This is a genomic window from Pseudomonas parasichuanensis (assembly GCF_021601385.1).
Taxonomy (GTDB): Bacteria; Pseudomonadota; Gammaproteobacteria; order Pseudomonadales; family Pseudomonadaceae; genus Aquipseudomonas; species Aquipseudomonas parasichuanensis.
Genome location: NZ_BQHO01000017.1, coordinates 1 through 115,343, shown reverse-complemented (window position 1 = coordinate 115,343; position 115,343 = coordinate 1). Strand labels below are relative to the sequence as shown.

General features: G+C 62.2%; 95 protein-coding genes, 2 tRNA genes and 1 other RNA gene. 61 read left to right on the top strand and 37 right to left on the bottom strand.

The window, feature by feature from the left end:
- Positions 1 to 347 precede the first annotated feature (347 nt).
- Positions 348 to 1,070, bottom strand: a complete 723-nt coding sequence (locus L6D77_RS15285) for a response regulator (RefSeq protein ID WP_232882727.1) — start codon at positions 1,068 to 1,070, stop codon at positions 348 to 350.
- Positions 1,071 to 1,252: 182 nt separating this feature from the next.
- On the opposite strand from L6D77_RS15285, the gene L6D77_RS15280 reads away from it, so the two are divergent.
- Genes L6D77_RS15280 through L6D77_RS15260 form a run of 5 tightly spaced genes read left to right on the top strand, consistent with a single transcriptional unit; the run spans position 1,253 to position 7,205 of the window.
- Positions 1,253 to 3,580, top strand: coding sequence for a TonB-dependent receptor (locus L6D77_RS15280; protein ID WP_232882728.1), 2,328 nt, complete (start codon positions 1,253 to 1,255; stop codon positions 3,578 to 3,580).
- Positions 3,580 to 4,260, top strand: coding sequence for a Fe2+-dependent dioxygenase (locus L6D77_RS15275; protein ID WP_232882729.1), 681 nt, complete (start codon positions 3,580 to 3,582; stop codon positions 4,258 to 4,260). Before L6D77_RS15280 ends, L6D77_RS15275 begins: the two co-directional genes overlap by 1 nt.
- Before the next feature lie 16 nt (positions 4,261 to 4,276).
- A complete protein-coding gene (locus tag L6D77_RS15270; RefSeq protein WP_232882730.1) occupies positions 4,277 to 5,389 on the top strand; it encodes an ABC transporter substrate-binding protein in 1,113 nt (370 codons plus the stop codon).
- The gene (locus L6D77_RS15265) at positions 5,386 to 6,447 is read left to right on the top strand and encodes a FecCD family ABC transporter permease (RefSeq protein ID WP_232882731.1); all 1,062 of its coding nucleotides are present in this window, start codon (positions 5,386 to 5,388) and stop codon (positions 6,445 to 6,447) included. Before L6D77_RS15270 ends, L6D77_RS15265 begins: the two co-directional genes overlap by 4 nt.
- Complete coding sequence (locus tag L6D77_RS15260; RefSeq protein ID WP_232882732.1) at positions 6,444 to 7,205, top strand: ABC transporter ATP-binding protein; 762 nt, start codon at positions 6,444 to 6,446, stop codon at positions 7,203 to 7,205. The genes L6D77_RS15265 and L6D77_RS15260 overlap by 4 nt, the downstream gene beginning before the upstream one ends.
- Positions 7,206 to 7,295: 90 nt before the next feature.
- On the opposite strand, the gene L6D77_RS15255 is transcribed toward L6D77_RS15260, so the two are convergent.
- On the bottom strand, positions 7,296 to 8,000 hold the full coding sequence (locus L6D77_RS15255; RefSeq protein ID WP_125462516.1) for a FadR/GntR family transcriptional regulator: 705 nt from the start codon (positions 7,998 to 8,000) through the stop codon (positions 7,296 to 7,298).
- A gap of 326 nt (positions 8,001 to 8,326) precedes the next feature.
- Here L6D77_RS15255 and L6D77_RS15250 point away from each other — a divergent pair, with 326 nt between their 5' ends.
- The 5 genes from L6D77_RS15250 (at position 8,327) to L6D77_RS15230 (ending at position 14,071) form a co-directional block, all read left to right on the top strand.
- A complete protein-coding gene (locus tag L6D77_RS15250) occupies positions 8,327 to 9,664 on the top strand; it encodes an MFS transporter (protein ID WP_373870589.1) in 1,338 nt (445 codons plus the stop codon).
- 16 nt (positions 9,665 to 9,680) lie between these two features.
- A complete protein-coding gene (gudD, locus tag L6D77_RS15245) occupies positions 9,681 to 11,036 on the top strand; it encodes a glucarate dehydratase (RefSeq protein ID WP_232882733.1) in 1,356 nt (451 codons plus the stop codon).
- Positions 11,037 to 11,299: 263 nt separating this feature from the next.
- Positions 11,300 to 11,536, top strand: a complete 237-nt coding sequence (locus tag L6D77_RS15240) for a hypothetical protein (protein WP_236170087.1) — start codon at positions 11,300 to 11,302, stop codon at positions 11,534 to 11,536.
- Positions 11,517 to 12,908, top strand: coding sequence for a GABA permease (gabP, locus tag L6D77_RS15235; protein WP_125857347.1), 1,392 nt, complete (start codon positions 11,517 to 11,519; stop codon positions 12,906 to 12,908). Before L6D77_RS15240 ends, gabP begins: the two co-directional genes overlap by 20 nt.
- A gap of 131 nt (positions 12,909 to 13,039) precedes the next feature.
- Positions 13,040 to 14,071 (top strand): PDDEXK nuclease domain-containing protein, encoded by a 1,032-nt coding sequence (locus L6D77_RS15230; protein ID WP_236170086.1) that lies wholly within the window; start codon positions 13,040 to 13,042, stop codon positions 14,069 to 14,071.
- Here the strand turns inward: L6D77_RS15230 and L6D77_RS15225 are convergent.
- Positions 14,035 to 14,910, bottom strand: coding sequence for a LysR family transcriptional regulator (locus L6D77_RS15225; protein ID WP_236170085.1), 876 nt, complete (start codon positions 14,908 to 14,910; stop codon positions 14,035 to 14,037). The genes L6D77_RS15230 and L6D77_RS15225 overlap by 37 nt on opposite strands.
- A gap of 263 nt (positions 14,911 to 15,173) precedes the next feature.
- On the opposite strand from L6D77_RS15225, the gene L6D77_RS15220 reads away from it, so the two are divergent.
- The 8 genes from L6D77_RS15220 to L6D77_RS15185 all read left to right on the top strand — a co-directional run bounded on the left by L6D77_RS15220 (position 15,174) and on the right by L6D77_RS15185 (position 28,273).
- On the top strand, positions 15,174 to 16,712 hold the full coding sequence (locus L6D77_RS15220; protein ID WP_236170084.1) for an MFS transporter: 1,539 nt from the start codon (positions 15,174 to 15,176) through the stop codon (positions 16,710 to 16,712).
- A gap of 97 nt (positions 16,713 to 16,809) precedes the next feature.
- Positions 16,810 to 19,215: a TonB-dependent siderophore receptor gene (locus L6D77_RS15215; RefSeq protein ID WP_236170083.1), complete on the top strand. Its 2,406-nt coding sequence runs from the start codon at positions 16,810 to 16,812 to the stop codon at positions 19,213 to 19,215.
- Between the two features lie 215 nt (positions 19,216 to 19,430).
- Positions 19,431 to 20,090: an EcsC family protein gene (locus tag L6D77_RS15210; protein ID WP_236170082.1), complete on the top strand. Its 660-nt coding sequence runs from the start codon at positions 19,431 to 19,433 to the stop codon at positions 20,088 to 20,090.
- Between the two features lie 553 nt (positions 20,091 to 20,643).
- Positions 20,644 to 22,143, top strand: coding sequence for a type I restriction-modification system subunit M (locus L6D77_RS15205; RefSeq protein WP_236170081.1), 1,500 nt, complete (start codon positions 20,644 to 20,646; stop codon positions 22,141 to 22,143).
- Entirely contained in the window at positions 22,140 to 22,475 is a 336-nt protein-coding gene (gene rhuM / locus L6D77_RS15200) for a RhuM family protein (RefSeq protein ID WP_236170080.1), read from the top strand. Before L6D77_RS15205 ends, rhuM begins: the two co-directional genes overlap by 4 nt.
- Before the next feature lie 22 nt (positions 22,476 to 22,497).
- Positions 22,498 to 24,066, top strand: coding sequence for a type I restriction-modification system subunit M (locus L6D77_RS15195; RefSeq protein ID WP_373870588.1), 1,569 nt, complete (start codon positions 22,498 to 22,500; stop codon positions 24,064 to 24,066).
- Positions 24,063 to 25,223 carry a restriction endonuclease subunit S gene (locus tag L6D77_RS15190; protein ID WP_236170079.1) on the top strand — a complete coding sequence of 387 codons (1,161 nt, stop codon included), beginning with the start codon at positions 24,063 to 24,065 and terminating at the stop codon, positions 25,221 to 25,223. Before L6D77_RS15195 ends, L6D77_RS15190 begins: the two co-directional genes overlap by 4 nt.
- The gene (locus L6D77_RS15185) at positions 25,223 to 28,273 is read left to right on the top strand and encodes a type I restriction endonuclease subunit R (RefSeq protein WP_236170078.1); all 3,051 of its coding nucleotides are present in this window, start codon (positions 25,223 to 25,225) and stop codon (positions 28,271 to 28,273) included. Before L6D77_RS15190 ends, L6D77_RS15185 begins: the two co-directional genes overlap by 1 nt.
- 258 nt (positions 28,274 to 28,531) lie before the next feature.
- Here the strand turns inward: L6D77_RS15185 and L6D77_RS15180 are convergent, their stop codons facing one another.
- The 12 genes from L6D77_RS15180 to L6D77_RS15125 form a co-directional block, all read right to left on the bottom strand.
- Complete coding sequence (locus tag L6D77_RS15180; RefSeq protein WP_236170077.1) at positions 28,532 to 30,322, bottom strand: TIGR04141 family sporadically distributed protein; 1,791 nt, start codon at positions 30,320 to 30,322, stop codon at positions 28,532 to 28,534.
- A gap of 126 nt (positions 30,323 to 30,448) precedes the next feature.
- Entirely contained in the window at positions 30,449 to 30,742 is a 294-nt protein-coding gene (locus L6D77_RS15175; protein ID WP_236170076.1) for a hypothetical protein, read from the bottom strand.
- A complete protein-coding gene (locus L6D77_RS15170; RefSeq protein WP_236170075.1) occupies positions 30,739 to 31,719 on the bottom strand; it encodes an integrase domain-containing protein in 981 nt (326 codons plus the stop codon). Before L6D77_RS15170 ends, L6D77_RS15175 begins: the two co-directional genes overlap by 4 nt.
- Positions 31,720 to 32,039: 320 nt before the next feature.
- Positions 32,040 to 33,437: a YfjI family protein gene (locus L6D77_RS15165; protein WP_236170074.1), complete on the bottom strand. Its 1,398-nt coding sequence runs from the start codon at positions 33,435 to 33,437 to the stop codon at positions 32,040 to 32,042.
- A 965-nt stretch (positions 33,438 to 34,402) separates the two neighbouring features.
- Positions 34,403 to 35,659, bottom strand: coding sequence for an integrase domain-containing protein (locus L6D77_RS15160; RefSeq protein WP_236170073.1), 1,257 nt, complete (start codon positions 35,657 to 35,659; stop codon positions 34,403 to 34,405).
- Between the two features lie 188 nt (positions 35,660 to 35,847).
- Positions 35,848 to 36,239: a transfer-messenger RNA gene (ssrA, locus tag L6D77_RS15155) on the bottom strand.
- A 93-nt stretch (positions 36,240 to 36,332) separates the two neighbouring features.
- A complete protein-coding gene (locus tag L6D77_RS15150) occupies positions 36,333 to 36,614 on the bottom strand; it encodes a hypothetical protein (protein WP_232885554.1) in 282 nt (93 codons plus the stop codon).
- Between the two features lie 147 nt (positions 36,615 to 36,761).
- Positions 36,762 to 37,007 carry a DUF3077 domain-containing protein gene (locus tag L6D77_RS15145; RefSeq protein ID WP_232885553.1) on the bottom strand — a complete coding sequence of 82 codons (246 nt, stop codon included), beginning with the start codon at positions 37,005 to 37,007 and terminating at the stop codon, positions 36,762 to 36,764.
- Complete coding sequence (locus L6D77_RS15140) at positions 37,004 to 37,243, bottom strand: hypothetical protein (RefSeq protein ID WP_232885552.1); 240 nt, start codon at positions 37,241 to 37,243, stop codon at positions 37,004 to 37,006. Before L6D77_RS15140 ends, L6D77_RS15145 begins: the two co-directional genes overlap by 4 nt.
- Positions 37,244 to 37,986: 743 nt before the next feature.
- Positions 37,987 to 40,797: an FAD-binding and (Fe-S)-binding domain-containing protein gene (locus L6D77_RS15135; RefSeq protein ID WP_232884848.1), complete on the bottom strand. Its 2,811-nt coding sequence runs from the start codon at positions 40,795 to 40,797 to the stop codon at positions 37,987 to 37,989.
- A 69-nt stretch (positions 40,798 to 40,866) separates the two neighbouring features.
- Positions 40,867 to 42,012, bottom strand: coding sequence for an FMN-dependent L-lactate dehydrogenase LldD (lldD, locus tag L6D77_RS15130; RefSeq protein ID WP_232884849.1), 1,146 nt, complete (start codon positions 42,010 to 42,012; stop codon positions 40,867 to 40,869).
- A gap of 63 nt (positions 42,013 to 42,075) precedes the next feature.
- On the bottom strand, positions 42,076 to 43,746 hold the full coding sequence (locus L6D77_RS15125; protein ID WP_232884850.1) for a lactate permease LctP family transporter: 1,671 nt from the start codon (positions 43,744 to 43,746) through the stop codon (positions 42,076 to 42,078).
- Positions 43,747 to 44,006: 260 nt separating this feature from the next.
- Between L6D77_RS15125 and L6D77_RS15120 the strand changes: the two genes are divergently transcribed.
- On the top strand, positions 44,007 to 44,774 hold the full coding sequence (locus tag L6D77_RS15120) for an FCD domain-containing protein (RefSeq protein WP_194791804.1): 768 nt from the start codon (positions 44,007 to 44,009) through the stop codon (positions 44,772 to 44,774).
- A 119-nt stretch (positions 44,775 to 44,893) separates the two neighbouring features.
- On the opposite strand, the gene smpB is transcribed toward L6D77_RS15120, so the two are convergent.
- Positions 44,894 to 45,376 (bottom strand): SsrA-binding protein SmpB, encoded by a 483-nt coding sequence (smpB, locus tag L6D77_RS15115; RefSeq protein WP_011532120.1) that lies wholly within the window; start codon positions 45,374 to 45,376, stop codon positions 44,894 to 44,896.
- A 161-nt stretch (positions 45,377 to 45,537) separates the two neighbouring features.
- On the opposite strand from smpB, the gene L6D77_RS15110 reads away from it, so the two are divergent.
- Positions 45,538 to 45,972 carry a type II toxin-antitoxin system RatA family toxin gene (locus L6D77_RS15110; protein ID WP_232884851.1) on the top strand — a complete coding sequence of 145 codons (435 nt, stop codon included), beginning with the start codon at positions 45,538 to 45,540 and terminating at the stop codon, positions 45,970 to 45,972.
- Between the two features lie 64 nt (positions 45,973 to 46,036).
- Here the strand turns inward: L6D77_RS15110 and L6D77_RS15105 are convergent, their stop codons facing one another.
- Positions 46,037 to 46,558, bottom strand: coding sequence for an outer membrane protein assembly factor BamE (locus L6D77_RS15105; RefSeq protein WP_232884852.1), 522 nt, complete (start codon positions 46,556 to 46,558; stop codon positions 46,037 to 46,039).
- A 97-nt stretch (positions 46,559 to 46,655) separates the two neighbouring features.
- Between L6D77_RS15105 and fur the strand changes: the two genes are divergently transcribed.
- Entirely contained in the window at positions 46,656 to 47,060 is a 405-nt protein-coding gene (gene fur, locus L6D77_RS15100; protein WP_028691268.1) for a ferric iron uptake transcriptional regulator, read from the top strand.
- Between the two features lie 238 nt (positions 47,061 to 47,298).
- Here fur and recN read toward each other — a convergent pair whose 3' ends face one another.
- The gene (gene recN / locus L6D77_RS15095; protein WP_232884853.1) at positions 47,299 to 48,972 is read right to left on the bottom strand and encodes a DNA repair protein RecN; all 1,674 of its coding nucleotides are present in this window, start codon (positions 48,970 to 48,972) and stop codon (positions 47,299 to 47,301) included.
- A 182-nt stretch (positions 48,973 to 49,154) separates the two neighbouring features.
- Here recN and grpE point away from each other — a divergent pair, with 182 nt between their 5' ends.
- From grpE to L6D77_RS15055, 8 genes are all read left to right on the top strand, one after another.
- Complete coding sequence (gene grpE, locus L6D77_RS15090) at positions 49,155 to 49,709, top strand: nucleotide exchange factor GrpE (protein WP_194791799.1); 555 nt, start codon at positions 49,155 to 49,157, stop codon at positions 49,707 to 49,709.
- A gap of 101 nt (positions 49,710 to 49,810) precedes the next feature.
- Positions 49,811 to 51,736, top strand: coding sequence for a molecular chaperone DnaK (gene dnaK / locus L6D77_RS15085; RefSeq protein WP_232884854.1), 1,926 nt, complete (start codon positions 49,811 to 49,813; stop codon positions 51,734 to 51,736).
- 212 nt (positions 51,737 to 51,948) lie between these two features.
- Positions 51,949 to 53,076, top strand: coding sequence for a molecular chaperone DnaJ (gene dnaJ / locus L6D77_RS15080; RefSeq protein WP_232884855.1), 1,128 nt, complete (start codon positions 51,949 to 51,951; stop codon positions 53,074 to 53,076).
- Positions 53,077 to 53,089: 13 nt separating this feature from the next.
- The gene (dapB, locus tag L6D77_RS15075; RefSeq protein ID WP_232884856.1) at positions 53,090 to 53,896 is read left to right on the top strand and encodes a 4-hydroxy-tetrahydrodipicolinate reductase; all 807 of its coding nucleotides are present in this window, start codon (positions 53,090 to 53,092) and stop codon (positions 53,894 to 53,896) included.
- A gap of 301 nt (positions 53,897 to 54,197) precedes the next feature.
- Entirely contained in the window at positions 54,198 to 55,334 is a 1,137-nt protein-coding gene (carA, locus tag L6D77_RS15070) for a glutamine-hydrolyzing carbamoyl-phosphate synthase small subunit (protein ID WP_232884857.1), read from the top strand.
- 105 nt (positions 55,335 to 55,439) lie between these two features.
- The gene (carB, locus tag L6D77_RS15065) at positions 55,440 to 58,661 is read left to right on the top strand and encodes a carbamoyl-phosphate synthase large subunit (protein ID WP_232884858.1); all 3,222 of its coding nucleotides are present in this window, start codon (positions 55,440 to 55,442) and stop codon (positions 58,659 to 58,661) included.
- Positions 58,658 to 59,140: a transcription elongation factor GreA gene (gene greA, locus L6D77_RS15060; RefSeq protein WP_189654514.1), complete on the top strand. Its 483-nt coding sequence runs from the start codon at positions 58,658 to 58,660 to the stop codon at positions 59,138 to 59,140. The genes carB and greA overlap by 4 nt, the downstream gene beginning before the upstream one ends.
- A complete protein-coding gene (locus tag L6D77_RS15055; protein ID WP_232884859.1) occupies positions 59,118 to 59,567 on the top strand; it encodes a DUF2567 domain-containing protein in 450 nt (149 codons plus the stop codon). The genes greA and L6D77_RS15055 overlap by 23 nt, the downstream gene beginning before the upstream one ends.
- A gap of 123 nt (positions 59,568 to 59,690) precedes the next feature.
- On the opposite strand, the gene L6D77_RS15050 is transcribed toward L6D77_RS15055, so the two are convergent.
- Positions 59,691 to 59,999, bottom strand: a complete 309-nt coding sequence (locus L6D77_RS15050; protein ID WP_102683191.1) for a YhbY family RNA-binding protein — start codon at positions 59,997 to 59,999, stop codon at positions 59,691 to 59,693.
- Between the two features lie 102 nt (positions 60,000 to 60,101).
- On the opposite strand from L6D77_RS15050, the gene rlmE reads away from it, so the two are divergent.
- From rlmE to L6D77_RS14970, 16 genes are all read left to right on the top strand, one after another.
- Positions 60,102 to 60,728 (top strand): 23S rRNA (uridine(2552)-2'-O)-methyltransferase RlmE, encoded by a 627-nt coding sequence (gene rlmE / locus L6D77_RS15045; RefSeq protein ID WP_011532133.1) that lies wholly within the window; start codon positions 60,102 to 60,104, stop codon positions 60,726 to 60,728.
- A gap of 203 nt (positions 60,729 to 60,931) precedes the next feature.
- Positions 60,932 to 62,839: an ATP-dependent zinc metalloprotease FtsH gene (gene ftsH / locus L6D77_RS15040; RefSeq protein ID WP_232884860.1), complete on the top strand. Its 1,908-nt coding sequence runs from the start codon at positions 60,932 to 60,934 to the stop codon at positions 62,837 to 62,839.
- 8 nt (positions 62,840 to 62,847) lie between these two features.
- Positions 62,848 to 63,699, top strand: coding sequence for a dihydropteroate synthase (folP, locus tag L6D77_RS15035; RefSeq protein ID WP_232884861.1), 852 nt, complete (start codon positions 62,848 to 62,850; stop codon positions 63,697 to 63,699).
- Positions 63,700 to 63,715: 16 nt separating this feature from the next.
- Positions 63,716 to 65,056 carry a phosphoglucosamine mutase gene (glmM, locus tag L6D77_RS15030; RefSeq protein ID WP_232884862.1) on the top strand — a complete coding sequence of 447 codons (1,341 nt, stop codon included), beginning with the start codon at positions 63,716 to 63,718 and terminating at the stop codon, positions 65,054 to 65,056.
- Positions 65,057 to 65,121: 65 nt separating this feature from the next.
- Complete coding sequence (tpiA, locus tag L6D77_RS15025) at positions 65,122 to 65,877, top strand: triose-phosphate isomerase (protein WP_232884863.1); 756 nt, start codon at positions 65,122 to 65,124, stop codon at positions 65,875 to 65,877.
- A 3-nt stretch (positions 65,878 to 65,880) separates the two neighbouring features.
- Entirely contained in the window at positions 65,881 to 66,273 is a 393-nt protein-coding gene (gene secG, locus L6D77_RS15020; RefSeq protein ID WP_232884864.1) for a preprotein translocase subunit SecG, read from the top strand.
- Between the two features lie 20 nt (positions 66,274 to 66,293).
- Positions 66,294 to 66,379 (top strand) — tRNA-Leu (locus L6D77_RS15015).
- 98 nt (positions 66,380 to 66,477) lie between these two features.
- Positions 66,478 to 66,554 (top strand) — tRNA-Met (locus tag L6D77_RS15010).
- A 129-nt stretch (positions 66,555 to 66,683) separates the two neighbouring features.
- Positions 66,684 to 67,142, top strand: a complete 459-nt coding sequence (rimP, locus tag L6D77_RS15005; protein ID WP_016391791.1) for a ribosome maturation factor RimP — start codon at positions 66,684 to 66,686, stop codon at positions 67,140 to 67,142.
- Positions 67,143 to 67,201: 59 nt separating this feature from the next.
- The gene (gene nusA, locus L6D77_RS15000; protein ID WP_232884865.1) at positions 67,202 to 68,683 is read left to right on the top strand and encodes a transcription termination factor NusA; all 1,482 of its coding nucleotides are present in this window, start codon (positions 67,202 to 67,204) and stop codon (positions 68,681 to 68,683) included.
- 27 nt (positions 68,684 to 68,710) lie between these two features.
- On the top strand, positions 68,711 to 71,251 hold the full coding sequence (gene infB / locus L6D77_RS14995) for a translation initiation factor IF-2 (protein ID WP_232884866.1): 2,541 nt from the start codon (positions 68,711 to 68,713) through the stop codon (positions 71,249 to 71,251).
- 116 nt (positions 71,252 to 71,367) lie between these two features.
- Positions 71,368 to 71,766: a 30S ribosome-binding factor RbfA gene (gene rbfA / locus L6D77_RS14990; protein WP_232884867.1), complete on the top strand. Its 399-nt coding sequence runs from the start codon at positions 71,368 to 71,370 to the stop codon at positions 71,764 to 71,766.
- A gap of 3 nt (positions 71,767 to 71,769) precedes the next feature.
- The gene (gene truB, locus L6D77_RS14985; protein WP_232884868.1) at positions 71,770 to 72,687 is read left to right on the top strand and encodes a tRNA pseudouridine(55) synthase TruB; all 918 of its coding nucleotides are present in this window, start codon (positions 71,770 to 71,772) and stop codon (positions 72,685 to 72,687) included.
- A gap of 148 nt (positions 72,688 to 72,835) precedes the next feature.
- Complete coding sequence (rpsO, locus tag L6D77_RS14980; RefSeq protein ID WP_009404303.1) at positions 72,836 to 73,105, top strand: 30S ribosomal protein S15; 270 nt, start codon at positions 72,836 to 72,838, stop codon at positions 73,103 to 73,105.
- 244 nt (positions 73,106 to 73,349) lie between these two features.
- The gene (gene pnp, locus L6D77_RS14975; protein ID WP_232884869.1) at positions 73,350 to 75,455 is read left to right on the top strand and encodes a polyribonucleotide nucleotidyltransferase; all 2,106 of its coding nucleotides are present in this window, start codon (positions 73,350 to 73,352) and stop codon (positions 75,453 to 75,455) included.
- Between the two features lie 271 nt (positions 75,456 to 75,726).
- A complete protein-coding gene (locus tag L6D77_RS14970) occupies positions 75,727 to 76,077 on the top strand; it encodes a BON domain-containing protein (RefSeq protein WP_232884870.1) in 351 nt (116 codons plus the stop codon).
- A gap of 79 nt (positions 76,078 to 76,156) precedes the next feature.
- Here the strand turns inward: L6D77_RS14970 and L6D77_RS14965 are convergent, their stop codons facing one another.
- On the bottom strand, positions 76,157 to 76,459 hold the full coding sequence (locus tag L6D77_RS14965; protein WP_232884871.1) for a heme-binding protein: 303 nt from the start codon (positions 76,457 to 76,459) through the stop codon (positions 76,157 to 76,159).
- Between the two features lie 60 nt (positions 76,460 to 76,519).
- Between L6D77_RS14965 and L6D77_RS14960 the strand changes: the two genes are divergently transcribed.
- Positions 76,520 to 76,933, top strand: a complete 414-nt coding sequence (locus L6D77_RS14960; protein WP_125462545.1) for a VOC family protein — start codon at positions 76,520 to 76,522, stop codon at positions 76,931 to 76,933.
- Between the two features lie 253 nt (positions 76,934 to 77,186).
- Here L6D77_RS14960 and L6D77_RS14955 read toward each other — a convergent pair whose 3' ends face one another.
- The 13 genes from L6D77_RS14955 to dksA all read right to left on the bottom strand — a co-directional run bounded on the left by L6D77_RS14955 (position 77,187) and on the right by dksA (position 95,994).
- On the bottom strand, positions 77,187 to 80,123 hold the full coding sequence (locus L6D77_RS14955; RefSeq protein ID WP_232884872.1) for a DUF748 domain-containing protein: 2,937 nt from the start codon (positions 80,121 to 80,123) through the stop codon (positions 77,187 to 77,189).
- Between the two features lie 77 nt (positions 80,124 to 80,200).
- Entirely contained in the window at positions 80,201 to 81,070 is an 870-nt protein-coding gene (locus tag L6D77_RS14950; protein ID WP_232884873.1) for an oxygenase MpaB family protein, read from the bottom strand.
- Positions 81,071 to 81,110: 40 nt separating this feature from the next.
- Positions 81,111 to 83,045 carry an acetate--CoA ligase gene (gene acs / locus L6D77_RS14945; RefSeq protein ID WP_232884874.1) on the bottom strand — a complete coding sequence of 645 codons (1,935 nt, stop codon included), beginning with the start codon at positions 83,043 to 83,045 and terminating at the stop codon, positions 81,111 to 81,113.
- Positions 83,046 to 83,284: 239 nt separating this feature from the next.
- Positions 83,285 to 84,949, bottom strand: a complete 1,665-nt coding sequence (pgi, locus tag L6D77_RS14940) for a glucose-6-phosphate isomerase (protein ID WP_232884875.1) — start codon at positions 84,947 to 84,949, stop codon at positions 83,285 to 83,287.
- A gap of 239 nt (positions 84,950 to 85,188) precedes the next feature.
- Positions 85,189 to 86,052, bottom strand: coding sequence for a pantoate--beta-alanine ligase (gene panC / locus L6D77_RS14935; protein WP_232884876.1), 864 nt, complete (start codon positions 86,050 to 86,052; stop codon positions 85,189 to 85,191).
- A complete protein-coding gene (gene panB, locus L6D77_RS14930; protein ID WP_232884877.1) occupies positions 86,049 to 86,849 on the bottom strand; it encodes a 3-methyl-2-oxobutanoate hydroxymethyltransferase in 801 nt (266 codons plus the stop codon). The genes panC and panB overlap by 4 nt, the downstream gene beginning before the upstream one ends.
- 250 nt (positions 86,850 to 87,099) lie before the next feature.
- Positions 87,100 to 87,579, bottom strand: a complete 480-nt coding sequence (gene folK / locus L6D77_RS14925) for a 2-amino-4-hydroxy-6-hydroxymethyldihydropteridine diphosphokinase (RefSeq protein WP_232884878.1) — start codon at positions 87,577 to 87,579, stop codon at positions 87,100 to 87,102.
- Between the two features lie 2 nt (positions 87,580 to 87,581).
- Positions 87,582 to 88,976 carry a polynucleotide adenylyltransferase PcnB gene (locus tag L6D77_RS14920; protein ID WP_232884879.1) on the bottom strand — a complete coding sequence of 465 codons (1,395 nt, stop codon included), beginning with the start codon at positions 88,974 to 88,976 and terminating at the stop codon, positions 87,582 to 87,584.
- A gap of 774 nt (positions 88,977 to 89,750) precedes the next feature.
- Positions 89,751 to 91,196: a sigma-54-dependent transcriptional regulator gene (locus L6D77_RS14915; RefSeq protein ID WP_232884880.1), complete on the bottom strand. Its 1,446-nt coding sequence runs from the start codon at positions 91,194 to 91,196 to the stop codon at positions 89,751 to 89,753.
- A 4-nt stretch (positions 91,197 to 91,200) separates the two neighbouring features.
- Positions 91,201 to 94,176 (bottom strand): sensor histidine kinase, encoded by a 2,976-nt coding sequence (locus tag L6D77_RS14910; protein ID WP_232884881.1) that lies wholly within the window; start codon positions 94,174 to 94,176, stop codon positions 91,201 to 91,203.
- Complete coding sequence (locus L6D77_RS14905; RefSeq protein ID WP_003250005.1) at positions 94,160 to 94,336, bottom strand: hypothetical protein; 177 nt, start codon at positions 94,334 to 94,336, stop codon at positions 94,160 to 94,162. The genes L6D77_RS14910 and L6D77_RS14905 overlap by 17 nt, the downstream gene beginning before the upstream one ends.
- Positions 94,337 to 94,596: 260 nt before the next feature.
- On the bottom strand, positions 94,597 to 95,484 hold the full coding sequence (gene gluQRS, locus L6D77_RS14900) for a tRNA glutamyl-Q(34) synthetase GluQRS (RefSeq protein WP_232884882.1): 888 nt from the start codon (positions 95,482 to 95,484) through the stop codon (positions 94,597 to 94,599).
- A gap of 63 nt (positions 95,485 to 95,547) precedes the next feature.
- On the bottom strand, positions 95,548 to 95,994 hold the full coding sequence (dksA, locus tag L6D77_RS14895; RefSeq protein WP_153784930.1) for an RNA polymerase-binding protein DksA: 447 nt from the start codon (positions 95,992 to 95,994) through the stop codon (positions 95,548 to 95,550).
- Positions 95,995 to 96,206: 212 nt separating this feature from the next.
- Here dksA and L6D77_RS14890 point away from each other — a divergent pair, with 212 nt between their 5' ends.
- Both L6D77_RS14890 and sfsA read left to right on the top strand, forming a co-directional pair.
- Complete coding sequence (locus L6D77_RS14890; RefSeq protein ID WP_232884883.1) at positions 96,207 to 97,379, top strand: pyridoxal phosphate-dependent aminotransferase; 1,173 nt, start codon at positions 96,207 to 96,209, stop codon at positions 97,377 to 97,379.
- The gene (gene sfsA / locus L6D77_RS14885; RefSeq protein WP_232884884.1) at positions 97,379 to 98,095 is read left to right on the top strand and encodes a DNA/RNA nuclease SfsA; all 717 of its coding nucleotides are present in this window, start codon (positions 97,379 to 97,381) and stop codon (positions 98,093 to 98,095) included. Before L6D77_RS14890 ends, sfsA begins: the two co-directional genes overlap by 1 nt.
- On the opposite strand, the gene L6D77_RS14880 is transcribed toward sfsA, so the two are convergent.
- On the bottom strand, positions 98,085 to 98,402 hold the full coding sequence (locus L6D77_RS14880) for a Rieske (2Fe-2S) protein (protein ID WP_232884885.1): 318 nt from the start codon (positions 98,400 to 98,402) through the stop codon (positions 98,085 to 98,087). The genes sfsA and L6D77_RS14880 overlap by 11 nt on opposite strands.
- 166 nt (positions 98,403 to 98,568) lie before the next feature.
- On the opposite strand from L6D77_RS14880, the gene L6D77_RS14875 reads away from it, so the two are divergent.
- From L6D77_RS14875 to L6D77_RS14860, 4 genes are read left to right on the top strand one after another with little or no spacing between them, the layout of a single operon-like run.
- Positions 98,569 to 99,450, top strand: coding sequence for a heme/hemin ABC transporter substrate-binding protein (locus tag L6D77_RS14875; protein ID WP_232884886.1), 882 nt, complete (start codon positions 98,569 to 98,571; stop codon positions 99,448 to 99,450).
- A gap of 50 nt (positions 99,451 to 99,500) precedes the next feature.
- Positions 99,501 to 100,484, top strand: a complete 984-nt coding sequence (locus L6D77_RS14870; protein WP_232884899.1) for a FecCD family ABC transporter permease — start codon at positions 99,501 to 99,503, stop codon at positions 100,482 to 100,484.
- Positions 100,484 to 101,251 (top strand): heme ABC transporter ATP-binding protein, encoded by a 768-nt coding sequence (locus tag L6D77_RS14865; RefSeq protein ID WP_232884887.1) that lies wholly within the window; start codon positions 100,484 to 100,486, stop codon positions 101,249 to 101,251. The genes L6D77_RS14870 and L6D77_RS14865 overlap by 1 nt, the downstream gene beginning before the upstream one ends.
- An 11-nt stretch (positions 101,252 to 101,262) precedes the next feature.
- Complete coding sequence (locus L6D77_RS14860) at positions 101,263 to 102,150, top strand: ChaN family lipoprotein (protein ID WP_232884888.1); 888 nt, start codon at positions 101,263 to 101,265, stop codon at positions 102,148 to 102,150.
- 170 nt (positions 102,151 to 102,320) lie between these two features.
- Here L6D77_RS14860 and L6D77_RS14855 read toward each other — a convergent pair whose 3' ends face one another.
- From L6D77_RS14855 to L6D77_RS14845, 3 genes are all read right to left on the bottom strand, one after another.
- Positions 102,321 to 102,599, bottom strand: coding sequence for a TfoX/Sxy family protein (locus L6D77_RS14855; protein ID WP_232884889.1), 279 nt, complete (start codon positions 102,597 to 102,599; stop codon positions 102,321 to 102,323).
- 151 nt (positions 102,600 to 102,750) lie between these two features.
- Entirely contained in the window at positions 102,751 to 103,098 is a 348-nt protein-coding gene (locus tag L6D77_RS14850; protein WP_232884890.1) for a pentapeptide repeat-containing protein, read from the bottom strand.
- Positions 103,099 to 103,196: 98 nt separating this feature from the next.
- The gene (locus L6D77_RS14845) at positions 103,197 to 104,759 is read right to left on the bottom strand and encodes a bifunctional aminoglycoside phosphotransferase/ATP-binding protein (RefSeq protein ID WP_232884891.1); all 1,563 of its coding nucleotides are present in this window, start codon (positions 104,757 to 104,759) and stop codon (positions 103,197 to 103,199) included.
- 117 nt (positions 104,760 to 104,876) lie between these two features.
- On the opposite strand from L6D77_RS14845, the gene mrcB reads away from it, so the two are divergent.
- The 9 genes from mrcB to msrQ all read left to right on the top strand — a co-directional run bounded on the left by mrcB (position 104,877) and on the right by msrQ (position 114,720).
- Positions 104,877 to 107,198, top strand: a complete 2,322-nt coding sequence (gene mrcB / locus L6D77_RS14840; protein WP_232884892.1) for a penicillin-binding protein 1B — start codon at positions 104,877 to 104,879, stop codon at positions 107,196 to 107,198.
- A 26-nt stretch (positions 107,199 to 107,224) separates the two neighbouring features.
- The gene (locus tag L6D77_RS14835) at positions 107,225 to 107,992 is read left to right on the top strand and encodes a tetratricopeptide repeat protein (protein WP_232884893.1); all 768 of its coding nucleotides are present in this window, start codon (positions 107,225 to 107,227) and stop codon (positions 107,990 to 107,992) included.
- Positions 107,989 to 108,321 carry a YqcC family protein gene (locus L6D77_RS14830; RefSeq protein ID WP_232884894.1) on the top strand — a complete coding sequence of 111 codons (333 nt, stop codon included), beginning with the start codon at positions 107,989 to 107,991 and terminating at the stop codon, positions 108,319 to 108,321. Before L6D77_RS14835 ends, L6D77_RS14830 begins: the two co-directional genes overlap by 4 nt.
- A 407-nt stretch (positions 108,322 to 108,728) precedes the next feature.
- Positions 108,729 to 110,453: an acetolactate synthase 3 large subunit gene (locus L6D77_RS14825; protein WP_232884895.1), complete on the top strand. Its 1,725-nt coding sequence runs from the start codon at positions 108,729 to 108,731 to the stop codon at positions 110,451 to 110,453.
- Between the two features lies 1 nt (position 110,454).
- Positions 110,455 to 110,946 carry an acetolactate synthase small subunit gene (ilvN, locus tag L6D77_RS14820; protein ID WP_003250040.1) on the top strand — a complete coding sequence of 164 codons (492 nt, stop codon included), beginning with the start codon at positions 110,455 to 110,457 and terminating at the stop codon, positions 110,944 to 110,946.
- A gap of 54 nt (positions 110,947 to 111,000) precedes the next feature.
- Positions 111,001 to 112,017, top strand: a complete 1,017-nt coding sequence (gene ilvC / locus L6D77_RS14815) for a ketol-acid reductoisomerase (RefSeq protein WP_125462571.1) — start codon at positions 111,001 to 111,003, stop codon at positions 112,015 to 112,017.
- Between the two features lie 152 nt (positions 112,018 to 112,169).
- Positions 112,170 to 113,021 carry a CDP-diacylglycerol--serine O-phosphatidyltransferase gene (pssA, locus tag L6D77_RS14810; protein ID WP_232884896.1) on the top strand — a complete coding sequence of 284 codons (852 nt, stop codon included), beginning with the start codon at positions 112,170 to 112,172 and terminating at the stop codon, positions 113,019 to 113,021.
- Between the two features lie 74 nt (positions 113,022 to 113,095).
- Positions 113,096 to 114,109 (top strand): protein-methionine-sulfoxide reductase catalytic subunit MsrP, encoded by a 1,014-nt coding sequence (gene msrP / locus L6D77_RS14805; RefSeq protein ID WP_232884897.1) that lies wholly within the window; start codon positions 113,096 to 113,098, stop codon positions 114,107 to 114,109.
- Complete coding sequence (gene msrQ, locus L6D77_RS14800) at positions 114,109 to 114,720, top strand: protein-methionine-sulfoxide reductase heme-binding subunit MsrQ (protein WP_232884898.1); 612 nt, start codon at positions 114,109 to 114,111, stop codon at positions 114,718 to 114,720. The genes msrP and msrQ overlap by 1 nt, the downstream gene beginning before the upstream one ends.
- The last annotated feature ends 623 nt before the right edge of the window (positions 114,721 to 115,343 follow it).

Sequence of the window (115,343 nt, the reverse complement as noted above, 5' to 3'; positions counted from 1 at the left end):
TTTTGCAGCGCCTATCAGATCGAGCGCCGCCCGCGCGGCGCATCGCTGGCAAGCCAGCTCCCACATCTGTTTCGGGCCAGTCACTTCTGGTCTATCTCCACTGTCCGCCTTGTTGGCATGACGCGAAATCGAGATGGGCGCTGCCCGGACCTCACAAGGCTTGAGGCATGCACCAAGGCGTGCAGCGGTACCTTCACAGGAATAATTGGCCCGAAACAGATGTGGGAGCTGGCTTGCCAGCGATGCGCCGCGCGGGCGGCGCTCGATCTCACAGGCGCTACAAATCTCCCGACGAACACCAGCAAGCCATCACCCCCCGACCCATTCAACCCCCACCCAACCGCACTTCATTCGCTGGCCACCTCATTGACCGTCAACATGTACCCCTCATTACGCACCGTACGAATCAGCGCCGGGTTGCGCGGGTGGTCGCCCAGGTGCTGGCGCAGGCGGCTGACGCACACATCGATGCTGCGGTCGAAGGGTTCGCGCTCACGGTCGAACACATGGTTGAGCAGAAAATCCCGGCTCAGGGCGCGGTTGGGGTGCTGCAGGAACAGCCGCAGCAGGCGGTAGTCGGAGCTGCCCAGGCTGGCCACCAGGCCGTCCGGCGAACGTAGATGGCGGGTGGCAGTGTCCAGGTGCCAGCCGGCGAAACGCAGCTGGCGGGCTTCATCCACACGGGCGCGCTCGGGGAAGCTCTGGGTGCGGCGCAGCACCACCTTGATCCGCGCCAGCAACTCGCGCGGGTCGAACGGCTTGGCCAGGTAGTCGTCTGCGCCCATCTCCAGGCCGACGATACGGTCCACCAGGGTGCCGCGGGCAGTCAGCATGATCACCGGGATATGGCTGTGCACCCGCAGCTCACGGCACAGGGCCAGGCCGTCTTCGCCGGGCAGCATCAGGTCGAGGATCACCAGGTCGATCAGGCGCTCGGCCAGGCAGCGGCGCATGTCGCGGCCATGGGCCGCCACCGAGGTGCGCAGCCCGGCATCTTCCAGGTAGAGCGACAGCAACTCGCGGATCTCGGGGTCGTCATCGACGATCAGGATATGGTCGGGCTTGGACATGGGGTGGGCCTGTAGGGTGGAAGCGCAGGGCACCTTACACCGCGTCCGCCCCAACGAATGTAACGGAATGTGTTGGCTGACCGCCGGCCTGCCGGGCCGTACATTTGCGCACACAAGACGGCGTGGGGCCGTCATTAGAATTGCGCCACACAAATGCGACTGATTTTCTTTAAGGACTTCACATGCCCCACGCATCCTCCCCGCGCCTCCCGGCGACCCTGGCGCCGGCCCTTGGCCTGATGCTGGGCGCCTGCGCCCTGCCGGCCCTGGCCGATACGCTTGCGCTGCCCGCCACCCAGGTGGACGGCAAGCAGGACCGCTACAAGGTCGACACGGTGACCTCGAGCAAGATCACCACGCCCTTGCTGGACGCGCCACAGAGCATCAGCGTGGTGCCGCGCGCGGTGCTGGAGGAGCAGAACGCCCAAAGCCTGCAGGAGGTGTTGCGCAACGTGCCGGGCATCACCTTCATGTCGGGCGAGGGCAACCTGGGCTGGGGAGACCTGTTCTCCATTCGCGGTTTCGCCGCCGAGCAGAGCATGACCGTCGATGGCGTGCGCGACGCCGGCATGGCCAGCCGCAACGACACCTTCAACCTGGAGCAGGCCGAGGTCTACAAGGGCACAGGTTCGGTGGAGTCGGGCGTCTCGGCCGTGGGCGGCAGCGTCAACCTGGTCAGCAAGCGCGCGCACCTGGGCGATGCCGGCAAGCTCTCGGCAGGCATTGGCACCGACAACTACAAGCGCCTGACCGCCGACGTCAACCGCCAGCTCAATGACACCACGGCCGTGCGCGTCAACCTGATGAAGCACTACAACGCGGTGTCCGAGCGCGACGAAGTGGACTACGACCGCTGGGGCCTGGCAACTTCGTTCGGTTTCGGCCTGGGTACCGACACCCGGCTGTGGCTCGACGCCTTTTACCAGAAGGACCGCAACACCCCGGATGGCGGCGTACCGATCCAGCGCGGCAGCGATGGCAAGCGCATGCCGGGCGTCGACCGCGATGCCTGGTACGGCGATTCGAGCCTGTACACCCAGCGCAGCGAAACCCGTTCGCTGACCGGGCTGTTCGAGCACGACTTCAGCGACGACCTGACCCTGCGCAACCAGCTGCGCTGGCAGCAGACCGACAACTGGGCGGTGCTGTCGCCGGCCCGTTTCGTCGCCGCCAATGCCGATGGCAGCCGCACCTGCACCGGCACCCGTTGCGCAAGCCTGGGCTATGTCGGGCTGGGGCCACGCAGCTCGATCAACGGCATCAGCGCCTACACCGACTACGCCAACAGCGCCAGTGGCTACGGCTACCTGCGCGGCAGCGACTTCGGCCTGTCCAAGCGCTACGAGATCGTCGACAACCAGACCGACCTGCGCTTCAACCTCGACACCGGCGGTATTCACCATGAGGCCGTGACCGGTATCGAGCTGTACCGCGAAACCTACGGCGGCCTGCACAAGAGCATGAAGGTGCCGGACGGTTCGATGTTCTTCAACCTGTCCGACCCGGCCCACAGCTTCGCCTCGACCCGTACCGACAAGGGCTACGGCGACCCGCGCAGCGTCGTGAAGGACGCCGCCTTGTACGCCTCCGACACCCTCACCCTGGACCCGCAATGGCAACTGCTGCTGGCCCTGCGCTATGACCACTGGCAGGTCGACAGCGAGCGCGCCACCGGCAGCAGCAGTAGCCGTGACGACGCCTTTGGCGGCCGTGCCGGGGTGGTCTACAAACCGCTGCCCAATGGCAGCATCTACCTGTCCTACAGCCAGGCCGCGCAACCGTCGGCGGTGGGCGCCAGCACCAACAACCAGATCTACGGCGCGGCCAGCACCGAGGCCTACAAGCCGGCGGTCTCGAAAACCTACGAGCTGGGCACCAAGTGGGAGCTGCTCGACGAGCGCCTGAACCTGACCGCCGCGCTGTTCCGCACCGAGCTGGAAGACAGCTGGGAATACAGCGAAGGCGAGACCTCACCGGTGCGTGCACTGCCGGCCAAGCGGGTCGATGGCCTCGAGCTGGGCCTGCAGGGGCAACTCACCCAGCGCTGGTCGGCCTATGCCGGTTTCGCCGCGATGAAGAGCCGCCAGACCAAGGGCGCGAACAAGGGCGAGGAGGCCAAGAACGTCCCCGACCTGACCGCTAACCTGTGGACCACCTACGACCTCACCGACCAGCTCAGTGTCAGCTATGGCGCTGACTACGTGGGCCGACGCCGCTACAGCGACAACAAGTACGTCGGCGGGTTGAACAACAACAGCAGCTACGCCAACGGCCCGAGCGGGGTCTACACGGTCTACACCCGCGACCATGAGAAGGCGCCGTCGTACTGGCTGCACAGCCTGGCGGCGCGCTACAAGGTCGACAGCCAGACCACGGTCAACCTGAACGTGTCGAACCTGTTCAACACCTTCTACTACAGCCGCGTCGGCGCTTCGCTCGACGGCTTCCAGTTGTACGGCGTGCCGGGGGCCGGGCGCACCCTGACCGCCAGCGTGGATTACACCTTCTGATGCTGGTGCAGATCGCCAACCTGTTCAGCGCCGATGAACTGCACGGGCTGCGCCGACAATTGCTGGCGCAGCCCTGGGTCGACGGCAAGGCCACCGCCGGCGTGCAGTCGGCCCAGGCCAAGCACAACCGCCAGCTGGACGAGGACGACCCGGTCGCCCGCCAGCTGGGCGGGTTGATCCTGCAGCGGCTGTCGGACAACCCGTTGTTCATGTCCGCCGCCCTGCCCAAGCGCATCTACCCGCCGTTGTTCAACCGTTACGGCGCCGGCGAAGGCTTCGGCTTTCACATCGACAACGCCATCCGCGGCATCAAGGGCGTGCGCGAGCGGGTGCGCACCGACCTGTCGGCGACCCTGTTCCTGGCCGAGCCGGACAGCTACGACGGCGGTGAACTGGTGATCCACGACACCTTCGGCGAGCGCCAGGTCAAGCTGCCGGCCGGGCACCTGGTGCTGTACCCGGGCAGCAGTGTGCACCGGGTCGAGCCGGTGACCCGGGGCGAGCGCCTGGCGGCGTTTTTCTGGGTCGAAAGCCTGGTGCGCGAGGACAGCCAGCGCAGCCTGTTGCTGGACATGGACGTGGCGATCCAGCGCCTGACTGCGCAACAGGCCGATGCCGGTTCGTTGCTGGAACTGACTGGCGTGTACCACAACCTGCTCCGTCGCTGGGGCGACACCTGACCTTGGGAGGTCACCCATGATTCAACCCACTTCCTGGCGGCGCCTGCTGGTGCTGCCCTTGTTGCTCGGCGCCTGGCTGGGCCTGGCGCAACCGGCCAGCGCGGTGCAGGTCACCGATGTGCTCGGGCGTACGGTCACGGTCGAGCATGCGCCGCAGCGTATCGTGCTCGGCGAAGGCCGGCTGTTTTTCGCCCTGGCCCTGCTCGACCGCGACAACCCGTTCCAGCGGGTGGTCGGCTGGCAGAACGACATGCGCCTGCTCGACCCGCACACCTACGAGGCCTACGCCCAGCGCTACCCGCAGATCGGCACGCTGCCGTTGATCGGCCAGGCTTCGGAGCAGAGCGTCAGCGCCGAGCAGATCCTGGCCTTGAAACCGGACCTGGCGGTGTTCAGCATCGCCGGCGAAGGCCCGACCCAGCACAGCCCGGTGGCCGACCTGCTGGCCAAGGCCGGGGTGCCGGTGCTGTTCATCGACTTTCGCGTGCACCCGCTCGAGAACACCCGGGTCAGCCTGCGGGCGCTCGGTACATTGCTCGAGCGTGAGCAGCAGGCCGAGCAATACCTGAGCCTGTATGACCGCCACCTGAAGCGGGTCACCGATGCGGTGGCCGGATTGCCCAACAGCCAGCGGCCGAAGGTCTTCCTCGAACTGTTGGCCGGGGTATGGCAGGCACCGGGGCACACCACCGGCAAGAGCGGGCTGGGCAGCCTGGTGGCGGCTGCTGGCGGGCACAACATCGGCGCCGACGTGGTGCCCGGTGCGCTGGGCGACGTGAGTGTCGAGTACGTGCTGCAGGCCGACCCCGACGTGTACATCGCCACCGGCAACCGTGCGCCGGGGGTGCTGCTGGGGGCAGGGGTATCGACCGACACCGCGCGCCAGAGCCTGGCGCAAGTCACCGCCCGCCCGGCGTTCGCGCCGCTGCGGCCGATCCAGGCCGGCCAGGCCCATGGCCTGTGGCATGACTTCTACAACTCACCGTTCAACATCCTCGCCCTCGAAGCCATGGCGCGCTGGATTCATCCCGAGCGCTTCAAGGGCCTCGACCCGCAGGCCACCATGGCCGAGATCAATCAGCTGTTGAACATTGGCCTGGACGGCCAGTACTGGGTCGACGCCCAGTGACCGCGCTGGCGCAGGACGGCGCCGCCCTGGCGGCCGGGCGCTACCGGCGCCTGCTGTGGCGGCGCAGCGGGTTGGTGCTGGGCTTGGCGGCGCTGTTGCTGCTGTCGGTGTTGCTGGACCTGGCCAGTGGCGCCTCGGGCATGGGCCTGGGGCAACTGCTGCACGGCCTGTTCGACCCCGCGACCCTGAGCGCCACCGAGCGAGTGATCATCTGGAACGTGCGCTTGCCCTATGCGCTGATGGCGGTTTTGGTGGGGGCCGCGTTGGCCCTGGCCGGGGCCGAGATGCAGGCGATCCTCGACAACCCGCTGGCCAGCCCGTTCACCCTGGGCGTGTCGTCGGCGGCGGCACTGGGCGCGTCGCTGGCCATCGCCTACCCGCTGGGCGTGGCCTGGTTGGCGCCGGGTGTGCAGGTGACGCTGATGGCGTTTGTCTTCGCCTGCCTGTCGGTGGTGCTGCTGCAGGCCATGGCGCGGCTGCGTGGCGCCGGGGTCGAAAGCCTGGTGCTGTTCGGCATTGCCCTGGTGTTCAGCTGCAATGCGCTGGTGTCGCTGCTGCAATTGCTGGCGACCGAGGACGTGCTGCAGCAGCTGGTGTTCTGGACCTTGGGCAGCGTGGCCAGGGCCGACTGGCAGAAGCTCGGCATCCTCGCTTTGGTGCTGGCTGCGCTGTTGCCGTTCTCGCTGCGCGCCGCACCGGCCATGACCCTGCTGCGCATGGGCGAGGAGCGGGCGCGCAGTTTTGGCGTCGATACCCGGCGCCTGCGTTTCGCCTCGCTGGTGCGCATCAGTTTGCTGTCGGCCACGGCCGTGGCCTTCGTCGGCACCATCGGTTTCGTCGGCCTGGTGGGGCCGCATATCGCCCGTTTGCTGGTGGGTGAGGACCAGCGCTTCCTGCTGCCGGCCAGTGCGCTGGTGGGGGCGCTGCTGCTGTCGCTGTCGTCGATTGCCAGCAAGCTGATCCTGCCTGGGGTGATCGTGCCGGTGGGCATCGTCACCGCGTTGGTGGGGGTGCCGGTGTTCGTGGTGCTGGTGTTCCGCCGGGGGAGAAACCTGTGAGCCTGTTGATCGATCAGCTGTCGGTGGCCTATGGCGCGCGGCAGGTACTGCACCAGGTCACCTTGCCTGCGTTGCCGGCCGGCAGCCTGGTGGCGCTGGTGGGGCCGAACGGCGCCGGCAAATCGACCTTGCTGCGCGCATTGGCGGGGCTTGAGCGCATGCAAGGTGCGCTGACGCTGGACGGTGCCGACGTGACCCGCCTGGGCGTTGCCGAGCGTTCGCGGCGGTTGGCCTACATGCCCCAGCAACTGCCGCCGGGGATCGCCCTGGGAGTGCTGGAGAGCATCATTGCCGGCTTGCGCGTGGGCGGGGCCGACAACCCGCTGGGGACGGCGTTCGAGGCGCTGCGCCGGTTGGGTATCGAGCACCTGGCCGAACAGCCGTTGGGCAGCCTGTCCGGGGGCCAGCGGCAACTGGTGGCGCTGGCCCAGCTGCTGGCGCGCAACCCTCGGGTATTGCTGCTGGACGAGCCGACCAGCGCGCTGGATTTGCATTACCAGTTGCGGGTGATGGATGCGGTGCGTGAGCGGGTGGTCGCCCATCGCTTGCTGGCGGTGGCGGTGCTGCACGACATCAACCTGGCGGCCAGCCATGCCGACTGGCTGGTGGTGCTCGACGCGGGGCGGGTGGTGGCCTGTGGAACGCCGGAGCAGGTGCTGGTGCCGGGGTTGCTGGCCGAGGTGTATGGCGTCGAGGCGCGGGTGGAGCGCTGTTCGCGGGGACGCTTGCAGGTATTGGTGGATCGGGCGTTGGGGTGAGGTTCAAGATTGCTGGGGGCGCTGTGCGCCCCTTTCGCGGCGCAAGGCCGCTCCTACAGGGGCGTGTGCCCACCGTGGATGTCGGCTTTGTCAATCCGGCACCAACCGATCCCGGCTGTTGGACAGGTGCAAACACACCGCTGCCCGTGCGGCGTCCGGGTCCTGGCGGCGGATGGCATTGAGGATCGCCTCGTGCTCAAGGTTGGCCAGGTACGCCTGCCTTGCCAGCCTGGCCCCGGCGCGGTCGGCCTGGGCCAGGCGGTTGCGCGGGATCAGCGCGCTGCCCAGGTGCGCCATCATCTCGCCGAAATACAGGTTGCCAGTGGCCTCGGCGATCAGCAGGTGGAAGCGCCGGTCGGCTTCGATGCAGCTGTCGCCGGCGGCGGCCAGGTCCTGGTAGTCGTCCAGTGCCTGGCGCATCTGCGCCAGGTGCCGATCAGTGCGGCGCAACGCCGCCAGCGCGGCAGCCTGGCCTTCCAGGCCGATGCGCAGCTCCAGCAGGTCGCGCACGCTGGCGGCGCTTTCGGCGCCGACCCGCAGGCCGGCCTGGGCCTGGCGTTCGATGACGAAGGTACCGATGCCGTGGCGCGGCTCCACCAGGCCCGAGGCCTGCAGCTTGGACAGCGCTTCACGGACCACGGTGCGGCTGATGCCGTGTTCACGCACCAGGGTGTTTTCCGAAGGCAATCGGTCGCCGGGCCTGAAGGTGCCCAGCAGGATCTGCTGGGTCAGGCTGGAGACCAGGTCGTGGGCGCGGCTGTGGCCGCGTTTACGCGGGGTGTCTTGGGTGTCCATGCGGGGCTCGCTGATGCGGCGGTACAAGTGGCTGGCCGATCAGCCGAGCCTAGCAGGCTTACTTGTACGACAAGTTAAAAAATTGAAAATAATTTACCTCATGCTCCGGCAGCTTTTACTTGCAGCTGGTTTACTTGTTTTTATCTTTTCGCTGCTTTTAGCCGTTTTATCTACTTGTATTTTGCTTTTTGCTGGCTGTTTGCGATCTTGTCGTACAACTTCGCGGCGCCTATGATTCGTTCACCTGGATGTCAGACAACAGGGCGCTTGCCAGATGCCCGGACTTCCATCGACCCGCACAAAAACAATTAGTGGGAGAAGCACCTGTGAACCACACCCTCGATCCGTGCGCCGGGCGCGATGCGGTGCTGACCAGCGCCGTGGCCAAGGTCAAACGGCATGTCCTGCCGCTGTTCGTCATCATGTTCATCGTCAACTACCTGGACCGCGTCAACATCGGTTTCGTCCGCCCGCACCTGGAAAGTGACCTGGGCATCAGCGCGGCGGCCTTTGGCTTCGGCGCCGGGCTGTTCTTCATCGGTTACGCGCTGTTCGAAGTGCCCTCGAACATGCTGTTGCAGAAGGTCGGCGCCCGCCTGTGGCTGACCCGCATCATGTTCACCTGGGGCCTGGTGGCCACGGCCATGGCCTTCGTGCAGAACGAAACCCAGTTCTATGTGCTGCGCTTTTTGCTGGGGGTCGCCGAGGCCGGGTTCTTCCCCGGGGTGATCTACTACTTCACCCGCTGGCTGCCGGCCGCCGAACGCGGCAAGGCCATCGCCATCTTCCTCAGCGGCTCGGCCGTGGCATCGTTGATCTCCGGGCCCTTGGCCGGTGCGCTGATGCAGATCCAGGGCATGGGCCTGCACGGCTGGCAATGGATGCTGTTCATCGAAGGCATGGCGTCGGTGGCGCTGTGCTTCTTCGTGTTCTTCTGGCTCGACTCCAAACCCCATGATGCCAAGTGGCTGAGCCGCGAAGAGCAGGACGCACTGGTGGCGGCCATCGACCAGGAACAGCGTGAGCGCGAGGCGGGCGGGGTGGTCAAGGCGTCGTCCTGGAGCCTGCTCAAGGACCGCCAGATCCTGCTGTTCTGCCTGATCTACTTCTGCATCCAGCTGACCATCTATGCCGCGACCTTCTGGCTGCCGAGCATCATCAAGCGCATGGGCGACCTCAGCGACCTGCAGGTGGGTTTCTTCAACTCCATCCCCTGGCTGATCTCGATCATCGCCATGTACAGCTTCGCCGCCTGCGCCCGCCGCTGGCGCTTCCAGCAGGCCTGGGTGGCGGCGGCGCTGCTGGTGGCGGCTACCGGCATGTTCATGTCCACCACTGGCGGGCCGGTGTTCGCCTTCGTCGCCGTGTGCTTCGCGGCCATCGGTTTCAAGGCGGCTTCGTCGCTGTTCTGGCCTATCCCCCAGGGCTACCTGGATGCCCGCATCGCGGCGGCGGTGATCGCCCTGATCAACTCGGTGGGCAACCTGGGCGGCTTTGTCGCGCCCACCACCTTTGGCCTGCTGGAGCAGCAGACCGGTTCGATCCAGGGCGGCCTGTACGGCCTGGCGGTGACCTCGGTGGTGGCCGCCATTGCGGTGTTCTTCGTTCGTACCCGTGCCAAGGGCGCGCCTGCCCAAGACCTCAAGGCCGCCTCGGCCAACTGATTGCGAGAGAGATTCCATGAACATGCACAGCACCCCACAGGTTCAACACGGTACCCCGGTCGTCACCGAACTGCGTGTGGTCCCGGTGGCCGGCCACGACAGCATGCTGCTCAACCTCAGCGGCGCCCATGGCCCGTACTTCACCCGCAACGTGGTGATCCTGCGCGACAGCGCCGGCAACACCGGCCTGGGCGAAGTGCCCGGCGGCGAGGCCATTCGCCAGACCCTGGAAGACGCCCGCGCGCTGGTGGTCGGCCAGCCCATCGGCCACTACCAGCGCGTGCTCAATGCCATGCGCCAGACCTTCGCCGGGCGTGATGCCGGCGGGCGCGGCCTGCAGACCTTCGACCTGCGCATCACCGTGCATGCGGTGACCGCCATCGAGTCGGCGCTGCTCGACTTGCTCGGCCAGCACCTGGGCGTGCCCATGGCCGCGCTGCTGGGCGAAGGGCAGCAGCGCGAGGCGGTGAAGATGCTCGGTTACCTGTTCTACATCGGTGACCGCAAGCGCACCGACCTGGCCTATTGCAACGAGGCCGACGCCGATGACGATTGGTTCCGCCTGCGCCATGAGCAGGCCATGACCCCGGAGGCGGTGGTGCGCCTGGCCGAAGCGGCCAAGGCCCGCTATGGCTTCAACGATTTCAAATTGAAGGGCGGCGTGCTGCGCGGTGAAGAGGAGATGGAGGCCGTCACTGCACTGGCCGAACGTTTCCCTGAGGCGCGCATCACCCTCGACCCCAACGGTGCCTGGTCGCTCAAAGAAGCCATCGCCCTGTGCCGCGACAAGCACGCGGTGCTGGCCTATGCCGAAGACCCCTGCGGCGCCGAGAACGGCTACTCCGGCCGTGAGGTGATGGCCGAGTTCCGCCGCGCCACCGGCCTGCCCACCGCCACCAACATGATCGCCACCGACTGGCGGCAGATGGGCCATGCGATCCAGTCGCAGGCGGTGGACATCCCGCTGGCCGACCCGCACTTCTGGACCCTGCAGGGCTCGGTGCGGGTGGCGCAGATGTGCCATGACTGGGGCCTGACCTGGGGCTCGCATTCCAACAACCACTTCGATATTTCGCTGGCCATGTTCACCCAGGTGGCCGCCGCCGCGCCGGGCGAGATCACTGCCATCGACACCCACTGGATCTGGCAGGACGGCCAGCGCCTGACCCGCGAGCCGCTGCGTATTGTCGACGGCCATGTGCGGGTGCCCGCGCGGCCGGGGTTGGGGGTGCAGCTGGATGAGGATCAACTGGCCAAGGCCCATGAGTGCTACCGCAACATGGGGCTGGGGGCGCGCGATGACAGCGTGGCGATGCAGTACCTGGTGCCGGGGTGGGCGTTCGACAACAAGCGGCCTTGCCTGGTGCGTTGATTCCTGTGCGGGCCTCATCGCCGGCAAGCCGGCTCCCACAGGCTCAGCGCAAACCCTGTGGGAGCCGGCTTGCCGGCGATGAGGCCAAAATTGACCACACAACAGTTCCCTGCTGCCACCCGCCGCCTCGTGTGACGGTCAAGCGTAGGCAGACGCCTGTGCAGCACAGCCCCGGGAGACCGGGGCTTTTTTGTGGGCGCTTGGCCCGTGTCGTTTCCAGACAAGCCAATCACGACATCCGGCGCGATCGGGCACGGGGTGTCGTGATCGCGAACCTGCGGGACGTTCTCGAACAATTTCCCCATGCCCCGCGCGGCTTAAATAACCCCCGGATCGTCCGGTGCGTGGCGCTGCAAAAGCGTGAAGAGGTTCAACAACAGCGCCTGAGCGACGTGTCATTCTTATTGTTTTTCAAGGAGATGCTTTTTCGCCTGTACCTGCCCGTCCCTTCCTTGTGTCCGCAAAAAGAGAACAATATCAATGAGCACCGTGGGATCTGATGGCAACCTTGCTCAAGGTTTCAAGCCGCGTCATGTAACCATGCTGTCCATCGCCGGCATCATCGGCGCCGGGCTTTTCGTAGGTTCCGGGCACGCCATCGCGGCGGCCGGGCCTGCCACCATTCTTTCTTATTTCGTAGCCGGCACCCTGGTGGTGCTGGTGATGCGCATGCTCGGCGAAATGGCCGTGGCACACCCCGACACCGGGTCGTTCTCCACCTACGCCGACCAGGCCATCGGCCGCTGGGCCGGCTACACCATCGGCTGGTTGTACTGGTGGTTCTGGGTGCTGGTGATCCCCATCGAAGCACTGGCCGCCGGGCATGTGCTCAACGCCTGGTTCCCCCAGGTGGACAGCTGGATCTTCGCCCTGGCCTCGGTATTGCTGCTGGCCTGCACCAACCTGTTCAGCGTGGCCAAGTACGGCGAGTTCGAATTCTGGTTCGCGATCCTCAAGGTCACGGCGATCCTCGGCTTCATCGGCCTGGGCTTCGCCGCGCTGATGGGCTGGCTGCCCAACCGCGAGGTCAGCGGTTTGAGCACGCTGATGGCCGAGCACGGCGGTTTCACGCCCAAGGGCTGGTCGGCGGTGATCGGTGCCTTCATCACCGTGATGTTCAGCTTTATCGGCACCGAGGCGGTGACCATTGCCGCGTCCGAATCCAGCGACCCTGCGCGCAACATCGCCAAGGCCACCCGCTCGGTAATCTGGCGCATCAGTACCTTCTATATCCTGTCGATCTTCGTGATCATTTCGGTGGTGCCGTGGAACGACCCACAGCTGGCGGTGGTGGGTTCTTACCAGCGTGCGCTGGAAATCATGAACATCCCCAATGCCGCGCTGATGGTTGATTTCGTGGTGCTGATCGCGGTGACCAGCTGCATGAACTCGTCGATCTACATCGCCTCGCGGATGATGTACTCGCTGGCCAAGCGCGGTGATGCCCCGGCGTTCCTCAAGGAAACCTCAAAGGTGGGCGTGCCGCGTGCAGCGGTGTTCGGCAGCACCCTGATCGGTGCGGCCATCGCCATCCTCAACTACTTCGCACCCAAGGGCGTGTTCGAGTTTTTGCTGGCAAGCTCTGGCGCCATTGCCCTGCTGGTGTACCTGGTGATCGCCATTTCCCAGCTGCGCATGCGTGGCCGGCTGGAGCGCGAGAACGCCAACCTCAAGTTCAAGATGTGGCTGTTCCCGTGGCTGACCTGGGCAGTGATCATCTTCATCAGCTGCGCGCTGGGGGTGATGATGTTCACCGAGGAACACCGGGCCGAGGTGAGCGCCACGTTGGGGCTGGCGATCGTGATTTCGTTCCTGGGGATCGTCACCACGCGGGGGCATGCGCGGGTGGTTGGGGCGCGGTCGATGGGCTGATGGCCTTACCGTGAACGAGAGGGCGCCACTGGGCGCCCTCTTTGCGTTTTGCAACAGTTTCACCTGTCGGGCCGGGCGAGGGGCGGGGATAGACTCTGGCGGGTTTTCCCTATTTGCCATGGAGTCGTTGCATGAATATTGAAGTCATGGGCGCGCCTGCGCCCGCTGCCAGGGATGAGCGTTTCGATGAGGTACTGACACTGATCAAGTCGGCCCGCCAGCGCGCGGTCCAGGCCGTTAACACTCAACTGATCGAGCTGTATTGGCAGGTGGGGGCTTTTATCAGCCGCAAGCTGGAGCGGGCCGAGTGGGGCGATGGGGTGGTCAACCAGCTGGCGGATCATCTGCTGCTGACCCAGCCCGGGCTGCGCGGATTTACCCGCGCCAACCTGTTCCGCATGCGGCAGTTTTACGAGGTTTACCGGGGTGACGAAATAGTCGCACCACTGGTGCGACTATTGCCGTGGAGCCACAACATGATAGTTATTGGACAGTGCAAGCACCCTGAAGAGCGGCTGTTCTACCTGCGCATGGCCAGCCAGGAAAAGTGGTCCAAGCGTGAACTGGAACGCCAACTCAAGGCTGCGCTGTTCGAGCGCAGCGTGACGCAACCGGCCAAGGCGTCGGCCGCGCTCACCCAGGCCCATCCTGCGGCCCTGGAGGTGTTCCGCGATGCCTACATGATCGAGTTCCTCGGCCTACCGGGCGGGCACGCCGAGGCCGACCTGCACCAAGGGTTGCTTGCCCGCCTCAAGGACTTCCTGGTCGAGCTGGGCCGCGGCTTCTGCTTCGTCGGCTCGCACTACCCGTTGCAGGTGGGCGGCCGTGACTTTGCCCTCGACCTGTTGTTCTTCCACCGCGGCCTCAACTGCCTGGTGGCCATCGAATTGAAAGTCGGGCGATTCGAGCCCGAGTACCTGGGCAAGCTGGACTTCTATCTCGAGGCCCTCGACCGCAACGAGCGCAAGGCCCACGAGAACCCCGCCATCGGCGTGCTGCTGTGCGCCAGCAGGGACGATGAGGTGGTGGAGTACGCGCTCAACCGCAGCCTGTCCCCCGCGCTGATCGCCGAGTACCAGACCCGCCTGCCGGACAAGGCCCTGCTGCAGGCCAAGTTGCAGGAGTTCTACGCGCTGGATGCCGAGCGCACCGCCTCGATATAGCGGGCGACTGCCGGTGACTTCTCGAAGCGCCGATGCAACAGGCTCAACCACGAACTCGCCCGGCAATCCTCGACAGGCCGGTAGTTCACCTGCGGCAAGTTGATCCGCCGCACCACCGATTCCGGCACCACCGCAACGCCCTGGCCCAGGGATACCAAAGTGATCACCGCCACCAGGCTGCCCGGCTGGGGGCCCAGGCGCGGGACGAAACCACCCTGCGCGGCGACCTCCAGCGTGCCGGAGATCTGTTCGGGGAGGATGAAGGTTTCATCGGCCAGGCGCTTGGCCGGGAGCTGCTTGAGCTCGTTCAGGCGGGAACCTGCGGGCAGCGCCAGGACGAAGCCTTCTTCATGCAGGGGAATCGCCTCCAGTCCCTCCGGCAGCTCCATCGGCGAGCGCACATAGGCCAGGTCCAGCTGGCCGTCGAGCACCTGCGTGGGCAGCGCGTCCATGGGCGCCTCGCGGATATTCAGATGCACGCCGGGGTGGGCGTCACTGAAGCGGGTCACTTGCTGTTGCAAGGTGCCGGAGTAGGCCGCCGAAGCCACATAGCCCAGCTCGATGCGCCCACTGTCGCCCCTTGCGGCGCGCTGCGCGCTGAGCTGTGCGGCGTCGAACTGGCGCACCGCCTGCTCGGCCTCCACCCGCAATGCTTCGCCCGCGGCAGTCAGGCGCACTTCGCGCTGGCTGCGCTGGAACAGCAGCACGCCCAGGGTTTTTTCCATGTCCTGGATCTGCCGACTGAGGGTGGGCGGGGCGATGCCCAACTGCTCGGCCGCACGGGTGAAGTGGCCGTGGCGGGCGACGCTGAGGAAGTAGCGGAAGTGGCGGATTTCCATGGGGCCTCGTTAGCCGGTGGCTAATGACGCAGGACGTGGCGGCTAACAAGCCCGGCGCCCGGCGGCGTTATGGTGAGGGCAACACTACAAGGCTGGCGTCGTGGCGGCAAAGCCCGGATCGCCTGGGACCGCTGCGCGGTCCATCGCCGGCAAGCCGGCTCCCACAAGGATCACCGTAGCCCCTGTGGGAGCTGGCTTGCCAGCGATGGGGCGCGCAGCGGCCCTCTGCTCCCCGACGACCAGCCACCGCCCGGAGCCTTGCCATGTCCACCCTCGCATCTGCGCGTTTCACCTTGTTCACCGCCTCGGCCGTGTGCGCCCTGATCATCCTCGACACCAACATCGTCGCCGTCAGCTTGCCCAGCATCGCCCGCGACCTGTCCGGTTCGTTCGCCGACATCGAATGGGTGGTCAGCGCCTACCTGCTGGCCTTCGCCGCCTGCCTGTTGCCCGCCGGCAGCCTGGCCGACCGCTTCGGCCGACGGCGCATGCTGCTGCTCGGGCTGGCACTGTTCGGCCTGGCTTCCCTGGCCTGCGGCGCCGCACCGAACCTGTTGTTCCTGGACCTGGCCCGCGCCGGCAAAGGCGTGGGCGCGGCGCTGCTGCTCACCGCCGCCCTGGCTGCCATCGGCCACCGCTTCCATGAGCCCGAAGCACGCTTGCGCGCCTGGGCCTTCTGGGGTGCCTGCATGGGCGCCACCATCACCTTCGCGCCACTGCTCGGCGGCCTGATCGCCAGCACCCTGGGCTGGCGCTGGATCTTCTACATCAACCTGCCGCTGGTGGCCGTGCTGGCGCTGATGGTGCTGCGCAGCGTCGAAGAGTCCCGCGACAGCGCCGCCGCACGCCTCGACCCACTGGGCAGCCTGACCTTCGCCGGCAGCCTGGGCTACCTGATCTGGGCACTGATCGACGCCAACCGGGTCGGCTGGGACAGTGCGCCCACCCTGGGCCGCCTGGTGATCGCCGCATTCCTGTTCGGCCTGTTCGTGATGGTCGAGCGCAGCCAGGCCCGGCCGATGATCGACTTGCAGCTGATGCGCAGCGGGCGGTTCATCGGCGCGTTGCTGGGCATGTTCGCCTACGCCGCTTGTGCCCAGGTGATGATGACCCTGCTGCCGCTGTACCTGCAGAACGGTTTGCAATTGTCGGCACTCGAAGCGGGGGCGGGGATGTTGCCGTTTGCCGTGGCAATGTTGCTGACGCCGCGGTTGGGGATGCGCCTGGCGGCGAGGTTGAGTGCGGCGCAGGTGTTCGCCCTTGGGCTGCTGCTGGTCGGGGCGGGCAACCTGGCCTGTGCCTGGGCGATCGGGGCAGGTGGCTATGGCGCTTTCGCCCTGGCCAGCCTGGTGTTGGGCGCTGGCGCTGGGCTGCTTAACGGGGACACGCAAAAAAACATCATGGCCTGCGTGCCCCGCGAACGCACCGGCATGGCCTCGGGGCTGAGCACCACCACACGCTTCGGCGCCATTGTGCTGGCCATCGGCATACTCGGCGGCATCCTGGCGGCGCGTAGTGGGCAATTGTTGCGCGAAGCCATGGCCGGCCTGGCGCCTGAGGTGCTGGGGAAGGTTGGGGACATGGCGACGCGGGTGGCGGCGGGGGATTTGCAGGCGGCGCTGGCGATGCTCGAGCCGGGCCTGCGCGAGGCGGCGGCGCCGTTGGCGCGGCAGGCGTTCATGGGCGGTTTTGAGGCGGTTTTGCAGGTTGCCGGAGTGGCGGCGTTGGTGTTTGCGCTGATCGTGGGTGCGTTGCTGAGCAGGCCGCTACCTGCCATGCAAGTGAGCGCAGTTCGCACATGAAGGCAAAAAATAAATGAGGTAATTTCTCATTCTCGTTCGGCATGTAGGAAAGGCCGAAATACAGGCCCATCTGCCTATCCTGCATACGGAGCGAGAAATGAGTTTTCCCCCGGTCCCACAGCGCCATCCCCTGAGCCGTGCCATCCAGGCAGCGGCCCTTGGCTTGATCGTCAGCAGCTGCGCGCTGCCGGCACTGGCGCAAACCTCGCCTGCCGAGCACAGCAACCCGGTGCGGCAGTGGAGCATCCCCGCTGGCCCACTGGCCCCTGCGCTTGATCGGTTTGCCCGTGAGGCCGGCATCAGCCTCTCGTTCGAAGCCGCGAGCGTGGCCAACCGCACCACGCGGGGCGTGAGCGGGGCGTTGGATATCCCGACAGCCCTGGCCACGCTGTTGCAGGGCAGCGACCTGCAGATCGACCAGCAAACCCCGACCGCCTTCCTGCTGGTCGAGCCACCCAAGCCTGCCGGCCCGCTGGAACTGGGCGCCACCGAGGACTATCGCCTGGCACCCGTGATCATCAATGCCAAGGTCAAGGTCGATGCCGGCGACGACACCGACTCGGTGGTGGCCAAGGAGCTGTGGGTGGGCGGCAAGGTGGCGACCAGCATCCTCAACACCCCGGCATCCGTGTCCGTAGTGACCCGCAAGGAACTGGAGCAACGTAGCGTCAGCACCACCGAGGAAGCCCTGCAGTACACCCCGGGCGTGGTCAGCGACTTCTACGGCACCGATGACCGCAACGACTACTTCCAGATCCGCGGCTTCCAGGCCACCACCTACCGCGATGGCCTGACCTTGAGTTCGATGCGCGGCGTGCGCGAAGACCCTTACGCCTATGAGCGCATCGAAATCCTGCGCGGCGCCAACTCCACCCTGTTCGGCCCGGCAGACCCGGGCGGCTCGGTGAACTTCGTCACCAAGCAGCCGCGCTTCGAACGGTCCGGCCAGGGCTACGTCACCTACGGCTCCTACAACCACCGCGAAACCGGCATCGACGTCACCGATGCGCTGAACGAAGACAAGACCGTGGCCGGCCGCTTCACCGCCAAGCTGCAGAACAGCGACCGCGAGTACGAGCATTCGCAGGACGACAACCGCTTCGTGATGGGCGGCCTCACCTGGGCCCCCAGCGACTACACCTCGGCCACGGTGATCCTCGACTACCTCAAGACCAACAGCTCGCCCAACAGCGGCGGCTACCCGCTGGACAAGGAATACGACCGCGACAAGTTCTACGGCGAGCCCAGCTACAACTACCACGACGTCGAGCGCACCAGCCTCAGCGGCAACATCACCCACGACTTCGACAACGGCTTCGTGCTGCGCGGCAACCTGCGCTACAGCGAGCTGACCGACAACTACGGCTACGTGTACCTGAGCGACTCCGCCGCCCGCGTGGGCACCAGCATCCCCCGCTACCTGCTCGGCACCGACAGCGATGCCAACCAGTTCAACGGCAACCTGATGCTGCAATACGACGCCCAGTTCGAGCATGTCGACAGCAGCAGCCTGGTGGGGGTGGAGTACCTGAACTCTTCGACCAAGGAAAGCTCGGTGTACAACCTGGTGTCGTCGATCGACCTGGCCAACCCGGTTTTCACCGGCGTGCCCGCCACGCTCACGCCCTACACCGCGAAAAAGAATGACGTCTCGACCAAGGCCGTGTTCCTGCAGCAGAACCTGTCGTTCTACGATCGCTTCATCGTCACCGGCGGTGTGCGCAACGACTCGATGGACCTGACCAGCAAGGGTTACAACCTCTTCTCCAGCCCGACGACCATCGATGAGCGCGACCACTTCTCGGCCACTTCGTACCGTGGTGCACTGACTTATATCGTCAACGACGAAGTGTCCACCTACGTGAGCATGGTGGAGTCCGTCTCGCCGCCCCAGGTGGGCGTGACCCCGCAGACCGGCAGGCAGTACGAGGTGGGCGTGAAGTATTCGCCTATCGAGATGGACGCGCTGTTCTCGGCGGCGGTGTATGACCTGACCCAGGAGAACGTGAGCATTGCCGTGGTGCTGCCGAGCGGCATCATCGAGCAGCAGACCGTGGGGGAGTCGCGGGCACGCGGGTTGGACCTGGAGGCCAAGGTGCAGGTGACCCAGGACCTGAGCCTGATCGGTGCGTATTCGTACATGAAGTCGGAGGTGATTCGCGGCACCTTGTATGACGGGAGTTCGCTCAAGGGGAATGAGTTCACCACGGCGCCGAACCATACGGCTTCGTTGTGGAGCTACTACAGCGTGCCGGGGACCGACGTGAGCGTGGGGCTGGGGGCGCGGTATGTGGGGGCGTATTTTATGGATGCGGCCAATACCAAGAAGACCGAGGGGACTACGTTGTTTGATGCGGCGTTTAACTACCGGATTGCCAAGGGGATGGATTTGGCCGTGAACGTGAGTAACTTGCTGGATGAGCAGCATGTGGTGGGGTCGGGGACGGCGAACTACTACAACCCGGGGCGGGAGGTTACGGCGAAGGTGAGTTATAGCTGGTAGGTGAGGCACTGCGATTATGTGTGAGGGTGGGCCCGCTTTGAAGCGGGCCCAGTTTATTTTTGAAGTGTCGAAACGCGCAGCCCGCTGATCGCTTTGACCAAGCCTCGTGTGGGCAAAGAGCGGCTCGAAGATCTTCGCAACCCTCCAAATAGCTCATGGATGTGCTAGTGGCATTTTGATATGGTTGCCGGCATTTCACAGGGATGGATAGACGCATGGCAACCGAATTGACAATGTCAACGCTCAACCAGGCACTGGATTGGGCTTTCGAAAAGGCGATGAACGGGATCCCGGGAACGGGCACGGCGCAGGAGTTTGCTGAGGAGTACATCAAGAATAATGATTGCCCTCTAGACGCCATGAACTCGCTGATCCGCTGGCAGAACACGAAGGCTGCTACGTCGGGCTTCCTTACCGGCCTCGGTGGCATCGTCACGCTCCCGGTAGCGATTCCGGCCAACCTGGCCAGTGTCATGTACGTCCAGTTGCGGATGATTACGGCGATTGCCTACATTGGCGGCCATGACCCTCTCGATGACCGCGTCAAGACGTTGGTCTACACCTGCCTGGCTGGTAATGCGGCAAAAGACATTCTCAAGGATGTTGGTATCAACGTGGCTAGCAAATTGGCCGTTACGTCGATCAACAAAATTACTGGCGCCACCTTGACCAAAATCAACCAAGCCGTGGGCTTCCGCTTATTGACCAAGTTCGGTAGCACTGGCGCTATCAACCTAGGGAAAGCTGTGCCTCTTCTGGGAGGAATCGTCGGAGCTGCTTTTGACTCTGTGACTACCAACACTGTAGGCAACGTTGCTCGCGATATTTTTATCGTGCCAGTGAAAGCTACCGAAGACGCTCAGGGGCACGCTTGATTTGATTGAGGCTGCGACGCTTATTGTGTGGGGCTTTTGGCTAAGCCAGTGATGCAGGTGGCAGAATTGCTGTGCGTTGTGCTCGCTCCAAGGTTGGGAGGGATAGCGCACAGTGGTCGTTTTGAGTTTTTCAGAGCGGTTATGCTTTTAAAGTGTTATACGAGCCGGGGGGATTTGAACAAAATTATTAATTTATTGATTAATATGCATAATTTTTAAATTTGCATTTCCTTGGAATACCTTTTGGAATACCAACTCTCGCGTGCCCAAGCCCGCCTCGGCGCAAGGTTGTGGGAAAAGGCGGGGTGCGAAAGGGACTGCCTGCGCCCTTTGGTCACTGGGAGTACGGGTCCTGATTCGGGGACGGGCTGAGCGAAATCGCTGCCAATTGTCTTGCCTAAGCTAAAGCGTTTCCACATTTCCAGCGTTAAGGCTTCCATAGGCATCGAGATGCTGGCCTCCTATCCGATGATATCCAGTACACTTGGCCCATCCCCAGCCAGCCAGCGGGGCAGGCTACCCGAACAGCTGCTCAAGATTTTTTCGAGTAAAAATGACCCTGATTAAATTAAAAGACCTTGAAGCCCACCTATGGCACGCCGCGCACATCATCACTGGCCCCATAGACGCTTCCGACTACAAAACCTACATTTTTCCGATCTTGTTTTTCAAACGGATTTGCGATGTATATGACGAAGAGTTTGAAGAGGTGCTCGCCAAGGTCGGAAGCGCAGAGCTGGCTCGCGAGAAAATCTTCCATCGTATCCAGGTTCCTTTTGGCAGCCACTGGGATGACGTGTTCGACAGGTCCCACGATATCGGCAAGGCACTCAAGGACGCTTTTCTAAGCATAGAGAAAGCTAACACCCAATTGCATGGGATCTTCGGAGATGCCAGCTGGACCAACAAAGACCGCCTACCGGATGAGCTGCTAGCCACTCTGCTCAATCACTTCAACAAAGTCGATCTAGGGGTTGCCAGTGTTCGAAACGACGATATGGGGCGCGCCTACGAATATCTGATCAAGCGCTTTGCCGACAAAGCCAACAAGAAGGCCGGCGAGTTCTACACCCCGCGGACTATTGTGCGGCTTATGGTCAACATTCTTGACCCCAGGGCGGGCGAAAGCGTTTATGACCCGGCTTGCGGCACGGGCGGCATGTTGCTGGAGACCATACACCACGTTCGAGAAAACGCGGGCGATCCTCGGCTGCTTAAGCTCAAAGGTCAGGAAAAAAATCTGACGACTGAAGCCATTGCCCGCATGAACCTGTTTCTCCATGGTCAGGAGGACTTCGAGATTGTTCGCGGCGATACCCTGCGCGAGCCCAAGTTTCTGAACCATGACCAGCTCGAAACCTTTGATTGCGTGATCGCCAATCCACCGTTCAGCCTCAGTGAGTGGGGACATGAACATTGGGCGGCGGACGCCTACAGTCGCAACAGATACGGCCTGGCTCCGAAAACCAACGGTGACTTCGCTTGGGTGCAGCACATGTTCGCCTCGCTCAATGCCGATGGGCGCATGACGGTTGTGCTGCCTCATGGCGTGCTGTTTCGCGGTGCTGCCGAGGGCCGCATCCGCACCAGTCTGCTCAAAGAGAACCGCATTGAAGCCATAATTGGTGTGGCCCCCAACCTATTTTACGGCACCACTATACCGGCTTGCATCTTGCTGCTGCGCAAGCAGCGCCCTGATGAGCATCGTGACCACGTATTGATCATCAATGCTGAGGAGATTTTCACCAAAGGACGTGCCCAGAACACCTTGAGTAATGCCCAGGCGGATCAGATTTACCAGATCTTCCTGGAGCAGTATCAGCAAGGTCCATGTGCCACAGCATTGGAAGGCCTAGCGCGATGGGTGCCACTGAGGGAAATCGTAGAAAACGACTTTAATTTGAACATCGCTAGCTATTTGCAAAAGCCGCTAGAAGAAGAAACCGCCAATGTTGAAGAGGCTCTGAGAGTTTTCCAGCAGAAGCTGGCTGCACTGGAGCAGGCTGAGCAGGAGCTGGAAGAACTTCTGATCAAGGAAGGATTTGAGCTATGAGCACGGATACGGGACTGACCAACTGGCACGGTGAAAAGGTGCGCAAGCAGGATATCGTCAACGCCAAGAACTATCTCACGGCAGGCGAACTCCCCGTTTTGGGCAACATGGTCGAGCAATACCTGGTGTCTTTCGAGGTGCAGGCCATGCGCCGGACTCTCATGTCCATGGCCGACTGGATGAAAAGGCTAAATGGCTTCCCCTTGAACGACCGCGGCATTCTCGAAAATGCTGGGTGGATCGCTCACGACATGGCCAAAGGATACGCCGAGTTCCAATATGAGCAGTTTAACCAGCAGCGCCACCATGAAGACGCCAACGGCGCTGAGTAACGCCTCGCTGACCTGAGGCAACTTGCTCATCAGCTATCAGATAAGACCAGAAAAAATGATTGAGTACCAGAAATACCAGGCCTCAAGCCTCGATAAAAAGAAACTCGAAGACCTCTTATGGGGCGCAGCCGAGTTCCTGCGTGGGCAGATCGATGCCTCCGACTACAAGCAGTACATCTTCCCGCTACTGTTCTATAAACGCCTGTCCGACGTTTACCTGGAAGAGTATGTCGAGGCCATGGAGGTCAGCGAAGGTGATGCCGACTATGCCGTCATGCCTATGTTTCACCGCTTCCATATTCCTCAGGAGGCGCGTTGGGAAAAGGTGCGCCACACTAGAAAGAATATTGGCGAAGCCATCCAAAATGCTTTGCGCCTGATCGAGACCCACAACGAACGCCTGCACGGCGTATTCGGCGACGCTCAGTGGACCAACAAGGAGCGCCTGCCCGATCACCTGCTGGCCGACCTGATTCAACACTTTAACAAGATCCCTCTGGGCATCAAGTCGGTGGCTCAGGACGACTTGGGCGAAGCCTACGAATACCTCATAAAAAAGTTTGCCGACGACTCCGGTCACACCGCTGCCGAGTTCTACACCAACCGTACAGTGGTTCACCTGATGACTCGTATCATGGGCCTCAAACCCGGGGAAACTGCCTATGATCCCACCTGCGGTACTGGCGGCATGTTGCTTAATGCAGTGATGGACCTACGTGCAGCAAGCAAGGGGCCTGCAGCGCAAAACCAAGAGTGGCGCAGCGTCAAACTCTACGGTCAAGAAGTGAACTTGCTCACCTCTGCAATCGCCCGTATGAACATGTTCCTGCACGAGATTGAAGAGTTTGAAGTTTTGCGCGGAGACACCCTGGCAGAGCCAAAGTTTATCGAGGACGATCAACTCAAACTGTTCGATGTGATTTTCGCCAACCCGCCGTACTCCATCAAAAAGTGGAACCGCGACAAGTTCGCTGCTGACCCCTATGGTCGCAACCTCTACGGAGTGCCACCGCAGGGCTGCGCCGACTATGGCTTTTACACCCATATCATCAAAAGTCTGAAGCCCGACACCGGCCGCGCCGCCATGCTATGGCCCCACGGTGTGCTGTTCCGCGACTCGGAGCAAGCCATTCGCAAACAGGTCATTGAGTCAGACATTATCGAAGCAGTGATCGGCCTCGGCCCCAACCTGTTCTACAACTCGCCGATGGAGTCTTGCGTGGTGGTGCTCAACTGCAACAAACCCACTGAGCGCAAAGGCAAAGTCCTGTTTATCAATGGTATCGAACATGTCACCCGCGAGCGCTCTCATAGTCGGCTCTCGGATGACGACCTGGCTGTGCTCACCGAAGCCTACTTTGCCCCGGGCAAGCAGCTAGCCATTACCGAGTTAGTGGATATCGAGACGATTCGCGAGAATCAGCACAATCTGTCGATTCCACTTTATGTGCAGACCCGCAGCGATGAAGAAGTGCACGATATTGAACATGCCATTGAAGCCTGGAAAATCAGCAGGGTTCAGCTAAAGAGGCAGACTATTAAGTTATTTAAAAGCCTCGCAGAAATGGGGTACGAGGTGAGCAATAAATGACAAAGCAGCAGTTGCCTGAGGGCTGGCAAACGGTAAAATTCGGCGATATTGCGAAACATATTTCTAAGCGCGTCGAGCCCAGCGAAACCGAACATGAAGTTTATGTTGGTTTAGAGCATCTGGATCCAGAGAGCTTAAAGATCAAGCGACATGGTGTGCCCAGTGATGTGGCTGGGCAAAAGCTTTTGGTTAAAAAGGGCCAAATTATCTTTGGTAAGCGTCGTGCTTATCAACGCAAGGTTGCCGTAGCGGATTGGGACTGTATTTGCTCAGCTCATGCGATGGTCCTGGAAGCAAAGCCGGAGAAAGTAGTTCCTGAGTTTCTGCCGTTTTTTATGCAGTCTGATGTATTTATGAATCGTGCGGTTTCTATTTCCGAAGGCTCTCTTTCTCCAACAATAAAATGGAAGGCGCTTGAGAGGCAAGAGTTCAAAGTGCCTACGAAGGAAAGGCAGCGGGCTCTTGTGGATGTATTTGCGTCTTTGCAGTTAAATATCTTTCATGTTCAGGATGCGCTAGTTGCTCTTGATGATTTGAGAAGGCGAATAATTAGCTCATTTTTGCAAAGAGGTCGAGAGGCTGGACTTGCAAGTGATATACCGAATGGAAGACTATCTGGTAGTTGGAAAATCGTTTCGCTCGAAGATATTTTTATAAATAAAGACAGTATGCGAGTTCCAATTAAGTCTTCTGACAGGAAGAAGATTTCTGGAGGGATCCCGTACTACGGTGCATCGGGAATCATTGATTATGTTGATAGGCACATATTTGATGAGCCTATATTACTACTTTCTGAAGATGGGGCTAATTTAGTCGAAAGAAAAACGCCTATTGCTTTCAAGGTCGAAGGTAAGTCTTTTGTAAATAATCATGCTCATGTGTACAAGCCTAAAGATGTTATTGATATTGATTATATAGTGGCTTTATTTGAGTGTATGGACATATCCCCGCATCTTACAGGTACAGCTCAGCCAAAATTGAATAAAAACAAGGCGGACAGCATACTTTTCCCTTACCCGCCACGCGACGAGAAGGTAAGCTTCGTCTCACTTATTAACTCGTTGACTCAAGAAAGGTTGATTCTTGAGGGTAAGCTGGCGGAGTTTTTCAGGCTTCGGAGTTTAGTTGGAAACGGTAGCGATATTGGAGATCAATAGTGTTTAGCGAACAAGCCGTCACCGAAAATGGAATTATCGACCGTTTAAAAAATTTAAGCGGGGTAAAGTGGAATTACTGCCACGGCGAGAGCCTGCCTAAAAAGGCGCAGGATATCTTTGTCGATGAGTGGCTCAAAGACGCGTTGTGCGCATTAAACCCAGCTATCGGTCAACAGCCGGATTACGCCGATGAGGTGATTCACAAGCTGCGCGGGGTACTGCTGGAGGCCCCGCATAGTGGCTTAGTCCGGGCCAATGAGAACTTCCAGACGTGGCTGCTGGCGGAGAAGACTTTGCCATTCGGCGAGAATGGTGAACACGTCACTATCAACCTGATCGACTTTGACAATCTCGACAATAACCATTTTGTGGTAGCCCAGCAGGTGCGCTATTTAGCGGCTGGCGAGGTATACTTCGATATTGTGCTGTATGTAAACGGTATCCCGCTGGTCGTCGGCGAAGTGAAAAGCGCCACTCGCCCCAGCGTCAGTTGGCAGGACGGTGCCGCCGATTTCATGGGCGGTAAGAAGCACTATTGGCAGCATGTGCAGGCCTTCTTCGTGCCCAACCTGCTGTGCTTCGCCAGCGAGGGAAGAACCTTTGCATACGGCGCGATCAATGCCGGCGTCAAGGATTGGGGACCCTGGCATCACACCGATCAGCGTGGGGATATTCCCACCACCTTGGCCTCCGTGCTGGCGAGCGCCGAAGGGCTATTGAATCCGCAAACCCTCTTACAGCTACTGGCCTCATTCGCGCTGTTTTCTACCCATAAAACTGGTAAAGACACGCCGCCCAAACGCGTCAAGGTGCTGCCACGCTACCCGCAGTTCGAGACGGCCAAACTGATTGTCGGGCGCGTCAAACAGGGGTACCCGAAAAAGGGGTTGATCTGGCACTTCCAAGGTTCAGGTAAATCTTTGCTAATGCTCTATGCGGCCAAGATGCTGCGTGCCGACAGCGAGCTGAAAAATCCCACCGTGCTGATCGTGGTCGACCGCCGCGACCTGGATAGCCAGATCAGCGAGACCTTCGGCGGCGCTGACGTAAAAAACCTGGTCAAGGTGCAGAGCTGCAAAAAACTCGGTGAATATATCGAGCAGGACAGCCGCGGTATCCTCATCACCACCATTTTCAAATTCAAAGATGTTGAGATTGATGAAAACAACCTGGCTGGCCTAAACAGTCGCAACAACATCATCGTGCTGGTGGATGAAGCCCACCGCACCCAGGAAGGCGGTCTGGGCGAGAAGATGCGCTGGGCGTTGCCCAACGCCCACTTCTACGGCCTCACCGGTACACCGATCTCCGGCATCGAGCGCAACACCTTCAAGCTGTTCGGCGCCGATGAAGACCCTGGCCGCTATATGAACCGCTACAGCTATAAACAATCGATCCGCGACGGTGCCACTAACCCGGTTAAGTTCGAGCCCCGTTTAGCCGAATTACGGGTCGACCGTGAGGCGATCAACGACGAGTTCGAGCAACTGGTCAAAGACAACAATCTGGACGACGACGAAAAGGCCGTCCTGTCCAAACGCGCCGGTAAGCTGGCAGTGATGCTCAAGGCACCGAAACGCATGGAGGCCATCAGCGCCGACATTGCCGAACACCTCACCAGCCATGTGCAGCCGAAAAAGATGAAGGCCATGGTGGTGGTCTATGACCGCGATGCCTGCGTGCAGATGTATTACCTACTTGGTAACAAGCTGGGTTTCGACGCATTGGAGGTGGTCATGAACCTCGACCAGGCTCCGGTGAAGGATGAGAACGGCAAGCTCAACAAGGACTGGAACAAGTGGAAGGAAGAGCTCGATCTACCGATCAAGCAAGCCGACTTTGAGCGCTGGCAGAAATTCGATGGTGAAGAGCAGGCGCAGAAAAGCCTGCTGGAAACCTACAAAGACCCGAAACAGCCTCTGCAACTGCTGATCGTGACTGCCAAGCTGCTGACTGGTTTCGATGCGCCGATCTGCTACTGCATGTACCTGGATAAACCGCTGCGCGACCATACCTTGCTGCAGGCCATGTGCCGCACCAACCGCCTGTATGAGGCGGACGGAGTGGTCAAACGTATGGGTCTGATCATCGATTATCTGGGCGTATTCGAAAACCTGCGAACGGCGCTGGCTTATAACCCGGAAGAGATCGACGGGATTGTCGAAGGCATCGAGAAATTCAAGGAGTTGCTGCCAGAGCAGTTGAAGCTGTGCCTAGCTTTCTTCCCGAACGTGGATCGCACCCTTGCAGGTTTCGACGGAATCCTGGCCGCACAGGAGTGCTTGCCGGACAATAAAAAGCGCGATGACTTTGCCGCAGCCTTTGGCGTGCTGGCCAAACTCTGGTCGGCCATCAACCCCGACCCTTTCCTGACGCCCTATCGCCAGGATTACAAATGGCTGGCGCAAATCTATGAATCAGTACGCCCGGTTGGTCAAACGGGGGCGCTGGTCTGGGCCGCGTTGGGGCCCGAGACCATCAAGATGATTCACGAGCACACCGATATCAGTCGCATACGTGATGACATCGATGAGCTGATCATGGATGAACACGCGATCTTCACCCTGACCGAGAAAGAGCAGGAAAAACGTGCCCGTCGGCTGGAAATAGACCTGATGGGACGTCTGCGCGGCCATCGCGAAGCTGTATTTGTCGAGCTGGGCGAGCGCTTGGAGAAATTGCGCCGAGAATACGAAGCGGGTGTAATCAAAGCCATCGATTGGCTCAAGGGCCTACTGGATGCCGCCAAAGATACGGTGCAGGCCGAGCGTGAAACTGGTGACGCGGTGGTAACGGAAGCAGACAAGAAGCAGGCACTGACCAAACTCTTCTTGGAAACGCGTCCGGAAACCACGCCGAAGCTAATTGGTGATGTGGTTGAGCAGATCGATAAAATTGTGAACGCTACTCGCTTTGAGGGCTGGCAGAACTCCAACAGTGGCCCACGCGAAATCCAGAAAGCACTTATGCTGACTTTGGCGCAGTTTGGCCTAAGCAAGGACAAAGAACTGTTCGAGAAGGCATATTCCTATATTGAGGAACATTACTAAATCGATGATTACGTGCGGCCAAAGGATAAAATTGGCTAAGTGCCATTGGCGTGAAGATGCTTGGGGCCATAAAATTCTCGCATTTTATTTCCGTCGGGCTTGATGTGCGGCTTTTGGTCGTGGCGGGAGGTTACGACCAAAAGCAGTTCCTCGCGAATATAAATGTGTAAATCGCTTGGGGGCTGCGCCTGCTGTATACAAAGAGCTGCGTATACACATTGAAATGTGAAGTCTTTCCTTCACGAGTGGAGCTTCAAGTCATGGTCCGGACTTTGGCTGAGCAGGTTTCTTACGGACTGTTTTCTTCTTTGTACCGGTTGTTTTATTTTTGGCGGCTTTTGCTGCAGTTTTCTGGGCGATACTAGCAAGGTGAGCGGCAGATTCCGGAATATGCATTAGCTTTACCCCGTAGCCATATGAGCTAATGGTCTTTCCGTAGTTCTGTAAGGTTACTTTACTGAAAAAAGGTATATCTAGAGCTGTTGAGGCGGGACCATCAATGATTGCGTAAATTACGTCATTGCCGCGTGCTTCGAAATTAACAGGGATTGCGTCAAATTTATTTTTTTCTAGTTGTAAGTTTACATCTTTTACAAAGCCTGGCTCTCTCACCATGAGGGTCGAGGCCACAAAGCCTTGCGCGAAGAGATGGCTTAGCGTCGATGAACCACGGCCGCGTTTAACATGGATAAACTCCCCTCGCTCAGTTTGAGTTTTCACTCTGTAGATGTCGCAGACCTCAATTTTATCATAGCTACCACCAAATTTTATCATTTGCCTGTCAAGCATTGCGTGGGAACTCTGGGCTTGAGCGCAAACGTACTCATTGTAGGGACCTTCGCCAGCATGCGAATACTCTGCGAAAGGTGGCGCGAACGGCTTTCTCGGTAGTTCCGAGAAGTACTTTTCCACCGCAGTCTGGAAAGATGCTTCTACCTTAAACCAGTTTCCTGTATTTAAAATATATAAGTTCGCATCGTGCTTGACTTCCGCGTAGAGGCATTTAAAAGCAGGGAATGGTCTAGGAGGGCTGCCGTTCGAAAGAATGAGAAAAATTTCGCGTCGCTTAAGGGTGTCTAAATTTGCTCCTTGTCTAAATGTAGACAAAAATCTTTCCAAATCTAGCACTGGGTCGATATCGTCACTGTCAGGTGATCTTTTGTAAGCAAACCCTGTGACGGAGGTCCAGTCTATTATGTCTGGTATGGCGAGCCACATGTTTTTGGTTTGACTAGAGGATAGAGATTGCCAAAGTTTGATGTCGAGTTTTTCGGAAATATCTTTGTCTTTGACCGGGAGTAAGTTTTCAACCCAAGAAAACTCGCTGGCATGTCCATCTGCATCTTTCGCAAGATAGTCTTTAGAGGTGGATCTCTCTAATGCCAGCTGCAGGAAGCTTCCTAGGTCAGAGAGATCTATCGCAACAGATGCCTTGAATGAATCAATCCCGGCTATTATTTTTCCAAAAATATCTGAATAGGCGCTTTTAGTGTGCCCTACTAGTCCGCGAAGCAAGTCCTGCTCAGCATTAATCATGTAATCTGAGACAGATGCTGCTTTGATCGTCTGTGTCCTGCTCAGTCGTGGGGATGCATCAAATGTTTGACGATCAATAGATGCTATCTTGTCTGGTGAGACACTGTTTAGAACGACCTTTATACCAAATCTATCCTCGATTAACCTTGGCTCGATCAGGTAGCGCCCATATCCAAAAGAGATAGCAAACTGACGAGCGCCATTTTTCACAATCAAAATGGCCGAAATGCTCTTATTCGTCCATTTGGATGTTTTGACTCCTTTATCTAAACCCTTCTGAATGAAATTCAACCATTCTGGAGCGGCCTCTATAAAAGGTTTTCGAATGAAAAGAGTGCCATACTCCCCTTCAGGCCCAAGAGGATACTGTTCAGTGCCAATTTTTTTAGGTTTTCCATTGGAACCTATGGGGCTTGCTATGAAATCTTTATCTGTCCACTCAGAGGCCGAGTTCGATGCCTCTTTGAGTAAGTAAATATTCAGCGTAATCCGTTTGGGCTTTCCTGTGCTCATCAACGCTCCTCCTAAGCTTTGCGACCAAGTTTTTAGCTTTCGCCTGATAGGTCCATAGGTTTGGGGTATGGCCCTTGGCCATGCGTCAGCTTACTTCAGAACCGGCGAAACTGTCAGCAGCTGCTTTCATGGATTTACTCGCCCGATTACCGTACGTGCTTGGCCTTTACCCATCCTCATCAAGATCAACACGGCAGTGAGTCGATAGTAGTATCGGCTGGCTACAGAGTGATCTTTCAGGTATTGGTGAAGAAACCAGCGCACATGCTTTAGCTGCCAAGTCCACGGATTGTCTCGATTCCATCGCCATTGGATGGCTGCCTGCATGATTCGCGCTTGCCGTAGATGTCGTTGCTGGGTGCTCTTCGAACCGGCCAGGACTCCGCTGAGGAACAGCGCTATATCAAAGGGTTTGGTCATGATCGGCCACCAATGTAGGCCGACACCACATCAATCCGGTAGTGTCCAAGTTCAAGGCTGATCTGTTGACGCGCCCACCAATCAAGACCGCGGTCGATGTGGCAGCCGTGGCTGTCATTGACTGGTGCAGCACGGCCGGTGAGTTGCGTGTAACGTTCGCAAGCGTAGGCCGCGCGCAGTTCATGAAAGCCCTTTATCCCGTGCTTATGCAGAATTTCGCGAGCTGGGAGCACCGTCCGTTGTAAGAACGCGGCGTAGGTTTCGGCACGGTGCAGTAAGTTGTGGCTGCCGATCGGCGATGCGTTGCGTGCCAATAGGAGTGATGCTTTGACCTCTTCATTGGCGATGATCCAACGCGGCGCTGATACACCGCTTCGCCCGCCTTTGGTGCCGTCCTGGATATTGATGCGACCAAGCGACTCGGCCTCGTGGTGCAAGCGCGGCAGGTTCGCCAGGATCGCTTCGCGCAGGCGCATACCGGTAGTCCTGGCCAACATGATGATAGCGGCCACCCGTTGGTGTTGGTGTTCCACCAGCGACAGCGCCACTCGCTGTACGTCCTGATAATCTTGGCCGTCCGGCACACGGGTGCGTACGTTGGAGCGGTGTTGTCCCAGCGCCTGGCTCGGGCTGATGACTCTCACGTCCTGATCACCGCGCAGCGCGGCGAGGGTTCGGTTAACGCTGCTCAGGCGGTTTTGCGCGGTGGCGATGCACAGTTCGCCTTGCTGGATCTGCTGGCGCAGGTATGCGACGTAGTCCTCCAGCGTCTGTCGATCTATCTGGCGTGCATCGTTGTAACCGGGGCCGTCCTCCGATCGGCACCAGCGCACGAAGGCTTGCCAGCGATCGCTGTGTGCTTTGACGGTGGCGAAGTGGCCGCCGGCAAACAGATCTTCCAGTGCCTGCCGACCGGCGTAGCTCAGTTGGCGACCGTAGCCAAAGTTGCGACCGTCACGCCGACCGACCAGCGCCATTGTCTTCACCTTGATCATTGGTTTGTAGGAGCAGCAGTAGGGCTTTCCAGTGGGGGCCGATGGTGTCCAACTGTCCCCAGTGTGCTGGGCGGATGAGGAGGGTATTTTCGCGGCGTTGCAGCAAAGCCCCTTCTTCTTGCAACTGCTCGATAAGCCGAGCGAGGTCGGTTGACTCAGAGGCTGGAGCGGCGACAGCGGCGACACTGGCGACAACCCCCGCCGTATCTGGATTGGCACGTGGCGACAAAGTGGTGGCAGTGACAGCGACACACCGTAACTCGGTCGGCGAGCGATGTTGCGCTCGATAGCGGCGCACGGCGTCATTGAGTCGGAACATGGCGCACCTCGAATATGTCCCCGTCATTGTCCAGCCAGTTATGGGCAACCAGTTGCAGCAATAACTCGAAGGTGTGCCGAGTGCTTTTACGGGCAAAGCGGGGGCCGTTGCGCGTAAGGTCGCGCAGGCGAAACGGTGGCCAGTTCTTCTTTATCAACCAGCGCAGCAGGCAATCAGCCTCTGCGCGAAGCTTATTCAGTGGTTCCTGTTCAGTCAGGCGTTGGTTCTCGGCCAGGTAGTAGTCCATCAGCGTGGAGGCGCGCTGAATGTGCATGTCTTCCAATACAGTCGATTCCTCAACCACCGCCATCACACCAGCCATGCGTAGTACGTTCGCGGCGGCTTTGCTCGCTGCAGCTTGGACGTTGACCAGCTCGCCGAACTCCCCTGACTCGCATTCGATGGTGTCGTGAATGGCAATCCATGCTTCACGGGCGCTGGAGCTCAACTCTATGACCGCAGGTGTGAGGCCACCATCTGTATGCCGTGACCAAGGCTTCTGCATCAGAGCGGCAATGCGCTGCTGGTACAGGTGCACCTTTGGATCTCGGGTCAGGTCGATGGCTTTGTACAGCCGTTGTCCAACCAGACGCTCCGGCCAACTGATCAGACAGCGTCCCAGGATGCCCTGGTCTTTGATATCAGCGTCCTGCAGCAAGCGGTCAGCCATGCGGGGTTGCAGCATCAAGTGCATGCTGAGGCGGCGATCATAGGCACGCAGACTTTCCCCAGCCATCGCGCGCGACCGATCAATCGGGCTACCGTCCCACAGCGTCGACAAGTGAGTGATGGCCTTGATCATGTTGTCCTTGTTCATAGTGCTGCCGCCCAAAAACTGCCCGCCTTCATCGCTGAACAGCCCCATGCTCGGCAATCCAAGGCAGAGGTTTTTGACCAGGCCCTCAATGGTCGGCTCAGCACTGAGGAGTCTCGGTTGGACGGGTTCAGGTTGGGCGTCCAGCGCTAGCTGTGCTGACTTTTTCGAGGTTGGCGATTTCGCGGTGAGGCTCATCGCAGCTCGGTGCGCCTTGAGTTGTTCGCCGTAGGCGATCCACTGCTGTCTCTCCCAGTCGCGTACGGCCTGCAGCGCAATATGGTCCACCGCGCTTTTGCGATCACCCGAGCAAGCCACCGTCAGCAAGTACAGCGACAACGGATAGATTCGGCCGTCGAGGTGAACATTGGCGTGCGCCTGGCTCGCCAAAGCTGCCGTGGCCAGAACGGATTGCGCGGCCATGGCGCAGGGCACGCCGATCACATCGGCCATGCTCTCCACGGCAGGACCCAATAAATCGCCCAGCGCCTCGACCGGGTAGGGTAGGGGCCTAATCTGCTGTTCCAACAAGGGGCGTGGTGGCCCTTGTACTTCGCGCAGTTGCATAGCCGTCCTCCATAAATTACCGACCTCTCCCTCACTTCATCCCGCCAAGAATGTTGAGTGTTATCAGGGATCAAGGCCCCTGCGACCTGTGAGGGTGTCCACTGACGCGGGACTGGCGGCTCCTTACGACCGGGAGCAAGGGCATCTCATGATCTGGCCTCCTGAGCACCGTTACCGGTGGGCGGGTGGGGGCTGCATTGGCTGACGAGACCAGTGCCGCGAGATCCTGAGCCATGTGCAAGCAGCAATGCGATGACCGAGGCATGCCTGACTGTCAGTCAGGTGCAGTCCATTCCCTGGTCTGCGGCACCATCATCTACAGCGCTGTTGCTGGTGACATCGGCGTTTGTCACGCCGATTGTCACGAGGGGAATAGCCGCAAAGCCATGTGCGATGAGGGCTGCAGCAGTGGTAGGAGCGCCCGTCTCTTTTCTGGAAAAAGAGACGGGCGAACGGTTGGCGCAAAAACGTTGGCCGAGCAGGTTCGTTGCTGCAGGGCTAAAGGGTTAGCGGGCAGCCGCACTGGGCGGATTGTTTAGAGGGCGTCCATCATTCTGGCGAATGACCGTGCGAGCCTCCGGGCGCGAATCGCACTTAGGGATGAACCACCGGGTTACCGGCATGACCTTGAAGGTTCTGGTCATCTGGGGTGCTGCCTAAGGCAGCGCTTTGAACCTTCGTTCTATCGGTCACCGCGGCATGGGTCAATCGGTGGCGAACACATGGAAATGCGCCAGATTCCACCTCTGGCGTGCTTTGGAAGTCGGTGGGTGTCAGTGGCAGAGTGGCCGTTTGTCGCTTTTCTAGTGTTAGCCCGTGAGCATGGGGATGCGAAGCCTCCCCATGCTCACGGGCTTAGCCGGAGAAGCCAAAATCGAGGCGAGTTGGCGACTGTCGCCAGCCGCTCAGACGGCAAGGATGGAGATGGCACGCGGTCTGTCGCCAGTGTCGCCGTTGTCGCCGCCCTATCGGATGGGTACTACGTTCCGATCCCTGGCCACATTCATCGTGCTGGCCGAGAGATTACCCGTCGACGCCTTCAGAATGTACTCGCTCCACCAAGCCATCATCGGCCGCCGTCGCTCGATGTAGTCGGCTCGGTTGTAGGCACTGCGCACCTCGTCCTTGTCGACGTGCGCCAACGCCACTTCGATGAGCTCCGGGTCCCACCCATGTTCATTCAATATGGTGCTGGCCATCGAGCGCATGCCGTGGCTGACCAAACGGTCCTGGAAGCCCATGCGTTTCAACGCCATGTTTGCGGTCTGGCTATTGGCATGAGTACGAGGGTTTCGGTCTGCGGGGAAGACGTATTCCCGGTGACCGCTGTGGGACTTCAGTATCTCCAGCAAAGACATGGCTTGATCGCTCAACGGGATGCTGTGCGGGCGGCGCTTCTTCATCCGCTCCGGCGGGATGGTCCAGACACGCCTCTCAAAATCGATGTCTGCCCAACGAGTAGTCGCCGCCTCGGCTGGGCGAGTCATGGTGTGCAACTGCCATTCGATCAGGCAGCGGGTCGTCCGTTTGATACTGGCGTTCGCTATTTCCAGCATGAGTTCAGGAAGCTCCTCGGGTGGTAGCGCCGCCATGTTTTCTTTCTTCGGTTTCTTGAATACCGCCCGAATCCCGCTTAGCGGGTTCGCGAAAATAATTCCCGAATTGACCCCGTAGGTCATGATCTCGTTGACGCGCTGGCTCAGCCGCTTCACCGTTTCCAAGCTGCCTTTGGCTTCGATAGGGCGAAGGATCTTTATCACCATCGGTGCGCTGACTTCCGAGATCGGAGTCGACTTCATGTTCGGGAAAACGTGCAGCGTGAGTGAGCGCCAGATGTCCTCGGCATAGGCCGGCGTGACCGAGTCCTTTTTCAGCTCGAACCAGGCGGTAGCTACTTTCTCGAACGTATGTTCCGTCTCGGCTAGCTTGGCCTGCGCGAGATCATTGCGCTGAGCTTTTGGATCGATCCCCTGCGCAAGTACTTCCCTAGCCTCAACCGCTTTTCGCCGAGCTTGCGCCAGAGAGACCTCAGGGTAGGAGCCGAGCGCCATGTTGATTCGATTTTTGGTGACCGGATGCCTGTAGTTGAAATTCCACTGCATCGAGCGGTTGACCCGGACTCGGAGCTGGAGGCCGTCGCCATCCGTGAGGACGTAGTCCTTGTCTTTGGGCTTGACCGCCTTGAGCTGGCGGTCGGAGAGACGAGCTGTTTGAGCGCACATGGGACGAGCTCCATGACACCTTTTGGTATTCCCAAGATTAGCCCTGGGTAGCCGGGAATACCACCGGGAATACCGGGGTGGCTGGAACTCAAAAAACCGTTGCGGCCCTCAAAAGAGCAGTAAACCCTTGATTTCACTGACTTCCAGGCACAAAAAAAGACGTCCGTGGACGTCTTTGATTGATCATTTGGTGGAGCCGGGGGGATTTGAACCCCCGTCCGCCAGTACTCCGCTGTCGGTACTACATGCTTAGCCGTGTCTACTGATTTAATCCGCAGCCGCCCGACGGGCAGGGTGCTTTGGATGAGTTGGGTAAGTTTTAGTCGCTTCGCCCCCAACGTGCTGCACGACGATCCTGTTCTGTATGACAATCATTTCGGGTTTACAGGCATCCCCTGATGATTGCTGGAGCCGAAGCTACCAGGAGGACGGGCTCAGCTGCTTACGCAGCGAGAGCGTAGCCCTCGTAGTTTTTGTCATTGGCAACTATAGAAAGTTGCAACAGTGGATTTACGAGTTCTGTTACCAACTCGGCATGCACCTAGAGTTTCGCTACCGGCGTCGAATCCTAATCGGCCCCACACTCAGCTCTAGCTGACCGTACCTTTCGGCACGTTGGCGGAGTATACGCGCTTGAGCGGGCGGCGTCGACTGTCGCCCGCTCGCGCAGGGCTCAGGTACCGCTGCCGCTGCCTTTTTCGGCTTTCTCCAGGCGTTCTAGCACCTTGCTGGTGATGGCGATGCAGCCTTTGGTGTCGCCGGAGGCTTGGGCGGCTTTGGCTTCGTCGACCTGTTCGGTCACGGCTTTGTCCATGCCTTCGGACGTGGCGCCGGCGGTGGCCATGGCGTCGTCGATTTTCTGCAGGTTGAGGGCGCACAGGTCATCGGCGGCGAATACGGGCGAGGCCAGCAGGGTGGCGGCCGCGAACAGGGCGGATAGCGCAGTACCTTTCATGGGTGTCTCCTCGTGAGGCCTCGGGAAGGTGGGCCTGTTGGGTGGACTGCGGGGGGGTGGTGAGGGTTCAAGTGGATTGAAGGCGAGGGCTTTGCCCTCGAATCGCCGGCAAGCCGGCTCCCACAGGGGCCGGCGTTGGGTTTGGGGTCAGTGGCCCATGCCGATTTCCAGGTCGTCGATCAGGGCCTTGGCCATGGCGCTGAGGATGCGGGCGGTGCCGCCGGCGGTCAGGTCGCCTTCCATCTCGGCTTCGCAGGTGAGGTGGCGGATGCAGCCGAGCAGGACCGACAGCTCGCTGAAGGCGTGCTGGAAGGGGATGCCGGGCTGGATGCTGTAGAGCTCCAGGCAGGTGGTGACGCCTGCGGTGCTCCAGTGGGCGGAGGGCTCGGTCATGGCTGCGCTCCTGTTTCGTAGCGGATCAGGGGGTAGAGCAGCTGGTTGAGGTAGATGCAGGTGTCCAGCAGGGTGCGGCGCTGTTCTTCGCTGTTGGTGTCGAAGTAGAGGTCGAGGACTTCGCGTAGGCAGCCCATCAGGGCGGTGGCTTCGGTGCGGGCGGCTTCGGGGGTGAGGTCGGGGGAGATGGACAGGTAAGGGAAGAAGCGGGGTGGGTCGGGGACGATCGTTTTCATGGTCAACACTCCTGCGCAATTCAAGAATGCTGCCATCCAGGCCTTTCTCACGGGACAAAGGGTGGCAGCCGTGCACGGGGTGAGAAACCGAGGCGCAGAAGGAACTCGGCCAGACCGAAGTCTGCCCGGGCACGGCTGCCATAGCTGGAATGCCGTTATCTACGCGACGGGTTCTCACACCCGGTCACCAAATGTGGCGACCGGGTGAAGTTAGCCCTGAGGGATTTCCCCGACAACGCAGCAACTTCCGGCAGGGGCGTAGGATAGTTCCCAAGGTTGTTGGGCTGAAGCATTTGGTTGCAGGTTCGGAAATGTCTTACGGCTGGAGGGCCATTCCTGGATGGGTATTCGGGTGAGGGCCGCCAGGTGCTTGCCGGTGTTTTTGCAGCGCCTATGAGATCGAGCGCCGCCCGCGCGGCGCATCGCTGGCAAGCCAGCTCCCACATCTGTTTCGGGCCAGTTACTCCTGTTCTATCTTCACTGTCCGCCTTGTTGGCATGACGCGGTATCGAGGTGGGCGTTGCCGGCCCCTCACAAGACTTAAGGCATGCACCAAGGCGGGCAGCGGTACCTTCACAGGAATAATTGGCCCGAAACAGATGTGGGAGCTGGCTTGCCAGCGATGCGCCGCGCGGGCGGCGCTCGATCTCAAGAGCGCTGCAAAAGCATCGGCGAACACCTGGTGGCCCTCACCCGATATCCCGGCATGCACCCGGCCGCCCTCACGCGATCTCGTCCAACAATCAGCTCACCCGCGCCCGCGTCACCCGATCCACCAGATACACCAACCCGTGATAGTCGATCCCACTATGGCTCGACAGCCCAATCTCGCAGGTGCGGCTGGTAGAAATCCCTTCACTGCAATACTGCACCGCATCCTTGAGCGTACGCAGCGAGTGGGCATTGAGTTCAGGCGTGGTGAAGCCCTTGTCACCGGCAAACCCGCAGCAGTGAATACCTTCAGGAATCACCACGTTCTTGCTGCAACGCCGCGCCAGGTCGATCAGCGCCTGGCTCTCGCCCAAGTGCTGGGTGCTGCAGGTCACGTGCACGGCCACCGGCTCGTCCTGGGGGGTGAACTCCAGCTTGTTCACCAGGTGGGTGCGGATGAACCGCACCGGGTCGTACAGGTCCAGGCGGGTTTCGCCCAGGTCCTGCACCAGGCGCAGGGTGCAGGGGCTGGTGTCGCAGTAGATCGGATCTAGGCCGCCGCGGCTGGCGTGCAGCAGGGCGTTGATCAACTCCTGGCGCTTGTGCTCGGCCTGCTCGGGGTAGCCCTTGGAGGCGAATGGCTGGCCACAGCACAGGCTGTCGGCGTTGTCGGGGAACACCACCTGGTAACCGGCCTTTTCCAGCAGGGCGCGGGTCTTGTCCAGCAGCGAGCTTTGCTCGCGGTCGGCGTAGGCAGGGCCCATCACGCGGGAGACGCAGGCGGCCAGGTAAACCACCCGGGGGCGGGTGTCGTTGCTCGGTGCGTTAAGGGCGATGGCACGCAGGGGCTGCGGCATGGCCGGGGTCCATTGCGGCAGGCGGCCTTTGCTGGCCTTGCTCAGGCTGGCGCTCAGGCGGGCCATGCGTGGCGCGCCCAGCAATTTGCGGGCGCCGTTGGCGGCGGCCAGGGTCAGGCGGGCGCCGCGCAGGGTGGTGTGGAAGTGCTCGGCCAGCCAGTCGGCGGCCTTGGCGTGCTCGGCGGCCTGGCCACGCAGCTTCTTCACCAGGTCGCCGGTGTTGATGCCCACCGGGCAGCGCTGGGCGCACAGGCCGGTGGCGGCGCAGGTGTCGATGCCCTGGTACTGGTAGGTGTGCAGCAGTTCGCGGGTGTCGAGGCCGGCGCGCTTCTTGGCCTGGATATCGCGCCACATGACGATGCGCTGGCGGGGGCTGAGGGTGAGGCCTTTGGACGGGCAGACCGGTTCGCAGAAGCCGCACTCGATGCACTTGTCGACGATTTCGTCGGCGGCGGGCAGTGGCTTGAGGTTCTTCAGGTGGATGTCCGGGTCCTCGCTCAGCACCACGTCGGGGTTGAGGATGCCGTTGGGGTCGAGCAGGCGCTTGAGCTGCCACATCAGTTGGTAAGCGTCCTTGCCCCATTCCAGCTCGACGAAGGGCGCCATGTTGCGCCCGGTGCCGTGTTCGGCCTTGAGCGAGCCGCCGAACTCCACGGCCACCAGTTGCGCCACGTCATCCATGAAGGCCTGGTAGCGGGCTACTTCCTCGGCGCTGTTGAAGCCTTGGGTGAAGACGAAGTGCAGGTTGCCTTCCAGGGCGTGGCCGAAAATGATCGCTTCGTCGTAGTGGTGCTTGTCGAACAGCTGGATCAGGCGGTTGACGCCCTCGGCCAGTTGCTCGATGGGGAAGGTGACGTCTTCGATGATCACGGTGGTGCCGGTCTGGCGCACGGCGCCGACGGCGGGGAAGGTGTCCTTGCGGATTTTCCACAGCTGGTTGTACACCGCCGGGTTTTCGCTGAACTCGACCTTCTGCTCCAGTGGGTAGTCGGCAATCGACGCCATCACCTGGTCGAGCTGCTCGTGCAGCAGGCTCTGGCTGGCGGCGCGGCACTCGATCAGCAGGGCGCAGGCGTTGGCCGACAGGTCCTTGACCCACGCCGGCATGCCGGGCATTTCCTGCACTGAGCGCAGGCTGCGGCGGTCGAGCAATTCGACGGCGGATACGGGCTGGCGCTTGAGCACGGTCACAGCGCGGCAGCAGCTTTCCACGGTGGGAAACACCAGCAGGGCGCTGGCCTTGTGCGGGTGGTCGGGCACGGTGTCGTAGGTGACCGCGCTGATGAAGCCGAGGGTGCCTTCGGAACCGACCAGCAAGTGCTGGAGGATATCGAGCGGCTGGTCGTAGTCCACCAGCGCATTGAGTGACAGGCCGGTCGTGTTCTTGAGGCGGTATTTGTGCCGGATGCGGTCGGCCAGTTCGGTGTTGGCGCGGGTTTCGCGGCCGAGGCGGGCGAGGGCTTCCAGCAGGTCGGCGTGGCTGTTTTCGAACGCGGCGACGCTGGCCGGGTCTTCGCTGTCCAGGCGGGTGCCGTCGGCCAGCACCAGGCGCAGGCCGGCCAGGGTGTGGTAGGTGTTCTGCGCGGTGCCGCAGCACATGCCGCTGGCGTTGTTGGCGACGATGCCGCCGATCTTGCAGGCGTTGATCGAGGCCGGGTCGGGGCCGATCTTGCGGCCGAAGGGGGCCAGCCAGGCGTTGGCCTGGGCGCCGATCACGCCGGGTTGCAGGCGGATCTGCTCGCCTTGGCGGCGAATCTCGCGGCCATTCCAGTTATCGCCGAGCACGATCAGCACCGAGTCGCTGATGGCCTGGCCAGACAGGCTGGTGCCGGCGGCGCGGAAGGTGACCGGCACGCGCTCGCGCTGGGCCAGCTGCAGCAGGGCGACCACTTCGTCCTCGGACTCCACGCGCACCACCAGCTTGGGGATCAGCCGGTAGAAGCTGGCGTCGGTGCCGAAGGCCAGGGTCGAGGTGGGGTCGTCGAAGCGGCGTTCGGCGGGGATCAGGCGCTCGGCATCACGCAGGAACGCGGCGGGCAGGCTCATGCAGTCTCCTCGCGGGGCCGCGGCGTCTGGCGCGCGGCGTGCCCCGGGTATTCAGGCGGTAGCGGGCGCTCAGGCGCCCAGTTCGCGGACCAGCGAGTCGCGGGTGATCGCGCTGATGGACTTGGCGCCGGTCAGCACCATGGCCACGCGCATTTCCTTCTCGAACAACTCCAGCAGGTTCTTCACCCCGGCCTCGCCGTGGGTGGCCAGGGCATAGAGGAAGGCGCGGCCGATCAGCACGGTGTCGGCGCCCAGGGCGATCATGCGCACCACGTCGAGGCCGCTGCGGATGCCGGAGTCGGCGAGGATCTTGATGTCACCCTTCACCGCGTCGGCGATGGCCGGCAGGGCGCGGGCGCTGGACAGCACGCCGTCGAGCTGGCGGCCGCCGTGGTTGGAGACGACGATGCCGTCGGCGCCGAACTTGACCGCGTCGCGGGCGTCATCGGCGTCGAGGATGCCCTTGATGATCATCGGGCCGTCCCAGAATTCGCGGATCCACTCCAGGTCTTTCCAGGAGATGGACGGGTCGAAGTTGTTGCCCAGCCAGCCGATGTAGTCGGCCAGGCCCGTGGGGTTGCCACGGTATTTGGAGATGTTGCCCAGGTCGTGCGGGCGGCCCATCACGCCGACGTCCCAGGCCCATTGCGGGTGGGTCATGGCTTGCAGCACGCGGCGCAGCGGGCCGTTGGCGCCGCTCATGCCGGAGTGGGCGTCGCGGTAGCGGGCGCCGGGCACGGGCATGTCGACGGTGAACACCAGGGTTTTCACGCCGGCGGCCTTGGCGCGCTCAAGGGCGTTGCGCATGAAGCCGCGGTCCTTGAGTACGTACAGCTGGAACCACATCGGCCGATCGATGGCCGGGGCCACTTCTTCGATCGGGCACACCGACACGGTGGACATGGTGAAGGGGATGCCATGGGCGGCGGCGGCGCGGGCGGCCTGCACTTCGCCGCGGCGGGCGTACATGCCGGTGAGGCCGACCGGGGCCAGGGCCACGGGCATGCTCAGGGTTTCGTTGAACAGTTGGGTCTCGAGGCTGAGCTCGGACATGTTGTTCAGCACGCGCTGGCGCAGGGCGATGCTGGCCAGGTCCGACACGTTGTGGCGCAGGGTGTGCTCGGCGTAGGCGCCGCCGTCGGCGTAGTGGAACAGGAAGGGGGGCAGCTTGCGTTGGGCCGCGGCGCGATAGTCGGTGGAGGCGGAAATGATCATGGATTCTCGCAGCGTTGCTTGTGGGGAGTGCCGGGCGCGTGAGGGCGCCCGGCCCCTGTCACTTTAGTGATGAACCAGCATGCCGGTGAGCCAGTAGGCCTGGATCAGGGTGATCAGGCCGACGATGGTGGCGAAGAACAGGCTGTGCTTGACGGTGAAGCGGAACAGGTCGGATTCCTTGCCCACCAGGCCGGTGGCGGCGCAGGCCACGGCGATCGACTGCGGCGAGATCATCTTGCCGGTCACGCCGCCGCTGGTGTTGGCGGCTACCAGCAGGGTGTCGTTGACGCCGATCTGGTGCGCGGTGGTGGCCTGCAGCGAGCTGAACAGGGCGTTGGACGAGGTGTCGGAGCCGGTCAGGAACACGCCCAGCCAGCCGAGGAACGGCGAGAAGAACGGGAACGCGGCGCCGGTGCCGGCCAGTACCAGGGCCATGGTCGAAGACATGCCCGAGTAGTTGGTGACGAAGGCGAAGGCCAGCACCATGCCGATCGACAGGATCGGCCAGCGCAGTTCCCAGAAGGTCTCTTTAAAAGTGGTCAGACCAGTTTTGAAATTGATCTTCAGCACTGCCATGGAGATCAGCGCGGAGAGGAAGATCGCGGTGCCGGTGGCGGAGATCGGGTCGAGCTTGAACACCGCAGGCATGGCGGTAGGCGCGGCGACGATCGGGGCGGTCTTGATCACCAGCTGGTCGAGGTGCGGGATGGCGAAGTTGAACACGAAGTTGTACATCGCACCGCCCGGGGCGAATGCGGCCTTGAACGGCTTGAGGGTCCAGATGGTCACCAGCACGGTGAGGATCAGGAACGGCGACCAGGCCTTGAAGATCTCGCCGAAGCTGTAGGGGCTTGGCTGGCTGCCGCTCGACTGGACCACGGCGGCGCCGACGCTGCCCTTGGCCTCGCTGAACGAGCGCTTGGGCTGCCAGACTTTGAGGAACAGGGTCAGGGCGATCAGGCTGGCCAGGGCCGAGGTGATGTCGGGCAGCTCTGGGCCGATGAAGTTGGAGGTGAAGTACTGGGTGACGGCGAAGCTCAGGCCGGCGACCAGGGCGGCAGGCCAGGTCTCTTTCACGCCGCGCAGGCCGTCCATCATGAACACCAGCCAGAACGGCACGAACAGCGACAGCAGTGGCAGCTGGCGGCCGGTCATGGCGCCGATGTGGAAGGCGTCGATACCGGTCACTTGGCCGGCGACGATGATCGGGATGCCGAGGGCGCCGAAGGCCACCGGGGCGGTGTTGGCGATCAGGCACAGGCCGGCGGCGTACAGCGGGTTGAAGCCCAGGCCTACCAGCAGCGCGGCGGTGATGGCCACGGGGGCGCCGAAGCCGGCGGCGCCTTCGAGGAAGGCACCGAAGCAGAAGCCAATCAGCAGCACTTGCAGGCGCTGGTCGTCGGTGATCGACAGCACCGAGCTGCGGATCACTTCGAACTGGCCGCTCTTGACCGTGAGTTTGTAGAGGAACACCGCGGCAACGATGATCCAGGCAATCGGCCAGAGGCCGTAGAGGAAGCCATAACCCGCGGCGGCGAAGGCCATGTCGACAGGCATCTGGAAGGCGAAGATCGCCACCAGGATCGACAGCGCGAGGGTGATGCTGCCGGCGACGTGGCCTTTGAGGCGGAACACGGCGAGGGCAAGGAAGAAGAACACGATAGGGATGACCGCCGCCAGTGCGGACAGACCAAGACTACCAAGCGGGCTATAGAGTTGTTGCCAGGTTTGCATATGGGGTGGCCCCTAATTTTTGTTGGTAAGGCACTGGCATTGGATAATTGGTAAGACCAATTTACAATGGCTGGTCGCTAGGTTAAGAGCGCCATTGCGGGTGTGTCAATTTGTCCCGTGCAAAACTTTGGTCGGATGCCGATGAGCGGGCGCCTGATGGGTGGCTAAAATCGCCGACTGATGGGTGTCGGCACAGGCCGGATAGGCGCAGAATAGGCGCCCCCGGGATCCGCACGCCGGGGTTTGTGGAGAGCATGTAGATGGTTTTTGATCAGGTCCGCCAACGGCGCCTGTCCGACGACATCGTCGATCGGTTGGAAGGGATGATTCTGGAAGGCACGCTGACCTCGGGGCAGCGGCTGCCGGCCGAGCGTGCGCTGGCCGAACAGTTCGGGGTGTCCCGCCCGTCGTTGCGCGAGGCGATCCAGAAGCTGGTGGCCAAGGGGTTGCTGGTCAGCCGCCAGGGCGGTGGCAACTACGTGGCCGAGTCGCTGGGCTCGACCTTTAGCGACCCGCTGCTCAAGCTGCTCGAGGGTAGCCCGCAGGCACAGCACGACTTGCTGGAGTTTCGCCACACCCTGGAGGCGTCATGTGCCTATTACGCGGCGCAGCGTGCCACCGGGCCGGACCGCGAGCGGTTGAAGGTGGCCTTCGATGCCTTGCAGGATTGCTACAACCGGGTTGACGAGGTCAGCCGGGCGGAGGAGGGCGCGGCCGATGCAAACTTCCACCTGGCCATCGCCGAGGCCAGCCACAATGCGGTGCTGCTGCACACCATTCGTGGCTTGTTCGACCTGCTCAAGCGCAACGTGGTGACCAATATCGGTGGCATGTACCGGCAGCGCAGCGAAACGCGCGACATGCTGATCGGGCAGCACCGTGAGTTGTACGAAGCGATTGTCGAAGGGCGTGCGGAGGATGCGCGGGAGGTTTCCAGCCGGCACATTCTGTATGTGCAGGAGGTGCTGGAAGAGGCGCAGGAAGAGGCCCAGCGGGTGGCGCGGGCGGAGCGGCGCAGCGGGCGGTGAATCCGCGCGGGCCCCTTCGCGGGTAAACCCGCTCCCACAGGATTTCACTGTCTTGGGTATCAGTGCAATCCTGTGGGAGCGGGTTTACCCGCGAAGGGCCCTTATGGGCTAAAGAAGATTTACTCTTCCTTGCCCTTGTTGCGCATGGTGCGCTGCAGCTCGCGGTTGGAGTCGCGTTCGCGCACGGTGTCGCGCTTGTCGAACTCCTTCTTGCCCTTGCCGAGCGCGATCTCGCACTTGATCAGGTGCTTGCTCCAGTACAGCGACATCGCCACGCAGGTGTAGCCCTTCTGCGCCACGGCCGCTTCGAGGCGCTCAAGCTCGCGCTTGTTCAGCAGCAGCTTGCGGGTGCGGATCGGGTCGGCGATGACGTGGGTGCTGGCGGTGGTCAGCGGGGTGATGTGGCTGCCGAACAGCCAGGCTTCGCCATCCTTGAGCAGCACATAGCTGTCGGTCAGGTGCGCCTTGCCGGCCCGCAGGCTCTTTACTTCCCAACCGGACAGGACCAGCCCGGCCTCGAACTTGTGTTCGATGAAGTAATCGTGTCGCGCCTTTTTGTTCTGCGCGATGGTCCCGGTCGGATGTTTCTTTTGCTTAGCCATAGGGGCGGCATTATAGGGAGTCGCCGCGTCCTCGGCTATGGGGTTTAGGTGCGCTTGAGCCTGTTGTGTGAATCCCGGACAATGCAGCCCTTGTTCTGACTGACAGAATCGTTTTCGAGGCGCTATGAAGCGCTGCCGCCCCGTTTGGAAGTGACGCCTGGATGACTACCCATATTCAACGCTCTGCCCTGCTGCCTTACCCTGCCCAGGCGCTCTACGACCTGGTCAACGATGTGGCCAGTTACCCGGCGTTCTTGCCTTGGTGCTCGGCCTCGACGGTGATCGAAAGCAGCGACACGCACATGCGTGCCAGGCTGGAAGTGGCCAAGGGTGGCATCAGCCAGCATTTCGTCACAAGCAATGTGCTGGTGCCGGGGCAGTCGATCGAGATGAACCTCGAAGAGGGGCCGTTCTCCCAGCTGCACGGGCTTTGGGTGTTCAAGCCGCTGGGGGAGAAGGCCTGCAAGATCAGCCTCGACTTGTCGTTCGACTACGCCGGTGCCTTGGTGAGGGCGACCTTGGGGCCGCTGTTCAACCAGGCTGCCAATACCATGGTCGATGCGTTCTGCGAGCGTGCCAAGCAGCTGTATGCCTGAGGTGTCGGCAGCCGCCCAATAAAAAGCCCGGGCAGTGCCCGGGCTTTTTCGTTGTCGCCTGCGGTTATTGCGGCGAGGTTTCCAGCGGCGCTGGCGTCGGGACCGGGGTGGTCTCGATGGTGTCGATCTCTTTTTGCAGCGTCTCTTCCAGCGAGCCTGGCTTGGCCGGTTTTTCCGGTTGCTGGCTTGGCTGGTGCGCCGGGCTGACCGTGGTATCGCCGCTGCCACCGAGGATTTCCTGGTCGCGGCTGACGCCGGGCATGAAGTCGCCGGCCAGGCTGACCAGTTGGTCGCTGTCGTTGAAGAAAATGCTCATGCGCTCTTGCTGGCGCTGGCCGCCACCCGGCTGCAGGCTGTACAGGTAGTCCCACCGATTGGTGTGGAAGGTGTCCTGGATCAGCGGGTTGCCCATGATAAACCTTACTTGCCGGCGGGTCATTCCCGGGCGTAATTGGTCTATCATGTCTTGCGTGACGACATTGCCCTGCTGGATGTCGATTTTGTAAACCCCGGGAAACGAGCAACCGGCGAGTGCGAGCAGTCCCACAAGGGTGAGGCTGGTTAGCAAGAGCTTGGTGTTTTGCATCGGTGGGCGACTTCCACTATCTTGGCTGGACAACGTAAACCCCGATCATACCCGTATTAAGAGAAGCTGCGAAGCAGCATCGGCGAGAAAGCTGACCATGGTTGAAAATAGCGAATTGCGCAAAGCGGGCCTCAAGGTAACCCTGCCTCGAGTCAAGATTCTTCAGATGCTCGACTCCGCCGAGCAGCGTCACATGAGTGCCGAGGATGTCTACAAGGCGCTGATGGAAGCGGGTGAGGATGTCGGCTTGGCGACCGTGTACCGCGTACTGACCCAGTTCGAAGCGGCGGGCCTGGTGGAGCGCCACAACTTCGATGGCGGCCACGCCGTGTTCGAGTTGGCGGATGGCAAGCACCACGATCACATGGTCAACGTGGACAGCGGTGAAGTCATTGAATTCTTCGATGCCGAAATCGAGAAGCGCCAGAAAGAGATCGTTGCCGAGCACGGCTTCGAGCTGGTGGATCACAATCTGGTCCTCTATGTGCGTAAAAAGAAGTAACGATTTAGCTCGTTATTGACGACAAAGGCGACCTTCGGGTCGCCTTTGTGCTTTTGAGGGAGTTTGAAAACTCTATGGGAGCGGCGGTTCGCCGCTGCGACTTGCCCGCGAAGCAGCCACCGCGCTGACTGGCACCGGCTGCGCCGGTGTTCGCGGGCAAGCCCGCTCCCACAGGGATCGCGTAGGCTTTTTAGAAACTGAGCAAGACAGTTGCTCCTACAGGTGGTCGTGCCAAGCTTCAGGCCTTGCCGCTGACCACCATCTTGCGCGCGTGGGCCAGGGATTCCTTGGTCAGGTCGATACCGCCGAGCATTCGCGCCACTTCCTCGACCCGCTCGCGCTTGGCCAGGCTGGCCACGGCGGTGTGGGTGGTGTCGCTGTTGCGCACCTTGTGCACGAACAGGTGGTGGTGCCCCTGGGCCGCCACCTGGGGCAGATGGGTCACGGTCAGCACCTGGCCGCGTTCGCCCAGGCGGCGCAGCAACTGGCCAACGATCTCGGCGGTGGGGCCGCCGATACCGACGTCCACTTCGTCGAACACCAGCGTGGGGATGCGCGAGGTCTGTGCGGTGATCACCTGGATCGCCAGGCTGATACGCGACAGCTCACCGCCCGAGGCCACTTTGGCCAGGGCCTTGAGAGGCTGCCCCGGGTTCGCGCTGACCAGCAGCTCGACCTGCTCCATTCCGTGGGGTGAGAGGTCGCCATTGTCGAGGGGGGTAAGCGCGATGCAGAAGCGCCCGCCTGGCATGCCCAAGCGCTGGATTTCCTGCTCCACGGCTTCGGCCAGCTGTTTGGCGGCCTGCTCGCGCAGGGCGCTCAGTTCGCGAGCCCGCTCTTTATAGTGCTGGGCAAATGCTGCCAGTTCTTCACCCAGGCGTTCGATCGATTCGTCGCTGGCGTTCAGCCCTTCGATTTCTTCCATCAGGCGCTGCTGCAACTGCGGCAGCTCGGTGGGGTGCACGCGGTGCTTGCGGGCGAGGGTATAGATAGTGTCGAGCCGCTCTTCGAGCGCTTGCAGGCGTAGCGGATCGGCATCGAAGTTGTCGAGGAAGCGGTTGAGTTCGCCGACGGCTTCTTCCACCTGGATTTGTGCGCTGGCGATCAGGTTGACCGCCTCGCCCAGGGCCCGGGGTGCATTGCTGACCGCCGTGAGGCGGTTGAGGCTGACGGTCAGGGCGCTGAGTACGTTGCCCGAGTCGCTTTCGCTGCACTGGTCGATGACCTGGCGGCAGATGCCGAACAGTGCCTCGGCGTTGGTCAGGTTCTTGTGTTCCTGCTCCAGCAGCTCCAGCTCGTTTTCGCCGAGCCCGAGGTTGTCCAGTTCTTCGAGCTGGTAGCTCAGCAGCTGGTGGCGCGCGCGCTGCTCGTCGCCGGAGTTGCTCAGCCGTTCGAGCTCCTGGCGGGTCTGGCTCCAGCGCTTGGCCGCAAGCTGTACCTGGCGTGCCAGGTCGATGGCGCCGGCGTACTCGTCCACCAGGCGGCGGTGGGTGTCGGTTTTGAGAAGTGACTGGTGTTCGTGCTGGCTGTGGATGTCGATCAGCAGCTCGCCCAGGGCCTTGAGGTCGCCAAGCGGGCAGGGTGTGCCATTGATGTAGCCGCGGCTGCGGCCTTCGGCGGTGATTACCCGGCGCAGGATGCAGGGGCCGTCGCTTTCGAGGTCGCGCTCGGCGAGCCAGCCATGGGCTTCGGGGATGTCCACCAGGTCGAAGGTGGCGAGGATGTCCGCCTTGTCCGCGCCGGGGCGTACCACGCCGCTGTCGGCGCGGTCACCCAGCGCCAGGCCGAGGGCGTCGAGCATGATCGACTTGCCGGCCCCGGTTTCACCGGTGATGACGGACATGCCGCGGGCGAGTTCGAGGTCGAGGTGTTCGACGATGGCGTAGTTGTGGATGGACAGGTGCACCAGCATGTGGGCGGCTCCCGAAGGTGTGGTCTGGATATTTATACAGTGCTTTTTGTGGGTCTGACAATGCCCGCCTGATGAATGTGGATTTCCCGAGCTGCCCTTGAACCTGGTTTTTCCGACCCCATATAGCCGGCAAGACAAGGCGAGCGTGGCTCGCACAACAGAAATTGTGGAGGAGATACCCAATGGCTGACGAACAGCTGGATGAAAAGAACCTGAACCCCGAAGAGGCCGTTGCAGCTAACGCCGACGCCCGCGTTCTGGAGCTCGAGGAGCAGCTGGCCGCCGCCAAGGATCAGTCCCTGCGTGTTGCTGCAGAAGCGCAGAACAGCATTCGTCGCGCTGAACAGGACGTCGACAAGGCCCGCAAGTTCGCCCTGGAGAAGTTCGCCGGCGACCTGTTGCCGATCATCGACAGCCTGGAGCGTGGCCTGGAGCTGTCCAGCGCCGACGACGAAACCATCAAGCCGATGCGCGATGGTATCGAGCTGACCCTGAAGATGTTCCAGGACACCCTCAAGCGCTACAACCTCGAAGCCATCGACCCGCACGGCCAGCCATTCAATGCCGAGCACCACCAGGCGATGGCCATGCAGGAAAGCGCCGATGTCGAGCCGAACAGCGTGCTGAACGTGTTCCAGAAGGGTTACCTGCTCAACGGCCGTCTGCTGCGCCCCGCCATGGTGGTGGTCAGCAAGGCGCCGAGCGCCCCGCAGCCGTCGATCAACGAAAAGGCTTGAAATCCGTCGGGGCACCCCCATCTAGGTGTCAAGCCTTCAAGTATTACCGCAGTTGGCCAAAGTAGTCGCTGCCACCAAATTCAAGTTTCGGGAGAGTTAACATGGGCAAAATCATCGGTATCGACCTGGGGACCACCAACTCCTGCGTCTCCGTGCTGGAAAACGGCACCGCCAAAGTCATCGAGAACGCCGAAGGCGCGCGTACCACGCCTTCGATCATCGCTTACGCCAACGACGGCGAGATTCTGGTTGGCCAGTCGGCCAAGCGCCAGGCGGTCACCAACCCGCACAACACCCTGTTCGCGGTGAAGCGCCTGATTGGCCGCCGCTTCGAAGAAGATGTCGTGCAGAAAGACATCAAGCTGGTCCCTTACAAGATCGTCAAGGCCAGCAACGGTGACGCCTGGGTAGAGGCCGCCGACAAGCAGATGGCTCCGCCGCAGATCAGCGCCGAAGTCCTGAAAAAGATGAAGAAGACCGCCGAAGACTACCTCGGCGAGCCAGTCACCGAAGCGGTCATCACCGTTCCGGCCTACTTCAACGACAGCCAGCGCCAGGCCACCAAAGACGCCGGTCGCATCGCTGGCCTGGACGTAAAACGTATCATCAACGAACCGACCGCCGCCGCGCTGGCCTACGGCATGGACAAGGGCAAGGGCGACCACACCGTCATCGTCTATGACCTGGGTGGTGGTACCTTCGACGTGTCCGTGATCGAAATCGCCGAAGTCGACGGTGAGCACCAGTTCGAAGTACTGGCCACCAACGGCGACACCTTCCTGGGTGGCGAAGACTTCGACATGCGCCTGATCGACTACCTCGTCGACGAGTTCAAGAAAGAGTCCGGCATGGACCTGAAGAACGATCCCCTGGCCCTGCAGCGTCTGAAGGAAGCTGCTGAAAAGGCCAAGATCGAGCTGTCCTCCGCTCAGTCGACCGACGTCAACCTGCCGTACATCACTGCAGATGCGACCGGTCCTAAGCACCTGAACGTGAAGATCTCCCGCGCCAAGCTGGAATCGCTCGTCGAAGACCTGGTCAACCGTACCATCGAGCCATGCCGTATCGCCCTGAAAGACGCCGGCATCGACGCCAGCAAGATCGACGACGTGATCCTGGTCGGTGGCCAGACCCGTATGCCGATGGTGCAGAAAGCCGTTGCCGACTTCTTCGGTAAAGAAGCGCGTAAAGACGTCAACCCTGACGAAGCCGTGGCCATGGGTGCTGCCATCCAGGGCGCCGTACTGGCCGGTGACGTGAAAGACGTACTGCTGCTGGACGTCAGCCCGCTGACCCTGGGTATCGAAACCATGGGCGGCGTGATGACCGCGCTGATCGAGAAAAACACCACCATCCCGACCAAGAAGTCGCAGGTGTTCTCGACCGCCGACGACAACCAGGGCGCTGTGACCATCCACGTGCTGCAGGGCGAGCGCAAGCAAGCTTCGCAGAACAAGTCGCTGGGCAAGTTCGACCTGGCTGACATTCCGCCAGCACCACGCGGCGTGCCACAAATTGAAGTGACCTTCGACATCGACGCCAACGGCATCCTGCACGTCGGCGCCAAGGACAAGGCTACTGGCAAGGCTCAGTCGATCGTGATCAAGGCCAACTCGGGCCTGTCCGACGAAGAGATCGAGAAAATGGTGCGTGACGCCGAGGCCAATGCCGAGGAAGACCGCAAGTTCGAAGAGCTGGCCGCTGCCCGTAACCAGGGCGACGCGCTGGTTCACTCGACCCGCAAGATGGTCAATGAGGCCGGTGACAAGGTCACTGCCGAAGAGAAGACCGCCATCGAGGCCGCCGTGGTTGCCCTGGAAGCCGCCGTCAAAGGCGACGACAAGGCTGCCATCGACGCCAAGGTCGAGGAACTGTCCAAGGTCTCCGCGCCGGTTGCCCAGAAGATGTACGCCGAGCAGGCCGAGCAGCCGCAGGGCGGCGCCCAGCAGCAGGCCGAGCCGGAAGCCAAGCACGATGACGTGGTTGACGCTGAGTTCGAAGAAGTCAAAGGCGACGACAAGAAGTAATCGTTGCATGTTGTCGACCCGTTCACCGGCATAGGTCGGTGAACTGGTAGGATGTCGCCGCGCGGGGGCTTGCTCCCGCGTTGGCGTGTCTGGAACACGAGAATTATTTACAGCATCTGTCTGGGCGCATTGGCGTATGGCGGCAGGTGCTGACGGCACGACGCAATGATTGCGCACCGTGTGCCGAACGCCCCCAAGAGTGCAAATGACCTATGGCAAAGCGTGATTTTTATGAGGTCCTGGGTGTCGAGCGAGGCGCCAGCGAAGCTGACCTCAAGAAGGCCTATCGCCGCCTGGCGATGAAGTACCACCCGGACCGCAACCCAGGCGATAAAGAGTCGGAAGACAAGTTCAAGGAGGCCAACGAGGCCTACGAAGTACTGTCCGATGCCAGCAAGCGCGCGGCGTTCGACCAGTACGGCCACGCCGGCGTCGACCCGAGCATGGGGGGCGGTGGCGCGGGCTTTGGCGGCGCCAACTTCTCCGACATCTTCGGTGATGTCTTCAGTGACTTCTTTGGCGGCGGCGGCCGCGGCGGCTCGCGTGGCGGCGCTCAGCGCGGCAGCGACCTGCGCTACACCCTCGAACTGAACCTTGAAGAAGCGGTGCGTGGCACCACGGTCAGCATTCGTGTGCCTACCCTGGTCAACTGCGCGCCGTGCGACGGTTCGGGTGCCAAGAAGGGCTCGACCCCGTCGACCTGCCCGACCTGTGGCGGTATCGGCCAGGTGCGCATGCAGCAGGGCTTCTTCTCGGTGCAGCAGACCTGCCCGCGCTGCCATGGCCAGGGCAAGATCATCACCGACCCGTGCAACTCCTGCCATGGCGAAGGCCGTGTCGAGGAATACAAGACCCTGTCGGTCAAGGTGCCGGCTGGCGTCGATACCGGCGACCGCATTCGCCTGTCGGGCGAAGGCGAGGCGGGCGCACATGGTGGCCCGACCGGCGACCTGTACGTGGTGATCAATGTGCGTGAGCACGGGATCTTCCAGCGCGACGGCAAGCACCTGTACTGCGAAGTGCCGATCAGCTACACCGACGCCGCCCTGGGTGGCGAGCTGGAAGTGCCGACCCTGGATGGCCGCGTGAAGCTGAAAATCCCGGAAGGCACCCAGACCGGCAAGCAGTTCCGCCTGCGCGGCAAGGGCGTGGCGCCGGTGCGTGGTGGTGCAGCGGGCGACCTGCTGTGCCGGGTGGCGGTGGAAACCCCGGTCAACCTCAGCCGTCGCCAGCGCGAGCTGCTCGAAGAGCTGCGTGATTCGCTCGAGGGCGACAGCTCCCACTCGCCCAAGGCCAGTGGCTGGTTCGAAGGCGTGAAGCGCTTCTTCGGCGATCTCTGAGAAGGAACAGGCTATGCGACGTATTGCAGTGATGGGCGCGGCAGGGCGGATGGGCAAGACCCTCGTCGAGGCTGTGCAGCAACAGGCGCCACAGGCAGGCCTGACAGCGGCGATCGATCGCCCCGACAGCTCGCTGGTCGGGGCTGATGCCGGTGAGCTGGCGGCCCTGGGCCGGATCGGCGTGACAATCTGCGACGACCTGGCCAAGGTGGTCGACGAGTTCGATGTGCTGATCGATTTCACCCACCCTTCGGTGACTCTGAAGAACCTGGCGTTCTGCCGCAAGGCGGGCAAGGCCATGGTCATCGGCACCACCGGCTTCACGCCGGAAGAGAAAGAGCAGCTGGCCGAGGCGGGCAAGGAAATCCCGATCGTCTTCGCCGCCAACTTCAGCGTGGGTGTCAACCTGAGCCTCAAACTGTTGGACATGGCCGCCCGGGTGCTGGGTGATGACGTCGATATCGAGATCATCGAGGCCCACCACCGGCACAAGGTCGATGCGCCTTCGGGTACCGCGCTGCGCATGGGTGAAGTGGTTGCCAATGCGCTGGGGCGTGACCTGCAGGAAGTGGCGGTGTATGGCCGTGAAGGCCAGACCGGTGCTCGGGATCGCAAGACCATCGGTTTTGCCACCGTGCGTGCTGGCGATGTGGTGGGTGATCACACCGTGCTGTTCGCTGCCGAAGGCGAGCGCCTGGAAATCACCCACAAGGCGTCGAGCCGCATGACCTTCGCCAAGGGTGCGGTGCGTGCCGCGCTGTGGCTGGATGGGCGTGAGCCTGGGCTGTACGACATGCAGGACGTGCTCGAGCTGCGTTGAGCATTGAGGCCCTATCGCCGGCAAGCCGGCTCCCACAGGATTGCGCGTTTCCCTGTGGCAGCCGGCTTGCCGGCGATAGGGTTGCTGCAAAAAAGCCCCTCTGTCGCATCCATGTGTTTTAGAGGCACATCTGCGGTAGACCCAAAACGCACTTTTCTGTAAGCTACAGCTTTAGTGTGTCCACTAAAAGCGCGCAGCGAATTGAATTCAGCACATGAAAGCGGGGTGACGTGTCCATACGTCACTCCGCTTTTTTGCAACCTGCGATCGCCCTTTCATGCTTGAACTACGGGAGGTCTTCTTGACAAAGCCAGCCATACTCGCCCTTGCCGACGGCAGTATTTTTCGCGGTGAAGCCATCGGTGCCGACGGTCAGACCGTTGGTGAGGTGGTGTTCAACACTGCTATGACCGGCTACCAGGAAATCCTTACAGACCCTTCCTACGCCCAGCAAATCGTTACCCTGACCTACCCGCACATCGGCAACACCGGCACCACGCCGGAAGACGCCGAGTCGAACCGCGTCTGGTCCGCCGGCCTGGTCATCCGTGACCTGCCGCTGCTGGCCAGCAACTGGCGTAACACCCAGTCGCTGCCTGACTACCTCAAGGCCAACAATGTCGTCGCCATCGCTGGCATCGACACCCGTCGCCTGACCCGTATCCTGCGCGAAAAGGGCGCTCAGAACGGCTGCATCCTCGCCGGTGACAACATCAGCGAAGAAGCCGCCATCGCCGCCGCCCGTGGCTTCCCGGGCCTCAAGGGCATGGACCTGGCCAAGGTCGTTTCCACCAAGGAGCGCTACGAGTGGCGCTCCAGCGTGTGGGAGCTGAAAACCGACAGCCACCCGACTATCGAAGCCGCTGACCTGCCGTACCACGTGGTCGCCTTCGACTACGGCGTCAAGCTGAACATCCTGCGCATGCTGGTTGCCCGCGGCTGCCGCGTGACCGTGGTGCCGGCACAGACCCCGGCCAGCGAAGTGCTCGCGCTCAACCCCGATGGCGTGTTCCTGTCCAACGGCCCTGGCGATCCCGAGCCGTGCGACTACGCCATCCAGGCGATCAAAGAGATCCTCGACACCGAGATCCCGGTGTTCGGCATCTGCCTCGGCCACCAGCTGCTGGCCCTGGCCTCCGGCGCCAAGACCGTGAAGATGGGCCACGGCCACCACGGTGCCAACCACCCGGTCCAGGACCTGGATACCGGCGTGGTCATGATCACCAGCCAGAACCACGGTTTCGCCGTTGACGAAGCCACTCTGCCGGGCAACGTCCGCGCCATCCACAAGTCGCTGTTCGACGGCACCCTGCAGGGTATCGAGCGTACCGACAAGTGCGCGTTCAGCTTCCAGGGCCACCCTGAAGCGAGCCCAGGCCCGACCGACGTCGCGCCACTGTTCGATCGTTTCACCGATGCCATGGCCAAGCGCCGCTGAGCATCCTGCTTCAAGGCCCCGGGCCGGCAAGTGCCGCGCCCGGAAGCGCCTGACCCAGATTGTTCAAAGCGGCTTGCCGACTGACCCCGGATTTGAGTGACAACCATGCCAAAACGTACAGACATCAAAAGCATCCTGATTCTCGGCGCTGGCCCGATCGTGATCGGCCAGGCCTGCGAATTCGACTACTCCGGCGCCCAGGCCTGTAAAGCCCTGCGCGAGGAAGGTTTCCGCGTCATCCTGGTGAACTCCAACCCAGCCACCATCATGACCGACCCGGCCATGGCCGACGCCACCTACATCGAGCCGATCAAGTGGCAGTCGGTGGCCAAGATCATCGAGAAAGAGCGCCCGGACGCCGTCCTGCCAACCATGGGTGGCCAGACTGCACTGAACTGCGCCCTGGACCTGGAGCGCCACGGCGTTCTGGAGAAGTTCGGCGTGGAGATGATCGGTGCCAACGCCGACACCATCGACAAGGCAGAGGACCGTTCGCGCTTCGACAAGGCCATGAAAGACATCGGCCTGGAGTGCCCGCGCTCCGGTATCGCCCACAGCATGGAAGAGGCCAACGCGGTGCTCGAGAAGCTCGGCTTCCCGTGCATCATCCGCCCGTCCTTCACCATGGGTGGCACCGGCGGTGGTATCGCCTACAACCGTGAAGAATTCGAAGAAATCTGCACCCGTGGTCTGGACCTGTCGCCGACCAAAGAGCTGCTGATCGACGAATCGCTGATCGGCTGGAAGGAATACGAGATGGAGGTGGTCCGCGACAAGAAGGACAACTGCATCATCGTCTGCTCGATCGAGAACTTCGACCCGATGGGCGTGCACACCGGTGACTCCATCACCGTGGCGCCGGCACAGACCCTGACCGACAAGGAATACCAGATCATGCGCAACGCCTCGCTGGCGGTGCTGCGTGAGATCGGCGTCGAGACTGGCGGTTCCAACGTGCAGTTCGGTATCTGCCCGAACACTGGCCGCATGGTCGTGATCGAGATGAACCCGCGCGTATCGCGTTCCTCGGCCCTGGCTTCGAAAGCTACCGGCTTCCCGATCGCCAAGATCGCCGCCAAGCTGGCCATCGGTTACACCCTCGACGAGCTGCAGAACGACATCACCGGCGGCCGTACCCCGGCGTCGTTCGAGCCGTCGATCGACTACGTCGTCACCAAGCTGCCGCGCTTCGCCTTCGAGAAGTTCCCGAAAGCCGACGCCCGCCTGACCACCCAGATGAAATCCGTGGGTGAAGTCATGGCCATCGGCCGTACCTTCCAGGAATCCCTGCAGAAAGCCCTGCGCGGCCTGGAGGTCGGCGCCTGCGGCCTCGACCCGAAAGTCGACCTGGCCAGCCCTGAGGCTGCCAGCATCCTCAAGCGCGAGCTGACCGTGCCGGGCGCCGAGCGTATCTGGTACGTGGCCGACGCCATGCGTTCGGGCATGAGCTGTGAAGAAATCTTCGCGCTGACCGGCATCGACATGTGGTTCCTGGTGCAGATGGAAGATCTGATCAAGGAAGAAGAGAAGGTCAAGACCCTGGCCCTGTCGGCCATCGACAAGGCCATGATGCTGCGCCTCAAGCGCAAGGGCTTCTCCGACCAGCGCCTGGCCGTTCTGCTCGGTATCACCGACAAGAACCTGCGTCGTCACCGCCACAAGCTGGAAGTGTTCCCGGTGTACAAGCGCGTCGACACCTGCGCCGCCGAGTTCGCCACCGACACCGCCTACCTGTACTCGACCTATGAGGAAGAGTGCGAGGCCAACCCGTCGACCCGCGACAAGATCATGATCCTCGGCGGTGGCCCTAACCGTATCGGCCAGGGCATCGAGTTCGACTACTGCTGCGTACACGCGGCACTGGCCCTGCGTGAAGACGGTTACGAGACCATCATGGTCAACTGCAACCCGGAAACCGTCTCCACCGACTACGACACTTCCGACCGCCTGTACTTCGAGCCGCTGACCCTGGAAGACGTGCTGGAAGTCTGCCGCGTCGAGAAGCCGAAGGGCGTCATCGTCCACTACGGCGGCCAGACCCCGCTGAAACTGGCCCGCGCCCTGGAAGAAGCCGGCGTACCGATCATCGGTACCAGCCCGGACGCCATCGACCGCGCCGAAGACCGCGAGCGCTTCCAGCAGATGGTTCAGCGCCTGAACCTGCTGCAGCCGCCAAACGCCACCGTGCGCAGCGAAGACGAAGCCATCAAGGCAGCCGGTGGTATCGGCTACCCGCTGGTGGTGCGCCCGTCCTACGTACTGGGTGGCCGCGCCATGGAGATCGTCTACGAGCTGGACGAGCTCAAGCGCTACCTGCGTGAAGCGGTGCAGGTGTCCAACGACAGCCCGGTACTGCTCGACCACTTCCTCAACTGCGCCATCGAGATGGACGTGGATGCGGTGTGCGACGGCACCGACGTGGTAATCGGCGCCATCATGCAGCACATCGAGCAGGCCGGCGTTCACTCCGGTGACTCGGCGTGCTCGCTGCCACCGTACTCGCTGAGCCAGGACGTACAGGACCAGGTTCGCGACCAGGTCAAGAAGATGGCCCTGGAGCTGGGCGTGGTTGGCCTGATGAACGTGCAGCTGGCCCTGCAGGGCGACAAGATCTACGTGATCGAGGTCAACCCGCGCGCTTCGCGTACCGTACCGTTCGTGTCCAAGTGCATCGGCACCTCGCTGGCGATGATCGCTGCCCGCGTCATGGCCGGCAAAACCCTGAAAGAGCTGGGCTTCACCCAGGAAATCATCCCGAACTTCTACAGCGTCAAGGAAGCCGTCTTCCCGTTCGCCAAGTTCCCAGGCGTCGACCCGATCCTCGGCCCAGAGATGAAGTCCACTGGTGAAGTGATGGGCGTCGGTGATAGCTTCGGCGAAGCCTTCGCCAAGGCCCAGATGGGCGCCAGCGAAGTGCTGCCGACCGGCGGTACCGCGTTCATCAGCGTGCGTGACGACGACAAGCCGCAAGTGGCTGGCGTTGCCCGCGACCTGATCGCCCTGGGCTTCGAAGTGGTGGCCACTGCCGGCACCGCGAAGATCATCGAGGCCGCTGGCCTGAAGGTGCGTCGCGTTAACAAGGTGACCGAGGGTCGCCCGCACGTGGTCGACATGATCAAGAACGACGAAGTGTCGCTGATCATCAACACCACTGAAGGCCGTCAGTCGATCGCCGACTCGTATTCGATTCGCCGCAATGCGCTGCAGCACAAGATTTACTGCACCACGACCATTGCGGCCGGTGAAGCCATCTGCGAAGCGCTGAAATTCGGCCCTGAAAAGACCGTTCGTCGCTTGCAGGATCTGCATGCAGGACTCAAAGCATGAGCATTACCAAGTACCCGATGACCGTCCAGGGCGCTCGCGCCCTGGAAGAGGAGCACCTGTTCCTGAGCAAGACCGAGCGCCCGCGCCTGAGCCAGGCGATCGGTGAAGCCCGCGAGCTGGGTGACCTCAAGGAAAACGCCGAATACCATGCCGCCCGCGAAGAGCAGGGCATGGTCGAGGCGCGTATCCGCGATATCGAAGGCCGCCTGCAGAACTCGGTGGTGATCGACGTCACCACCATCGCCCACACCGGCAAGGTGATTTTCGGGACCACCGTGGACCTGGAAAACACCGAGACGGGCGATCAGGTGACCTACCAGATCGTTGGCGAGGATGAAGCCGACATCAAGAAGGGCAAGCTCTCGGCGGGTGCGCCGATTGCCCGTGCCATCATCGGCAAGGAAGAAGGTGACATCGTCGTCGTCAAGACGCCAAGCGGCACGGTCGAGTACGAGATTGTCGAAGTCAAGCACATCTGACCGGCGCCTGCGGGCGCCATCCCTCGAGGGGATCCTCTGGCAACTGGCCCAGGTATTCTGGGTCGGTGGCCTGTGGGTGTTCCATGTGGGGCTGGTGCCGGCGCTCAAGGTCAGCGGCCTTGCGCCGCTGCTGGTGCATGATGTGGCCGGGCAGATCGACCGCTGGTTGATCGGCGTGGCGTTGCTCGGGCTGTTGACCCAGCTGGCGGTATTGGCGAGGGTGGACGGCCTGGCGGCCTGGTGGCGGCAGTTCCGTGGGCAGATGTTGCTGCTCGGCTTTGCTGCCTGTATCAGCTACTACACGCTGCGCTACGGTATTTCCGTGGGCGAACGCTGGCAGATGTTCTGCTTTTTGGTGCTGGGTTTTTCCGGCATCGTGCTGGTGGCCCAACCGGTGCCCGTCAGGGCGCGTTCAGCGCGCCACTGACCCAATACTTGTGGGAGCCGGCTTGCCGGCGATGAAGGCGCTGCGGTGCCTGGCACCGGCTATGCCGGTGATCGCCGGCAAGCCGGCTCCCACAGGGGCCGCGTGGCAGCCCCGTCCACGCCGTTACTTGTAACGGTGGATGTTGGACAGCTGCTTGTTCGGCTGTGGGTTCTTGCGATAGATCAGCGCTTTCTTGCCGATGGTCTGCACCAGCTCCGCGCGGCCGACCTTGCACAGTTCGGCGATCGCGGCGGCGCGCTCTTCACGGTCTTCCGAACGGATTTCGACCTTGATCAGCTCGTGATCGGCCAGGGCGCGCTCCAGTTCGGCGGCGACGCCTTCGTTCACACCGTTGCCAGCAACGATCAGGACCGGCTTAAGGTCATGACCAATGGACTTGTATTGCTTCTTCTGCTCGTTATTGAGCGGCATAATCTGACCCTTTTCGTCTGATTCTGTAAAATTGACGGGCATTTTACCCGAGGGCCCCTGGCTCCGCCCAGTCAAACACGACGCATATCATCGAGGTGCCCCGTGGTACAACGTTCCAAAAGCAGCGCAAACTGGCTGCGAGAGCATTTCAACGATCCTTTTGTGAAGCAGGCGCAGAAGGATGGCTACCGCTCGCGTGCGAGCTACAAACTGCTGGAGATCCAGGAGAAAGACCGCCTGATTCGCCCCGGCATGAGCGTGATCGACCTCGGCGCAGCGCCAGGTGGCTGGTCCCAGGTGACCAGTCGTCTGATTGGTGGCCAAGGGCGGCTGATCGCCTCGGACATCCTGGAAATGGACTCGATCCCGGACGTGACCTTCATTCAGGGCGACTTCACCCAGGACGAAGTGCTGCAGCAAATCCTGCAAGCGGTCGGCGATTCGCACGTAGACCTTGTGATTTCCGATATGGCCCCCAATATGAGTGGTACGCCCGCGGTGGACATGCCGCGCGCCATGTTCCTCTGTGAGCTGGCCCTGGATCTGGCAACCCGCGTGCTCAAGCCGGGCGGGGATTTCCTGATCAAGATCTTCCAGGGCGAAGGTTTCGACATGTACCTGAAGGACGTGCGCAGCAAGTTCGACAAGGTGCAAATGCGCAAGCCATCGTCCTCGCGGGACCGCTCCCGCGAACAGTACCTGTTGGGCAAGGGTTTCAAAGGGGCATGAAAGGCGTGCTGCGGGGTGGCCGATAGTTAATTCCAATCAGCTGCCCCGTCTGGATCGTCCGAACTTCGTGTAGTCTAGCTTTCACAAAGGGTTACAGACGGTGCCTGCGGTTGCGTAGGTAATGTAGTAAGTTAGGGCGATGAATATCATGCGAGGCACGGCTGCGTCGTGCGCCGGCCTCAGAGGGTAGCGAATTGAACGACATGGCAAAGAATCTGATCCTGTGGTTGATCATCGCCGCCGTCCTGGTGACGGTGATGAACAACTTCTCCAGCCCTAACGAGCCGCAGACCCTCAACTATTCCGACTTCATCCAGCAGGTCAAGGATGGCAAGGTCGAGCGCGTGACCGTCGACGGCTACATCATTACCGGCAAGCGCACCGACGGCGACAACTTCAAGACCGTGCGCCCGGCCATCACCGACAATGGCCTGATCGGCGACCTGGTCGACAACCACGTGACCGTCGAAGGCAAGCAGCCCGAGCAGCAGAGCATCTGGACTCAATTGCTGGTGGCCAGCTTCCCGATCCTGGTGATCATCGCCGTGTTCATGTTCTTCATGCGCCAGATGCAGGGCGGTGCCGGCGGTAAAGGCGGCCCGATGAGCTTTGGCAAAAGCAAGGCGCGCCTGCTCTCCGAAGACCAGGTCAAGACCACGCTGGCTGACGTCGCGGGTTGCGACGAGGCCAAGGAAGAGGTGGGCGAGCTGGTCGAGTTCCTGCGCGACCCGGGCAAGTTCCAGCGCCTGGGTGGCCGCATCCCGCGTGGCGTGCTGATGGTCGGCCCGCCCGGTACCGGTAAGACCCTGCTGGCCAAGGCCATTGCTGGCGAAGCCAAGGTGCCGTTCTTCACCATCTCCGGTTCCGACTTCGTGGAAATGTTCGTCGGTGTCGGTGCCAGCCGTGTGCGCGATATGTTCGAGCAGGCGAAGAAGCACGCCCCTTGCATCATCTTCATCGACGAAATCGACGCCGTCGGTCGCCACCGTGGCGCCGGCATGGGCGGCGGTCACGACGAGCGTGAGCAGACCCTCAACCAGCTGCTGGTCGAGATGGATGGCTTCGAGATGAACGATGGCATCATCGTCATTGCCGCCACCAACCGTCCAGACGTACTCGACCCGGCGTTGCTGCGCCCAGGCCGCTTCGACCGTCAGGTGGTGGTCGGCCTGCCAGACATCCGTGGTCGTGAGCAGATCCTCAAGGTCCACATGCGCAAGGTCCCGATTGGCGAGAACGTCAACGCGGCGGTCATCGCTCGTGGTACCCCTGGCTTCTCCGGTGCGGACCTTGCCAACCTGGTCAACGAGGCGTCGCTGTTCGCCGCCCGCGCCAGCAAGCGCGTGGTCGAGATGAAGGAGTTCGAGCTGGCCAAGGACAAGATCATGATGGGTGCCGAGCGCAAGACCATGGTCATGTCCGAGAAAGAGAAGCAGAACACCGCTTATCACGAAGCCGGTCACGCCATTGTGGGTCGCGTTGTGCCTGAGCATGATCCGGTCTACAAGGTGTCGATCATCCCGCGTGGTCGCGCGCTGGGTGTGACCATGTTCCTGCCGGAAGAGGACCGCTACAGCCTGTCCAAGCGCGCGCTGATCAGCCAGATCTGCTCGCTGTATGGTGGCCGTATCGCCGAAGAAATGACCTTGGGCTTCGATGGCGTCACCACCGGTGCCTCCAACGACATCATGCGTGCCAGCCAGATTGCACGGAACATGGTCACCAAGTGGGGCCTGTCCGAGAAACTCGGGCCGCTGATGTACGCGGAAGAAGAGGGCGAAGTATTCCTCGGTCGCAGCGCCGGCAGCCAGCACGCCAGCGTGTCGGGCGAGACTGCCAAGCTGATCGACTCGGAAGTTCGCAGCATCATCGACCAGTGCTACGCCACGGCCAAGCAGATCCTCACCGACAACCGTGACAAGCTCGACGCCATGGCCGAAGCCTTGATGAAGTACGAAACCATCGATGCCGACCAGATCGACGACATCATGGCCGGTCGCACCCCGCGTGAACCGCGTGACTGGGACAACGATGCCGGCACTTCCGGCAACCAGGCCTCCCAGGGTGATCGTCCGGAGTCGCCGATCGGCGGCCCAGCGGCTCAGCACTAAGGGTAGCTATGAGTTCACAGCAGTACCCAGCCCGGTTGCCTTGCGGCAACCGGGTTCTTGATTTGTCCCGTACCCATGTCATGGGTATCCTCAATATCACCCCCGATTCCTTCTCTGACGGCGGGCGCTTCAGCCAGCGCGACGCAGCGCTGCGTCATGCCGAGGCAATGGTGGCCGCCGGCGCGACCCTGGTCGATGTCGGCGGCGAGTCCACTCGTCCCGGTGCCCGGGCGGTTTCGCCCCTCGAGGAGCTGGAGCGCGTCGCGCCCATCGTCGAAGCGATCAGCAGTCGGCTCGATGTGATCATCTCCGTGGATACCTCGACGCCCGCAGTCATGCGCGAGTCGGCTCGCGTCGGCGCCGGCCTGATCAACGACGTGCGCGCCCTTGAGCGCGACGGTGCGCTTGATGCAGCCGCCGCTACAGGGCTGCCGGTGTGCCTGATGCACATGCGCGGCGAGCCGGGCAACATGCAGGACAATCCGCAATACGAGGATGTGACCGCCGATGTCGCGCGCTATCTTGAGCAGCGCATGGCGGCCTGTGCGGCGGTCGGCATCGATGCCGATCGTATCGTCCTCGACCCCGGGTTCGGGTTTGCCAAGACCCTTGAGCACAACCTGAGCCTGTTCAAACACATGGAAGCGCTTTACCGCCTTGGGCGGCCGCTATTGGTGGGCGTCTCGCGCAAGAGCATGATTGGCCTCACGCTGGATCGTCCGGTAGGTGAGCGGCTCTACGGCAGCCTGGCGCTGGCGGCATTGGCCATGACCAAGGGCGCGAGCATCCTGCGCGTTCATGATGTCGCTGAAACGGTCGATGTAGTGCGCATGATCGCCGCCGTGCAGAGCGCCGAATAAAAAGATTGGAGTCCCTATGAGCAGAAAATACTTTGGTACCGATGGTATCCGTGGTCGCGTTGGCCAGTTCCCCATCACCCCGGACTTCATGCTGAAACTCGGCTGGGCTGCGGGCATGGCCTTTCGCAAGCAGGGCCACTGCCGTGTGCTGGTCGGCAAGGACACCCGTATCTCCGGCTACATGTTCGAGTCGGCGCTCGAGGCCGGCCTGTCTGCCGCCGGCGCTGACGTGATGCTGCTCGGGCCGATGCCGACCCCGGCTATCGCCTACCTGACCCGCACCTTCCACGCCGAAGCCGGCATTGTCATCAGTGCGTCGCACAACCCGCACGACGATAATGGCATCAAGTTCTTCTCCGGCAACGGCACCAAGCTGCCGGACGAAGTCGAACTGATGATCGAGGAGTTGCTCGACCAGCCGATGACCGTCGTCGAGTCGGGCAAGCTGGGCAAGGTCTCGCGCATCAACGATGCGGCGGGCCGCTACATCGAGTTCTGCAAGAGCAGCGTGCCTACCAGTACCAACTTCGAAGGGCTCAAGATCGTCGTGGATTGCGCCCATGGCGCCACCTACAAAGTGGCCCCCAGCGTGTTCCGTGAGCTGGGTGCCGAAGTGACGGTGCTGCATGCCGCGCCGGACGGCCTGAACATCAACGAGGGTTGTGGTTCGACCCATATCGAGTCGTTGCAGGCTGCCGTGCTGGTTGGGCATGCCGACCTGGGTATCGCCTTCGATGGCGATGGCGACCGGGTACTGATGGTCGATCACACCGGCGCCATCGTCGACGGTGACGAGTTGCTGTACATCATCGGCCGCGACCTGCACGAGCGCGGCAAGCTGCAAGGCGGCGTGGTGGGCACCTTGATGAGCAACCTGGGCCTTGAGCTGGCGTTCAAGGAGCTGGATATTCCGTTCGTGCGGGCGAAAGTCGGTGACCGCTATGTCATGGCCGAGCTGCTTGAGCGTGAGTGGCTGCTTGGCGGTGAAAACTCCGGGCACGTCGTGTGCTGCAACCACACCACCACCGGGGATGCGATCATCGCCGCGCTGCAGGTGCTGATGGCCCTCAAGCGCCGCGGCGAGACCCTTGCCCATGCGCGCCAGGGCGTGCGCAAATGCCCTCAGGTGTTGATCAATGTGCGCTTCGAAGCAGGCAAGAGCGACCCGTTGAACAACCCGTTGGTGAAGGCGGCAAGCGACAAGGCGACCGAAGACATGGCCGGCCGGGGCCGCGTTCTGCTGCGCAAGTCCGGCACCGAGCCACTGGTGCGCGTGATGGTCGAAGGCGACGACGAAAACCAGGTGCGTGGCCATGCCGAAGCCCTGGCCAAGCTGGTTGCCGAAGTTTGTGCCTGAAGAGGCTTGCCAGCGCAGATCGGGTTGGGTAAGATCTGCGCCCACTTTGACCGACGAGGTAAAGCATGCGTCGCCCCATGGTAGCTGGTAACTGGAAGATGCACGGTACCCGCGCCAGCGTCGCTGAGCTGACTCAGGGCTTGAGCAATATGCTCGTGCCCAGCGGTATCGAAGTTGCGGTGTTTCCGCCCACCTTGTTCATCAATGAAGTTGTTGATGGGCTCAAAGGTACAGGGATCATCGTTGGAGCACAGAATTCTGCAGTACAGCCCGAACAGGGCGCGCTGACCGGCGAAGTTGCACCGAGTCAGTTGGTTGAAGCAAGTTGCAAGTTGGTCTTGATCGGCCATTCCGAACGTCGCCAAATTATCGGTGAAAGTGACGAAGTGCTGAATCGCAAGTTTGCAGCCGCTCAACAAATTGGTTTGACGCCAGTGCTCTGCGTAGGGGAAACTCTCGAAGAGCGCGAGGCAGGCAAGACGCTCGAAGTTGTAGGGCGTCAACTAAGCAGTGTTATCGATGCGTTCGGTATCAAGGCTTTTGCCAATGCAGTAATTGCCTATGAGCCTGTATGGGCCATCGGTACTGGTTTGACGGCCTCGCCACAGCAAGCCCAGGATGTGCATGCAGCCATCCGTGAGCAGTTGGCGGCGAAGGACGCCGAAGTTGCAGCTAAGGTGCAGCTTCTCTACGGCGGCAGCGTGAAGGCGGCCAATGCGGCCGAACTGTTCGGCATGCCGGATATCGATGGGGGGCTCATTGGTGGAGCGTCCCTGAATGCAGACGAATTCGGTGCAATTTGTCGCGCCGCAGGAAACTGAACAATGCTGGAAACAGTCGTAGTTGTTTTTCATCTGTTGGCGGCATTGGCACTGGTTGTAATGGTGCTGCTGCAACAGGGTAAAGGTGCGGAAGCAGGTGCATCTTTCGGCGCAGGTGCTTCAAATACTGTGTTCGGAAGCCAAGGTTCCGCTACCTTTTTGAGTAAAGTTACTGCTATACTTGCCGCCACTTTCTTTTTGACTGCACTTGGGTTAGGATACTTCGCCAAGCAGCAGGCTCACCAGCTGACTCAGGCTGGTCTGCCAGATCCAGCAGTGCTGGAAGTCAAAGAGCAAAAGCCGGCAGCAAATGATGATGTACCGGTGCTCCAGCAGCAGAAGAGCGAAACCACCAACTCTGGTGACGTACCTCCTCCGACCAAAGAGCAGCAGTAACGGGTTTCAAAAGTAGTATTGCCGAGGTGGTGGAATTGGTAGACACGCAACCTTGAGGTGGTTGTGCCCATAGGGTGTAGGGGTTCGAGTCCCCTTCTCGGTACCAATTGAAGCAAGAGAGCCCGCTTTAGCGGGCTTTCTTGTAGGTGGAGGTTGGATTGACCCTCAAGGGGGTTCGGTCTTATACTTTCGCCCCAGCTTTGTCGCGGGGTGGAGCAGCTTGGTAGCTCGTCGGGCTCATAACCCGAAGGTCGTTGGTTCAAATCCAGCCCCCGCAACCAGCTTCAGCGGAGCCCCTTTTCAGGGGCTTTTTGCTAGCCAACAGTTTTCGGCGTCGTTGTCCAACGGCGCTTTCAGGGATGGGCGCTTCGCCCATTTTTTATTTGCACAGCATGCACGAGGGGGTTCAGGTGTCGAGCAAGCTAGAACAGTTGCAGGCCTTGTTGGCCCCAGTGGTCGAGGGGCTGGGCTATCAGTGCTGGGGGATCGAATACGTCTCCCAAGGTAAGCACTCGGTACTGCGTATCTACATCGACAAGGAAGGCGGCATTCTGGTGGAGGACTGCGAAGCGGTCAGCCGTCAGGCCAGTGCCATCCTGGATGTGGAAGACCCGATCAGCAGTGAATACACCCTCGAGGTTTCCTCTCCAGGCATGGATCGCCCGCTGTTCACTCTGGAACAGTTTGCCTCGCATGCCGGCGAGCAAGTGAAGATCAAGCTGCGTACGCCCTTCGAGGGTCGTCGTAACTTCCAGGGCCTTCTCCGCGGTGTGGAGGAGCAGGATGTGGTGGTCCAGGTGGATAACCATGAATTCCTGCTGCCGATCGACTCGATCGACAAGGCCAATATTATTCCCAGTTTTGACTGAGACGTGCCGGGCCCGGCGGAACTTACGGGCCCAATGGCTTGCGCAAGGCGAGGCGTACGATGAGCAAAGAAGTACTGCTGGTTGTTGAATCGGTATCCAACGAAAAGGGTGTACCGCCCGGCGTTATTTTCGAGGCGCTGGAAGTGGCTCTGGCCACTGCAACCAAAAAACGTTTTGAGGACGAAGTCGACCTGCGTGTGGAAATCAACCGCCACACCGGTAACTACGAGACCTTCCGTCGTTGGACCGTGGTCGACGAAAACGACCTGGACGATCCGGCGATCGAGACCTGGTTGAGCAAGATCCACGAAACGCACCCGGACGCCAAGATCGGTGACGTGATCGAAGAGAAGATCGAGTCGATCGAGTTCGGCCGCATCGCTGCGCAAACCGCCAAGCAAGTCATCGTGCAGAAGGTTCGCGAAGCTGAGCGCGCCCAAGTGGTCGATGCCTACCGCGAGCGCGTGGGCGAGATCATCTCCGGTACCGTGAAGAAGGTCACCCGCGACAACGTCATCGTCGACCTGGGCAACAACGCCGAAGCGCTGCTGGCCCGTGAAGACATCATCCCCCGTGAGACCTTCCGGGTCGGTGTGCGCCTGCGTGCACTGCTCAAGGAAATCCGCACCGAGAACCGCGGCCCGCAGCTGATCCTGTCGCGCACCGCGCCACAGATGCTGATCGAGCTGTTCACCATCGAAGTGCCGGAAATCGCCGAAGGCCTCATCGAAGTCATGGCCGCCTCCCGTGATCCGGGATCGCGTGCCAAGATCGCCGTCCGCTCCAAGGACAAGCGCATCGACCCACAAGGTGCCTGTATCGGCATGCGTGGTTCGCGCGTCCAGGCCGTATCCGGCGAGCTGGGTGGCGAGCGTGTGGATATCGTCCTGTGGGACGAGAACCCGGCGCAGTTCGTCATCAACGCCATGTCGCCGGCAGAGGTTGCCGCGATCATCGTTGACGAAGACGCCCATGCGATGGATATCGCCGTTGGTGCCGACAACCTGGCCCAGGCCATCGGTCGTGGCGGCCAGAACGTTCGTCTGGCCAGCCAGCTGACCGGCTGGACCCTGAACGTGATGACCGAATCGGACATCCAGGCCAAGCAACAGGCTGAAACCGGCGACATCCTGCGTAATTTTGTCGAGGAACTGGAAGTCGACGAAGAACTGGCACAAGTGCTGGTCGACGAAGGCTTCACCAACCTCGAAGAAATTGCCTACGTACCGTTGGAAGAAATGCTCAACATCGATGGCTTTGACGAAGAAATCGTCAATGAGCTCCGCGCTCGAGCCAAGGACCGTTTGTTGACCAAGGCCATCGCTACCGAAGAAAAACTGGCAGACGCCCATCCGGCCGAAGACCTGCTCTCCCTCGAGGGCATGGACAAGGACCTGGCGGCCGAACTGGCGGTGCGCGGCGTGGTTAACCGCGAAGACCTGGCCGAGCAGTCGATCGACGATCTGCTCGACATCGACGGCATCGACGAAGAGCGTGCCGGCAAGTTGATCATGGCCGCCCGAGCCCACTGGTTCGAGTAATTAGGCGCGGCCTGAGGAGAGAAGTGCATGACGCAAGTCACGGTGAAAGAACTGGCCCAAGAGGTCGAGGCACCGGTAGAGCGCCTGCTGCAGCAGATGCGTGAGGCAGGTCTGCCGCACACCGACGCCGGTCAGGTAGTGACCGACAATGAGAAGCAGACCCTGCTGACTCATTTGAAGAGCAGCCACAAGAGCAAGGCGGAAGAACCGCGCAAGATTACCTTGCAGCGCAAGACCACCAGCACTCTGCGTGTCGCCGGTAGCAAGAGCATCAGCGTAGAAGTACGCAAGAAGAAAGTGTTCGTGCAGCGTAGCCCGGAAGAGATCCAGGCTGAGCAGAAGCGTGAGCAGGAAGAGCGCCGCGCGGCTGAAAACGCCGCCCGCGAAAAAGTCGAAGCCGAAGTGCGTCAGCGCAACGAGGAGCAGGCACGCCGTCAGGCCGCCGAAGCCCCGGCCGCGGCACCAGTGGCCAAGGCCGAGCCTGCAGCTGTCGCTGCGCCGGTAGTGGCCAACGCGCCGGTGTCCGAAGACGCCGCCGCACGTGCTGCCGAGCGCAAGAAAGACGAGACCCGCCGCAACGAAAGCCGCAGCCGTGATGATGATCGTCGCGGTGGTGGCCCGGCTGCCGCCGGTCGTGGCGAAGCGCCGCGCATGTCGGTCAAGGTCAAGGTCAAGGAGAAGGAAAAGGCTCCGACTCCTCGCGCCGCGCCGCGCACCACCGACGAAGAAAGCGATGGCTTCCGTCGTGGTCGTGGTGGCAAGAGCAAAGGCAAGAAGCGTAACCAGCATGGCTTCCAGAGCCCGACCGGTCCGGTCATCCGTGACGTGACCATCGGCGAGACCATCACCGTCTCGGAACTGGCCCAGCGCATGTCGGTCAAGGGCGCCGAAGTCGTCAAGTTCATGTTCAAGATGGGCACTCCGGTCACCATCAACCAGGTGCTCGACCAGGAAACCGCTCAGCTGGTAGCCGAAGAGCTGGGCCACAAGGTCACCCTGGTCAGCGACACCGCCCTGGAAGATTCCCTGGCCGAATCGCTGAAGTTCGAAGGTGAAGTCGAGTCCCGTGCGCCGGTCGTTACCGTGATGGGTCACGTTGACCATGGTAAGACCTCGCTGCTCGACTACATCCGTCGTGCCAAGGTTGCTGCTGGCGAAGCCGGTGGTATCACCCAGCACATCGGTGCTTACCACGTCGAAACCGACCGTGGCATGGTCACCTTCCTCGACACCCCAGGCCACGCTGCGTTTACCCAGATGCGTGCCCGCGGTGCCAAGGCGACCGACATCGTCATCCTGGTGGTGGCGGCGGACGACGGCGTGATGCCGCAGACCCGCGAAGCCGTTCAGCATGCCAAGGCTGCTGGCGTACCGCTGGTCGTTGCCGTGAACAAGATCGACAAGCCGGGTGCCGACCTCGATCGTATCCGCAACGAGCTGGCCGTCGAAGGCGTGACCTCCGAGGACTGGGGTGGTGACACGCCGTTCGTCAAGGTTTCGGCGAAGATGGGTACCGGCGTCGACGAACTGCTCGAAGCCGTTCTACTGCAAGCCGAGATTCTCGAGCTGACCGCCACCCCGACCGCTCCAGGTCGTGGCGTCGTGGTCGAATCGCGCCTGGACAAGGGCCGTGGCCCGGTGGCCACCATCCTGGTTCAGGACGGTACCCTGCGTCAGGGCGACATGGTCCTGGTCGGCTCCAACTATGGCCGCGTGCGCGCCATGCTCGACGAGAACGGCAAGCCTGTGAAGGAAGCCGGCCCGGCGATTCCAGTCGAGATTCTCGGCCTGGATGGCACCCCGGACGCGGGTGACGAAATGTCCGTGGTGGCCGACGAGAAGAAAGCCCGTGAAGTTGCCCTGTTCCGTCAAGGCAAGTTCCGCGAGGTCAAGCTGGCCCGTGCTCACGCCGGCAAGCTGGAAAACATCTTCGAGACCATGGGTCAGGAAGAGAAGAAGACCCTCAACATCGTCCTCAAGACCGATGTGCGTGGTTCCCTCGAGGCGCTGCAGGGCTCGCTTGGCGGCCTGGGCAACGACGAAGTTCAGGTACGTGTGATCGGTGGCGGCGTCGGTGGTATCACCGAGAGCGATGCCAACCTGGCACTGGCCTCGAACGCGGTGCTGTTCGGCTTCAACGTGCGTGCCGATGCCGGTGCGCGCAAGATCGTCGAGCAGGAAGGTCTGGATATGCGTTACTACAACGTGATCTACGACATCATCGAAGACGTCAAGAAGGCCCTGACCGGCATGCTCGGCAGCGATGTTCGCGAGAACATCCTGGGTGTCGCCGAAGTACGTGACGTGTTCCGTTCGCCGAAGTTCGGCGCCATCGCTGGCTGTATGGTCATCGAGGGTACCGTGTACCGCAACCGTCCGATCCGCGTTCTGCGCGAAGACGTTGTGATCTTCGAAGGCGAGCTGGAGTCGCTGCGTCGCTTCAAGGACGATGCTGCCGAAGTGCGTAACGGCATGGAGTGCGGTATTGGCGTCAAGAGCTACAACGACGTCAAGGTCGGCGACAAGATCGAAGTCTTCGAGAAAGTCCAGGTGGCTCGTACCCTGTAAGGGCGAGCCCGCTGCCAGCCCCCGTTGTACGGCGGTTGGCAGCGTCTCTGCAGGTAGCGCCCGGTCAGGCCTCAGTCTGAACCGGGCGTTTGCCGCTTTAGAAACAGGTAGCAAAAATGGCAAAAGAATACAGCCGTACCCAACGTATCGGCGATCAGATGCAGCGTGAGCTGGCCGAACTGATCCGCCGCGAAGTCAAAGACCCGCGCGTAGGCCTGGTGACCATCACCGCCGTCGACGTCAGCCGTGACGTGGGCCATGCCAAGGTCTTCATCACCGTGATGGGTGAAGAGACCCCGGACGCCGTCCAGCAGTCGCTCAAGGCCCTCAACAGCGCCGCCAGCTTCCTGCGCCTGCACCTGGGGCGTTCGATGCAACTGCGCAGCGTGCCACAGCTGCACTTCCACTTCGATGAAAGCGTCAGCCGTGGTGTGCACCTGTCGGCGCTGATCGAGCGGGCGGTCGCCGAAGACCGTCTGCACAAGGATGCCGACGAGCCGGACACCAAGGAGTAAGCGGTGGCCCAGGTCAAACGTATCCGCCGCAACGTCAGCGGCATCATCCTGCTCGACAAGCCGCTGGGGTTCACCTCCAACGCTGCGTTGCAGAAGGTCCGCTGGTTGCTCAACGCCGAGAAGGCCGGCCATACCGGCAGCCTCGACCCGCTGGCCAGCGGCGTGCTGCCGCTGTGCTTCGGTGAAGCGACCAAGTTCTCGCAATACCTGCTCGAGTCCGACAAGGGCTACGAAACGGTCATGCAGATGGGGCAGACTACCAACACCGGAGATGCCGAGGGGGAAGTCCTCAAGACCCGTGAGGTGACCGTCGGTCGCGCCGATATCGAGGCAGTGCTGCCGCGTTTTCGTGGCCCGATCAGCCAGATACCGCCGATGTACTCGGCACTCAAGCGTGACGGCCAGCCGCTTTACAAGCTGGCACGTGCAGGAGAGGTAGTGGAGCGCGAGGCGCGTTCTGTTACTATTGGCCGCTTGGAGTTGCTCGAGTGCGAAGGCACCCGTGCACGGTTGAGCGTAGGATGCAGCAAAGGCACCTATATCCGCACCCTGGTGGAGGATATCGGCGAGGCCCTTGGCTGCGGCGCCTATGTTGCCGAGCTGCGCAGGACCCAGGCCGGGCCCTTCCTGCTGGCACAGACCGTGACCCTCGAGGAGCTCGAGCAGGCCCACGCCGAAGGTGGCAACGAAGCGCTCGATCGCTTCCTCATGCCGTCCGACAGCGGGCTGCAGGACTGGCCGCTGCTGAGCCTTTCCGAGCACAGTGCGTTCTATTGGTTGCATGGCCAGGCCGTACGTGCACCGGATGCGCCGCAGTTCGGCATGGTCCGCGTACAGGATCACAATGGTCGCTTCATCGGTATCGGTGAAGTGAGCGAAGACGGGCGCGTGGCGCCGCGTCGGCTGATTCGGTCGGAATGACCGAAACCGCGGGCTTTGGCTTCGGCTAAAGCCTACGGATACAAGGGTGGCTGTCAGTAGGCACGGTCACACCTTTTTTATTAATACAGGGATCAAGTCCCTGGCCTATTGGACCCCGCTTGCGGGATCCGTTATCAGGAGAAGCCACATGGCCCTCAGCGTTGAAGAAAAAGCTCAAATCGTTGCCGACTACCAGCAAGCTGCTGGCGATACTGGTAGCCCGGAAGTTCAGGTTGCTCTGCTGACCGCGAACATCAACAAGCTGCAAGGCCACTTCAAGGCCAACGGTAAAGACCACCACTCGCGTCGTGGCCTGATCCGCATGGTTAACCAGCGTCGTAAGCTGCTGGACTACCTGAAGGGCAAAGACACCACTCGTTACAGCGCCCTGATCGGTCGCCTGGGCCTGCGTCGCTAATAGCGGCCTGGTCAGTGGTGTGCATGGCGCATTCATCGGCAACGCTGCCTGGCAGCGTTTCCTTTGGGCACGTCATGCGTATCTTCGAGGTTGGCAGCCTGGCAATGCCGAGCGGGATTTCCGCTCGGCGCCAGGCTCCCAGCCTCGTGTTGTATCTGGACGGTCAACGGGGCCGATTCCCTGTTCTGCCCAAGAATTCGCAAGAAACCAGTTCCCCCAGAGCCACTGAAAAAGGTAGGAAACCGTGAACCCGGTAATCAAGCAATTCCAGTTCGGTCAATCGACCGTAACCCTCGAAACGGGCCGCATTGCCCGTCAGGCCACCGGCGCTGTGCTGGTCACCGTCGACAACGATGTCACCGTGCTGGTGACCGTGGTCGGTGCCAAGCATGCCGACCCGAGCAAAGGCTTCTTCCCGCTGTCCGTGCACTACCAGGAAAAGACCTACGCCGCTGGCAAGATCCCAGGTGGTTTCTTCAAGCGTGAAGGCCGCCCATCCGAAAAAGAAACCCTGACTTCGCGCCTGATCGACCGCCCGATCCGCCCGCTGTTCCCAGAAGGTTTCATGAACGAAGTGCAGGTTGTCTGCACCGTGGTTTCCACCAGCAAGAAGACCGATCCGGACATCGCTGCGATGATCGGTACCTCGGCTGCCCTGGCCATCTCGGGCATTCCGTTCGAAGGCCCGATCGGCGCCGCCCGCGTTGCCTTCCACGAAAGCACCGGCTACCTGCTGAACCCGACCTACGAGCAGCAGGCCGCATCGAGCCTGGACATGGTCGTAGCCGGTACCGAATCGGCCGTACTGATGGTTGAATCGGAAGCCAAAGAGCTGACCGAAGACCAGATGCTGGGCGCCGTGCTGTTTGCCCACGACGAATTCCAGGCCGTGATCAAAGCGGTCAAAGAGCTGGCTGCCGAAGCCGCCAAGCCGACCTGGGACTGGAAACCGGCCGTTGCCAATACCGCGCTGTTCGACGCCATCCGCGCCGAGTTCGGCGAAGCTGTTTCCCAGGGCTACACCATCACCGTCAAGGCCGACCGCTACGCGCGCCTGGGCGAGCTGCGCGACCAGGCGGTTGCCAAGTTCTCCGGTGAAGAAGGCCAGCCATCGGCCGGTGAAGTCAAAGACATCTTCGGCGAAATCGAATACCGCACCGTTCGCGAAAACATCGTCAACGGCAAGCCACGTATCGATGGCCGCGACACCAAGACCGTGCGCCCGCTGAACATCGAAGTCGGCGTACTGCCCAAGACCCACGGTTCGGCCCTGTTCACCCGTGGCGAAACCCAGGCCCTGGTGGTTGCCACCCTCGGTACCGCGCGTGACGCCCAGCTGCTGGACACCCTCGAAGGCGAGAAGAAAGACCCCTTCATGCTGCACTACAACTTCCCACCGTTCTCGGTAGGCGAGTGTGGCCGCATGGGCGGTGCTGGCCGTCGCGAAATCGGCCACGGCCGTCTGGCCCGTCGTTCGGTCCAGGCCATGCTGCCTTCCGCCGACGTGTTCCCGTACACCATCCGCGTCGTATCGGAAATCACCGAGTCCAACGGCTCCAGCTCCATGGCTTCGGTCTGTGGCGCTTCCCTGGCCCTGATGGACGCCGGCGTGCCGATGAAGGCACCGGTTGCCGGTATCGCCATGGGCCTGGTCAAGGAAGGCGAGAAGTTCGCCGTTCTGACCGACATCCTGGGTGACGAAGACCACCTGGGCGACATGGACTTCAAGGTAGCCGGTACCGCCAAAGGCGTTACCGCGCTGCAGATGGACATCAAGATCAACGGCATCACCGAAGAGATCATGGAAATCGCCCTGGGCCAGGCCCTGGAAGCGCGCCTGAACATCCTCGGCCAGATGAACCAGATCATCGGCCAGTCGCGTACCGAGCTGTCGGCCAACGCACCGACCATGATCGCGATGAAGATCGACACCGACAAGATCCGTGACGTCATCGGTAAAGGCGGCGCCACCATCCGCGGTATCTGCGAAGAAACCAAGGCTTCGATCGACATCGAAGACGACGGCTCGATCAAGATCTTCGGCGAAACCAAGGAAGCGGCAGATGCTGCCAAGCAGCGCATCCTGGGCATCACCGCAGAAGCCGAGATCGGCAAGATCTACGTCGGCAAGGTCGAGCGCATCGTCGACTTCGGCGCCTTCGTCAACATCCTGCCGGGCAAGGACGGCCTGGTGCACATCTCCATGCTCAGCGATGCGCGTGTCGAGAAGGTCACCGACATCCTGAAGGAAGGCCAGGAAGTCGAAGTACTGGTACTGGACGTGGACAACCGCGGCCGTATCAAGCTGTCGATCAAAGACGTTGCCGCTGCCAAGGCATCGGGCGTCTAAGCATTTCGATGCTGGAAAGAAGGACCCTTCGGGGTCCTTTTTTTATGGGCGCTGATTGCGCCTGTCGCGCAGCGGGCGAGCTTGCATCTTGCACTCAACAATATGCCCATACTTGCAAATTGCACGATCCACTGTATCGTGCTGATTTGCTAAATCATTGATTTATAACGGTTAATTAAAAATATAAAACCTGGCACAACCCCTGCAACATCACTTCTACCTGACGCCAGGAATCACGGCGCAGACCTTTCGAAAAACAGGAGTGACCCTCATGAAGAAGTTCGCCATTGCTGCCGCTACTGCCACCGCGCTGACCCTGACCATGGCTAACGCGGCGTTTGCTGCCCAGTCCACCCAGGCCCCGATGACACTTGCGGCCGGTGAGGTGACCAAAGCCACGGAAGCTACCTCCGACACCTGGATCACTACCAAGGTGAAGGCTGACCTGATGACCGAAAAAGGTGTGCCGGGCAGCGACATCAAAGTCGAAACCAACAAAGGTGTCGTTTCGCTGTCGTCGCAAGTGGCAGTTACCGATGCCCAGAAAGAAATGGCTGTTGCCATCACCAAGAAAATCAAAGGCGTCAAAGCCGTCTCGGCTGATGGCCTGAAATCCGAATAAGGGACGTCCCGTCGGCCAAAGGGAATTGGCCACCAATCAAACAAAAGCCCTGGCATATGCCGGGGCTTTTGTTTGCGTGTCAGATCCCGGGGTTGCGGGCAATCACATCACTCTCGAAACACACCTGCTCCAGGATTAACGGCTCCACCAATGGCCTGCTGTCGCGAAAGTGGGCGGTCTGCGTGTGCGCTTCATAAGCGGCATCGTCACGGTAGATCTCGTACAGGTAGATCACGTCGGCGTCTTCGCGGTCCACGGACACATCGAACACCAGGCAGCCCGGCTCGGTGGCCACCGAGGCCGCCGCGTTGGCTTTGATGGCGCTGATAAAGGTTTCGGCTGTGCCGGGCTTCACGCGCGTCTTGATAAACAGGCTATACACAGGCGCTTCCTTTTGTTTTAAATTCGCACTCGAATTGTATACAAAAATGGAGTCCTGACCATGACCGATTTACCTGCCCGCCCAGGCCGACTCAATGGCCTGCGCCACATTGCCCTGCTGGTGCCCAATCTGGAGGAGTGCGAGCGCTTCTACGTCGATGTGCTGGGCATGGAAGTACTCAATCGCGCCAACGAAGACCTGGTCTACCTCACCTGCGGTAACGACAACCTCTCGCTGGGGCGCGGCGCAGGTGCCGCCAATGGCCTGCAGACCCTGGATCACTATGGTTTCATCGTCGACAGCGTGGAGGAGCTGGAGGCCTGGTACCAATACTTCAAGGCGCACGGCGTGACCTTGCTCGACCGCCCGTTCAACCACGGTGATGGTGCGCGCAGCTTCCATCTGCTGGACCCGGCGGGCAACAAGGTACAGCCGCTGTATCACCCGTCGGTGTCGGGGCAGCGGCTGGTTTGAGTGTTTGATTGATCGCGTTAGCGGGGGCACGCTCGCCTTCACATGGGGGCATGGCATCTGTAGGAGCGGCCTTGTGCCGCGAAAGGGCTGCGCAGCAGCCCCGGCAAATTATGTGGTCACGCCGAAAACCGGGGCCGCTTTGCGGCCCTTTCGCGGCACAAGGCCGCTGCTACAGAAACGCTGCGCTAGGCAGTTGCTCCCACCCAGGTTGCACCGCTTCGACTTGCCCCGCGAGTCATGTCCGGATGCCGGATTACTCGGCATCCAGGTGCAGCGGCGTCACCACCCGGCCATCACTCTCGGCCTGGCCGAGGGATGCATCGATGAAGTACACCCGGTCATCTTCGAGCTGCCCTTTGTCCACCAGGTAGTCCTTGATGCTGCTGGCCCGCTCTTGGCCAAGGGTACGCAGCAACGGCGCGCTCTCTGCCCAGGACTTGATCACCGCCTCGCGCAGCTTGGTGGTGCGCTCATCACGGCCGAGCTTTTCCCACTCGGCGGGCGGTTGCTGTTTCAGCCGGGTGCGGTAGATGCCTTCGAGCATGGGCGGCTTGTCGCTGTCGTCGACCACCAGCAGCGAAGGGTTGGCCGGCACCTTGTCGCCACGGCGCTGCAGCACCTTGTACCAGGTGGCCTGGTACTCGCGCTCCAGGCGCTGCTGGGCGATCAGCGGGCCATCACTGCCCTGGGCGGCGGTGCCTTTGATCTCCAGGCGCAACTCCGGGCGCGCCTTGAGTGCCGAGGCCAGCTTGTCCAGCGAAGCCTGGGCGTCTGTGCTGAGCTCGCTTGAACCGGCAGCGAACGAGACATTGCCCAGATCTTGCGCGCCACCGCCAGAAACCAGCCCGCCGATGAACTTGAACGGCGCCTGGGCGGCACGCAGCACCAGGTTGCGCAGGGTCTGCCAGACGATCGGCATGACGCTGAACTGCGGGTTGTTGAGGTCGCCGGAGATCGGCAGTTCGATGGATATCTTGCCCTCGGTATCCTTGAGCAGCGCGACCGCCAGGCGGATCGGCAGGTCCACCGCGTCCGGGCTGTCGACCTTCTCGCCCAACTGCAGCTGTTCGACCACCAGCTTGTTCTCGGCTTTCAACTGGCCGTTGGTGATCAAATAGTGCAGGTCGAGATTGAGGCGGCCCTTGCGGATGCGGAAACCGGCGAACTTACCGGAGTAGGGGGTCAAGGTGGTCAGTTCGACGCGCTTGAAGCTGGTGGCGATATCCAGGCTGGCCAGCGGGTTGAAGGGGTTGAGCGCGCCCTTGATGGTTACCGGCGCGTAACGGTCGACCTTGCCCTTGATGTCGACCTTGGCCGGTTGCGGCTTGCGGTTGTCGAGGGTGCCGATCTGGCCGTTGAGCTGTTGCACGGCAGTGGCGAAGTTCGGGGTCAGGGTCAGGTCGGCGAAGTTGGCCGAGCCATCGTTGATGCTGATCTGGCTGATGCGGATGCCCAGCGGTTTGCTGCTGCCGGCAGTGGCAGGCTTGCTCTGGGAGGCCGCAGGCGCCCCGGCGGGTTGCGGGATCAGCAGGTCATCCACGTTGGTGGTGCGGTCTTCGTTGATGATGAAGCGTGCATAGGGTTGCAGCAGGGTCACCTTGTCGATCGACAGGGCGTCGCCATGCACATAGGACAGGCCATCGACGTTGACCTGCTGCCATTTGACGAAGTCGCGGTTCTTGATGGTGTCCAGGGTGTGCAGCTGGTTGACCTGGGCCTTGCCGGCAATGTTGAACGCCAGCGGCTCGGTGCTCTTGAGGTTCACCTTGAGGTCGCTGGACAGCATGCCGCTGCGCAGTTCCAGGCGAATGAACGGGCTGATGTAGGCCTGGGCCACGCGCAGGTCGATGTCGCGGGTGGCCACATCGAGTTTGGCGGTGACCGGTGCCAGGTTGATTTCGCCTGCGGCCTGCAGCTTGCCCTGCTTGCCCACGCCGGTATCGAGCTTGAGGGTGAAGGGCGACTGGTTGAGGCTGTCGAAGTTCTGCAGGTCAAGGTTGAGCGGGCCCACGTCCAGCGCCACAGGCTCCTTCTGGCTGCGGTCGGCCAGGTGGACCATGTAGTTGCGCGCCTGTACGTCCTTGAGCAGCACCTGCCAGGGCTTGCTCGGCTCTTTGGCGGCTTTTTCCTTGTCGGTGGGTTCGGCGGCGGCGGGTTCGGCCTTTTCCTTGGGGGTGGCCTTGGCCGGTTGGCTGGCGAACAGCTTTTGCCAGTCGAGCTGGCCGTCCTTTTCCAGCGCCGCCCAGGTTTCGAGTTTTTCGCTGCGAATCTTGCCGACGGTCACCAACTGCTTGGCCAGGTCGATGGACGTTTCGCTGACCTCCAGGCTGGCCAGGCGCGCCAGTGGTCGGCCATCGGGGGCCTTGATGGCGAACGGCGCAATGCGCACGGAGGTTTGGTCCAGCAGCAGCTCGGTCTCTTTGGCCAGGCTGAGCTTGTAATGGGTGTCGAGACTGACGACGCCATCTTCCAGCACCAGGGGCACGGCGTCGCGTACGTAGGGCCAGAACGCTTTCATCTTGCCGTCGGTGACTTTCAGGGTACCTTCGGAGGCGATCGGCGCGAGGCTCAGGCTACCGCTCCAGTCGATGCGCCCACCGTTGGGGCCGTTGGCCACCAGGGTCATGTCGGCGTTGTCGTCGGGCAGGGTGCTGAGGTTCTTCAGCTCCAGGTTCATCGAATCGTAGATGAACTCGATGGGCTCGCTGGGGCGCTGGTCCTCGAAGTGCAGGTAGCCTTCGCTGAGCTTGATGCTGCCGATGCGCAGTGGGAATGGGTCGCTGGGTGGTTCTTCGGCTTTCGGCTCGCTGGGCGGCAGTTTGAACAGTTGCGTCAGGTTGAGGCTGCCGTCCTTGGCGAACAGCAGCTCGGTGCGCGATTTGTCCAGTTCGACGGCCTCCAGGTGCAGGGCCTTGGTCCACAGGCTGTCGAGTGCCAGGTTGGCGTACAGCCGTTCGAAGCCGATTTGCTCTTTGCCGGGCTCGCCGATCTGCAGGCCCCACAGCGTCAGTTCGAGGCTGAACGGGTTGAGTTCGATGCGCTGCAGGTGCGCCGGCACGGTGGCGTATTGCGCAAGCTGCTGGTTGGCAATGCGCAGTGCGATGCCGGGGAGAATCAGGAAGCCGAGCAGGCTGTACAGGGCCACCAGGGCCAGCAAGGCGCCAAGGGCGCGAGTCAATCCTTTGTGCATGTGTCGCTTCGTCTGTATCAGGCTGGAGTGCTTGGAGTATGGCACGTTCAACAGGTTCCGCCGGGGTCGGAAAAACCTCATTCGATCCCCATGCGCCGCCTTGCGCGGTGCGCCGAGCCGTCGCGCATGGCCCAGCGCAGCACCGGGGCGGTGTTGGCCAGGCCCAGGCGGATCAGGCGCCTGGCCAGCAGGCCCTGCTGCAGCCCCAGCATCTGCTGGGCCCAGCCGGGCAGCAGGTCCACCCCCGCCTTGAGCATCAGTTTGCCCACCGGCTCGGCCAGGCGGCTGGGCGCCGGCGCCTTGAACAGGATGTCCATCACTTCCAGGCTGCGGGCATCGCAAAGCAGTTGTGGACGCATGCGTTGCAGGTAGTCCTCGATCTGGCTGCAGGAGCGCGGTACGTCACGAGCGCCCAGGCGTTCGGCGATCAGGGCGATCTCGTTGTAGTAGGCGTCCTGGTCGGTGCGGGACAGGCCGGGGTTTCGATAACGCAGGTGGGCTGCGAGGAAGCTGCTCACTTCGGCCACGTGCACCCAGGTCAGCAGGTCGGGGTCGCTGGCGGCATAGGGGCGCCCGTCCGCGGCGGTGCCGACCACCTTGAGGTGGATGGTGCGTACTTTGTCGATGAGCCACTCGGCGTCACGGGTCGAGCCGAAGGTGGTGCCGGAGATGAACTGGCTGGTACGGCGCAGGCGGCCGAGCAGGTCTTCGCGGAAGTTCGAATGGTCCCACACGCCGGCCAGTGCCAGTGGGTGCAGCAGCTGCAACATCAACGCACTGATACCGCCGACCAGCATGCTCGGGAAGTCGCCGTGCACCTGCCAGCTGATGCTCTGGGGGCCGAACAGCCCTGGGTCGCCTTTGGGGTTTTCCAGGTCGAGCTGGCCGAGGGCCAGCCCGGTAAGGCTCATGACCTGGGTTTCGATGCGGCGGCGTAGGGCTTCCATGGCGACCTTGCGGGCAGGGCGGCCCTGCCCGGGCCGCGGGTTACTGGTTGAGGCGCTTGTCGATCAGGCCCTGGACCACGCTCGGGTCGGCGAGGGTGGAGGTGTCCCCCAGGTTGTCCAGTTCGTTGCAGGCGATCTTGCGCAGTATACGCCGCATGATCTTGCCCGAGCGGGTCTTGGGCAGGGCCGGGGCCCACTGGATCAGCTCGGGCTTGGCGAAACTGCCGATCTCCTTGCTGACCAGGGCCAGCAACTCGGCCTTGAGCGCATCGTCCGGGGTGACGCCGTTCATGGGGGTGACGAAGGCATACACGCCCTGGCCTTTCAGGTCGTGCGGGTAACCCACCACCGCGGCCTCGGCGACGCTGTCGTGCAGCACCAGCGCGCTCTCGACCTCGGCGGTGCCGATGCGGTGGCCGGAGACATTGATCACGTCGTCGATGCGCCCGGTGATCCAGTAGTCGCCGTCGGCGTCGCGGCGGGCACCGTCGCCGGTGAAGTAGTAGCCGGGCAGGGGTTTGAAGTAGGTGTCGACCATGCGCTGGTGATCGCCGTAGACACTGCGGATCTGCCCCGGCCAACTGGCCTTGATCGCCAGCAGCCCGGCGCCGGGGCCTTCGATGGGTTTGCCTTTTTCGTCCAGCAATACCGGTTGCACGCCGAACATGGGCTGGGTGGCGCAGCCGGGCTTGAGCCGTTGGCTACCGGGCAGGGGGGTGAGCATGATGCCGCCGGTCTCGGTCTGCCACCAGGTGTCGACGATGGGGCAGCGCTGCTGCCCGACTGCCTCGAAATACCACTCCCAGGCTTCCGGGTTGATCGGCTCGCCCACGCTGCCGAGCAGGCGCAGGCTTTTGCGCGAGGTGCCCTGCAAGGGGCCCGAGCCTTCGCGCATCAACGCGCGCAGGGCGGTGGGCGCGGTATAGAAGATATTCACCCGGTGCTTGTCCACCACCTGCCAGAAGCGCGAGGTGTCGGGGTAATTGGGCACGCCCTCGAACATCAGTGAAATTGCGCCATTGGCCAGCGGGCCGTAGACGATGTAGCTGTGGCCGGTCACCCAACCCACGTCGGCGGTGCACCAGAACACCTCGCCGTCGCGGTAGTCGAACACCAGCTTGAACGTCATCGTGGCCTGCAGCAGGTAGCCGGCGGTGGTGTGCAGCACGCCCTTGGGTTTGCCGGTGCTGCCGGAGGTGTAGAGGATGAACAGCGGGTCCTCGGCGTTCATCGGTTCGGGCGGGCAGTCGTCACCGGCCTTTTCCGTTACTTCGTGGTACCAGAGGTCGCGGCCATCGCTCCAGGCCACATCGCCCTCTGTGCGACGCACCACCAGCACGCTGCTGACATTGGGGCAACTGGCCAGGGCTTTGTCGACATTCTGCTTGAGCGGTATGCGCTTGCCGCCGCGCACACCTTCATCGGCAGTGATCACGGTGCGGCAGTCGGCGTCGAGGATGCGGTCACGCAGGGCGTCGGGCGAGAAACCGCCGAACACCACGGAGTGGATGGCGCCGATGCGTGTGCAGGCCAGCATGGCGAAGGCGGCCTCGGGGATCATCGGCATGTACAGGCAGACCCGGTCGCCTTTTTTCACCCCGCGTGCCTTGAGGGCATTGGCCAGGCGGCAGACCTGGCGGTGCAGTTCGCGGTAGCTGATCGCCTTGCTGTCGTGCGGGGCGTCACCTTCCCACAGCAACGCTGTCTGCTCGCCACGTTGGGCCAGGTGGCGGTCGATGCAGTTGTAGGAAACGTTGAGCTGGCCGCCGTCGAACCAGCGCGCCGTGCCGGTGTTCAGGTCGCATTGCTGAACGCTTGACCAGGGCTTGATCCAGTCCAGGCGCTGGGCCTGTTCGGCCCAGAACGTGTCGGGGTCTTCCACCGACTGGCGGTAAAGGCGACGGTAGTCGTCGTCGGTCAATTCGGCGGCCTGGCAGACGGCCAGGGCCTGGGGGTAGTTGCGGATATCGAACATGGCGGGTGGTCCTGCTCTTGTAGGGGAGTGGGACAGCAGCGGCTATTCGATGGACAGTGTAGAAGGTGGGGGTGTTCCCAGGGGACATGCGGTCGTTGCAGGAGCGGCCTTGTGCCGCGAAAGGGCCGCAAAGCGGCCCCAGGCTCTTGGTGTGGATGCATAAATGGCAGGGGCCGCTTTGCGGCCCTTTCGCGGCACAAGGCCGCTCCTGCACAAAGAGCGGCGTGCGCCAGGCGCTATCAGCCGCGGTGACGGCCGCGGAAGTAGTTGATCAGGCCCTGGGTGGAGCCATCCTCGGCGCTGTCTTCCAGGCTGCCGACCAGGCGCTGGTACACGCCCTTGCCCAGTTCCTTGCCCAGCTCCACGCCCCACTGGTCGAAGGCGTTGATGCCCCAGACCACGCTTTGCACGAAGACCTTGTGCTCGTACATCGCCACCAGCGCACCCAGCCGGCGCGGGCTGATGCGCTCGACCACCAGGGTGTTGCTCGGGCGGTTGCCCGGGATCACCTTGTGCGGGGCAAGCTTGGCGATGTCGGCCTCGTTGAGGCCCTTGGCACGCAGTTCGGCCTCGGCTTCCTCGCGGGTCTTGCCGAGCATCAGCGCCTGGCTCTGCGACAGGCAGTTGGCATACAGCCACTGGTGATGGTCGGCCACCGGGTTGAAGCTCACCACCGGCACGATGAAGTCGGCCGGGATCATCTGGGTGCCCTGGTGCAGCAACTGGTGATAGGCGTGCTGGCCATTGCAGCCCACGCCACCCCAGATCACCGGGCCGGTGTCGGTTTTCACCGGGGTGCCGTCGGTCAGCACGCTCTTGCCGTTGGACTCCATGTCCAGCTGCTGCAGGTGCTTGGTGATGTTGCGCAGGTAATGGTCGTACGGCAGGATCGCATGGCTCTTGGCGCCCCAGAAGTTGCCGTACCATACGCCCAGCAGGGCCAGCAGCACCGGCATGTTCTTGTCGAACGGTGCGGTCTGGAAGTGCTGGTCCATGGTGTAGGCGCCGGACAGCAACTCTTTGAAGTTGGCGGTGCCGATGGCCAGGGCGATCGGCAGACCGATGGCCGACCACAGCGAGTAACGCCCGCCGACCCAGTCCCACATCGGGAAGATGTTCTCTTCGCGGATGCCGAAGGCCACGGCGGCAGCCTTGTTGCTCGACACGGCGATGAAGTGGCGGTACAGCTCGGCTTCCGAACCACCCTGTGCCAGGTACCAGGTACGGGCGGCCATGGCGTTCTTCAGGGTTTCGAGGGTGTTGAACGACTTCGACGAGACAATGAACAGGGTGGTTTCGGCGCGCAGGCTGGCCGACAGTTCATGGAACTCGCTGCCATCGATGTTGGCCAGGTAGTGGCAACGCACACCGCGCTGGGCATAGGGCAGCAAGGCCTCGGAGACCAGTTCCGGGCCGAGGAACGAGCCGCCGATGCCGATGTTGACCACGTCGGTGATCGGCTTTTCGCTGTAGCCGCGCCACAGGCCGTCGTGGATGCGGCCGACCAGCTCGGTGATCTGGTTCAGCACCTTGTGCACTTCCGGCATCACGTTGGCACCGTTGACGCTGAGCTTGTCGCCAACCGGGCGGCGCAGCGCGGTGTGCAGCACCGGGCGGCCTTCCGAGCCGTTGATGATCTCGCCGCTGAACATCGACTTGATGGCGTCGCCCAGTTCGACTTCGTTGGCCAGGTTCACCAGCAGTTCGCGGGTCTGTTCGGTGATCAGGTTCTTCGAGTAGTCGAGGAACAGGCCACAGCTGCTCAGGGAGAACTGCTCGAAGCGCTTGCCGTCGGCGGCGAAGGCTTCGCGCATGCTGAAGCCCTGCAAGGCGTCGCGGTGGTGTTGAAGCGCCTGCCAGGCGGGCAGCGCCGTCACATCGTGGGGAGTACGGTAATACGCCATTGCGGATGATTTCCTTGGTGCATGGTCAGGCTATGACACTGGTACGGATGGCCAGTTGCAAACTGCACATTATAGGCATTGGTCGGGAAGCGGGAATGGGGCAGGGCGGGTGTGGGATGAAATATTGCAGGGAGCGGGTTGCGCCCCAACCGCAGGCTTCGCCAGCGCCCACAAGATTCATGCAGCTTTGCTGTGGGAACTGGCGACAGCCTGCGATGGCCTGCGCAGCAGGCCCGGGCTCAGGCGGTGGGTGTTTCCAGGTGCAGGTAGAGGTTGTCGATCAGCCGGGTGTTACCCATGTACGCCGCGGCGATCACCACCAGATCACGGTCGTCGACCTGCGCTGGGCGCAGGGTAAGTGCATGGCGCACTTCCAGATAGTCCTTGCGCAAACCGGCGGCATCCAGCTGTGCCTGACCCTCGGCGATCAACGCCGCGAAGTCGCGTCGCCCACGGCGAATGGCTTCGGCCATGCTGCTCAGGGTGCGATACAGCGCCGGCGCGCTGGCGCGCTGTTCGGCGCTCAGGTAACCGTTGCGCGACGACAGCGCCAGGCCGTCCTCGGCACGCACGGTCGGTTCGCCGATGATCTGGATCGGCATGTTCAGGTCGCGAACCATGGCGCGGATCACCGCCAGCTGCTGGAAATCCTTTTCACCGAACACGGCAAGGTCGGGCTGGACCATGTTGAACAGCTTGCTGACCACGGTCGCCACGCCCTCGAAGTGCCCCGGGCGGCTGGCGCCGCACAGGCCTTCGGACAGTTGCGGCACGCTGACCCGGGTTTGCACGGCCATGCCATCGGGGTACATCTCCTCGACGGTAGGGGCGAACAACAGGTGGCAGCCCGCCTCGAGCAGTTTCTCCTGGTCGGCGGCGAGGGTGCGGGGATATTTGTCCAGGTCTTCGCCGGCGCCGAATTGCAGCGGGTTGACGAAGATGCTGGCGACCACGAAGTCGGCGCGCTGGGCGGCCTTGGTCACCAGCGCGGCGTGGCCGCTGTGCAGGTTGCCCATGGTCGGCACGAATGCGATGCGCTTGCCCTCGCCACGGGCGCGGGCCACGGCGGCGCGCAGTTCACGGACGGTCTTGACGGTATTCATGCGCTGAACCCATGTTCGCTGGCGGGGAAGCTGACGTCTTTCACGGCCTGCACATAAGCTTTGAGCGCGCTGTCGATGTCCGGCTGGCCGGCCATGAAGTTCTTCACGAACTTCGGCATGCGGCCGCTGAGGGACAAGCCGAGCATGTCGTGCAGCACCAGCACCTGGCCGTCAGTGGCGCTACCGGCACCGATACCGATCACCGGAATGCCCACTGCCTGGGTGATCTCCGCGGCCAGCTCGCTGGGCACGCACTCGAGCAGCAGCATGGCGGCGCCGGCTTGCTCAAGGGCGATGGCGTCGGCGCGCATCTGCCGCGCCTGGGCTTCCTGGCGGCCTTGTACCTTGTAGCCGCCGAGCACGTTGACGGTCTGTGGCGTGAGGCCCATGTGCGCGCACACCGGCACGCCACGCTCGGCCAGCAGGCGGATGGTCTCGGCCAGCCAGGCAGCGCCTTCGATCTTGACCATGTGGGCGCCGGCGCGCATCAGCTGCGCGGCATTGGCAAAGGCCAGCTCAGGGGTGGCATGGGCCATGAAGGGCAGGTCGGTCAGGATCAGTGCGCCATCATTGCCGCGTTTGACGCAGGCGGTGTGGTAGGCCATGTCGTCGTTGCTGACGGGCAGGGTGCTGTCATGCCCTTGCAGGACCATTCCCAGGGAATCGCCCACCAGCAGTACGTCCACGCCGGCTTGGCTGGCGGCCTTGGCGAAGGTGGCGTCATAGCAGGTCAGCATGGTGATTTTTTCACCCTTGGCCTTCAGGCCGTGCAGGGTGGTCAGGGTTACTTCAGGCATGTAGGGGCATCCTCGTTCAGGCGCTGTGAAAAACAACTGCGTACAACGCGTGTATTCATCAAGCGGAGCGGCACATCATCGTCTGTGATGTTCGGGCACAGGTCCGTCCGGGCCTAAATGGGTGATTGCGGCATAGTGGCGCCGCGGGATGCCTATAGTCGTGAGCGAGGTGGGGGAAGTCAATGACCCGTGTTACCGCAATGTTACGGGGTGGGTGTTACTGGCGTTACCGCCGTCTGAAACGCCCGATTTACAGGCGTTCCAGGCCGACGAACGGGCAGTCCTGGAGCAATTGCTGCAGGCTGCGGCCATCGGCGAGGCGGAAGTCGGCATCGACCAGCTCGGCGAGCGGGTAGAGCACGAAGGGGCGGGCGTGCATGTGGTAGTGCGGTACTTTCAGGCGCGGTACGTCGATGAGCTGGTCACCGAACAACAGCATGTCCAGGTCGAGGGTGCGCGGCCCCCAACGCTCCAGGCGCACACGGCCCTGGTCGTTCTCGATGGCTTGCAGGGCGTCGAGCAGGTCCAGCGGCGCCAGCCGGGTATCGACGGCTGCCACGGCATTGGTGTAACGCGGCTGGCCGGGCAGCAGCGAGTCGCTGGTGTACAGCGCCGAAGCCGCCGCCAGGCGCGTGTCGGCCAGCACATCCAGCGCCTGCAGGGCGCTGCGCAGCTGCTCGGCGGGCTCGTCGAGGTTGCTGCCCAGGCCGATGTAAGCGCGGGTGCTCATGCTCAGTCCCACGCCTGCTCGTCGTCGCGCTTGCGTTTGCCGGGGCTGCGCTTGCGCTTGCGCGGGCCGGCGCCGGTGCTGGCACCGTCGTCGCGGTTGCCCAGTTCGCGAATCATGTCGCGGCGCTGGCTGTCATTGGCGTCCTGGTAGTCGGTCCACCATTGGCCCAGGCCATCGGTTTCCTCGCCAGCGCTTTCACGCAGCAGCAGGAAGTCGTAGCCGGCGCGGAAACGCGGGTTGTCCAGCAGCATGTCGGCGCGTTTGCCGCTGCGCCGTGGCAGGCGCTCCTGCATGTCCCAGATCTCGCGGATCGGCAGGGTGAAGCGCTTGGGGATGGCAATGCGTTGGCACTGTTCGGCGATCAGGTCGTGGGCTGCGCCGTTCATGGCCGGGATCGGCGGTACGCCTTGGCTCTGCAGGTGCAGCGCGCGGCCTGGCAGGGCTGGCCAGAGCAGGGCGGCGAAGAGGAACGCTGGCGTGACCGGCTTGCCCTGTTTGACACGCAGGTCGGTGTTGGCCAGGGCCTGGCTGATCAGGGTGTGGGTGTAGGTCGGGCGCTCTTCCAGGGCGTGGGCACTGGCCGGGAACAGCGGCTCGAACAGCTCCAGGTCGACCAGCATCTCGAAGGCCAATGCGCCCTGGCCGTTGAGGAACAGCTTGAGGGTTTCTTCGAACAGCCGCGCCGGCGGGATCTCGCGCAGCAGCTTGGCCAGCTGGCGGATCGGTTGCACGGTGTGCTTCTCGATGCCGAAGTTCAGCTTGGCGGCAAAGCGCACGGCGCGCAGCATGCGCACCGGGTCTTCCTGGTAGCGATGCGTTGGGTCGCCGATCAGGCGCAGCAGGCGGTTGCGCACATCGTGCACGCCGTTGGCGTAATCGAGCACGCGCTCGTTGACCGGGTCGTAGTACAGGGCATTGATGGTGAAGTCGCGGCGCTGCGCGTCTTCCTCAAGGGTGCCGTACACATTGTCACGCAGAATGCGGCCGCTGGCATTGTGCGAGGAGCGGTGGCTGTCGGCCTGGTCCTCGTCCGAATGCGGGGCACGGAAGGTGGCGACTTCGATGATCTCGCGGCCGAAATGCACGTGGACCAGCTTGAAGCGCCGGCCAATGATGCGGGCGTTGCGAAACTCCGCACGCACCTGTTCGGGGGTGGCACTGGTGGCGACGTCGAAGTCCTTGGGTGTAATGCCCAGCATCAGGTCGCGCACGCAACCACCGACCAGGTAGGCCTGGTAGCCGGCTGCCTGCAGGCGCTCGACGATGCCCACGGCATGGCGGCTGAACTGGCTGCGCTGCAGCGAGTGCTGGCTCTTGTTGATCACTTCAGGCGTGGTGCGCCTGTGGTGCTGGCCGGGGACCGGCGGGCGGAACGACTGGAACAGCTTCTTCAGCATGGGATGCACTGTTTGAAGGAATGTTCGGCCAAGGATAGGAGAATGGCCGCATGATGGGCGGGGATTCTAGCATTTACTGGGGGAATGGTGTAGGCGGTGTGCCAAAGGGCATGGCAGACGCCCAGAAACGACAATGGGGAGCCGAAGCTCCCCACCAAGTCGTTGTGTGCTCTTATTGTTTTTCTGCTGGGCTTCTTGTTTTTGTTGAGTGCCCTGTTCACAAATCTCGAAGCTTGTGAACGACCCCTAAACCAGGGGTGAAGAGCAAACGGATTGCTTTGGTCGCCGAGATGATGCTGATCTTTCGATCCAATCAGTTCAGGTGCTGCTTTTGAGTGCAGTTTTTGTTGTTCTCTGTCTGATCGTGGGGCAAGCCCCAAACACAGCTCCTCTCCAAAAGAATCAGTTAGCTGCGCCTCCGCCGTCTTGTTTTTATTGTGCGTGAGCCGTTTCGTCTTGTTCTTATTCTGAGTTGCAGTGCTTGTTATTGTTCTTGTACCAGACATATAGCAGATGCCGTGCCAACTTTTGAAAAGCCAATGAATCCGGGGGTTTTGTCGTTTTGGGCGGGCTTAGGAGGCGGGCGAATGTGGACATTTCGTTACCTTAAGCCTCGGGAGCTGTTACGCCTGAAAGCCGAGGTAACAGATTTCTGCGGGAACTGATCTGTGTTACCGGCCCCAAACGCATCGCGGGCAAGCCTGCGCCCACAGGTACAGTGTGGGCGCGGGCTTGCCCGCGAACGGGCCACAAGGCCCGGGCCGACCGGCAGCGTTACTCGCTGGTGGCGTTGCTCTTGCGCCGCGGAATGCCCAGGCGCTGGCGACGCTCCCACAGGCACTTGCGGCTGACGCCCAGCTTGCGCGCAAGCTCGGTCTCGGTCATGTGGTCCTGGTGTTCCAGGACGAAGTGCTGGAAGTAGTCTTCCAGCGACAGGTCTTCGGTGGGCTCGTGGCTGGCGTTGCTGGCACCGTTGCTGACCAGTGCGGGCAGGTGGGCCAGGCCATCGACCTCTTCGAGGTCGCTGAGCTCGATGTCGATGCCCAGCAGGTCGGCGGAAATCTCCGCGCTCTCGCTGAGGATCACCGCGCGCTCCACGGCGTTCTCCAGCTCGCGCACGTTGCCCGGCCAGCTGTAGTGACGGATGGCTTGTTCGGCTTCGTGGGAGAAATGCAGGTCGTCGCGGCCGATGCGCGCGCTCTGGCGGGCGAGGAAAGTGTCGGCGATTTCGTTGACGTCGCTACCGCGCTCGCGCAGGGCGGGCAGCTTGAGCGCGATCACGTGCAGGCGGTAATACAGGTCTTCACGGAACTGGCCGGCCTTGGCCAGGTTCTTCAGGTCGCGGTGGGTCGCGGCAATCAGGCGCACATCGACCTTTTGCGACTGTACCGAGCCGACCCGGCGGATTTCGCCTTCCTGCAGCACGCGCAGCAGACGGGCTTGCGCCTCGAGCGGCAGTTCGCCGATCTCGTCGAGGAACAGGGTGCCGCCATCGGCCGCTTCGACCAGGCCGGCACGGCCGGCACTGGCGCCAGTGAACGCGCCTTTTTCGTGGCCGAACAGTTCGGACTCGATCAGGGTTTCCGGGATCGCCGCGCAGTTCACCGAGATCATCGGTGCCTTGGCCCGGCGCGAAAGGTTGTGCAGGGCGCGGGCGACCAGCTCCTTGCCGGTGCCCGATTCGCCCTGGATCAGCACGTTGGAGTCGGTGGGCGCGACTTTGCGGATCTTGACGAACAGGTCCTGCATGGGCGCGCAGGAACCGATGATGCCGATTTCGCCATTGGCGGCTGCGGGGCTGGACTTGTCCGCGCCGGCCTTGCCATTGGTGGGCCGCTGTTCAGCGACCGCTGCTGGGGCTGGCGCGTTCTGCCGGTCACGCAGGATGCGCGCGACGGCCTGCAGCATTTCGTCGTGGTCGAAGGGCTTGGCGATGTAGTCCACCGCGCCCATTTTCATCGAGTCCACCGCCGAGCGCAGGCTGGCGTAGCTGGTCATGATCAGCACCGGCGTCCCCTGGCCAAGCTTGATCAGCTCGGTGCCCGGGGCGCCGGGCAGGCGCAGGTCGCTGACGATCAGGTCAAAGGTGGCAATGCTGAAGCGTTCCTGGGCTTCCTGCACCGAGCCGGCTTCGCTGACCTGGTACTGGTTGCGTTCGAGCAGGCGGCGCAGGGCCGAACGGATGATGGTTTCGTCTTCGACGATCAGAATGTGCGGCATTGATTCAATTCTCTCGACGGTCTCGAATTACTGGGGACGTCGCTACGACATGCCGGGGCAGGGTCACGCGGATCCGGGTACCACGTTGGCGCTCGATGTCGGCCGGGCTGTCGATGGTGATTTGCCCATAATGCTCTTCCACGATGGAATAGACCAGCGCGAGCCCCAGTCCGGTTCCCTCGCCCGGGTCCTTGGTGGTGAAGAAGGGTTCGAACAGGCGGTCCATGATGCTTTTCGGGATGCCGCTGCCCTCGTCCTCGACGATCAGGTCGACGGTGTGATCGCTGACTTCACTGCGCACGCGCACCGCGCTGCCGGCCGGCGAGGCATCGCGGGCGTTGGACAGCAGGTTGATCAGCACCTGGGCCAGGCGTTGCGGGTCGCCCTCGGCCCAGTGGTCGGGGTCGCACAGGTTGAAGAACTGTACTTCGAAATTGCGCCGGTTCAGTGCCAGCAGACCAATGGCGTCCTGCGCCACTTCGGCAAGGCACACCGGCTCTTCACTGTTCTGCTGGCTGCCGCCGGCATGGGCGAAGCTCATCAGCGACTGGACGATGCGCGATACGCGCTTGGTCTGCTCGAGGATCTGGCTGGACAGCTCGATGATCTCGCCATCGCCCTCGCGCTCTTCCCGCAGGTTCTGCGCAAGGCAGGCGATGCCGGTGATCGGGTTGCCGATTTCGTGGGCCACGCCCGCGGCCAGGCGGCCGATGCTGGCCAGGCGTTCGGAGTGCACCAGCTTGTCTTCCAGCGCCTGGGTTTCGGTGAGGTCCTCGACCAGCAGCACCAGGCCGCTGTTGCCCGGTGCCAGGGGCTCGTCGATGGCCGCCTTGTGCAGGTTGAGCCAGCGTGGCTGGCCATCGAGGGCCAGGCGCTGCTTGTGCAGGTGTTCGTCGGGGACGTTGATGAACCCCAGCAGCAGGCCGCGCCAAGGCTCGCCGATGGTCACCAGGCGCGAGCCGACCACGTGCTTGGCGGCGATGCCGGTCAGCTCTTCCATCGCCTTGTTCCACATCAGGATCTCCTGGTCCTTGGCCAGCGAGCAGACGCCCATGGGCAGCTCCTGCAAGGTCTGGCGGTGGTAGCGGCGCAGGGCGTCGAGCTCGGCGGCAAGGCCGGTCAGGCGCGAGTGGTAGTCCTCGAGGCGGCTCTCGATGAAGTGGATGTCTTCGGTGACGTAGTTTTCGTTGCCGGACTTGTACGGCAGGAAGGTCTCGACCATGTCCTGCGCCACGCTCGGGCCCATCAGGCCGGAGAGGTTGGCCTCGATGCGGTCGCGCAGGCGGCGCAGGGCGTAGGGGCGGCGCTCGTCGAATGGCAGGTAGAGGTCACGCAGGGCTTGCTCGACTTCCTTCTGTGCAGCCTTGGCGCCCAGCGGCTTGGCCAGCTGGGTGGCGAACTCCTGGGGCGAGGCGGCGTGCAGCTCGCGGCGTTGCGGGCGACGCACGTTGTCCACCGCGCAGGCTTCGGCGGCACTGACCTCTTCGCTGCTGGCATTGGTGAACAGCGAAATCAGCGTGAACAGCAGGACGTTGGCCGCCAGCGACGCGATGGCCGCCATGTGCCAGCTGGTGTCGTCCAGCACGTAGATCATGTCCAGCAGCGGAATGTAGAAGCCCTGCAGGTTGCCCAGCAGCGGCAGCAGCATGGTCACCATCCACACCAGCATGCCGGCCAGCAGGCCGGCGATGAAGCCGCGGCGGTTGGCGGTCGGCCAGTACAGCACCGACAGCACGCCGGGCAGGAACTGCAGGGTGGCGACGAAGGCGACGATGCCGAGGTTGGCCAGGCTCTGGTGGTTGTTCTGGGTGAGGTAGAAGACGAAGCCAGCGGTGATGATGGCGACGATCAGCGCCCGGCGGGTCCACTTCAGCCAGCGGTAGATATTGCCTTCGGCCGGTGGCTGGTACAGCGGCAATACCAGGTGGTTCAGGGCCATGCCCGACAGCGCCAGGGTGGTGACGATGATCAGCCCACTGGCGGCCGACAGCCCGCCGACATAGGCCAGCAAGGCCAGGGCCTGGTTGTTGGCGGCGATGCCCAGCCCCAGGGTGAAGTATTCGGGGTTGGTGCTGGCGCCCAGGCGCAGGCCGGCCCACAGCACCAGCGGCACGGCCAGGCTCATCAGCAGCAGGAACAGTGGCAGGCCCCAGCTGGCGCTGACCAGCGAGCGTGGGCTGAGGTTCTCGGTGAAGGCCATGTGGTACATGTGCGGCATGACGATCGCCGAGGCGAAGAACACCAGCAGCAGGGTGCGCCACGGGCCCTCCTGCAACGGCGTGTGCAGGGCGGCGAGGGCGGTCTGGTTCTGCAGCAGCCACACTTCCAGCCCGTGCGGGCCGCCGAACACGCCGTACAGCGCGTACAGGCCAATGCCGCCCAGGGCCAGCAGCTTGATCACCGATTCGAAAGCGATGGCGAACACCAGCCCCTCGTGCTTTTCGCGGGTGGCGATATGGCGCGAGCCGAAGAAAATGGTGAAGAGGGTGATCAGCGCACAGAAGGCGAATGCCACTCGGGCCTTGACCGGCTCGCCGGTGAGGATGCTGATGGAATCGGCCACTGCCTGGATCTGCAGGGCCAGCAACGGCAGCACGCCGATCAGCATGAAGATGGTGGTCAGCGCGCCGGCCCAGGTGCTGCGGAAACGGAATGCCAGCAGGTCGGCCAGCGACGAGAGCTGGTAGGTGCGGGTGATCTTGAGGATCGGGTAGAGCAGCACCGGTGCCAGCAGGAACGCGCCTGACACCCCCAGGTAACAGGCGAGGAACCCGTAGCCGTACTGGTAGGCCAGCCCCACCGAGCCATAGAAGGCCCAGGCGCTGGCATAGACGCCCAGCGACAGGGTGTAGGTCAGCGGGTGGCGGATGACCGAGCGCGGGATCAGCCCGCGTTCGCTGATCCAGGCCACGCCGAACAGCACCAGCAGGTAGGCGGCGCTGATCAGGATCATCTGGGTCAGGCTAAAGCTCATCGGCATCTCGTTGGCTCTGCAGGATGAAGGTGACGACGATGAGGATCAGCCAGAGCAGGTAGGGGCGGTACCAGGCACCGGTCGGCTCGATCCACCAGTCCATGATGGCCGGGGAGAACAGGTAGATCCCCACGACCAGAAGCAGGACCAAACGATAGATGTACATGCTGGCCTCGAAGGTTGGGCGCTGCGGGTTTGGACTTATTATTGGTGAAAATCGCGCAGGCGATGCTAGCGGGAATCGGTGGAGTTAGCCAAGGGTTTGAATTGACAGGGCTTTTGTGCGGGGAGTGGGTCTTGCCTGGACTGGCCTCTTCGCGGGTAAATCGCAGCGGCGAACCGCCGCTCCCACAGATACTGCACAGTACTCAAGTGTTGCGAAGCTACTGTGGGAGCGGGTTTACCCGCGAAGAGGCCAGTACAGATTTAGCGTAAATCGGCTTCAGGCACCGTCATCTGCCGTGCAATATGCTCCGGCCGCCACTGCAGACGCGCCACCGCCAGCACCTCGGCCGGGCTGGCGCCCATCAGTGCCGGGTCGGTCTGCTGCCCCAGCGCGCGCAAGGCTCTGAGCAGCAAGGGCGTGGCCTGGTCCGGCTCGAGCGGCGGTGAACGGTACGACTTGCCCAGCTTGTGCCCGTCGGGTTGGACGATCAGCGGGATATGCAGGTAACGCGGTTGCGAGAAACCCAGCAGCTCCTGCAGGTAGAGCTGGCGCGGCGTGTTGTCCAGCAGGTCGGCGCCGCGCACGACATCGGTCACACCCTGCCAGGCATCGTCCAGCACGACGGCCAGCTGGTAGGCGTAGAGCCCGTCGCGGCGCTGAATGACGAAATCGCCCACTTCGCGCCCCAGGTGCTGCTCGAACAGGCCCTGGACCCGGTCATCGAAGCGGTAGATCAGCTCCGGCACCCGCAGGCGGATCGCCGCGCCCTCGCGGGCATGCCCGGCGTTGCGGCAAAAGCCGGGGTAGATGCCGTGATGCCCTTCCAGCTGCTTGCGCGAGCAGGTGCAGGCATAGGCCAGGCCCATGCTGAACAGCCTGTCGACGACGGCCGCATAGGTATCATGGCGCTGGCTCTGGCAAACCACCTCGCCATCCCACTCCAGGCCGTAACGCTCGAGGGTCTGCAGGATGGCATCGCGGGCGCCAGGCATCTCGCGTGGCGGGTCGGTGTCTTCCATGCGCAGCAGCCAGCGGCCGTTGACGGCGCGGGCGTCGAGCCAGGAGGCGAGGGCGGCGACCAGCGAGCCGAAGTGCAGGTAACCGCTGGGGGTGGGGGCGAAGCGTCCGATGTAACGGGCTGGGGTCATGGGCTTACGGCATATATAAATGAAACGGGGCGCTTGCAGCGCCCCGTTCGGTGGGAATCAGGATCAGCCTTTGCCGACCGTCTTTTCCTTTTTCTCGGCAATTTCCTTGCAGTCGAAGCACAGGTCTGCGGTCGGACGGGCTTCCAGGCGACGCAGGCCGATTTCAATACCGCAGGATTCGCACCAGCCGTAGTCTTCGTCCACGATCAGTTGCAGGGTCTTGTCGATTTTCTTGATCAGCTTGCGCTCGCGATCGCGGTTGCGCAGTTCCAGGGCGAACTCTTCTTCCTGGCTGGCGCGGTCGGCTGGATCGGGGAAGTTGGCTGCCTCGTCCTTCATGTGGTCCATGGTTTTGTCGACACTGGCCATGAGCTCTTGCTTCCAGCCGTTCAGGAGCTTGGTGAAGTGGGCTCGCATCGGAGCACCCATGTACTCTTCACCCTTGGTTTCCTTGTACGGCTCGACGCCATAGAGCGTTTGACTGGCTTTTTGCTTTTCTAGGGTGGACATGAATAGACCGCCTCTCACTCATCTGATCCAATGCGCAGGATACTTCCATCTCCGGCGACCGCCGGCCCTGCGACTGCGAGCCGCCGAACTTACCAGATAGATTCGGGGTGCGCTACCCCGCCCTATGCCTGCTTTTGACCGCGGTGCGGGCGGCACGTTCGCTGGTATGTTCAGGTGGAATCACCAGTTTAGACCCAATTGAGAGAAGGCCCATGGCTCAGCCACACAGTGCGCGCAGTCGCGCCATCGAACCCTTCCACGTCATGGCCTTGCTGGCGCGTGCCAACGAACTGCAGGCCGCCGGCCACGACGTGATCCACCTGGAAATCGGCGAGCCGGACTTCACCACCGCCGCGCCGATCGTCGCCGCCGGCCAGGCGGCGCTGGCCGCAGGACACACCCGCTACACCGCTGCCCGCGGCCTGCCGCAGTTGCGCGAGGCGATTGCCGGCTTTTATGGCCAGCGTTATGGCGTGGACCTTGACCCTGAACGTGTGCTCATCACCCCGGGCGGTTCGGGCGCACTGCTGCTGGCCAGCAGCCTGCTGGTCGACCCCGGCAAGCACTGGCTGCTGGCCGACCCCGGCTACCCGTGCAACCGCCACTTCCTGCGGCTGGTCGAAGGCGGCGCGCAGCTGGTGCCGGTCGGGCCGGAGGTGAACTATCAGCTGACCGCCGACCTGGTCGAGCGCCACTGGGACAAGGACACCGTCGGCGCGCTGGTGGCTTCGCCGGCCAACCCGACCGGCACGGTGCTCGACCGTGAGCAGCTGGCCAGCCTCTCCAGGGCGACCCGCGAGCGCCATGGCCACCTGGTGGTGGACGAGATCTATCACGGCCTCACCTATGGCATGGATGCGCCGAGCGTACTGGAAGTGGACGATGAGGCCTTCGTCCTGAACAGCTTCTCCAAGTATTTCGGCATGACCGGATGGCGCCTTGGCTGGCTGGTGGCGCCGCCGTCGGCGGTGGCTGACCTGGAAAAACTGGCGCAGAACCTCTATATCAGTGCCCCGAGCATGGCCCAGCATGCCGCGTTGGCGTGCTTCGAGCCGCAGACACTGGCGATTCTCGAGGAGCGCCGTGCCGAGTTCGCCCGTCGCCGCGACTACCTGTTGCCGGCGCTGCGCGAACTGGGCTTCGGTATTGCCGTCGAGCCCCAGGGCGCCTTCTATCTGTATGCCGACATCAGCGCCTTCGGTGGCGACGCGTTCGCCTTCTGCCGGCATTTCCTCGAAACCGAACACCTGGCCTTCACCCCGGGCCTGGACTTTGGCCGTCACCAGGCCGGCCATCACGTGCGTTTCGCCTACACCCAGAGCCTGCCGCGTCTGGAAGAGGCGGTGCAGCGCATCGCCCGGGGCCTGCGGAGCTGGCAAGGCTGATGGCGCAATTTCCCGTACTGGAAGAGGCGCGTCTACTGCGCCGCTATAAGCGTTTCCTGGCCGACATCGAGTTGGCCAGTGGCGAGCAGATGACCATCCACTGCCCCAACACCGGTTCGATGCTCAATTGCATGAGTGAAGGCGGACGGGTCTGGTTCAGCCGTTCCAACGACCCCAAGCGCAAGCTGCCCGGCACCTGGGAGATCAGCGAAACGCCCCAGGGCCGGCTGGCCTGTGTCAACACCGGGCGGGCCAATGCGCTGGTCGAGGAAGCGCTGCGCGCGGGCGTCATCACCGAGCTGGCCGGCTTCACCGCGCTCAGGCGCGAGGTGGCCTACGGCGAGGAGCGCAGCCGTATCGACTTCTATCTGGAATATGCCGACGGCAGCAAGGCCTACGTCGAGGTCAAGAGCGTGACCCTCGGCTACCCGGATACCCCGGTGGCAGCCTTCCCCGATGCCGTGACCCAGCGCGGGGCCAAGCACCTGCGCGAGCTGGCGGGGTTGGCGCGCCAGGGTATTCGTGCCGTGCAGCTGTATTGCGTGAACCTCAGCGGCATCGAGGCCGTGCGCCCGGCCCAGGAAATCGACGCCGCCTATGCCCAGGCCTTGCGCGCGGCGGTGGCGGATGGGGTAGAGGTGCTGGCCTACGGCGCCCGGCTGGATGCACAGCAGATCGTGGTCGACCGGCCGCTGCCGGTGTTGCTCACTCGGTAAGCCAGATGCCCTGGCTGTCTTCCAGGCAGTCCAGGGCTTGCAGCCACTCGCCCGTGCACGGGCCGGCCACGCATTCGCCACTCTCGATCAGAAACTGCGCGCCATGATGGGCGCACTGGATCAGGCTGGCGCTGTCGTCGAGGAAGCTGTCTGGCGCCCAGTTGAGGGTAATGCCGCGATGGGGGCAGCGGTTGCGGTAGACGAACACCTGGCCATGGCGACGCGCGCCGAGTAGTGGCACGCCGGCTACGCTGAAGGCGCGGCTTTGGCCTTCGCTGAGGTCGGTGGAGGCGCAGAGAAAATGCATGATGGGGTGTGCTTTCTGTTAAGCCGTGTGACAAAGGGATGGCTTGACGCTTCAATGCGAATAATTATCAAATTGCCCGCATTTGCCGCGCCAGGCTGCCTATGGTGCGCAGTTCCACCGCCCGCCACAAGGCGCGCGGCCCGCCTTCAAGCAAAGGAATCCGACGATGCGCCGTCCCGCTGCCCTGATCGCCTTGTGTGCCGGTCTGCTTTTATCTACCCCGACGCTGGCGGGCGAACTGCCGCAGCGCTGGGTCAGCGCCGGTGGCGCGCTGAGCGAATGGATCAGCGCGCTGGGCGGTGAGCAGCGGCTGGTTGGCGTGGACACCACCAGCCAGCATCCCGAGTCGCTCAAGGCATTGCCCAGCATCGGCTACCAGCGCCAGCTGTCGGCCGAAGGCATCCTCAGCCTGCGCCCGGATGTGCTGGTGGGCACCGAGGAAATGGGCCCGCCGCCGGTGCTGGCGCAGATCCGCAAGGCCGGCGTGCGGGTCGAGTTGTTCTCCAGCAAGGCCGAGCTGGCCGCGGTGGACGAGAACCTCAAGCACCTGGGCGCATTGCTGGGTAGCGAGCAGCAGGCGGCAACGCTGGCCAGCGACTACCACCGTCAGCTGCAAGGGCTGCAGGACAAGATCAAGCAGGCCCAGGCCAGCCAGCAAGCACCAGGCGTTTTGCTGCTGGTCGGGCACGCCGGGGCCAAGCCGCTGATCGCCGGGCAGGGTACCGCTGGCGACTGGTTGCTGCGCCAGGCCGGGGCGCGCAACCTGGCTGACCACCAGGGCTACAAGAACTTCTCGGTGGAGGCCCTGGCCGCGCTGGACCCAGACGTGGTGGTGTTCTCTGACCGCGCCCTCGCTGGCGAGGCGGCCTTGCAGGCATTGATCAAGGAAAACCCGGCCCTGGCCGGCTCGCGTGCGGTACGCGACAAGCGCCTGCTGTCGCTCGACCCGACACTGCTGGTCGGTGGCCTCGGCCCGCGCCTGCCCGCCACCCTGCATGAGCTGGCCGCGAGCTTCTACCCGGCGGCCAAGGCCAGCCTCACCCCATGAGGCAGCGGGTCCAGCCACGCACGTTGTTCACGGGCCTTGCGCTGTTGTGCCTGCTGGCGGTCTGGCTGTCGCTGGCGCTGGGGCCGGTCAGCCTGCCGCTGTTCGATACCCTGCGCGCAGGCGTGCGCCTGATCGGCGTGCCGATCGACGGTGCGGGGCTTGAGCAGGCGGAAATGATCCTCGGCCAGATCCGCCTGCCGCGTACCCTGCTGGGGCTGGCGGTGGGCGCGGTGCTGGCGCTGTCAGGGGTGGCCATGCAGGGGCTGTTCCGCAACCCGCTGGCCGATCCGGGGCTGGTGGGGGTGGCCAGTGGTGCGGCGTTGGGTGCGGCGGTGGCGATCGTGGGGGGCAGCTGGGTGGGCGGCATCGCCGAGTGGTTTGCGCCGTACCTGCTGTCGTTGTGTGCCTTCATCGGCGGCCTGGGGGTGACCGCGATGGTCTATCGCCTTGGCCGGCGTGACGGCCAGACCAACGTGGCGACCATGCTGCTGGCCGGTATCGCCATGACCGCTCTGGGTGGCTCGGCGGTCGGGTTGTTCACCTACCTGGCCGATGACGCGACCTTGCGCACCCTGACGTTCTGGAACCTCGGCAGCCTCAACGGCGCCAGCTACGAGCGGCTGTGGCCGCTGTTGCTGGTGGCGGTGGCGGTGGCGCTATGGTTGCCACGGCGCGCCCAGGCGCTCAATGCCCTGCTGCTGGGCGAGTCGGAGGCCCGCCACCTGGGGGTCGATGTGGAAGCGCTCAAGCGTGAGTTGGTGTTCTGCACCGCGCTGGGTGTCGGCGCGGCGGTGGCGGCGGCAGGCCTGATCGGTTTCATCGGCCTGGTGGTGCCACACCTGGTACGCCTGCTGGCGGGGCCGGATCATCGCGTGCTGTTGCCGGCGTCGCTGCTGGCCGGTGGCACCCTGCTGCTGCTCGCCGACCTGATCGCGCGCCTGGCCCTGGCGCCGGCAGAGCTGCCGATCGGTATCGTCACGGCCTTCATCGGGGCACCGTTCTTCCTGTTCTTGCTGGTCAAGGGGCGCAACTGATGCTCGATGTCGAAGGCCTGTCGCTCACGCGTGGCAGCAGCGAGGTGCTGCACGGTATCCATCTGCAACTGCGCCCTGGGCAGATCCTCGGCGTACTCGGCCCCAATGGTGCCGGCAAGAGCAGCCTGCTCGGCGCCCTGTGCGGTGAGCTGGCGCCCAGTGCCGGGCGGGTGCGTCTGGATGGGCGCGGGCTTGAAGACTGGCCCGGGCAGGCGCGGGCGCGGCGACTGGCGGTGTTGCCGCAGGTGTCCAGCCTGGGCTTCGGCTTCAGTGTCGAAGAGGTGGTCGGCCTGGGCCGGCTACCCCATGCCAGTGGCCGGCAGCGCGACCGGGAGATCGTGGAGGCGGCATTGCAGGCGGCCGATGCCGGGCACCTGGGCGAGCGCAGTTACCTGGCCCTCTCCGGCGGGGAGCGCCAGCGTGTGCACCTGGCCCGCGTGCTGGCCCAACTGTGGCCGGGCGAGGCCGGTACCACGCTGTTGCTCGACGAGCCCACCTCCATGCTCGACCCGCTGCACCAGCACACCACGCTGCAGGCGGTACGCAGTTTTGCCGACCGTGGTGCGGCGGTGCTGGTGATCCTGCATGACCTGAACCTGGCGGCCCGCTACTGTGACCATATCCTGCTGCTGGAGCAGGGACGTTGCCACGCCCTGGATACGCCGGAGGCGGTACTGACCCCGGCAGCACTCAAGGCGGTGTTCGGCATCGATGTGCTGGTGCAGGCGCACCCGGAGCGGGGCCATCCGTTGATCATCACTCGCTAGGAGCTTCAGTCATGCGTCACCTCATGTCGGTCTGCCTGGTACTGCTACTGGCATTGGCGGGGTGCCAGGCCAGCCTGCCGCCACTGCCTGCCTGGCAAAGCAGCGAGGGCCGGGACAGCGCGCAACTGGGCCAGATCCGCGACCTGGCCGGCGGCCGGTTGATCACCCCGGAGCAACTGGTCGAGCGCCTTGCCAGTGAGCCTCGGGTGCTGGTCGGCGAGCAGCATGACAACCCCGATCACCATGCCCTGCAGCTCTGGTTGCTGCGCGCCCTGGAGAGCCGTCGGCCACAAGGTAGCCTGCTGCTGGAGATGCTCCAGCCTGAACAGCAGCCGCTGGTCGATGCCTTGAAGCAGAGGCGGCCGCTGCCAGAGGACCTGCCCAAGGCTCTCGCCTGGCAGGATGGCTGGGACTGGACAATGTATGGGCCTATCGTCAGTGAAGCGCTGGCTCGGCCCTATCCGCTGTTGTCCGCCAACCTCTCCCCCGACGAAATGCGCCAGGCCTATCGTCAACCCTTGAGCCCGTCGGGTGCGCGCAGCAATGCCGCGACTGTGCTGCAGGCATTGCGCGAGCAGGTGCGTGCCGGGCATTGCAACCTGCTGCCGGAAAGCCAGCTGCCGGCGATGCTGGCTGTGCAGCAACAGCGCGACCGGCGCATGGCCGAACGCCTGCTGAGCGCGCCGCAACCCGCGTTGCTGTTCGCCGGCAGTTATCACGCGCGCAAGGACCTGGGCGTGCCCTTGCACCTGGCAGACCTGGGGGCCACAGGGGAAAGCAAGGTGCTGTTATTGGCGCAGGTAGGCGAGGCGGTCGAGCCAGGCATGGCGGATTTCGTCTGGTATACCGCGGCGCTGCCCGAGCAGGATTACTGCGCCCAGCTGCGCAAAGGCCAGTAAATCGCAGGCAAAAAAAGACCCGGCAAAGTGCCGGGTCAATAACCGTGATTAGCCTGATGAGGAGATAATCTGAGAGTCCGAACCAGGGGCTTTCAGGTTACCCAACCAGTCTCGCGACCAGTTGTGATAATCATAACGATTCTCATTACCGAGTCAATGCCTTCAGGCATTTATTTTTCCACCTTCTGGGGAAGGCTCTTCGCGTCGAGCTGCTGGTTCAGTGCTTCTTTGCGTTCGACCGGCAGATCGTTCCAATGCATGTCCAGCAAGGCACCCTCTATGGCGTACAACAACACCTTGGAAGCCCGAAAACCTCGCGTTCTCACCGCTTGATAGGCACCTACCGCGCCCAGGCGGCGCAGGTCCGATGCACTGTGGATACCGACGGCATGCAGCCACTGCGCGGAGGTCTTGCCAAGATTTTTCAGGTGCTGCAATTCATCGTTCATCGAGCCTCCTTGCGATGGCTGAACGGGTCTTGGGGATAAATCGCGAGCAGGTCAGAGAGGAGTGTAGCGGGGGTTGGAAAATGCGCGGCCTTTTGCCATCGGGGCCCGACCGGTTGCCGCCCCGGGGCGCGGGGCGGTGCCGGGCTGCGCCTCAGCGCGTGGTGCGGTAGCGCAGACGCGTGCCGAACTTCAACGACATGAGTATCTCGTCGGCGCTCAATTCGCTGGGGAAGTAGGTGCCGGAGATCTGTGCATGGGCAATGCTCGCGCCTTCGAGGCCGGTTTCCCGCAGGTCGAGGCCGCGCAGGTCGGCGGCACGAAAATACGCATCGGTGAAGTCGATGCCACGCACGTCGAGGTTGCGCAGGTCCAGGCCACGAAAATCGCCGCCGCGAAAATCGATGGGGGCGTCCGTTGGTTTCTCGCGGTTGAAGGTCGCGATCTTCTCGTCGCGGACCAGGGCGTACAGGACGTTGTCCAGCTGCCGGGGTTGGTTCATGGCGGCGCCTCCTCGTGGGGTGTGATGATATTGTAATGACATCACTGAGGAGGCGCCGGACTTCAGGCGTGAACTGTCGACTGCTTCACGCCTGGGCGTCAAAGGCCGGGCAGGTGCTGGCGGATCTGCTCGATCAGCTGGTCCATGCTGGCGCTTTCCTGGGTCTCGACGCGCTTGCTGTGCTTTTGCTCCTCGGCATCGAGCGGTTCACGGCTGGCTTGCTGGGCTTTGACCACTTCGAGGGTGGCATCGGAAGGGTCGACATTATCGGCCTGGCGCTGCGCCAGCCAGCTCTCGATGACGGCTTCGGGGGCGTGGCAGTCGAGAATCAGCAACGGTGCGCCGGTCTTGCTGGCAACCTCGGCTGCGGCCTTGCGCTGCTCGTGCTTGAGGTAGGTGGCGTCCAGCACCACTGGGAAGCCGGCACGCAGGATGATTTCTGCAAGCGTGTGCAGGCGCTGGTAGGTCGCGGCGCTGGACTGCTGGTCATAGATCCCGGCCTGCAATTGGCCGGCCTGTGCCTGCTGCTGCTGACCGAACAGACGCTTGCGTTCGACATCGGAGCGTACGCGCACCGCGCCCAGCGCTTCGACCAGGCGCATGGCCACATGGCTTTTACCCACCGCCGAAACACCGTGGGTGATCGCCAGCAGGCGCGATGGGATGGCGCTGTAGCTTTCCGCCAGGTTGGCGTAGTTGCGGTAGGTACGCAGGGTGGTGGCGCGCTGTACGCCATCGGCGTCGGCCGGCATGCTGAACAGCGCGACCTTGGCCCGTACCAGGGCGCGGTAGGCCTTGTAGAAGTTCAGCAGCTCCAGGCCCTGGTAGTCGCCGGTCAGCTCCAGGTACTGGCTGATGAAGCGCCGCGACAGGCACTTGAGGCCACGGTCCTCGAGGTCCATGGCAAGGAAGCCGACGTCGGCGTAGACATCGGTCAGGCGGAACGGCTCGTTGAACTCGATGCAGTCGAAGATCACCACCTTGCCGTCGATCAGGGTGGCGTTGCCCAGGTGGATGTCACCGTGGCATTCGCGGATGAACCCGTCGGCCTTGCGTGTTTCGAGCAGGCCATGCAGGCGCTTGAAGCTGTCCTGGGCCCAGGCTTGCAGGTTGTCGAGCTGCTGTAGGTCGGCCTTGTCGCTGAGGAACGGGCGGATCTGCTCGAAATTCTGCTCCACCGGGGCCATGACCGCCTCGGGCGTGCCCAGCGGGTGCTCGACGGCGACTCTAGGCGCCTGCAGGTGGAACTCGGCAATCTGCCGGGCCATCTGGTCAATGTGGCCGGCGTTCAGCTCACCGTTGGCCTGCAGGGTGCTGAGCATCTGGCCCTGAGGGAACTGGCGCATTTTCAGCGCGTACTCGATCGGCGCGCCGGCGCCGCCCAGCTGCGGGGCTTCGGCGCTGCCGGTGATCGGCAGCACTTCCAGGTACAGGCCCTCGGTCAGGCGCTGGTTCAGGCGCAGTTCTTCATGGCAGAAATGCCCGCGCTGATCCAGCCCGGTGAAGTCGAGGAAGCCGAAGTTCATGGGCTTCTTGATCTTGTAGGCGAACTCGCCGGTCAGCAGTACCCAGGAGATGTGCGTTTCGATGAGCTGGAAGCCCTCGACGGGGTGCGGATAGAGTGCTGGGTTCTGCAGCGCGCTGATCAGGGCTTGGCTCACAAGTGATCCTTTCGGGGTCAGGGAATTCGAAGGCGCCATTATGGTCAATGGTGGCGTGCCTGCAAACCGCCTGTGGGCGCCTGCCTCCCTTTTTGAAAGTGCGTATACTCCGCCGCCATGACACGTACCCGAACTTCCCGCACCCCTAAAAAACAGCCGACCGGCCGCGCGCGCGCCTGGTTGGGCTGGGCACTCAAGCTCAGCCTGGTCGGCCTTGTCCTGATCGCCGGCTTCGCGGTCTACCTCGATGCGACTGTGCAGGAGAAGTTCTCCGGCAAGCGCTGGACCATCCCGGCCAAGGTGTATGCCCGGCCGCTGGAGCTGTTCGTCGGCCAGAAGCTGAGCAGGAACGACTTCCTCACCGAGCTCGATGCCCTCGGCTACCGTCGCGAAGGTGCCGCCAATGGCCCGGGCGCTGCGTCGATCAACGGTAACAACGTCGACCTCAATACCCGTGGCTTCCAGTTCTATGAAGGCATGGAGCCGGCGCAGTTCGTGCGTGTGCGTTTCTCTGGCGACTACGTCGCCGGGCTCAGCGGTGCCAACGGCGGCAAGCTCGACGTGGTGCGCCTGGAGCCGCTGATGATCGGCGGCATCTACCCGAAGAACCTTGAAGACCGCATCCTGATCAAGATCGACCAGGTGCCGCCGTACCTGCTCGAAACCCTGATCGCCACGGAAGACCGCGATTTCTACAGCCACTTTGGCGTATCGCCCAAGTCCATCGCCCGGGCCGTCTGGGTGAATACCTCCTCGGGCGCCATGCGCCAGGGCGGCAGTACCCTGACCCAGCAGCTGGTGAAGAACTTCTTCCTCACCAACGAGCGCAGCCTCAGCCGCAAGCTGACCGAAGCCATGATGGCCGTGCTGCTGGAGATGCACTACGACAAGCGCGAGATCCTCGAGGCGTACCTGAACGAAGTGTTCGTCGGCCAGGACGGCCAGCGCGCGGTGCATGGTTTCGGCCTGGCCAGCCAGTTCTTCTTCAGCCAGCCGCTGCAGGAACTCAAGCTGCACCAGATCGCCTTGTTGGTGGGCATGGTCAAGGGGCCGTCCTACTACAACCCGCGTCGTTACCCCGAGCGCGCCCTGCAGCGCCGCAACCTGGTGCTCGACCTGCTGGCCGAGCAGGGCGTGGCCAGCCAGGACGTGGTCGATGCGGCGAAGAAGATGCCGCTGGGCGTGACCAAGCGCGGCAGCCTGGCCGACAGCTCGTTCCCGGCGTTTCTCGATCTGGTCAAGCGCCAGTTGCGCCAGGACTACCGCGACGAAGACTTGACCGAAGAAGGCCTGCGCATCTTCACCAGTTTCGACCCGATCCTGCAGATGAAGGCCGAAACCGCCATGAGCGAGACGTTCAAGCGGCTGGCCGGGCGCAAGGGCGCCGACGAGGTGGAGTCGGCGATGGTCGTCACCAACCCGGAAACAGGCGAGGTGCAGGCGCTGATCGGCAGCCGCCAGTCGGGCTTTGCCGGTTTCAACCGTGCCATCGACGCCGTGCGGCCGATCGGCTCGCTGGTCAAGCCGGCGGTCTACCTCACCGCGCTTGAGCAGCCGAGCAAGTACAGCCTGACCACCCGGGTGCAGGACGAGCCGTTCTCGGTCAAAGGCGCGGACGGCCAAGTGTGGCGACCGCAGAACTACGACCGCCGGCCCCATGGCACCATCTACCTGTATCAGGGCCTGGCCAACTCCTACAACCTGTCGACCGCCAAGCTCGGCCTGGAAGTGGGTGTGCCGAACGTGATCAAGACCATCGGCCGCTTGGGTGTGCAGGTGGACTGGCCAGCGTTCCCGTCGATGCTGCTGGGCGCCGGCGGCATGTCGCCGATGCAGGTCGCAACCATGTACCAGACCATCGCCAACGGTGGTTTCAATACACCGATGCGCGGCATTCGCAGCGTGCTTACCGCCGAAGGCGAGCCGCTCAAGCGTTACCCGTTCCAGATCCAGCAAACCTTCGACCCCGGTGCCATCTATCTGGTGCAGAACGCCATGCAGCGGGTAATGCGTGAAGGTACCGGGCGCTCGGTGTATAGCGTACTGCCCAGCTCATTGACGCTGGCGGGCAAGACCGGCACCAGTAACGATTCGCGCGACAGTTGGTTCTCCGGCTTCAGCCAGGACCTGCTGGCGGTGGTCTGGCTGGGCCGCGACGACAACGGCAAGACGCCGTTCACCGGTGCCACCGGTGCGCTGCAGGTGTGGACCAGCTTCATGAAGAAGGCCGACCCGCTGCCGCTGGACATGCCGCAACCGGACAACGTGGTGCAGGCCTGGATCGACCCTTACAGCGGCCAGGGTTCCGACGGTAGCTGTCCGGGAGCGGTGCAGATGCCGTATATTCGCGGCAGCGAACCGCCCGCTGGCGCCACTTGTGGTGGCGAACAGAACCCGGCCGAGCAGGTCATGGATTGGGTCAAGGGGTGGATGAATTGAGCACGAGCTTTTGAAGAGGGTGTGAAGTGAAGAAGTGGTGGATTCCTGCCTTGACCGCGGTAGCCGTGCTGCAAGGCTGCTCCAGTGTGCCGCGTGGCAACATCCCGGTGGTGGATTCGAGCACCCGGGTTTCCAACAGTGAGCGGGTCCAGGCCACGCGTAACTCGGCCTACCCGACCAGCGGCGGCAGCAGCCAGGCCCAGTCGTTGCCAGAGGAAGGCGGTGTCACCGTGATGATCCCGCAAGGCACTGGCGGCGCGCCGATCAGCACCACGCCGATCAGCACTGGGCCGATCAGCACCGGGCCGATTACTCCGGGCCCGGTCAGCAGCGGCCCCATCACCACCAACCCCAACCCGGTGGCCGATGAGCCGTTCGACATCGCCTCGATGAGCAACCCTTCGGTAGCCACTCAGGCGCCGACTGGCATTCCGCGTGCCAACAGCGGCGGCTTGTCCGCCGACGAGCAGCTCGATGGCCCGGTGCTGGCGCTGCTGACCACCGCCCAGCAACAGCAGGGCAGTGGTGACCTCAACGGCGCCTCATCCAGCCTGGAACGGGCCCAGCGCATCGCCCCGCGCGAGCCACAAGTGCTGTTCCGCCTGGCCCAGGTGCGCCTGTCGCAAGGTGATGCGGCGCAGTCCGAGCAACTGGCCCGTCGCGCGCTGACCTACGCCAACGGCCGCCCCGACCTGCAGGCGCAGTTGTGGAACACCATCGCCCAGGCCCGTGAGAAGCAGGGCGACAGTGCCGGTGCTGCGCTGGCGCGGCAGAAGGCACGGGTCAACCTGTGATGGAGCAGCGCATTCTCGATATCGCCGACCATCTGCTGCTGATCGAGCAAGAGCTCAAGGTCCAGGGCTGGTGGAGTGCTGATACGCCCAGCGACCAGATGCTGGCCAGCACGGTGCCGTTCGCGGTGGACAGCATGAGCTTCGAGCAGTGGCTGCAATGGATCTTCCTGCCACGCATGAAGCTGATCCTGGAGCACGGGCTGGCGCTGCCGAATGCCTCGGGGATCCTGGTGATGGCCGAGACGGTGTTTGTCGATCGCCCGGAACAAAGCCGCGCGCTACGGCGCCTGTTGGCAGAATTCGATCAATTGATCGCGCCTTCCGCCTGATTTCTTCTCTTTTTCCTTTAAGGGCCGCAGATTGTGGCCCTTTTTTATGGAAATCTTTCTAATTCTGCTGCTGCTCGCCTTTTTAGTGGTTGCAGCGATTCATCTTGCGGAAAAATTGGCAATAATTTTTCTTGACTTGTTGGCGCCAAATCACAAGAATCCAGATTCCGCTGTAGAGGGACTGCCAGAAGCAGACCCGCTAAGCAGATCATGAGGCGCACACCCGCGCCGACTTGTAACACCCCGCAACGCGTTACCTCGCGCTGGGTGGGAAAGCCCGCAACACACCAGGGCATTCCCAATACTTGCTCAGTCAGTGCTGACGTTCGCTCATGCTCTGCTTGGCAGTAAACCTATTAAGACCCGTCCAGTGAGGACGGTATTCTGGCGTTTTAGAGGTGAACAACGTGGAGCTTTTATCTGGCGCTGAGATGGTCGTCCGCTTCTTGCGTGACGAGGGCGTTAAGCACATCTACGGGTACCCTGGCGGTGCTCTCCTTCATGTTTACGATGCACTGTTCAAGGAACCGGAAGTCCAGCACATCCTGGTCCGTCACGAACAGGCTGCCACCCATATGGCGGACGGTTACGCCCGTGCCACCGGCAAGGCCGGCGTGGTGCTGGTGACTTCCGGTCCAGGTGCGACCAATGCCATCACCGGCATTGCCACCGCCTACATGGACTCCATTCCGATGGTCATCCTGTCTGGCCAGGTGCCCAGCACCATGGTCGGCACCGATGCCTTCCAGGAAACCGACATGATCGGTATTTCCCGGCCGATCGTGAAGCACAGCTTCATGGTCAAGCATGCTTCGGAAATCCCGGAAGTTCTGAAAAAAGCTTTCTATCTTGCGCAATCCGGCCGTCCCGGCCCGGTCGTGGTCGACATTCCAAAAGATATGACCAACCCGGCTGAGAAGTTCGAGTACATCTACCCGAAAAAGGTCAAGCTGCGTTCGTATAGCCCGGCTGTACGTGGCCATTCCGGCCAGATCCGCAAGGCAGCCGAAATGCTCCTGGCGGCCAAGCGCCCGATCGTCTACTCCGGCGGCGGCGTAATCCTCGGCGGTGGCTCCGAAGCCCTCACCGAAATCGCCAAGTCGCTGAACCTGCCGGTCACCAACACCCTCATGGGCCTCGGTGGCTTCCCGGGTACCGATCGCCAGTTCGTCGGCATGCTGGGCATGCACGGCAGCTACACCGCCAACCTGGCGATGCACAATGCCGATGTGATCTTCGCGGTCGGCGTGCGGTTCGACGACCGCGTGGTCAACGGCCCGGCCAAGTTCTGCCCGAACGCCAAGATCATCCACATCGACATCGACCCGGCGTCGATCTCGAAGATGATCAAGGCCGACGTGCCGATTGTCGGCCCGGTCGAAAGCGTGCTCAACGAAATGCTCGGCATCCTCAAGGAAATCGGCGAGCAGCCTGACAAGGCGGCGCTGGATGCCTGGTGGAAGCAGATCGACGAATGGCGTGGCGACGGCGGCCTGTTCCCTTATGACAAGGGCGACGGTAACGTCATCAAGCCGCAGCAGGTCATCGAGACACTGTGCGAAGTGACCAAGGGCGATGCCTTCGTCACCTCCGACGTGGGCCAGCACCAGATGTTCGCGGCGCAGTACTACCGCTTCAACAAGCCCAACCGCTGGATCAACTCCGGTGGCCTGGGCACCATGGGCTTCGGTTTCCCGGCGGCCATGGGTATCAAGCTCAACTTCCCGGAGCATGACGTGGCCTGCGTCACTGGCGAAGGCAGCATCCAGATGAACATCCAGGAGCTGTCCACCTGCATGCAGTACGGCCTGCCGGTGAAGATCGTCAACATGAACAACGGTGTGTTGGGCATGGTCCGCCAGTGGCAGGACATGGCTTACAACGGTCGCCACTCGCATTCCTATGTCGAGTCGCTGCCTGACTTCGTCAAGCTGGCCGAGGCCTATGGTCATGTGGGTATCCGCATCACCAGCCTGAAGGACCTCAAGCCGAAGCTGGAAGAAGCGTTTGCCATGAAAGACCGCCTGGTCTTCATCGACATCGCGATCGACCGTACCGAGCACGTCTATCCGATGCAGATCAAGGATGGCTCGATGCGTGACATGTGGCTGAGCAAGACGGAGCGTACCTGATATGCGGCACATCATTTCCCTGCTGCTGGAAAACGAACCCGGTGCCTTGTCTCGCGTGGTCGGCCTGTTCTCCCAGCGCAACTACAACATCGAAAGCCTGACCGTGGCGCCGACCGAAGACCCGACCCTGTCGCGTCTGACGTTGACCACCGTCGGCCATGATGAAGTGATCGAACAGATCACCAAGAACCTGAACAAGCTGGTCGAAGTGGTCAAGTTGGTCGACCTGTCGGAGAGCGCCCACATCGAGCGCGAACTGATGCTGGTCAAGGTCAAGGCCACCGGTGCCCAGCGCGCCGAGATCAAGCGCACCACGGATATCTTCCGTGGCCAGATCGTCGATGTGACCGCCAGTGTGTACACCGTGCAGCTGAGCGGCACCAGCGACAAACTGGACAGCTTCATCCAGGCCATCGGCACCGCATCGATTCTCGAAACCGTGCGCAGTGGCGTCACCGGCATTGCCCGTGGCGACAAAGTGCTCAGCATCTAACTTCAAAAATTAGCGATGGCTCCGCAGGGGCCGAGATATAACCAGGGGTATTTCATGAAAGTTTTCTACGATAAAGACTGCGACCTTTCCATCATCCAGGGCAAGAAAGTCGCCATCATCGGTTACGGCTCCCAGGGCCACGCTCAGGCGTGCAACCTGAAGGACTCCGGTGTAGACGTTACCGTCGGTCTGCGTAAAGGCTCGGCCACCGTTGCCAAGGCAGAAGCCCACGGCCTGAAAGTAGCCGACGTGGCCACCGCCGTCGCTGCTGCCGACCTGGTCATGATCCTCACCCCGGACGAGTTCCAGGGCCAGCTGTACAAGAACGAGATCGAGCCGAACATCAAGAAAGGCGCCACCCTGGCCTTCTCCCACGGCTTCTCGATCCACTACAACCAGGTTGTTCCGCGTGCCGACCTCGACGTGATCATGATCGCGCCGAAGGCCCCGGGCCACACCGTGCGCTCCGAGTTCGTCAAAGGCGGCGGCATCCCTGACCTGATCGCCATCTACCAGGACGCTTCGGGCAATGCCAAGAACGTCGCCCTGTCCTACGCCGCTGGCGTCGGTGGCGGCCGTACCGGCATCATCGAAACCACCTTCAAGGACGAGACCGAAACCGACCTGTTCGGTGAGCAGGCTGTTCTGTGCGGCGGTACCGTCGAGCTGGTCAAAGCCGGTTTCGAAACCCTGGTCGAAGCGGGCTATGCCCCGGAAATGGCCTACTTCGAGTGCCTGCACGAGCTGAAGCTGATCGTTGACCTCATGTACGAAGGCGGCATCGCCAACATGAACTACTCGATCTCCAACAACGCCGAGTACGGTGAGTACGTCACCGGCCCTGAAGTCATCAACGAAGAATCCCGCAAGGCCATGCGCAACGCTCTGAAGCGCATCCAGGACGGCGAATACGCGAAGATGTTCATCAGCGAAGGTGCCACCAACTACCCGTCGATGACCGCCAAGCGCCGTAACAACGCCGCCCACGGCATCGAAATCATCGGCGAGCAACTGCGTTCGATGATGCCGTGGATCTCGGCCAACAAGATCGTCGACAAGAGCAAGAACTAAGTCTTGCTTGGCTGAATGAAAAACGCGGCTTCGGCCGCGTTTTTTCGTTTGCGCGGCCGGCTTCTGGTATAAAGCGACCAGTGGCTCGCCGTCAGAACCCATTTCGCGGGCCCGTGTCGAACATATTCCACCCCCGTTGCAAGGTACTTTTCATGAGCGAACGTCCCGAAGAGCCGAACAAGCCCTCCGACGCCGAAAGCCTGCTACCGATCGATGAGCATGTCGAAGAAGGGCATGACGCCGAAGGCCGCAAGGTCCGTCACCGCGGCATCTACCTGCTGCCCAACCTGTTCACCACCGCCAACCTGTTTGCCGGTTTCTATTCCATCATCAGTTCGATGAGCGCGCAGAGCGCCCTGAGTGCTGGTGACCCGCGCGAGGCGAGCAAGTATTTCGCCTTCGCTGCCATCGCGATCTTCGTCGCCATGGTGCTCGACGGCCTCGACGGCCGTGTGGCGCGCATGACCAACACCCAGAGCGCCTTCGGTGCCGAGTACGACTCGCTGTCGGACATGGTCGCCTTTGGTGTGGCGCCGGCGTTGCTGGCCTTCGGCTGGGCACTGGGTGACATGGGCAAGGTCGGCTGGATGGTTGCCTTCATCTATGTAGCCGGTGCCGCACTACGCCTGGCACGCTTCAATACCCAGGTCGGTACTGCCGACAAACGCTACTTCATCGGCCTGGCCAGCCCGGCTGCGGCGGGTGTTGTGGCGGGCACGGTATGGGCGTTCAGCGATTACGGCATCCAGGGTTCCAAGCTGTCGTTCCTGGTGGCCTTGCTGGTAGCTGCCGCCGGCATGCTGATGGTCAGCAACATCAAGTACAACAGCTTCAAGGAGCTGGACCTCAAGGGGCGCGTACCTTTCGTTGCGATCCTGGCGGTGGTGCTGGTCTTCGCTGTGGTGTTCAGCGACCCGCCCCGTATCCTGTTGCTGATCTTCCTCGCTTACGCGGTTTCTGGTCCGCTGCAGTATCTGCTGCGTGGTCGCCGCAAGTCTTCGTGACGATTTAATCGTGGAATAACCTGCCGGCTCCATAGTCTTATGGGTACATCAGTTGCCCGTACTGTGGAGCCGTCATGCTGATCAAACTCCCCCGATCGTCCGACTGCGCGTCGGCACAGGTCACCCCGGAACACATCTACCTTTCCCGTCGCAGCATGCTGGGTGGCACCTTGGCAGGCTTGGCCCTGGGCGCTTTGCCGGGCCTGGCCGGGGCCGCGGAGCCGTCATTTTATGCCGATGCCGCGGGTGGGGCGGCGCCTGCGTGGTTCACCGATAAGCTGGGTGCCACGCGCTGGCAGGCCGTCACTGTGAAGGGCGAGGCCATTACACCGTTCAAGGACGCCACTCATTACAACAACTTCTATGAGTTCGGGCCCGATAAAGGCGACCCCGACGCCAATGCGGGCAGCCTGAAGACCGAGCCCTGGAGCCTGGTGGTCGATGGCGAGGTGGCAAAGCCCGGGCGCTATGCGCTGGAGGATTTCGTCAAACCCTATCAGCTCGAGGAGCGTATTTATCGACTGCGCTGTGTAGAGGCCTGGTCGATGGTCATTCCGTGGTTGGGCTTTCCCCTGGCGGATGTGCTCAAGCAGGTCGAGCCGACCTCCAAGGCGCGGTATGTCCGTTTCGAAACGCTGCAGGATCCCAAGAGCATGCCCGGGCAGCGCTCCGGTTTTGCCTTGATCGACTGGCCCTATGTAGAAGGGCTGCGCCTGGACGAGGCGATGAACCCGTTGGCTATTCTCGCCGTGGGTATGTATGGCCGGGAGTTGGCCAACCAGAACGGTGCGCCGCTGCGCTTGGTGGTGCCGTGGAAGTACGGCTTCAAGAGCATAAAGTCGATCGTGCGCATCAGCCTGGTGGCGGAGCAACCGCGTACCACCTGGCAAGGCCTGGCGCCGGATGAATACGGCTTCTATGCCAACGTCAACCCGACGGTCGATCACCCGCGCTGGACTCAGGCCCGCGAGCGGCGCTTGCCCAGTGGGTTGTTCAGCCCGAACGTGCGGGAGACGCAGATGTTCAATGGCTATGCCGAAGAGGTGGCGTCGCTGTACACCGGGCTTGATCTGCGGAAGAACTATTGATGCGTTATCCCTGGTTGCGATTGGCGATCTTCATGTTCGGCTGTCTGTTTCCGGCCTGGTGGCTGTATCAGGCGGCGTCGGGGCAGCTCGATCCTGATCCGGGCAAGATTCTGGTGGATAGGCTTGGGCTGGGGGCGCTGGTCTTTTTATTGATCACCTTGAGCATGACGCCGTTGCAGAAGTTGACGGGGTGGTCGGGCTGGATCGTGGTGCGGCGGCAACTGGGGTTGTGGTGCTTTGCTTATATAGTGCTGCACCTGGCTTCTTACATGGTTTTCATTCTGGGCCTGGATTGGGGGCAACTGGGGGTCGAGCTGCGCAAGCGGCCGTACATTATTGTCGGCGCGTTGGGTTTTCTTGGCTTGCTGGCGTTGGCGGTCACCTCCAATCGCTACAGTCAGCGACGGTTAGGCGCGCGTTGGAAGAAGCTGCACAAGCTGGTGTATGTGATTCTTGGGTTGGGGTTGCTGCATTTCTTGTGGATCGTGCGTTCGGATCTGAAGGAGTGGGCGATCTATGCGGGGGTGGGGGCTTTGTTGATGATGATGCGAGTGCCGGCGGTGGCGAAGCGCGTGCCGCGGTTGGTCAGGGGGCGGGGGAGGGTGGTCTGAGACACGGAAAGGCTAAAGGTGATCAGCCGGTAGCCGTGATGCGGTCTTTTTCCCTTATGTTTCAAGTTATTGAAATTAAAGGTTGACGGGGTTTCAGATCCCCTTATAATGCGCCCCACTTCCAGCGACAACGGAACGCAAAACTCCTTGAGATTCAACGAGTTAAGCGATTCGAAAGATCCGGAAGCGTTTCGGTCTCACGATCGGCAGCGGTGAAAAAGGTGGTTGACAGCAGGTTGTAGCGCTGTATGATTCGCCTCCCGCTACGAGAGATCGCAGCGAGTTAAGCGGTTGAAGCTAAACGAGTTTTTCGGAAAAAACTTCAAAATAAACGCTTGACAGCAAATGAGGAAAGCGTAGAATGCGCGCCTCGGTTGAGGCGAAAAGCTCTTAGCCAAACGCTCTTTAACAAATTGAATCAAGCAATTCGTGTGGGTGCTTGTGAGTACGGACTGATAGTCAAAAAGATTATCAGCATCACAAGTGGCCATGCGAAAAATCACATAGTCATTTGAGATTGCTGAGCCAAGTTTAGGGTTTCTTAAAAACCCAAGCAGTATTGAACTGAAGAGTTTGATCATGGCTCAGATTGAACGCTGGCGGCAGGCCTAACACATGCAAGT

What these genes read in the sequence shown, in the direction of transcription:
- pgi (WP_232884875.1), bottom strand. Translation starts at nt 84,949, where the DNA reads ATGGCGTATTACCGTACTCCCCACGATGTGACGGCGCTGCCCGCCTGG.
- panB (WP_232884877.1), bottom strand. Translation starts at nt 86,849, where the DNA reads ATGCCTGAAGTAACCCTGACCACCCTGCACGGCCTGAAGGCCAAGGGT.
- L6D77_RS15175 (WP_236170076.1), bottom strand. Translation starts at nt 30,742, where the DNA reads ATGACCAAACCCTTTGATATAGCGCTGTTCCTCAGCGGAGTCCTGGCC.
- carB (WP_232884858.1), top strand. Translation starts at nt 55,440, where the DNA reads ATGCCAAAACGTACAGACATCAAAAGCATCCTGATTCTCGGCGCTGGC.
- L6D77_RS14890 (WP_232884883.1), top strand. Translation starts at nt 96,207, where the DNA reads ATGGCTCAGCCACACAGTGCGCGCAGTCGCGCCATCGAACCCTTCCAC.
- gudD (WP_232882733.1), top strand. Translation starts at nt 9,681, where the DNA reads ATGAACATGCACAGCACCCCACAGGTTCAACACGGTACCCCGGTCGTC.
- L6D77_RS15225 (WP_236170085.1), bottom strand. Translation starts at nt 14,910, where the DNA reads ATGGAAATCCGCCACTTCCGCTACTTCCTCAGCGTCGCCCGCCACGGC.
- rpsO (WP_009404303.1), top strand. Translation starts at nt 72,836, where the DNA reads ATGGCCCTCAGCGTTGAAGAAAAAGCTCAAATCGTTGCCGACTACCAG.
- lldD (WP_232884849.1), bottom strand. Translation starts at nt 42,012, where the DNA reads ATGATCATTTCCGCCTCCACCGACTATCGCGCCGCGGCCCAACGCAAG.
- ftsH (WP_232884860.1), top strand. Translation starts at nt 60,932, where the DNA reads ATGGCAAAGAATCTGATCCTGTGGTTGATCATCGCCGCCGTCCTGGTG.
- L6D77_RS15210 (WP_236170082.1), top strand. Translation starts at nt 19,431, where the DNA reads ATGGCAACCGAATTGACAATGTCAACGCTCAACCAGGCACTGGATTGG.
- L6D77_RS15275 (WP_232882729.1), top strand. Translation starts at nt 3,580, where the DNA reads ATGCTGGTGCAGATCGCCAACCTGTTCAGCGCCGATGAACTGCACGGG.
- gabP (WP_125857347.1), top strand. Translation starts at nt 11,517, where the DNA reads ATGAGCACCGTGGGATCTGATGGCAACCTTGCTCAAGGTTTCAAGCCG.
- L6D77_RS15215 (WP_236170083.1), top strand. Translation starts at nt 16,810, where the DNA reads ATGAGTTTTCCCCCGGTCCCACAGCGCCATCCCCTGAGCCGTGCCATC.
- L6D77_RS15140 (WP_232885552.1), bottom strand. Translation starts at nt 37,243, where the DNA reads ATGAAAACGATCGTCCCCGACCCACCCCGCTTCTTCCCTTACCTGTCC.
- L6D77_RS14960 (WP_125462545.1), top strand. Translation starts at nt 76,520, where the DNA reads ATGACCGATTTACCTGCCCGCCCAGGCCGACTCAATGGCCTGCGCCAC.
- L6D77_RS14860 (WP_232884888.1), top strand. Translation starts at nt 101,263, where the DNA reads ATGCGTCACCTCATGTCGGTCTGCCTGGTACTGCTACTGGCATTGGCG.
- msrQ (WP_232884898.1), top strand. Translation starts at nt 114,109, where the DNA reads ATGCGTTATCCCTGGTTGCGATTGGCGATCTTCATGTTCGGCTGTCTG.
- L6D77_RS14875 (WP_232884886.1), top strand. Translation starts at nt 98,569, where the DNA reads ATGCGCCGTCCCGCTGCCCTGATCGCCTTGTGTGCCGGTCTGCTTTTA.
- L6D77_RS14865 (WP_232884887.1), top strand. Translation starts at nt 100,484, where the DNA reads ATGCTCGATGTCGAAGGCCTGTCGCTCACGCGTGGCAGCAGCGAGGTG.
- smpB (WP_011532120.1), bottom strand. Translation starts at nt 45,376, where the DNA reads ATGGCTAAGCAAAAGAAACATCCGACCGGGACCATCGCGCAGAACAAA.
- L6D77_RS15170 (WP_236170075.1), bottom strand. Translation starts at nt 31,719, where the DNA reads ATGGCGCTGGTCGGTCGGCGTGACGGTCGCAACTTTGGCTACGGTCGC.
- sfsA (WP_232884884.1), top strand. Translation starts at nt 97,379, where the DNA reads ATGGCGCAATTTCCCGTACTGGAAGAGGCGCGTCTACTGCGCCGCTAT.
- L6D77_RS15135 (WP_232884848.1), bottom strand. Translation starts at nt 40,797, where the DNA reads ATGAGCCTGCCCGCCGCGTTCCTGCGTGATGCCGAGCGCCTGATCCCC.
- L6D77_RS15190 (WP_236170079.1), top strand. Translation starts at nt 24,063, where the DNA reads ATGACAAAGCAGCAGTTGCCTGAGGGCTGGCAAACGGTAAAATTCGGC.
- secG (WP_232884864.1), top strand. Translation starts at nt 65,881, where the DNA reads ATGCTGGAAACAGTCGTAGTTGTTTTTCATCTGTTGGCGGCATTGGCA.
- folK (WP_232884878.1), bottom strand. Translation starts at nt 87,579, where the DNA reads ATGAGCACCCGCGCTTACATCGGCCTGGGCAGCAACCTCGACGAGCCC.
- L6D77_RS14880 (WP_232884885.1), bottom strand. Translation starts at nt 98,402, where the DNA reads ATGCATTTTCTCTGCGCCTCCACCGACCTCAGCGAAGGCCAAAGCCGC.
- L6D77_RS14950 (WP_232884873.1), bottom strand. Translation starts at nt 81,070, where the DNA reads ATGGAAGCCCTACGCCGCCGCATCGAAACCCAGGTCATGAGCCTTACC.
- L6D77_RS14970 (WP_232884870.1), top strand. Translation starts at nt 75,727, where the DNA reads ATGAAGAAGTTCGCCATTGCTGCCGCTACTGCCACCGCGCTGACCCTG.
- L6D77_RS15145 (WP_232885553.1), bottom strand. Translation starts at nt 37,007, where the DNA reads ATGACCGAGCCCTCCGCCCACTGGAGCACCGCAGGCGTCACCACCTGC.
- recN (WP_232884853.1), bottom strand. Translation starts at nt 48,972, where the DNA reads ATGCTGGTGCACCTGTCCATCCACAACTACGCCATCGTCGAACACCTC.
- L6D77_RS14850 (WP_232884890.1), bottom strand. Translation starts at nt 103,098, where the DNA reads ATGAACCAACCCCGGCAGCTGGACAACGTCCTGTACGCCCTGGTCCGC.
- tpiA (WP_232884863.1), top strand. Translation starts at nt 65,122, where the DNA reads ATGCGTCGCCCCATGGTAGCTGGTAACTGGAAGATGCACGGTACCCGC.
- L6D77_RS15165 (WP_236170074.1), bottom strand. Translation starts at nt 33,437, where the DNA reads ATGCAACTGCGCGAAGTACAAGGGCCACCACGCCCCTTGTTGGAACAG.
- pssA (WP_232884896.1), top strand. Translation starts at nt 112,170, where the DNA reads ATGAGCGAACGTCCCGAAGAGCCGAACAAGCCCTCCGACGCCGAAAGC.
- grpE (WP_194791799.1), top strand. Translation starts at nt 49,155, where the DNA reads ATGGCTGACGAACAGCTGGATGAAAAGAACCTGAACCCCGAAGAGGCC.
- L6D77_RS15125 (WP_232884850.1), bottom strand. Translation starts at nt 43,746, where the DNA reads ATGCAAACCTGGCAACAACTCTATAGCCCGCTTGGTAGTCTTGGTCTG.
- L6D77_RS15230 (WP_236170086.1), top strand. Translation starts at nt 13,040, where the DNA reads ATGAATATTGAAGTCATGGGCGCGCCTGCGCCCGCTGCCAGGGATGAG.
- L6D77_RS15110 (WP_232884851.1), top strand. Translation starts at nt 45,538, where the DNA reads ATGACTACCCATATTCAACGCTCTGCCCTGCTGCCTTACCCTGCCCAG.
- panC (WP_232884876.1), bottom strand. Translation starts at nt 86,052, where the DNA reads ATGAATACCGTCAAGACCGTCCGTGAACTGCGCGCCGCCGTGGCCCGC.
- rhuM (WP_236170080.1), top strand. Translation starts at nt 22,140, where the DNA reads ATGAGCACGGATACGGGACTGACCAACTGGCACGGTGAAAAGGTGCGC.
- ilvC (WP_125462571.1), top strand. Translation starts at nt 111,001, where the DNA reads ATGAAAGTTTTCTACGATAAAGACTGCGACCTTTCCATCATCCAGGGC.
- L6D77_RS15285 (WP_232882727.1), bottom strand. Translation starts at nt 1,070, where the DNA reads ATGTCCAAGCCCGACCATATCCTGATCGTCGATGACGACCCCGAGATC.
- greA (WP_189654514.1), top strand. Translation starts at nt 58,658, where the DNA reads ATGAGCATTACCAAGTACCCGATGACCGTCCAGGGCGCTCGCGCCCTG.
- dksA (WP_153784930.1), bottom strand. Translation starts at nt 95,994, where the DNA reads ATGTCCACCCTAGAAAAGCAAAAAGCCAGTCAAACGCTCTATGGCGTC.
- acs (WP_232884874.1), bottom strand. Translation starts at nt 83,045, where the DNA reads ATGTTCGATATCCGCAACTACCCCCAGGCCCTGGCCGTCTGCCAGGCC.
- L6D77_RS15280 (WP_232882728.1), top strand. Translation starts at nt 1,253, where the DNA reads ATGCCCCACGCATCCTCCCCGCGCCTCCCGGCGACCCTGGCGCCGGCC.
- L6D77_RS14910 (WP_232884881.1), bottom strand. Translation starts at nt 94,176, where the DNA reads ATGCCGATGAGCTTTAGCCTGACCCAGATGATCCTGATCAGCGCCGCC.
- ilvN (WP_003250040.1), top strand. Translation starts at nt 110,455, where the DNA reads ATGCGGCACATCATTTCCCTGCTGCTGGAAAACGAACCCGGTGCCTTG.
- msrP (WP_232884897.1), top strand. Translation starts at nt 113,096, where the DNA reads ATGCTGATCAAACTCCCCCGATCGTCCGACTGCGCGTCGGCACAGGTC.
- L6D77_RS15050 (WP_102683191.1), bottom strand. Translation starts at nt 59,999, where the DNA reads ATGCCGCTCAATAACGAGCAGAAGAAGCAATACAAGTCCATTGGTCAT.
- fur (WP_028691268.1), top strand. Translation starts at nt 46,656, where the DNA reads ATGGTTGAAAATAGCGAATTGCGCAAAGCGGGCCTCAAGGTAACCCTG.
- L6D77_RS15160 (WP_236170073.1), bottom strand. Translation starts at nt 35,659, where the DNA reads ATGTGCGCTCAAACAGCTCGTCTCTCCGACCGCCAGCTCAAGGCGGTC.
- L6D77_RS15255 (WP_125462516.1), bottom strand. Translation starts at nt 8,000, where the DNA reads ATGGACACCCAAGACACCCCGCGTAAACGCGGCCACAGCCGCGCCCAC.
- dapB (WP_232884856.1), top strand. Translation starts at nt 53,090, where the DNA reads ATGCGACGTATTGCAGTGATGGGCGCGGCAGGGCGGATGGGCAAGACC.
- folP (WP_232884861.1), top strand. Translation starts at nt 62,848, where the DNA reads ATGAGTTCACAGCAGTACCCAGCCCGGTTGCCTTGCGGCAACCGGGTT.
- L6D77_RS15120 (WP_194791804.1), top strand. Translation starts at nt 44,007, where the DNA reads ATGGTTTTTGATCAGGTCCGCCAACGGCGCCTGTCCGACGACATCGTC.
- L6D77_RS15270 (WP_232882730.1), top strand. Translation starts at nt 4,277, where the DNA reads ATGATTCAACCCACTTCCTGGCGGCGCCTGCTGGTGCTGCCCTTGTTG.
- infB (WP_232884866.1), top strand. Translation starts at nt 68,711, where the DNA reads ATGACGCAAGTCACGGTGAAAGAACTGGCCCAAGAGGTCGAGGCACCG.
- L6D77_RS15180 (WP_236170077.1), bottom strand. Translation starts at nt 30,322, where the DNA reads ATGAGCACAGGAAAGCCCAAACGGATTACGCTGAATATTTACTTACTC.
- L6D77_RS14915 (WP_232884880.1), bottom strand. Translation starts at nt 91,196, where the DNA reads ATGCCGCACATTCTGATCGTCGAAGACGAAACCATCATCCGTTCGGCC.
- mrcB (WP_232884892.1), top strand. Translation starts at nt 104,877, where the DNA reads ATGACACGTACCCGAACTTCCCGCACCCCTAAAAAACAGCCGACCGGC.
- gluQRS (WP_232884882.1), bottom strand. Translation starts at nt 95,484, where the DNA reads ATGACCCCAGCCCGTTACATCGGACGCTTCGCCCCCACCCCCAGCGGT.
- L6D77_RS14955 (WP_232884872.1), bottom strand. Translation starts at nt 80,123, where the DNA reads ATGCACAAAGGATTGACTCGCGCCCTTGGCGCCTTGCTGGCCCTGGTG.
- L6D77_RS14905 (WP_003250005.1), bottom strand. Translation starts at nt 94,336, where the DNA reads ATGTACATCTATCGTTTGGTCCTGCTTCTGGTCGTGGGGATCTACCTG.
- dnaJ (WP_232884855.1), top strand. Translation starts at nt 51,949, where the DNA reads ATGGCAAAGCGTGATTTTTATGAGGTCCTGGGTGTCGAGCGAGGCGCC.
- dnaK (WP_232884854.1), top strand. Translation starts at nt 49,811, where the DNA reads ATGGGCAAAATCATCGGTATCGACCTGGGGACCACCAACTCCTGCGTC.
- L6D77_RS15205 (WP_236170081.1), top strand. Translation starts at nt 20,644, where the DNA reads ATGACCCTGATTAAATTAAAAGACCTTGAAGCCCACCTATGGCACGCC.
- glmM (WP_232884862.1), top strand. Translation starts at nt 63,716, where the DNA reads ATGAGCAGAAAATACTTTGGTACCGATGGTATCCGTGGTCGCGTTGGC.
- rbfA (WP_232884867.1), top strand. Translation starts at nt 71,368, where the DNA reads ATGGCAAAAGAATACAGCCGTACCCAACGTATCGGCGATCAGATGCAG.
- L6D77_RS15220 (WP_236170084.1), top strand. Translation starts at nt 15,174, where the DNA reads ATGTCCACCCTCGCATCTGCGCGTTTCACCTTGTTCACCGCCTCGGCC.
- nusA (WP_232884865.1), top strand. Translation starts at nt 67,202, where the DNA reads ATGAGCAAAGAAGTACTGCTGGTTGTTGAATCGGTATCCAACGAAAAG.
- L6D77_RS14920 (WP_232884879.1), bottom strand. Translation starts at nt 88,976, where the DNA reads ATGCTGAAGAAGCTGTTCCAGTCGTTCCGCCCGCCGGTCCCCGGCCAG.
- L6D77_RS15150 (WP_232885554.1), bottom strand. Translation starts at nt 36,614, where the DNA reads ATGAAAGGTACTGCGCTATCCGCCCTGTTCGCGGCCGCCACCCTGCTG.
- L6D77_RS14855 (WP_232884889.1), bottom strand. Translation starts at nt 102,599, where the DNA reads ATGAACGATGAATTGCAGCACCTGAAAAATCTTGGCAAGACCTCCGCG.
- L6D77_RS15105 (WP_232884852.1), bottom strand. Translation starts at nt 46,558, where the DNA reads ATGCAAAACACCAAGCTCTTGCTAACCAGCCTCACCCTTGTGGGACTG.